This window comes from Amycolatopsis ponsaeliensis (assembly GCF_030182635.1).
In the GTDB taxonomy this organism is placed as follows: domain Bacteria; phylum Actinomycetota; class Actinomycetes; order Mycobacteriales; family Pseudonocardiaceae; genus Amycolatopsis; species Amycolatopsis ponsaeliensis.
Window position 1 is genome coordinate 1 of record NZ_JAPZLD010000032.1, and the last position, 111,899, is coordinate 111,899.

General features: G+C 71.0%; 110 protein-coding genes (1 of these 110 running past the window's edge). 52 read left to right on the forward strand and 58 right to left on the reverse strand.

All coding sequences use genetic code 11. The features are described 5' to 3' along the window. Positions 1–124: 124 nt before the first annotated feature. From QQ657_RS36685 to QQ657_RS36695, 3 genes are all read right to left on the reverse strand, one after another. Positions 125–778 (reverse strand): polysaccharide deacetylase family protein, encoded by a 654-nt coding sequence (locus QQ657_RS36685; protein ID WP_284746917.1) that lies wholly within the window; start codon positions 776–778, stop codon positions 125–127. 3 nt (positions 779–781) lie between these two features. Next, the gene (locus QQ657_RS36690) at positions 782–1,441 is read right to left on the reverse strand and encodes a glycoside hydrolase family 11 protein (RefSeq protein ID WP_284746918.1); all 660 of its coding nucleotides are present in this window, start codon (positions 1,439–1,441) and stop codon (positions 782–784) included. A gap of 101 nt (positions 1,442–1,542) precedes the next feature. Beyond that, positions 1,543–2,289 (reverse strand): hypothetical protein, encoded by a 747-nt coding sequence (locus QQ657_RS36695; RefSeq protein WP_284746919.1) that lies wholly within the window; start codon positions 2,287–2,289, stop codon positions 1,543–1,545. 299 nt (positions 2,290–2,588) lie between these two features. Between QQ657_RS36695 and QQ657_RS36700 the strand changes: the two genes are divergently transcribed. Both QQ657_RS36700 and QQ657_RS36705 read left to right on the forward strand, forming a co-directional pair. Then, positions 2,589–3,455 carry a Scr1 family TA system antitoxin-like transcriptional regulator gene (locus QQ657_RS36700; protein WP_284746920.1) on the forward strand — a complete coding sequence of 289 codons (867 nt, stop codon included), beginning with the start codon at positions 2,589–2,591 and terminating at the stop codon, positions 3,453–3,455. Between the two features lie 192 nt (positions 3,456–3,647). Then, positions 3,648–3,866: a DUF397 domain-containing protein gene (locus QQ657_RS36705; RefSeq protein WP_284746921.1), complete on the forward strand. Its 219-nt coding sequence runs from the start codon at positions 3,648–3,650 to the stop codon at positions 3,864–3,866. 31 nt (positions 3,867–3,897) lie between these two features. On the opposite strand, the gene QQ657_RS36710 is transcribed toward QQ657_RS36705, so the two are convergent. Next, complete coding sequence (locus tag QQ657_RS36710; RefSeq protein ID WP_284746922.1) at positions 3,898–4,509, reverse strand: hypothetical protein; 612 nt, start codon at positions 4,507–4,509, stop codon at positions 3,898–3,900. Positions 4,510–4,717: 208 nt separating this feature from the next. Between QQ657_RS36710 and QQ657_RS36715 the strand changes: the two genes are divergently transcribed. Together QQ657_RS36715 and QQ657_RS36720 are read left to right on the forward strand one after the other, a co-directional pair. Beyond that, positions 4,718–7,597, forward strand: a complete 2,880-nt coding sequence (locus QQ657_RS36715) for an AfsR/SARP family transcriptional regulator (protein ID WP_284746923.1) — start codon at positions 4,718–4,720, stop codon at positions 7,595–7,597. 69 nt (positions 7,598–7,666) lie between these two features. Then, positions 7,667–7,990: a hypothetical protein gene (locus QQ657_RS36720; RefSeq protein WP_284746924.1), complete on the forward strand. Its 324-nt coding sequence runs from the start codon at positions 7,667–7,669 to the stop codon at positions 7,988–7,990. Between the two features lie 72 nt (positions 7,991–8,062). On the opposite strand, the gene QQ657_RS36725 is transcribed toward QQ657_RS36720, so the two are convergent. After that, entirely contained in the window at positions 8,063–10,588 is a 2,526-nt protein-coding gene (locus QQ657_RS36725; RefSeq protein WP_284747043.1) for an ABC transporter permease, read from the reverse strand. A 2-nt stretch (positions 10,589–10,590) separates the two neighbouring features. Continuing rightward, a complete protein-coding gene (locus QQ657_RS36730) occupies positions 10,591–11,325 on the reverse strand; it encodes an ABC transporter ATP-binding protein (RefSeq protein WP_284746925.1) in 735 nt (244 codons plus the stop codon). A 124-nt stretch (positions 11,326–11,449) separates the two neighbouring features. On the opposite strand from QQ657_RS36730, the gene QQ657_RS36735 reads away from it, so the two are divergent. The 3 genes from QQ657_RS36735 to QQ657_RS36745 all read left to right on the forward strand — a co-directional run bounded on the left by QQ657_RS36735 (position 11,450) and on the right by QQ657_RS36745 (position 13,556). Next, positions 11,450–12,649 (forward strand): sensor histidine kinase, encoded by a 1,200-nt coding sequence (locus QQ657_RS36735; protein ID WP_284746926.1) that lies wholly within the window; start codon positions 11,450–11,452, stop codon positions 12,647–12,649. After that, positions 12,637–13,293, forward strand: a complete 657-nt coding sequence (locus tag QQ657_RS36740; RefSeq protein WP_284746927.1) for a response regulator — start codon at positions 12,637–12,639, stop codon at positions 13,291–13,293. Before QQ657_RS36735 ends, QQ657_RS36740 begins: the two co-directional genes overlap by 13 nt. Positions 13,294–13,364: 71 nt before the next feature. After that, positions 13,365–13,556 (forward strand): hypothetical protein, encoded by a 192-nt coding sequence (locus QQ657_RS36745; RefSeq protein WP_284746928.1) that lies wholly within the window; start codon positions 13,365–13,367, stop codon positions 13,554–13,556. Here the strand turns inward: QQ657_RS36745 and QQ657_RS36750 are convergent. Further along, on the reverse strand, positions 13,486–14,544 hold the full coding sequence (locus QQ657_RS36750; protein ID WP_434056817.1) for an MFS transporter: 1,059 nt from the start codon (positions 14,542–14,544) through the stop codon (positions 13,486–13,488). The two genes, QQ657_RS36745 and QQ657_RS36750, sit on opposite strands and share 71 nt — an antisense overlap. A 191-nt stretch (positions 14,545–14,735) precedes the next feature. Between QQ657_RS36750 and QQ657_RS36755 the strand changes: the two genes are divergently transcribed. After that, on the forward strand, positions 14,736–15,218 hold the full coding sequence (locus QQ657_RS36755; RefSeq protein ID WP_284746930.1) for a hypothetical protein: 483 nt from the start codon (positions 14,736–14,738) through the stop codon (positions 15,216–15,218). A gap of 36 nt (positions 15,219–15,254) precedes the next feature. On the opposite strand, the gene QQ657_RS36760 is transcribed toward QQ657_RS36755, so the two are convergent. The 8 genes from QQ657_RS36760 to QQ657_RS36795 all read right to left on the reverse strand — a co-directional run bounded on the left by QQ657_RS36760 (position 15,255) and on the right by QQ657_RS36795 (position 22,818). Further along, complete coding sequence (locus tag QQ657_RS36760) at positions 15,255–16,202, reverse strand: GlxA family transcriptional regulator (protein ID WP_284746931.1); 948 nt, start codon at positions 16,200–16,202, stop codon at positions 15,255–15,257. Between the two features lie 21 nt (positions 16,203–16,223). Next, positions 16,224–16,790 (reverse strand): TetR/AcrR family transcriptional regulator, encoded by a 567-nt coding sequence (locus QQ657_RS36765; protein WP_284746932.1) that lies wholly within the window; start codon positions 16,788–16,790, stop codon positions 16,224–16,226. Positions 16,791–16,849: 59 nt separating this feature from the next. After that, positions 16,850–18,163 carry an ABC transporter substrate-binding protein gene (locus QQ657_RS36770; protein ID WP_284746933.1) on the reverse strand — a complete coding sequence of 438 codons (1,314 nt, stop codon included), beginning with the start codon at positions 18,161–18,163 and terminating at the stop codon, positions 16,850–16,852. Beyond that, complete coding sequence (locus tag QQ657_RS36775; protein ID WP_284746934.1) at positions 18,150–19,220, reverse strand: branched-chain amino acid ABC transporter permease; 1,071 nt, start codon at positions 19,218–19,220, stop codon at positions 18,150–18,152. Before QQ657_RS36775 ends, QQ657_RS36770 begins: the two co-directional genes overlap by 14 nt. Continuing rightward, entirely contained in the window at positions 19,217–20,068 is an 852-nt protein-coding gene (locus QQ657_RS36780) for a branched-chain amino acid ABC transporter permease (RefSeq protein WP_284746935.1), read from the reverse strand. The genes QQ657_RS36775 and QQ657_RS36780 overlap by 4 nt, the downstream gene beginning before the upstream one ends. A 37-nt stretch (positions 20,069–20,105) precedes the next feature. Further along, entirely contained in the window at positions 20,106–20,813 is a 708-nt protein-coding gene (locus QQ657_RS36785; RefSeq protein ID WP_284746936.1) for an ABC transporter ATP-binding protein, read from the reverse strand. Then, on the reverse strand, positions 20,806–21,612 hold the full coding sequence (locus QQ657_RS36790) for an ABC transporter ATP-binding protein (protein WP_284747044.1): 807 nt from the start codon (positions 21,610–21,612) through the stop codon (positions 20,806–20,808). Before QQ657_RS36790 ends, QQ657_RS36785 begins: the two co-directional genes overlap by 8 nt. A 231-nt stretch (positions 21,613–21,843) precedes the next feature. Continuing rightward, positions 21,844–22,818, reverse strand: coding sequence for an ABC transporter substrate-binding protein (locus tag QQ657_RS36795; RefSeq protein WP_284746937.1), 975 nt, complete (start codon positions 22,816–22,818; stop codon positions 21,844–21,846). 355 nt (positions 22,819–23,173) lie between these two features. Between QQ657_RS36795 and QQ657_RS36800 the strand changes: the two genes are divergently transcribed. After that, positions 23,174–24,085: a Kelch repeat-containing protein gene (locus tag QQ657_RS36800; RefSeq protein ID WP_284746938.1), complete on the forward strand. Its 912-nt coding sequence runs from the start codon at positions 23,174–23,176 to the stop codon at positions 24,083–24,085. Positions 24,086–24,088: 3 nt separating this feature from the next. Here QQ657_RS36800 and QQ657_RS36805 read toward each other — a convergent pair whose 3' ends face one another. From QQ657_RS36805 to QQ657_RS36820, 4 genes are all read right to left on the reverse strand, one after another. Next, a complete protein-coding gene (locus QQ657_RS36805) occupies positions 24,089–24,352 on the reverse strand; it encodes an SH3 domain-containing protein (protein WP_284746939.1) in 264 nt (87 codons plus the stop codon). Positions 24,353–24,362: 10 nt separating this feature from the next. Continuing rightward, positions 24,363–24,692 (reverse strand): hypothetical protein, encoded by a 330-nt coding sequence (locus QQ657_RS36810; protein ID WP_284746940.1) that lies wholly within the window; start codon positions 24,690–24,692, stop codon positions 24,363–24,365. Positions 24,693–24,992: 300 nt separating this feature from the next. Beyond that, a complete protein-coding gene (locus tag QQ657_RS36815) occupies positions 24,993–26,237 on the reverse strand; it encodes an MFS transporter (protein ID WP_284746941.1) in 1,245 nt (414 codons plus the stop codon). Between the two features lie 19 nt (positions 26,238–26,256). Then, positions 26,257–27,204 (reverse strand): methyltransferase, encoded by a 948-nt coding sequence (locus QQ657_RS36820; protein ID WP_350310737.1) that lies wholly within the window; start codon positions 27,202–27,204, stop codon positions 26,257–26,259. Between the two features lie 171 nt (positions 27,205–27,375). Here QQ657_RS36820 and QQ657_RS36825 point away from each other — a divergent pair, with 171 nt between their 5' ends. Further along, entirely contained in the window at positions 27,376–27,549 is a 174-nt protein-coding gene (locus QQ657_RS36825) for a hypothetical protein (protein ID WP_284746943.1), read from the forward strand. Here the strand turns inward: QQ657_RS36825 and QQ657_RS36830 are convergent. Then, entirely contained in the window at positions 27,498–28,112 is a 615-nt protein-coding gene (locus QQ657_RS36830) for a thioesterase II family protein (RefSeq protein WP_284746944.1), read from the reverse strand. The two genes, QQ657_RS36825 and QQ657_RS36830, sit on opposite strands and share 52 nt — an antisense overlap. 85 nt (positions 28,113–28,197) lie before the next feature. On the opposite strand from QQ657_RS36830, the gene QQ657_RS36835 reads away from it, so the two are divergent. The 3 genes from QQ657_RS36835 (at position 28,198) to QQ657_RS36845 (ending at position 32,936) form a co-directional block, all read left to right on the forward strand. After that, positions 28,198–31,281 (forward strand): AfsR/SARP family transcriptional regulator, encoded by a 3,084-nt coding sequence (locus QQ657_RS36835; protein WP_284746945.1) that lies wholly within the window; start codon positions 28,198–28,200, stop codon positions 31,279–31,281. 71 nt (positions 31,282–31,352) lie between these two features. Continuing rightward, a complete protein-coding gene (locus QQ657_RS36840) occupies positions 31,353–32,120 on the forward strand; it encodes a GntR family transcriptional regulator (RefSeq protein ID WP_284746946.1) in 768 nt (255 codons plus the stop codon). A gap of 60 nt (positions 32,121–32,180) precedes the next feature. Beyond that, positions 32,181–32,936 carry a hypothetical protein gene (locus QQ657_RS36845; protein WP_284746947.1) on the forward strand — a complete coding sequence of 252 codons (756 nt, stop codon included), beginning with the start codon at positions 32,181–32,183 and terminating at the stop codon, positions 32,934–32,936. On the opposite strand, the gene QQ657_RS36850 is transcribed toward QQ657_RS36845, so the two are convergent. The 4 genes from QQ657_RS36850 to QQ657_RS36865 are packed head-to-tail and all read right to left on the reverse strand — an operon-like array spanning position 32,899 to position 36,701. After that, positions 32,899–34,206: a hypothetical protein gene (locus QQ657_RS36850; protein WP_284746948.1), complete on the reverse strand. Its 1,308-nt coding sequence runs from the start codon at positions 34,204–34,206 to the stop codon at positions 32,899–32,901. The genes QQ657_RS36845 and QQ657_RS36850 overlap by 38 nt on opposite strands. Then, positions 34,203–34,586, reverse strand: coding sequence for a PTS sugar transporter subunit IIA (locus QQ657_RS36855; RefSeq protein ID WP_284746949.1), 384 nt, complete (start codon positions 34,584–34,586; stop codon positions 34,203–34,205). The genes QQ657_RS36850 and QQ657_RS36855 overlap by 4 nt, the downstream gene beginning before the upstream one ends. A 12-nt stretch (positions 34,587–34,598) precedes the next feature. Then, positions 34,599–36,218, reverse strand: coding sequence for a PTS system mannose/fructose/sorbose family transporter subunit IID (locus QQ657_RS36860; RefSeq protein ID WP_284746950.1), 1,620 nt, complete (start codon positions 36,216–36,218; stop codon positions 34,599–34,601). A 6-nt stretch (positions 36,219–36,224) separates the two neighbouring features. Continuing rightward, complete coding sequence (locus QQ657_RS36865; RefSeq protein WP_284746951.1) at positions 36,225–36,701, reverse strand: PTS sugar transporter subunit IIB; 477 nt, start codon at positions 36,699–36,701, stop codon at positions 36,225–36,227. A gap of 556 nt (positions 36,702–37,257) precedes the next feature. Here QQ657_RS36865 and QQ657_RS36870 point away from each other — a divergent pair. The 3 genes from QQ657_RS36870 to QQ657_RS36880 all read left to right on the forward strand — a co-directional run bounded on the left by QQ657_RS36870 (position 37,258) and on the right by QQ657_RS36880 (position 40,838). Next, entirely contained in the window at positions 37,258–38,517 is a 1,260-nt protein-coding gene (locus QQ657_RS36870) for a ricin-type beta-trefoil lectin domain protein (RefSeq protein WP_284746952.1), read from the forward strand. A 72-nt stretch (positions 38,518–38,589) separates the two neighbouring features. Further along, positions 38,590–39,534, forward strand: coding sequence for an MBL fold metallo-hydrolase (locus QQ657_RS36875; protein WP_284746953.1), 945 nt, complete (start codon positions 38,590–38,592; stop codon positions 39,532–39,534). 110 nt (positions 39,535–39,644) lie between these two features. Next, positions 39,645–40,838 (forward strand): glycoside hydrolase family 64 protein, encoded by a 1,194-nt coding sequence (locus QQ657_RS36880; RefSeq protein ID WP_284746954.1) that lies wholly within the window; start codon positions 39,645–39,647, stop codon positions 40,836–40,838. Here QQ657_RS36880 and QQ657_RS36885 read toward each other — a convergent pair. After that, a complete protein-coding gene (locus QQ657_RS36885) occupies positions 40,835–41,014 on the reverse strand; it encodes a hypothetical protein (protein WP_284746955.1) in 180 nt (59 codons plus the stop codon). The two genes, QQ657_RS36880 and QQ657_RS36885, sit on opposite strands and share 4 nt — an antisense overlap. A gap of 259 nt (positions 41,015–41,273) precedes the next feature. Here QQ657_RS36885 and QQ657_RS36890 point away from each other — a divergent pair, with 259 nt between their 5' ends. Next, positions 41,274–42,080, forward strand: coding sequence for an esterase/lipase family protein (locus QQ657_RS36890; protein ID WP_284746956.1), 807 nt, complete (start codon positions 41,274–41,276; stop codon positions 42,078–42,080). Here the strand turns inward: QQ657_RS36890 and QQ657_RS36895 are convergent. From QQ657_RS36895 to QQ657_RS36905, 3 genes are read right to left on the reverse strand one after another with little or no spacing between them, the layout of a single operon-like run. Then, on the reverse strand, positions 42,070–42,912 hold the full coding sequence (locus tag QQ657_RS36895; RefSeq protein ID WP_284746957.1) for an ABC transporter permease: 843 nt from the start codon (positions 42,910–42,912) through the stop codon (positions 42,070–42,072). The genes QQ657_RS36890 and QQ657_RS36895 overlap by 11 nt on opposite strands. Continuing rightward, positions 42,909–43,820 (reverse strand): ABC transporter ATP-binding protein, encoded by a 912-nt coding sequence (locus QQ657_RS36900; protein WP_284746958.1) that lies wholly within the window; start codon positions 43,818–43,820, stop codon positions 42,909–42,911. Before QQ657_RS36900 ends, QQ657_RS36895 begins: the two co-directional genes overlap by 4 nt. Beyond that, positions 43,817–44,944: a hypothetical protein gene (locus QQ657_RS36905; protein WP_284746959.1), complete on the reverse strand. Its 1,128-nt coding sequence runs from the start codon at positions 44,942–44,944 to the stop codon at positions 43,817–43,819. Before QQ657_RS36905 ends, QQ657_RS36900 begins: the two co-directional genes overlap by 4 nt. 115 nt (positions 44,945–45,059) lie before the next feature. Here QQ657_RS36905 and QQ657_RS36910 point away from each other — a divergent pair, with 115 nt between their 5' ends. Continuing rightward, positions 45,060–45,716, forward strand: coding sequence for a rhomboid family intramembrane serine protease (locus QQ657_RS36910; RefSeq protein WP_284746960.1), 657 nt, complete (start codon positions 45,060–45,062; stop codon positions 45,714–45,716). Here the strand turns inward: QQ657_RS36910 and QQ657_RS36915 are convergent. Further along, positions 45,713–46,114, reverse strand: a complete 402-nt coding sequence (locus QQ657_RS36915; protein WP_284746961.1) for an alpha/beta fold hydrolase — start codon at positions 46,112–46,114, stop codon at positions 45,713–45,715. The genes QQ657_RS36910 and QQ657_RS36915 overlap by 4 nt on opposite strands. A gap of 309 nt (positions 46,115–46,423) precedes the next feature. On the opposite strand from QQ657_RS36915, the gene QQ657_RS36920 reads away from it, so the two are divergent. Further along, on the forward strand, positions 46,424–47,176 hold the full coding sequence (locus QQ657_RS36920; RefSeq protein ID WP_284746962.1) for a trypsin-like serine peptidase: 753 nt from the start codon (positions 46,424–46,426) through the stop codon (positions 47,174–47,176). Between the two features lie 81 nt (positions 47,177–47,257). Here the strand turns inward: QQ657_RS36920 and QQ657_RS36925 are convergent, their stop codons facing one another. Beyond that, the gene (locus QQ657_RS36925; protein ID WP_284746963.1) at positions 47,258–48,085 is read right to left on the reverse strand and encodes a DUF11 domain-containing protein; all 828 of its coding nucleotides are present in this window, start codon (positions 48,083–48,085) and stop codon (positions 47,258–47,260) included. 176 nt (positions 48,086–48,261) lie between these two features. After that, positions 48,262–48,891 (reverse strand): TetR/AcrR family transcriptional regulator, encoded by a 630-nt coding sequence (locus tag QQ657_RS36930; protein WP_284746964.1) that lies wholly within the window; start codon positions 48,889–48,891, stop codon positions 48,262–48,264. A gap of 86 nt (positions 48,892–48,977) precedes the next feature. Between QQ657_RS36930 and QQ657_RS36935 the strand changes: the two genes are divergently transcribed. The 5 genes from QQ657_RS36935 (at position 48,978) to QQ657_RS36955 (ending at position 55,441) form a co-directional block, all read left to right on the forward strand. After that, positions 48,978–50,678 (forward strand): TIGR03086 family metal-binding protein, encoded by a 1,701-nt coding sequence (locus QQ657_RS36935; protein ID WP_284746965.1) that lies wholly within the window; start codon positions 48,978–48,980, stop codon positions 50,676–50,678. 838 nt (positions 50,679–51,516) lie between these two features. Continuing rightward, positions 51,517–52,356, forward strand: a complete 840-nt coding sequence (locus QQ657_RS36940; protein WP_284746966.1) for a hypothetical protein — start codon at positions 51,517–51,519, stop codon at positions 52,354–52,356. A 49-nt stretch (positions 52,357–52,405) separates the two neighbouring features. Further along, positions 52,406–53,020 carry a TetR/AcrR family transcriptional regulator gene (locus QQ657_RS36945; RefSeq protein ID WP_284746967.1) on the forward strand — a complete coding sequence of 205 codons (615 nt, stop codon included), beginning with the start codon at positions 52,406–52,408 and terminating at the stop codon, positions 53,018–53,020. Next, complete coding sequence (locus QQ657_RS36950) at positions 53,017–54,186, forward strand: Glu/Leu/Phe/Val dehydrogenase dimerization domain-containing protein (RefSeq protein WP_284746968.1); 1,170 nt, start codon at positions 53,017–53,019, stop codon at positions 54,184–54,186. The genes QQ657_RS36945 and QQ657_RS36950 overlap by 4 nt, the downstream gene beginning before the upstream one ends. Before the next feature lie 226 nt (positions 54,187–54,412). Then, positions 54,413–55,441, forward strand: a complete 1,029-nt coding sequence (locus tag QQ657_RS36955; RefSeq protein WP_284746969.1) for an LLM class flavin-dependent oxidoreductase — start codon at positions 54,413–54,415, stop codon at positions 55,439–55,441. Here the strand turns inward: QQ657_RS36955 and kstD are convergent. Continuing rightward, on the reverse strand, positions 55,438–57,171 hold the full coding sequence (gene kstD, locus QQ657_RS36960; protein ID WP_284746970.1) for a 3-oxosteroid 1-dehydrogenase: 1,734 nt from the start codon (positions 57,169–57,171) through the stop codon (positions 55,438–55,440). The genes QQ657_RS36955 and kstD overlap by 4 nt on opposite strands. 206 nt (positions 57,172–57,377) lie before the next feature. On the opposite strand from kstD, the gene QQ657_RS36965 reads away from it, so the two are divergent. Both QQ657_RS36965 and QQ657_RS36970 read left to right on the forward strand, forming a co-directional pair. After that, complete coding sequence (locus QQ657_RS36965; protein ID WP_284746971.1) at positions 57,378–58,088, forward strand: SDR family NAD(P)-dependent oxidoreductase; 711 nt, start codon at positions 57,378–57,380, stop codon at positions 58,086–58,088. A gap of 10 nt (positions 58,089–58,098) precedes the next feature. Beyond that, positions 58,099–58,824: a nucleotidyltransferase domain-containing protein gene (locus tag QQ657_RS36970; protein ID WP_284746972.1), complete on the forward strand. Its 726-nt coding sequence runs from the start codon at positions 58,099–58,101 to the stop codon at positions 58,822–58,824. Here QQ657_RS36970 and QQ657_RS36975 read toward each other — a convergent pair. Beyond that, positions 58,821–60,101: a 6-phospho-beta-glucosidase gene (locus QQ657_RS36975; protein ID WP_284746973.1), complete on the reverse strand. Its 1,281-nt coding sequence runs from the start codon at positions 60,099–60,101 to the stop codon at positions 58,821–58,823. The genes QQ657_RS36970 and QQ657_RS36975 overlap by 4 nt on opposite strands. Continuing rightward, entirely contained in the window at positions 60,098–60,841 is a 744-nt protein-coding gene (locus QQ657_RS36980; RefSeq protein WP_284746974.1) for a DeoR/GlpR family DNA-binding transcription regulator, read from the reverse strand. Before QQ657_RS36980 ends, QQ657_RS36975 begins: the two co-directional genes overlap by 4 nt. Positions 60,842–60,954: 113 nt before the next feature. Here QQ657_RS36980 and QQ657_RS36985 point away from each other — a divergent pair, with 113 nt between their 5' ends. From QQ657_RS36985 to QQ657_RS37005, 5 genes are all read left to right on the forward strand, one after another. Next, positions 60,955–61,980 carry a carbohydrate kinase family protein gene (locus tag QQ657_RS36985; RefSeq protein ID WP_284746975.1) on the forward strand — a complete coding sequence of 342 codons (1,026 nt, stop codon included), beginning with the start codon at positions 60,955–60,957 and terminating at the stop codon, positions 61,978–61,980. Further along, a complete protein-coding gene (locus QQ657_RS36990) occupies positions 61,980–62,702 on the forward strand; it encodes a heavy metal-binding domain-containing protein (RefSeq protein ID WP_284746976.1) in 723 nt (240 codons plus the stop codon). Before QQ657_RS36985 ends, QQ657_RS36990 begins: the two co-directional genes overlap by 1 nt. A gap of 183 nt (positions 62,703–62,885) precedes the next feature. Beyond that, entirely contained in the window at positions 62,886–63,683 is a 798-nt protein-coding gene (locus tag QQ657_RS36995) for a heavy metal-binding domain-containing protein (RefSeq protein ID WP_284746977.1), read from the forward strand. Positions 63,684–63,692: 9 nt separating this feature from the next. Further along, positions 63,693–64,511, forward strand: a complete 819-nt coding sequence (locus QQ657_RS37000) for a heavy metal-binding domain-containing protein (protein ID WP_284746978.1) — start codon at positions 63,693–63,695, stop codon at positions 64,509–64,511. Next, a complete protein-coding gene (locus QQ657_RS37005) occupies positions 64,511–64,912 on the forward strand; it encodes a hypothetical protein (protein WP_284746979.1) in 402 nt (133 codons plus the stop codon). The genes QQ657_RS37000 and QQ657_RS37005 overlap by 1 nt, the downstream gene beginning before the upstream one ends. Before the next feature lie 93 nt (positions 64,913–65,005). On the opposite strand, the gene QQ657_RS37010 is transcribed toward QQ657_RS37005, so the two are convergent. Then, positions 65,006–67,087: a PQQ-dependent sugar dehydrogenase gene (locus QQ657_RS37010; protein WP_284746980.1), complete on the reverse strand. Its 2,082-nt coding sequence runs from the start codon at positions 67,085–67,087 to the stop codon at positions 65,006–65,008. A 255-nt stretch (positions 67,088–67,342) separates the two neighbouring features. Next, positions 67,343–68,194: an alpha/beta fold hydrolase gene (locus QQ657_RS37015; protein ID WP_284746981.1), complete on the reverse strand. Its 852-nt coding sequence runs from the start codon at positions 68,192–68,194 to the stop codon at positions 67,343–67,345. 102 nt (positions 68,195–68,296) lie between these two features. Between QQ657_RS37015 and QQ657_RS37020 the strand changes: the two genes are divergently transcribed. After that, complete coding sequence (locus QQ657_RS37020) at positions 68,297–68,863, forward strand: CGNR zinc finger domain-containing protein (RefSeq protein ID WP_284746982.1); 567 nt, start codon at positions 68,297–68,299, stop codon at positions 68,861–68,863. A 447-nt stretch (positions 68,864–69,310) separates the two neighbouring features. Here the strand turns inward: QQ657_RS37020 and QQ657_RS37025 are convergent, their stop codons facing one another. Further along, the gene (locus QQ657_RS37025) at positions 69,311–70,147 is read right to left on the reverse strand and encodes an oxidoreductase (RefSeq protein WP_284746983.1); all 837 of its coding nucleotides are present in this window, start codon (positions 70,145–70,147) and stop codon (positions 69,311–69,313) included. 110 nt (positions 70,148–70,257) lie between these two features. On the opposite strand from QQ657_RS37025, the gene QQ657_RS37030 reads away from it, so the two are divergent. After that, positions 70,258–70,818 (forward strand): TetR/AcrR family transcriptional regulator, encoded by a 561-nt coding sequence (locus QQ657_RS37030; protein WP_284746984.1) that lies wholly within the window; start codon positions 70,258–70,260, stop codon positions 70,816–70,818. A gap of 351 nt (positions 70,819–71,169) precedes the next feature. Here QQ657_RS37030 and QQ657_RS37035 read toward each other — a convergent pair whose 3' ends face one another. From QQ657_RS37035 to QQ657_RS37060, 6 genes are all read right to left on the reverse strand, one after another. Next, positions 71,170–71,925, reverse strand: a complete 756-nt coding sequence (locus tag QQ657_RS37035) for an SDR family NAD(P)-dependent oxidoreductase (protein ID WP_284746985.1) — start codon at positions 71,923–71,925, stop codon at positions 71,170–71,172. Positions 71,926–71,988: 63 nt separating this feature from the next. Beyond that, complete coding sequence (locus tag QQ657_RS37040) at positions 71,989–72,834, reverse strand: SCO6745 family protein (RefSeq protein ID WP_284746986.1); 846 nt, start codon at positions 72,832–72,834, stop codon at positions 71,989–71,991. Between the two features lie 10 nt (positions 72,835–72,844). Further along, entirely contained in the window at positions 72,845–74,050 is a 1,206-nt protein-coding gene (locus QQ657_RS37045; RefSeq protein ID WP_284746987.1) for a cytochrome P450, read from the reverse strand. A 98-nt stretch (positions 74,051–74,148) separates the two neighbouring features. Continuing rightward, on the reverse strand, positions 74,149–74,922 hold the full coding sequence (locus tag QQ657_RS37050; RefSeq protein ID WP_284746988.1) for a DUF6338 family protein: 774 nt from the start codon (positions 74,920–74,922) through the stop codon (positions 74,149–74,151). 6 nt (positions 74,923–74,928) lie between these two features. Further along, positions 74,929–75,156, reverse strand: a complete 228-nt coding sequence (locus QQ657_RS37055) for a hypothetical protein (RefSeq protein WP_284746989.1) — start codon at positions 75,154–75,156, stop codon at positions 74,929–74,931. A 65-nt stretch (positions 75,157–75,221) separates the two neighbouring features. Then, the gene (locus QQ657_RS37060; RefSeq protein WP_284746990.1) at positions 75,222–75,944 is read right to left on the reverse strand and encodes an SDR family oxidoreductase; all 723 of its coding nucleotides are present in this window, start codon (positions 75,942–75,944) and stop codon (positions 75,222–75,224) included. A 174-nt stretch (positions 75,945–76,118) separates the two neighbouring features. Between QQ657_RS37060 and QQ657_RS37065 the strand changes: the two genes are divergently transcribed. Both QQ657_RS37065 and QQ657_RS37070 read left to right on the forward strand, forming a co-directional pair. Further along, positions 76,119–77,699 carry a discoidin domain-containing protein gene (locus tag QQ657_RS37065; RefSeq protein WP_284746991.1) on the forward strand — a complete coding sequence of 527 codons (1,581 nt, stop codon included), beginning with the start codon at positions 76,119–76,121 and terminating at the stop codon, positions 77,697–77,699. 75 nt (positions 77,700–77,774) lie between these two features. After that, on the forward strand, positions 77,775–78,398 hold the full coding sequence (locus tag QQ657_RS37070; RefSeq protein WP_284746992.1) for an SAM-dependent methyltransferase: 624 nt from the start codon (positions 77,775–77,777) through the stop codon (positions 78,396–78,398). Between the two features lie 65 nt (positions 78,399–78,463). Here QQ657_RS37070 and QQ657_RS37075 read toward each other — a convergent pair whose 3' ends face one another. Beyond that, positions 78,464–79,480 carry a S1 family peptidase gene (locus QQ657_RS37075; protein ID WP_284746993.1) on the reverse strand — a complete coding sequence of 339 codons (1,017 nt, stop codon included), beginning with the start codon at positions 79,478–79,480 and terminating at the stop codon, positions 78,464–78,466. A gap of 152 nt (positions 79,481–79,632) precedes the next feature. Next, positions 79,633–79,929, reverse strand: coding sequence for a GNAT family N-acetyltransferase (locus tag QQ657_RS37080; RefSeq protein WP_284746994.1), 297 nt, complete (start codon positions 79,927–79,929; stop codon positions 79,633–79,635). A gap of 140 nt (positions 79,930–80,069) precedes the next feature. Between QQ657_RS37080 and QQ657_RS37085 the strand changes: the two genes are divergently transcribed. The 7 genes from QQ657_RS37085 to QQ657_RS37115 all read left to right on the forward strand — a co-directional run bounded on the left by QQ657_RS37085 (position 80,070) and on the right by QQ657_RS37115 (position 87,170). Then, complete coding sequence (locus QQ657_RS37085) at positions 80,070–82,235, forward strand: terpene synthase family protein (RefSeq protein ID WP_284747045.1); 2,166 nt, start codon at positions 80,070–80,072, stop codon at positions 82,233–82,235. A 248-nt stretch (positions 82,236–82,483) separates the two neighbouring features. Then, entirely contained in the window at positions 82,484–83,275 is a 792-nt protein-coding gene (locus tag QQ657_RS37090) for an MBL fold metallo-hydrolase (protein WP_284746995.1), read from the forward strand. Then, positions 83,272–83,853 (forward strand): DedA family protein, encoded by a 582-nt coding sequence (locus QQ657_RS37095; RefSeq protein WP_284746996.1) that lies wholly within the window; start codon positions 83,272–83,274, stop codon positions 83,851–83,853. The genes QQ657_RS37090 and QQ657_RS37095 overlap by 4 nt, the downstream gene beginning before the upstream one ends. Further along, a complete protein-coding gene (locus tag QQ657_RS37100; protein WP_284746997.1) occupies positions 83,850–85,964 on the forward strand; it encodes a phage holin family protein in 2,115 nt (704 codons plus the stop codon). The genes QQ657_RS37095 and QQ657_RS37100 overlap by 4 nt, the downstream gene beginning before the upstream one ends. Then, positions 85,961–86,191, forward strand: a complete 231-nt coding sequence (locus QQ657_RS37105; protein ID WP_284746998.1) for a glutaredoxin domain-containing protein — start codon at positions 85,961–85,963, stop codon at positions 86,189–86,191. The genes QQ657_RS37100 and QQ657_RS37105 overlap by 4 nt, the downstream gene beginning before the upstream one ends. After that, the gene (locus QQ657_RS37110) at positions 86,188–86,418 is read left to right on the forward strand and encodes a putative acetyltransferase (RefSeq protein ID WP_284746999.1); all 231 of its coding nucleotides are present in this window, start codon (positions 86,188–86,190) and stop codon (positions 86,416–86,418) included. The genes QQ657_RS37105 and QQ657_RS37110 overlap by 4 nt, the downstream gene beginning before the upstream one ends. Positions 86,419–86,429: 11 nt before the next feature. Then, positions 86,430–87,170 (forward strand): methyltransferase domain-containing protein, encoded by a 741-nt coding sequence (locus tag QQ657_RS37115; RefSeq protein ID WP_284747000.1) that lies wholly within the window; start codon positions 86,430–86,432, stop codon positions 87,168–87,170. A gap of 123 nt (positions 87,171–87,293) precedes the next feature. Here QQ657_RS37115 and QQ657_RS37120 read toward each other — a convergent pair whose 3' ends face one another. Together QQ657_RS37120 and QQ657_RS37125 are read right to left on the reverse strand one after the other, a co-directional pair. Then, positions 87,294–88,517 carry an HNH endonuclease signature motif containing protein gene (locus tag QQ657_RS37120; RefSeq protein WP_284747001.1) on the reverse strand — a complete coding sequence of 408 codons (1,224 nt, stop codon included), beginning with the start codon at positions 88,515–88,517 and terminating at the stop codon, positions 87,294–87,296. Positions 88,518–88,621: 104 nt separating this feature from the next. Further along, positions 88,622–89,410 (reverse strand): TetR/AcrR family transcriptional regulator C-terminal domain-containing protein, encoded by a 789-nt coding sequence (locus QQ657_RS37125; protein WP_284747002.1) that lies wholly within the window; start codon positions 89,408–89,410, stop codon positions 88,622–88,624. 76 nt (positions 89,411–89,486) lie between these two features. On the opposite strand from QQ657_RS37125, the gene QQ657_RS37130 reads away from it, so the two are divergent. Genes QQ657_RS37130 through QQ657_RS37145 form a run of 4 tightly spaced genes read left to right on the forward strand, consistent with a single transcriptional unit; the run spans position 89,487 to position 93,926 of the window. Then, on the forward strand, positions 89,487–91,760 hold the full coding sequence (locus QQ657_RS37130; protein WP_284747003.1) for an ATP-binding cassette domain-containing protein: 2,274 nt from the start codon (positions 89,487–89,489) through the stop codon (positions 91,758–91,760). Then, complete coding sequence (locus QQ657_RS37135) at positions 91,757–92,545, forward strand: siderophore-interacting protein (RefSeq protein WP_284747004.1); 789 nt, start codon at positions 91,757–91,759, stop codon at positions 92,543–92,545. Before QQ657_RS37130 ends, QQ657_RS37135 begins: the two co-directional genes overlap by 4 nt. 16 nt (positions 92,546–92,561) lie before the next feature. Next, positions 92,562–93,452, forward strand: a complete 891-nt coding sequence (locus QQ657_RS37140) for an aminoglycoside phosphotransferase family protein (RefSeq protein ID WP_284747005.1) — start codon at positions 92,562–92,564, stop codon at positions 93,450–93,452. Between the two features lie 54 nt (positions 93,453–93,506). Beyond that, a complete protein-coding gene (locus QQ657_RS37145; RefSeq protein ID WP_284747006.1) occupies positions 93,507–93,926 on the forward strand; it encodes a nuclear transport factor 2 family protein in 420 nt (139 codons plus the stop codon). Here the strand turns inward: QQ657_RS37145 and QQ657_RS37150 are convergent. The 3 genes from QQ657_RS37150 to QQ657_RS37160 form a co-directional block, all read right to left on the reverse strand. After that, complete coding sequence (locus QQ657_RS37150; RefSeq protein ID WP_284747046.1) at positions 93,916–95,079, reverse strand: cytochrome P450; 1,164 nt, start codon at positions 95,077–95,079, stop codon at positions 93,916–93,918. The two genes, QQ657_RS37145 and QQ657_RS37150, sit on opposite strands and share 11 nt — an antisense overlap. A 98-nt stretch (positions 95,080–95,177) precedes the next feature. After that, entirely contained in the window at positions 95,178–95,741 is a 564-nt protein-coding gene (locus tag QQ657_RS37155) for a TetR/AcrR family transcriptional regulator (RefSeq protein WP_350310738.1), read from the reverse strand. Positions 95,742–95,910: 169 nt separating this feature from the next. After that, on the reverse strand, positions 95,911–96,615 hold the full coding sequence (locus QQ657_RS37160; protein WP_284747008.1) for an SDR family oxidoreductase: 705 nt from the start codon (positions 96,613–96,615) through the stop codon (positions 95,911–95,913). A 98-nt stretch (positions 96,616–96,713) separates the two neighbouring features. Here QQ657_RS37160 and QQ657_RS37165 point away from each other — a divergent pair, with 98 nt between their 5' ends. Both QQ657_RS37165 and QQ657_RS37170 read left to right on the forward strand, forming a co-directional pair. Beyond that, positions 96,714–97,205, forward strand: coding sequence for a winged helix-turn-helix transcriptional regulator (locus tag QQ657_RS37165; RefSeq protein ID WP_284747009.1), 492 nt, complete (start codon positions 96,714–96,716; stop codon positions 97,203–97,205). 175 nt (positions 97,206–97,380) lie between these two features. After that, positions 97,381–97,944 carry a snapalysin family zinc-dependent metalloprotease gene (locus QQ657_RS37170; protein WP_284747010.1) on the forward strand — a complete coding sequence of 188 codons (564 nt, stop codon included), beginning with the start codon at positions 97,381–97,383 and terminating at the stop codon, positions 97,942–97,944. 194 nt (positions 97,945–98,138) lie between these two features. Here the strand turns inward: QQ657_RS37170 and QQ657_RS37175 are convergent, their stop codons facing one another. Genes QQ657_RS37175 through QQ657_RS37205 form a run of 7 tightly spaced genes read right to left on the reverse strand, consistent with a single transcriptional unit; the run spans position 98,139 to position 107,175 of the window. After that, the gene (locus QQ657_RS37175) at positions 98,139–98,810 is read right to left on the reverse strand and encodes a GntR family transcriptional regulator (protein ID WP_284747011.1); all 672 of its coding nucleotides are present in this window, start codon (positions 98,808–98,810) and stop codon (positions 98,139–98,141) included. A gap of 28 nt (positions 98,811–98,838) precedes the next feature. Further along, positions 98,839–100,191: an ABC transporter substrate-binding protein gene (locus tag QQ657_RS37180; protein WP_284747012.1), complete on the reverse strand. Its 1,353-nt coding sequence runs from the start codon at positions 100,189–100,191 to the stop codon at positions 98,839–98,841. Beyond that, positions 100,188–101,141 (reverse strand): acetylxylan esterase, encoded by a 954-nt coding sequence (locus QQ657_RS37185; RefSeq protein ID WP_284747013.1) that lies wholly within the window; start codon positions 101,139–101,141, stop codon positions 100,188–100,190. The genes QQ657_RS37180 and QQ657_RS37185 overlap by 4 nt, the downstream gene beginning before the upstream one ends. Further along, a complete protein-coding gene (locus QQ657_RS37190) occupies positions 101,141–103,426 on the reverse strand; it encodes a glycosyl hydrolase family 95 catalytic domain-containing protein (RefSeq protein WP_284747014.1) in 2,286 nt (761 codons plus the stop codon). The genes QQ657_RS37185 and QQ657_RS37190 overlap by 1 nt, the downstream gene beginning before the upstream one ends. Beyond that, on the reverse strand, positions 103,423–104,301 hold the full coding sequence (locus tag QQ657_RS37195; RefSeq protein ID WP_284747015.1) for a carbohydrate ABC transporter permease: 879 nt from the start codon (positions 104,299–104,301) through the stop codon (positions 103,423–103,425). Before QQ657_RS37195 ends, QQ657_RS37190 begins: the two co-directional genes overlap by 4 nt. An 8-nt stretch (positions 104,302–104,309) precedes the next feature. After that, on the reverse strand, positions 104,310–105,200 hold the full coding sequence (locus tag QQ657_RS37200) for a carbohydrate ABC transporter permease (protein WP_284747016.1): 891 nt from the start codon (positions 105,198–105,200) through the stop codon (positions 104,310–104,312). Beyond that, positions 105,175–107,175 carry a fibronectin type III domain-containing protein gene (locus QQ657_RS37205; protein ID WP_284747017.1) on the reverse strand — a complete coding sequence of 667 codons (2,001 nt, stop codon included), beginning with the start codon at positions 107,173–107,175 and terminating at the stop codon, positions 105,175–105,177. The genes QQ657_RS37200 and QQ657_RS37205 overlap by 26 nt, the downstream gene beginning before the upstream one ends. Positions 107,176–107,358: 183 nt before the next feature. Between QQ657_RS37205 and QQ657_RS37210 the strand changes: the two genes are divergently transcribed. Further along, entirely contained in the window at positions 107,359–108,513 is a 1,155-nt protein-coding gene (locus QQ657_RS37210) for an AAA family ATPase (RefSeq protein ID WP_284747018.1), read from the forward strand. 219 nt (positions 108,514–108,732) lie between these two features. Then, positions 108,733–109,098: a hypothetical protein gene (locus tag QQ657_RS37215; RefSeq protein WP_284747019.1), complete on the forward strand. Its 366-nt coding sequence runs from the start codon at positions 108,733–108,735 to the stop codon at positions 109,096–109,098. A gap of 3 nt (positions 109,099–109,101) precedes the next feature. On the opposite strand, the gene QQ657_RS37220 is transcribed toward QQ657_RS37215, so the two are convergent. Next, positions 109,102–110,103, reverse strand: a complete 1,002-nt coding sequence (locus tag QQ657_RS37220; protein ID WP_284747020.1) for a LacI family DNA-binding transcriptional regulator — start codon at positions 110,101–110,103, stop codon at positions 109,102–109,104. Positions 110,104–110,257: 154 nt separating this feature from the next. Here QQ657_RS37220 and QQ657_RS37225 point away from each other — a divergent pair, with 154 nt between their 5' ends. Both QQ657_RS37225 and QQ657_RS37230 read left to right on the forward strand, forming a co-directional pair. Further along, positions 110,258–111,334, forward strand: a complete 1,077-nt coding sequence (locus QQ657_RS37225; protein WP_284747021.1) for an ABC transporter substrate-binding protein — start codon at positions 110,258–110,260, stop codon at positions 111,332–111,334. Continuing rightward, positions 111,334–111,899: the start of a sugar ABC transporter ATP-binding protein gene (locus QQ657_RS37230; RefSeq protein ID WP_284747022.1), read on the forward strand. Its footprint extends 991 nt past the window's final position; the window shows 566 of its 1,557 coding nt (coding positions 1–566); its start codon is at positions 111,334–111,336; its stop codon lies beyond the right edge, outside the window. The genes QQ657_RS37225 and QQ657_RS37230 overlap by 1 nt, the downstream gene beginning before the upstream one ends.

Genomic DNA, 111,899 nt, shown 5'->3' on the forward strand with positions numbered 1-111,899 from the left:
GGGGGCCCCCCGGGGGGCGCGCCCCCCCGCCGACTCCACCCCCCGCCGGGGGCCGGGGGGGCGGGCCCCCACCCGGTGGGGGGGGGGGGGGGGGGCCCGGCCCCCCCCCCCCACCCGGAGGGCCTCAGCCCGGGGCGACCGCCCGGCCCGTCTGAGGCGAAATCATCCCCGCGCACAGCCCGCGGCTCGCCAGGGTCTGCGCGATCCGCGGGATCGCGGCCAGGGTGTTGCCCGGCCATTCGTGCATCAGGATGATCTGGCCGTTGCCGAGCCGGGCGTTGGCCGCGACGATCGCGTCGACGCTCGCGTTGTTCCAGTCCTGCGAATCGACGTCCCAGATGATCTGCCGGAGACCGTATTTCGCTTCGACGGCCTGCAGTGTCCCGTTCGTTTCGCCGTACGGCGGGCGGAAGAGCTTCGGTGTACCCCCGCCGGCCGCCGCGATCGCCTGCTGCGTCCGGGAAACCTCGGAGTCCATCTGGGACTGGCTCTGCTGAGTGAGGTGGGGGTGGGTGTAGCTGTGGTTGCCGACCCACATGCCCGCGCTCACCTGCGCCCGCACCTGGGCCGGGTACGCGGCGGCGTACTGGCCCTCGTTGAACATGGTCGCCCGCAACCCGTTCTGCCGCAAGGCGTTCAGCAGCGCGGGGGTGTGCGCGTTCGACGGCCCGTCATCGAAGGTGAGGCCGACGTACCCGCCACAGGCGGCAGCGTGCGCCGGTGCGACGGAGGTCATGGTCGTCACGGCCAAGGCGGCCGCCAGGATCCAGGGGCGCATCGGTCAGCCCACCGTCAGGTTGGAGTTGCCGCTGCTCTGGTAGCCCTCGGTGGCGAGGATCATGTAGTAGTTGAAGCTGCCGAGCCGCATGCCGTAGCGCGCCCAGGCGTCGAAGTGGTTCCCGGTGGTGATGGTGCCCCCGGTCTTCTTCTGCTGCCGCACGGACCAGTACTGGTTGAAGGTCTTGGTCCCCTCGACCGACGGCGCGTTGTACCGCGTGGTCTGGTAGATGTCGTAGGTGCCGCCATCGCTGGTGACGGTGCCCTTGTAGGTCCCGGTCGGCCGGTAGGTGCCCCAGTTGTCGACGATGTAGTACTCGACGAGCGGGTTCGAGGTCCAGCCGTAGAGGGCGAGATAGCCGTTGCCGGAGGGGTTGAAGCTGCCGGAGTAGTTCACGGTCCGCCGGCTCCCGTTGCTCCACCCCTTGCCCCCGACGAAGTTCCCGACGTTGCTCCAGTTCATCCGGTAGTTCCCGCCGGAGCCGAGCGTCATCTGGACCGAGCCACCGCCATCGGTCCAGAAGGAGTAGTAGTAGCCACCGTTGTTCCCGGTCTGGCTGGTGCTGATGACGGTATCGGCCCGGGCAACCCCGGGCAGGAGCGTGGCGATGAGCGCAAGGGCGGCCCCACCGGCGAACACCCTGAAGCGATTCTTGGCGAGCATGCTTCCTCCTCGTCGAGGCTGGGATGGCGAAAGCATGCGTTCGGAGTGTTCGGTGGGGCAATAACTTTCGGAAAGTTTCGAGAGTACGGCAGGGTTTCCCGTCAACCCGCCCGGCGACGCCGGCGAAGATCGCGCCGCCGCGCGAGCAGCCGGATCCACGCTCGCCCACCGGAGGTTTCGACGGCCCGGTAGGTGTCGGCACCGCTCCGTTCACTGTGCCTGACAACTTCATCGAAGATCCAGTCCGACGCGATCACGGCGAGCACAGCGGTGGTTTTCGCCAGGGCACGTTTCAGCTCGAGCGTGTCGAGCAACTGCTGAGCATGAAGAATCGCCGAACCGGTGACGCCGTGATCGTCATAGGAGACTTCTCCGGCATGCAGAGCCAACCTGAGCCGAATGCATTCCGGCGGCGGGTGCATTCTGTTGTGAGCCGCGATTTCGTCGGCGAGCGCTCCGAGGAGCAGATCGACGAAGAGAGCTTTCGAAATCTGCGCGGGAGCCAGCACGAGCACACCGTCACCCAGATCCGCCCGCCAACAGACGGCCCAGGGAATTCGAGCCGCGATGAAAGCGTGCTCGACGGCCCGATACATGCCCCGCCGGACCCGAACCTTGTTGGGGTTCGTTCTACTCCGGAGCCCGAACCCCTCGACGTCGACGACCACGATCGTGCAGTGGGCGGTGTGCAGCCCGAGACTGCCCCGCCAGTCGACCCCGGCGGGCTCCATCTCCCGCGCCTGAGCGACGCCGATCGCGCCGGGGACATGTCCGGGTCGAGACCAGACCGGCCCGGAGGTCCGGCCTGCCGGCCGGACCTCCGGGGGGGTTGTCCCCGGCTCGAACACGTGGCCTCCTTCGGCCAGCGCGACGCTCGATCAACGGGCGCCGACCAGGGCATTTAGGTCTAGCTCGACTGAACGCCCAGGCACACGAAGACGCCAACTGGCGTATATGACAGACTACGGAACCAGATGTACTACCGCTAGTGCATCGGTCCATGGTTGGGTTACCGTAACCGTCGACCATGCCCACTCGTGTCCGCAGCTCAGTCTGCACGTGCAGAAGGTCGTGAAGCCCATGGAGGTCTTCGTCTGTACCGCGCCACGTCGGCCGTACGACCACTTCGGACACTGACGAGCACGACATGACCATCCCTTCCTCGCCGGTCGTCGCCTCCTGGGAACTTGCCCTACGCCTCAAACGACGGCGTGAACAGCTGGGGATCGAAGTCCGGACGATCACCGACACAGTCGGCTTTTCCCGGAATTACTGGTCTGCCGTCGAGAACGAGCGAAAAATACTCTCCCCGGAAGCGCTCGCACGCATCATCGAGCTGTTCGAATTCGACGAAGAAGAAAAGCAGGAGCTGCTCGCACTGCGCGCGGCCGCCAAGGAGCGCGGCTGGTGGTCACGCTATTCAGCACTCTTCGACAGCGATATCCAACGACTGTACGGATTAGAGCAAGGCGCCCTCAGCATGCGAGACTATGAAAGTCTCCTTATTCCGGGGCTGATGCAGACCGCCGATTACATCAGGGCGATCATGATGCCCGATGTGACGGTACGCCAGGTCGAAGTCGACCAGCGGGTCCAAGCCCGGCTTCGTCGTCAAGAACGGCTCATGAACCCCGACGACCCCTTCACCTTGACCGCTGTGATCAGCGAGGCCGCACTGCGACAGCAGATCGGGGGCAAGCGAGTGCTTCGCGACCAGCTCACACACCTGGGCAACCTGATCGAGGAGCATCCGGAAGCCCTCGACGTCCGGATCATTCCGTTCACCGCCACCGCGTGCGGCCTTTTCGGCGCAGCTACGGTCCACCTCATCGATTTCGACAACCCGCAACTACCAACCCTGGCTTGGCAGGAAACCGTGACAGCCTGGGGCATAATCGACGATTCAACTCAGGTTCGAAACATTACCACAGCCTATGACGACGCATATCGCCGCGCCTTGAACAGGGAGCAATCCCTGCAAATTATTCGGAATCATGCGAGGGAACTCGACTGACGAACGCAACGCCGTTCTTCTTCGTCGCCCAGCCGAAGTGCGCGAAGCAACAGCAGCTACTCGAACACCGAATGCTCCTCGCGTACCGCCACGGCCGAGGCCACAGCATCACTCCGGCCAACAAAGACGTTATTTGCCGCTCCGAACATCGAGCACCTCCTTAACCATTCGGAATCACGCAAAGGAACCCGGTTGACGAACGCAACGCCATCCCCCTCCCCGTCCGGCAGCAGTGCGTGGTTCAAGAGCAGTCATTCAAACGCCAGCGGCAGTTGCCTCGAAGTCCGCATCACGACCGATGCCACTCTCGTTCGTGACAGCAAAGACCCCCGGCCGACTTCACCGGTGATCCAGTTCGAGCAGAGCGCATGGTCGTCTTTCCTGCGCGTCGTGGCTACCGAAGCTCCCTGAAAGCCGGGTTGAGGGCGCTGCTCCGGCGCCCTCAACCCAGCGCGAGGCCGTCTGCCCGACCCGTGCTCGCTTCCGGCCCGAACAACCGGACCCACGCCTGCCCCGATGTCTCCTTCTCCTGTACGAACACCGGCCGATACTGCTCGGGCCGACTCACCGGACTGTGCCGGATGATTTCGTCGTAGAACCAAGCCGAAGCGATCATCGCGAGATCTCCACCCGCATCGGCCAGCGCATCCCCCAGCACCCCGGAGTGCAGCAGTCGGAAGGCGTGCACCATGGCAGCTCCTGTCCGGCCGTGAGCGTCATAACTCACTTCTCCGGCGTGCAATGCCGCCCGAAGGAAGATCCTCTCCGGTAGCCGGTGCATGCGGTTGTGCCCGGCCAAGAGAGCCGTGAGCGCCGCCGGGACCAGCTCGCTGAACACCGCCTTCGGATACTCGGCGGGCACCAGCACGAGCACCCCATCGCCGAGGTCGGCGTGGTAGCAGTCGCCCCACGAAACGCCGCTGGCCACCAACGCCTGCTGGACCACCTGGTAGAGACCCGCCCGAAGGGTCAGCCGGTGCATGTTGGTCCGGTCGACCGCGGCGAACCCGTCGACTTCGACGATGAAGATGGTGTGGTGGACCGGATCCGCCACCGGCTCCACGACCGAGGGCGGCGACGTCCCCCGAAGCCACTGCCACACATCCGTCCACGACATGACGAGATCGTGAACTCGCCCGGTGGACACTTCGCTTGCCGCTTGCTGGACAAATTCTTGACAGCCACTCGACCCGCGCTGAAACGCGCCGGTCGGCGGGTTACGGTGCTGGCAGGTAGTCCTGCCGGGGTGGACGGGAAACCCGATGGAATTCCGGATCCTGGGGCCCGTGGAGCTGCTGCTCGGCGACCGGAAGGTCGCGCTCGGGCGGGCCAAGGAACGGTCCCTGCTGGGTGTGCTGATGCTCCACCACGGCAAGGTCGTCACCGTCCGGACCGTCACCGAAGCACTCTGGGACGACAACCCGCCCGGCCACGCCAGGAACGACCTCCAGACCTACGTCAGCCGCCTCCGGGCCCGCCTGCGCGGCTTCGGGGTCTCCGCGCGGATCGTCACCCAGCGCGCCGGCTACCAGTTCCTGCCCGAAAACGACTACCTCGACTACGCGCGCTTCAAGACCTTGATCCGTGACGGCGAACAAGCCCGGCAAACCGGACGGCTCGACGAGGCCGCGAACGCGCTGCGGAAAGCGATGGACCTCTGGCGGGGCCCCGTGGTCGAAGACCTCGGCAGCGTCTGGATGGAACAGAAGCGGGAAGACCTCGACCGCTACGACCGGGTCGCCGCCTACCAGGCGTTGTGCGCCGTCGAGCTCGATCGCCGCAACTACCGCGAAGTTCTGCGGATCCTCGACGAAGCCATGGTCGACCACGAGCTCGACACCCGGTACATCGCGCAACGGCTCACCGCGCTGAACGGGCTCGGGCACTACGAAGTCTTCGACACCTACTGGAAACACGTCTACGACCGGTTCGCGCGGTCGTTCGGGACCGGGCCCGGCCAGGAACTGCAGGACGTGCACCAGCAGCTGCTGCAGTACCGGGACTCGCCCACGCCGGCCGACCGCCACCGCACCCAGGCCGCCCTCCGCGCGCTGCCGCCCGCCCAGCTTCCGTCGACGGTCAGCCAGTTCGTCGACCGCGACGAAGATCTGGCCCGGCTGAACGCCCTTTTCCTGCGCTCCCGGGTCAGCGGCCCGCCCGCGACGCTCATCGTCGCCGTCACCGGGGCGGCCGGCGCCGGCAAGACGGAGCTGGGACTGCACTGGGCGCACGCCGTCCGCGAGCGGTTCCCCCACGGCCAGCTGCACGCGGATCTCGCCGGGTACGCCACCGGCCCGCCCCGCGAGCCCGCCGACGTGCTCGCCGAATTCCTCGACGCGCTGGGGGTCGCCACCGACGCCGTACCCGCGAGCCTGAGCGCCCGGACCAGGATGCTGCGGACCCTGCTCGACGACCGCCGGGTGCTGCTCTTCCTCGACAACGCAAGGGATTCCAGGCAGATCGTGCCGCTGCTGCCGGGCAGTGCGCACTCCGTGGTCGTCGTGACCAGCCGGCATCGGCTGAGCGACCTCGTGACCCACCACGGCGCCTACCGGCTGGAGGTCGCCCCCTTCACCGAAGCCGAGATCGAGCCCCTGCTCGAGAGCCTGCTCCGCGACTCCCCGGCCGCCCCGCCCGATCCGGCGACGGTACTCATGCTGACCGGCGGCACTCCGCAGGCCGTCCGCACCCTCGCCGAACTCTTGCCCGGCGGCCTGCCGACCCCGGCTGAGCTCCTGCTGGCCGGCGAACTGGCGTCGGGCACGATCCTGACGTCATTGTTGTGGTCCTATCGCGCCCTGGGCCCGCCGGCGACCCGGCTCTTCCGCTTGCTCGCGCTCACCATCGGCCCCGGCATCTCCCTGGAAGCGATCCGCACCCTCGGCCAGACCGACGACGAGACCACGCGCGGTGCGGTCACCGCGCTCGGCTCCCTGTACCTTCTCGGCCGGGAAGAGGGCCGCTACCGGATGGACGTCCTCACTCGCGCGGCCGGCGAACGGCTCGCGCTCGCCCACGACTCCCCCGCCGATCGCCGTCAGGCCGAGGCGCGGCTCCTCGACTGGTACATCGCCCGCGTCACGGACGTCGCCGAGGTCCTGTCGCCCGCCCTGCGGCGCACGGCCGAGCTGCCCCAGGCCGGGCACCTGCCGGATTATGCTGCGGCGCAAGACTTTCTGGCCGACGAGGAGGCCAGTCTGTGTGCCGCGATCCGCCGTGCGGCGGACTCCAGCCCGGCCCGTGCGGTGACGTTGCTCCGGCTGGTGCGGCCCCACCTGGCCATCGGCGACACGGCAGCCGAATGGCGCGAAGCCGTCGAGGCGGTTTTGCTCGCCACCCGTGCCGAACACGACCTCGACGCCGAGGGGCAGGCCTGGGCGGGACTGGCACGGATCCACCACGCGCTCGGTGATCCGGAGAAGACCGAGGAGTCCCTCGAGCTGGCGAGCGCGATCTTCCACAACACCGGCAACAGCCGCGACCAGTCCGAAGTCTTCCTCCTGCTCGCCCGTCATGCGCAGGACACCGGGGACCCGAGCCGAGCCGAGTCGTGCTTGCGCCAGGCCCTCGAAATCCAGCACAGCCTGAACGAACCCGCCCAGTGCGCCGCGGCCCACGGCGCGCTCGGCACGCACCTGCGCCGTCAGGACGAGCTGGCGGAAGCCGAAACACATCTGTCCCACGCGAAAATGCTGTACGCCGAGCTGGGCGACCACCGGCGCCACGCCGCGATGGCGCTGGAGCTCGGCCTGCTGAGCCGCCGCTCCGGCCGGACCACGGAGGCCATCCGGCAGTTCACCGAAGCGGTCGCGCTGCACGAGAAGTACCCAGCCGACCACGAGCGGACGCTCGCGGCCCTGGTCGAGCTGAGCGAAGCCGCATGCGACGCCGAAGAACACCACGACGTCCTGCTGTCCGCCCGGAAGGCGCTCGGGATTTCGCGGTCCGCCGACCACGTCCGGGTCGTCCGCGCGCTGGTGGCCCTGGTCCGGTCCCTGGCCGCGACCGGCCGGCAGGCCGAGGCGTGGAACGAGTCCCGCCAGACCATCGCGCTCGTCGCCGACATCGACGACCCGGTCCGCGACCACGTCCGCGAGCAGTTCACCCGGCTCGGGCTGTGGCCGCCCTCGGCTCGGGATTAGGGAAATTCCTGCTGATTCACCGTTAGCTTGACCCCAGTACTGTTTCCAAAAAGCAGGGGGTCAAATTCCATGAAACGCATCACCGCGGCCATAGCGCTCGGGTTCGCCGTGGCGGCGCTGCCGGTCGTCGCCGGGACGACGTCCGCCTCGGCGATCACCTGTGGCACCCAGTGGACGCAAGGTTCCTCCGGCCCGAACGCCCGCGACTACCAGTGGGGCAACTGCGGCGCCGCCGCCACGAAGATCAAGGCCTACTCCCTCACCTACGGCGGCGTCTTCAAGACCCTCATCGGCGAAAAGTGCGTCGCCGCCGGTGGGGTGGTCCCGTTGGGCGGGACCACCGACTGGCGCGTTCTCTCCTACACCGGCGAAGACACCGGCGCGGGCTGCTGACGCCACCGCGGCAAACGTCTTGAATGACTCATTCAGGACCTCCGAGGACCTGAATGAGTCATTCAAGACGCCCTACTCCCGCAGGCCGATCGCGTCGATGGGGCGGGCCCGCAGCGCCACCCACGTCGACAGCCCCATCGCCGCCAGCCCCAGCACTGCCGCGCCGCCGATGATTCCGAAGTAGACGGACAGCGGGCCCGACGGCAGCAAGCTCCCCCGCAGTCCCACGTTCAGCAAACCCAGTGGCACCAACGCAACCACCGTCCCCACGACCACCGCGACCCCGACCGTCACCAGAGCCTCGAGCCGCATCATGCGAGTCACCTGGCGACGTGTTGTGCCGACCAACCGCAGCAACGCGAACTCCCGCGACCGCTGCGCCGTCGTCAACACCAATGTGTTGGCCACCGAAATCGCCAGGTACCCGACGATCACGCCGACCGCGACCAGGTTCAGGTAGAACTGCGCCTGCCGTTCGCCGCCCTCGGGTGCCGGCGCCGACGAAGCCACCGTCAGCCCCGGGTACGGCAGCGCGCGCAGCGCCGTGGACACCGCCGTGGGATCCGCGTCCGGAGAACGCCGGACCAGCACCGAGTCGTCCAGCCGGCCGCCGTTGTGCTCGCGGGCCAGCGCCACCGGCAGCACGAAGTCGCCGAACGCCAGGTCGTGCGTGTACGTCGCCACCAGCCGCAGCTTCGCCGGGACGCCGTCGCCGAAGTAGAACGTGACCTCGTCGCCGATCTTCTTGTCCAGCCAATCGGCCTCCGAGCGGCTCAACGCGACCGTATCCCCGGCCAGGTCCGCGAGCCGCCCGCTGTCGACGCCCAGCTCCAGAGCACCACGCACCTGCTCGCCCGCCAGACCCTGCGCGGGCTTCCGCTGGACGTCCACGCTGTCACCCACCGTCGACACCGTGAGCACCGACGTCCGCACCACCGGCGTCGCCGCCGCGACCCCCGGCACCCGGGCGACCGCCGCGGCGACCTCGGGCGAGACACCCGCCGGGCCGCTCAGCACGTAGTCGGCCGTCGTCGAGCGGGCCGTCTCCTCCGCCGCGGCCGCCGTCGACGACGTCTGGCTGTAGAACGTCGCCAAGGCGAACGCGATCGACAGCATCAGCGGGGTCACCGCCGCCGCCAGCCGCCGGGTGTTGGCCTGGGCGTTCGCGCCGGCCAGGTACCCGCTGATCCGCCAGACCCGCCCCAGCACCGGCGCGAGCACCCGCACCGCCAGCCCGGTCACCTGCGGCCCGACCACGGCCAGCCCGATGACGACGACCAGCGTCGCCATCGTCGAGACCGCGGTCCCGATGTCGCCGCGCAGGAACAGCGGCACCAGCGCACCCCCGAAGCCCACGAGCACCAGGCCCCAGCCGGTGATCAGGCGGCCGCGGCCCAGCTCACGACGTTCGACCGCCGCCTCGCCGAGCGCTTCGACCGGCCGGATCATCGACGGCCGCCGCGACGCCGCCCACGCCGCCACCCGGGCCGCGCCCAGGCCCAGCAGCAGTGCCGCGACCGACGGCAGCGGGCTGATCGCCAGCCCGAAGTCGGCCGGGATCACGCCGATCGCGGCGAACGCGTCCCGCAGCCCCGACGCCACCGCCAGCCCCAGCGCGCCGCCCAGCACGCCGGCGACGAGCGCGACCAGCGTCGTTTCGGTGCCGATGAGCTTGCGGATCTGCTTCGGCGTCGCGGCGACCGCACGCAGCAGCGCGAACTCCCGGCGCCGCTGGTTGATCGTCAGGGCAAGCGTGCTCGCCACCACGAACACGGCCACGAGCAGGGCGAACCCGCCGAACGAGCCGGCGATGGCCAGCAGCAGCATCCGCGTCTGGCTGACGTCGAGGAACTCGACCGTGCTGCGCTCGACGCCGGTGGTGACCTCGGCGCCGTCCGCGATCGCGCCGATCCGCCCGGCGAGCGTCTCCGGCGTCACGCCGGGCTCGGCCAGCACGCCGATCGCGTGCGCCTGGCCGGGACGTCCGGCCAGTTCCGCCGCCTGGCCGGGGGTGAAGAACAGCGCCGACTGCCGCGAGAGGCCGTCGACGATGCCGCTCACCCGGAACGTCCGCGGCACCGACCGGGTCGCGATCCGCACCTGCCCGTCGACGCTGACACCCGCCCGCTGCGCGAGATCCGCGTCCAGGACGACCTCGTCGGCGGCCCCGGGCGCCCGGCCCGCGCGCAGCGTGAACGGCGCCAGCACGGCCGCGTCCCAGTTGTGGCCCAGGGACTGCGCGCCCCCGAGGACCTCCCCGGAAGCCGTCACGACCTGCGCCGGGAAGCTCTGCTCGGCCACCGCCGCGCGGACGCCGGGCACCGAGGCGATCCGGCCGGCCAGTGCCTCCGGGACCGACGGCTGCTCGCCGACCTGCTCGAACGTCAGCGCGTCGGCCCCCGGCGGGTGCACGCTCTGGGCACCGCCGACGACGACGGCCGCGGCGGCGTAGCGCTGGGTGGGGACGCCGGCGCGCAGGCCGGACTCCATGAGGACCCCGCAGCCCGCCACCAGGGCGGTGCCGCACAGGATCGCGATGAACGCGCCGGCGAACCCGCCGAGCCGCGTCCGGATCGTCTGCCAAGCCAAGGACAGCACGGTCACCACTCCCCGAGGTGCGTCATCCGCTCCGCAACCCGCTCGGGGGTGGGGTTCGGGAGGTGCCCGGCCAGCCGGCCGTCGGCGAGGAACAGGACGCCGTGCGCGGCCGAGGCGGCGACCGGGTCGTGGGTCACCATCAGCACCGTCTGGCCCATGCCGTCGACGACGGCGCGGAGCAGGTCCAGCACCTGCCGCGCGGTGCGGGTGTCGAGGGCGCCGGTCGGCTCGTCGGCCAGCACGACGTCGGGCCGGGCGATGAGCGCCCGGGCGATCGCGACGCGCTGCTGCTGCCCGCCGGACAGCTCCGCCGGGCGGTGCTCCAGCCGCTTCGCCATCCCGACGCCTTCGACGATTTCGCGCAGCCACTGCGGGTCCGGTTTGGTGCCCGCGAGCCGCAGCGGCAGCGTGATGTTCTGCAGCACGTTCAGCGACGGCATCAGGTTGTAGGCCTGGAACACGAACCCGACGCGGGTGCGCCGCAGCCGGGTCAGCTCGTTCTCCTTCAGCCGCCCGATCTCGGTGCCGCCGAGCAGCACCTTCCCCGACGTCGGCCGGTCCAGCCCGGCCGCGCAGTGCAGGAAGGTGCTCTTGCCCGAGCCCGACGGGCCCATCACGGCGGTGAACGTCCCCCGCGCCACGTTCGCCGTCACGCCGTCCAGCGCGGTGACGGCGCCGTCGCCGGAGCCGTACACCTTCCGCACCCCGGCCAGTTCCAGCGCATTCGCTGTCGTCATCGGTGATCCCCTTTGTTCTGTCCCCAGAAAACTAGGTCGGCGGGGCCGCCGGCTCGATCCTGTGGAGAGGTGGATCCGGGGTAGCGCCAGCACCACCACCGAGGTGGGGTGGGACACTGTCGCCGTGACGACCCGCCTGCGCGAGTGCTGGTCGGCGGCTCGTTACCTCGTGGTCGGCGCCGGCACGTCGCTGTTGTCGATCTTCGCCCTCGTGGGCCTCTTCGCCGTGCTCCTGCTGTGCCCGTTCGGCATCGGCATCCCGTCGCTGGCGCCGGCGATCAAGCTGGCGCGGTGGCCGGTCGGGGTCGACCGGCGCCGGGCCGCGCGCAAGCTCGGCGAGGCCATCCCCGAGCCGTACCGGGACGGCTCGCCGCTGAAGGACCCGGCGACCCGCCGCGACCTCGCGTGGCTCGCGATCCACGCCGCGACCGGGCTGCTGCTCGGCAGCCTGGCCGTCGGCCTCCCGCTCGGCGCGGTCCAGCAGGTCGTCACGGTGCTCATCTGGCCGGCGGTGCCCGGCGGGATCGAGGGCTCCCTCGGCATCGTGGTGAACTCGTGGCCGAACGCGGGGCTCGACCTGCTGGTCGCCGTCGCCATGGCCGCCGCGACGCTCTTGCTGCCGCGCGCCGCGCGCTGGCAGGCCCGCACCGCGCGGAAGCTGCTGCGGCCGGCGCCCGGCGTCGTCCTGGCCGACCGGGTCGCCGAACTGACCGCGACGCGGGCGGCCGCGCTGGAGGCGCACGGCGCCGAGCTGCGCCGCATCGAGCGTGACCTGCACGACGGCACCCAGGCGCGGATCGCCGCGGTCGTGCTGCAGCTGGGCATCGCCGGCCAGCTCTACGACCGCGACCCGGCCACCGTGCGCGACCTGCTGGTCAAGGCCCAGGACACCGCGACCGACGCGCTCGCCGAGCTGCGGACGGTCGTGCGCAGCATCTACCCGCCGCTGCTGAGCGAGCGCGGTCTCGCGGGCGCGGTGCGGGCGCTCGCCGAGCGCACGCCGGTGCCTGCCGCGGTCACCGTCGAGTACGAAACCGGCCGCCCGGCCGCCGTCGAGGCCGCCGCGTACTTCGTCGTCGCCGAGGCGCTGGCCAACATCACCAAGCACGCCGACGCGTCCACTGTGGACATCAAGCTCGGCGGCACGGCTTCCCTGCTGACCCTGGAGATCCGCGACGACGGCCGCGGCGGCGCCGACGAGAGGCGCGGCAGCGGGCTCCCCGGGATCCGGCGCCGCGCCGAAGCCTTCGACGGAACCCTCACCCTGACCAGCCCACCCGGTGGGCCGACCGTGCTGCGAGTGGAGCTGCCATGCGGGTCGTGATCGCCGAGGACGACGCGCTGCTGCGCGAAGGCCTCGCGCTGCTGCTGAAGACGGCGGGCATCGAAGTCGCCGCCACGTTCGACAACGCCGAGGACTTCCTCACCTTCGTCGAAGGCACCCGGCCGGACGCCGTCGTGATGGACGTCCGGATGCCGCCGACCCACCGTGACGAGGGCCTGCGTGCCGCCGTCCGCGCCCGCGAGATCCACCCGGGCCTGCCGGTGCTGGTGCTGTCGGCCCACGTGGAAACGAGCTACGCGGTCGAGCTGCTCGCCGACGGCGTCGGCGCGGTCGGTTACCTGCTCAAGGAGCGCGTCGGCAAGGTCGAGCGGTTCCTCGACGCGCTCGAGCGGGTCGCCAAGGGCGGGACGGCGATGGACCCGGAAGTCATCGGCCAGCTCATGGCACGCCGGCGCGCGGCGGACCCCCTGGACGCGTTGACCGCCCGCGAGCGCGAAGTGCTGTCGCTGATGGCCGAGGGCTACAACAACAGCACGATCGCCGAACTGCTCGTCGTCAGCGACGGCGCGGTGCTCAAGCACATCCGCAACATCTTCGCGAAGCTCGGCCTGCCGTCGGACGAAGGCGGCGGGCACCGCCGCGTGCTCGCGGTGCTCGCCTACCTCGGCCGGGACGCGGGGTAGCGCAGGCACCACCCCGGATCCGGGTGCGGACGGCATCGTTTCGGTTCTGGCCCGGCTCTAGCGTTTGGGCCATGACAAACACCAACGTCCCCGCCCGCACCGCGACCCCCTTCGTCCTCTGGCCGGTCCTGCTCGTCAGCGCCGCCGTCAACGCGATCGGCTCCTTCACCGGCCTGGCCGACCCGTTCCGGATCACCGCCGGCGCGATCGCGACGGTCGCCTTGGTCCTGCTGGTCGTCCACTACGTCCGGCGACGTCGATAGCCAGTGCCACGGCGACCAGGGCCGCGGCCACCCAGAACGGGTTCGCCGCTCCCGCGAGCACCGGGCCCGCCGTCGCGCCGACGTTGAGCGCGGCGGTCGCGTAGGAGCCCGCCATCGTCGGGGCGCCGGTGGCCAGGCGCAGGATCCGGGTGATCACCGTGCCGCCGACCGCGAAGGACAACGCACCCTGCGTGAACGCTTCGGCGACGAGCGCCGCGGGCACGTGGGCGGTGAAGGCCAGCACGACCCAGCCGGCGAGCAGCAGCGAGCCCCCGACCGTGACGACCCGCCCGGGCCACCGGTCGGCGAGGCGTCCCGCGGCCGTGACGCCGGCGAAGCACCCGGCCCCGAAGGCGGCGAGCACGACCGGCGCGGCGCTGCCGGCGACCGGCGCCAGGTAGGTGAAGACGCCGAAGGTGGCCGCGTTGACGAGCGCGCCGAGCAGAAGCACGCCGGCCAGGGGGCGGAGTGCCCGAAGTTCGCTCCGGAGGTCGGCGGTGCCGCCCGCCGGGGTGTCGGGAACGCGCGACACCGCCACGAAGGCGGGCAGGCAGAGCACGGCGACGGTCCAGAAGGCCGCACGCCAGCCGAAGGCGGCGTCGAGCAGCGCCCCACCGGGGATGCCGGCGACGCACGCCAAGGTCGTCCCGCCGAGCAGGACGGCGATGGCGCGACCCCGCCGGTCGACGGTCAGGGCGACGGCGAGGAACCCCGCGTTGGCGACGGCGGCGACCACCCGCGTCGCGAGCAGGACGGCGAAGGACGTCGTCAGGCCGCCGACGACGTGCGCGACGACGAAGAGGGCCAGGAAGATCCGCAAGGCGAGGCGCCGTCGCCAGGTCCGCGAGAGAGCGGCCATGAGCGGCGCGCCGGCGACCATGCCGGCGGCGAAGGCGGAGGTCAGGTAGCCGGCTTGCGCGAGCGAGACGTCGAGCGCGGCGGCGATGCCGGGCACGAGCCCGGCGAGCATGAATTCGGACGTGCCCATGGCGAACACGCCCAGGGCGAGGCAGTACAGGAACACAGCGAAGACTCCAGGGAGCACGAAGACGGTGGACGCTTCGTGGTCACCCGGGACCCGGGCGTGCGGGAGTTACCGGGCCACCGGCATGACCGGCGGCCCCACCCTGGACGCTTCGGGGCTCGACATGGTCCCGACCTTACCGGTTACGGTGAGCCGTGGCGGAACTCGAGGAGACGGTCGCGCGGCTGGACCTGCGCCTGGAACCGATCGCGAAGCGTCCCATCGACCTCTCGGACCCGGCGTGGCAGGAGAAGCTGCGCGCCGCGGAGCCCCTGGACGAAGCCGGGATCCGCGCCGAGGCCGAGGAAGCGTTGCGAGCACTGCTCGACCGTTACGAGCACGGCGACGACGAGACGCGCACCGCCGTGCGCGCGATGTTCGACCGGTACTCGTCGTTCTGCTGGGCCGCCCACCTCCCGGGAGCGGACTTCCGCACCCGGCTCCTGCACCTGTCGGCCCGCGACCACGGCCGCGATACCCGCGACGAAATCCTGGCGCTGAACGACCTTTGCACCGAGGCGCGCGCGGCGGGCGTGGACATCGGGCCGCTGCTGCGTGAAGTCGCGGATCTGTCGAGCACGGTGGACAAGTACGGCATGGGCTCGATGCGGGACATCCTGCTGCGCTGCGCGGGATAGCTCAGGCCCGGATCGCCGCGCGAACGTCGCGTGCTTTCACACCGCCCCGGCGCCCCGGAAGCTGGCCCGGTAGGCCTGCGGGCTCGTCCCCACCACCCGCTTGAACCGCTCCCGGAACGCCCCCGGCGACCCGAACCCCACCTGCGCCGCGATCCGATCCACCGGATCACCTGTCGCCTCCAGCAGGTGCTGGGCGCGCCGGACCCGGGCGCGCAGCAGCCACTGCAGCGGTGTCGTCCCCGTCTGCTCGCGGAAGCGCCGGTTCAACGTCCTCGTGCTCATCCCCACCCGCGCCGCGACTCCGGACAGCGTCAGCTCCGCCGCGCAGTTCTCCTCCATCCACGCCAGCACCGGCTCCAGCTCGGACCCGCGGGGCGTCGGCGGTGCGTCGTGGGCGATGAACTGGGCCTGGCCGCCCTCGCGCTCCAGGGGCATCACCGACAGCCGGGCCGCTTCGGCCGCCACCGCCGAACCGTGGTCGCGGCGGATCAGGTGCAGGCACAGGTCCAGGCCCGCCGCCGCGCCCGCCGAGCTGAGGAGCTGCCCGTTGTCCACGTAGAGCACGTCCGGATCGACGTCGACCGCCGGGTACAGCCGGGCCAGCTCGGGAGCGGCCGCCCAGTGGGTCGTCGCGCGCAGGCCGTCCAGCAGGCCCGTCTCGGCCAGCACGAACGCCCCCGAGCAGATCGACGCGATCCGCGCTCCCCGCGCCGCCGCCGACCGAAGCGCCAAGACGACCTCGACCGGAAGAGCCGGGTTCGACGCCCGGCCCGGCACGATGATCGTGTCCGCGTCGGCCAGACCACCCAGGTCCCACGGCGGCCGCAGCGTGAACATCCCCGCGTCGAGCTCGGGCTCGGGTCCGCAGATGCGGACCTCGTAGGCCGGTGAGCCGTGCAGGAGCGTCCGCGAGAAGACCTCGATGGGCGTCGCCAGGTCGAACGGGACGACCTGGTCCAGCGCGAGGACCGCCACGATGTGCATGCCCCCACGATAGATCGTCCACTAAGGACGGAGGCTGCGCAGCATCAGGTTCGCGAAGTGCTCACCCACCTGCTCCCCCGACAGCGGGCCGTCCGCGTGGTACCACATGTGGAGCCGGTGGATCGCGCCGTAGTGGTAGTTGATCACCAGGTCGGCGGGGACGTCGACGCGGAAGATCCCCGCGCGCTGACCTTCTTCGACCAGGGCGCGCACGCGCTCGTGATAGCGGCGGCGCTCGGCTCGCACCTGGATCTGCTTGCTCTTTTCCAACTGCGGGAACGACTGGAAGAACACCGTCGCCGCGTCGAGGTCCGCGATACTGGTCGTCACGACGTCGGCGATGATGGCGTGCAGCCGTTCCGGCAGCGGCAGGTCCGACTCCGCGATCGTCCGCATCCGCTGGGCCTGCATCCGCAGCATCGCGGTGTAGATCTCCAGGAGCAAGTCGTCCTTGGACTCGAAGTAGTGATACAGCCCCCCTTTGGTCACGCCGGCCGTTTCGACGATCTCGCGGACCGTCGTGGCCTCGAACCCCTTCTCGGCGAAAAGGCGCACCGCTGCCTGCACGACCTTGTCTCTGACCTCCATGCCACCACCCTATGTGAGCGGGCGAGCCGGTCCGCACGGCGCTACGGACCGGCCCCACCTCACTTACCCAGCAGGTTGACCTGCTCCGGGGTGGCGCGTTCACCGGAGTACGGCGTGATGGCCCCGGTGCCCCGGTCGGTGACCGACGGTGGCTGGATCACCGTCGTCGTGGTGTCCGGGTTGATCTTGAACACGAACCCGCCGGTGTACCCGGAGTGCGAGTCCTTCGAGAACCCGAACGGCGTGAGGCCCGGGCCCTTCAACTGCCCGGAGCTCATCGCTTCGACGATCTTCTGGCGCGTCGGGTCCGGCCCGGCGGCCTTCAGCGCCTGGCCGAACGTGTACCCCAGCACCATCCCGTAGAACAGCGTGTTGGTGAGCGGCTCCTTCGGGATGTACTTGTCGTGGATGCCCTTGAAGTAGGCGACCCACGGGTCGGACGTCTGCGAGACGTCGGGCAGGTAGCCGGTGCCGATCAGCCCGGACAGCAGCTGCGCGCTCGAGACGGTCGCGCCGCCGCGCTTGGCGAAGTCCTGCAGCAGCCCGGACAGGGTCGCCGGGTCGGCGCCGATACTGCTGACGACGAACTGCGGCTTGTAACCGATCTTCGCCGCGGCCAGGATCGACAGCGCGGTGAACGCCGGGATGCACTCGCAGACGACGACCTCGGCGCCCGCGGCCTTGAGCGCGGACAGCTGCGGCGTGACATCGGTGTTGGCGCTGTCGTAGCCCTGCCGCGCGACCGTCTGGTCCTTCACGAACTGGTCGAGCCCCGCCTGGGTGTCCCGGCCGATGTCGTCGTTCTGCGTGAAGTACCCGATCTTCTTGCCGGCGAAGTTGTCCTTGATGTACTTGCCCTGGATCTTGCCCTCACGCGTGTAGTCCAGCTGGTAGCCGAAGGTCATCGGCGCCTTCTGCGGGTTGTCCCACGCCAGCGCGCCCGAGGACACCAGCAGGTCCGGGACGCCCTCGGTGTTCAGGTAGTCGACGACCTTCGAGTGCGTCGGCGTGCCGAGCCCGCCGACGATCGCGAACACCTTGTCCTGCAGGACGAGCTTCTTGACGACCTCGACGGTCTTCGTCGGGTTGTAACCGTCGTCCTCGACCTTGTAGTCGATCTTGCGGCCGTTGATCCCGCCACCGTCGTTGATCGCCTGGAACACCGCGCGGGCGCCGACGGAGATCTTGCTGTACCCGGGCGCGGCCGGGCCGGTCAGCGGCTGGTGCGTGCCGATGGTGACGGTGTCCTTCGTGACGCCGACGGCCGAGTCGGCGGCCTGCTGACCACCGCCGTTGCTCTCCCCCGCACCGCCGCACGCGGTCAGTGCCAAGGCGAGGGCGAGGAAACCCGCACCGTACCTAGTGGTTCTCATGGTTCTCCTTTTTCTCGGCGGATCGACGGAGAAGTGCGCGGAGCCGTTGGAACCCGCCCTGGATGCCGCGCGGGAAGGCGAGCACGACGACGATGAGGATCACGCCGTACACCGCGAGCGGGAGGTTGTTGGCCACGTCGGTGTTCAGGTGCAGGACGTCGGCGAGGTCCTCGGACCAGGCCTGGAAGTAGACGAGCGCGACCGCGCCCCACAGCGCGCCCCACAGGGAACCCAGCCCGCCCAGCACCACGGCCGCCAGCAGGCTCAGCGACAGCGCGGGCGTGAACGAGCCGGGTGCGGCGGTGCCGAGCAGGAACGCCTGCAGGCCACCGGCCAGGCCGCCGCACACCGCGCTGATCAGGAACGCGAGGATCTTCGTGCGCCCGACGGCGATCCCGCTCAGCGACGCGGCGACCTCGTCGTCGCGGACCGCGCGGAAGTTCCGGCCGAGCTTGCCGCGCACGACGTTGACCACCAGCACCAGCGCGATGAGCACGCTGAGCCAGACGATCCAGGTCTGCCAGCGCAGCTCGGGGACGGCGACCCCGGACGGTCTGCTGTGGACGGTGAAGCTGAGTCCGTTGCTGCCGCCCAGGAAGTCCTGGAACCGGCGGGTCAGCGCGGGCAGCCCGACGGCCAGCGCGAGCGTCGCCCCGGCGAGGTACGGCCCGCGCAGCCGGGCCGCGGCGGCCCCGGCCAGCAGCCCGGCAAGACCGCCCGCGGCCGAGGCGAGCAGCAGGTCGGCCCACAGCGGGAACGACGGGACGCGCCGCACCAGCAGCGCCACCGTGTACGCGCCGATGAACATGAACGCGCCGTGGCCCAGCGAAACCTGCCCGGTGAGGCCGGTGAGCAGAGTCAGCCCGGCGACCGCGATGAGGTAGTAGCCGACCGTCGCGATCCGCAGGTTGGTGAACTCGTCGGTAACCAGGGTCAGCACCACGACGAGGGCGAACGCGGCCAGCGCGAACAGGACGTGGCGGAGCAGCGGCGGCAGCGTCCGCTTCTGCTTCGCCGTCGCCACGCGGGTTTCCGGAGGAGTCGTGCGCACCGTCATACCCGCCTCACCTTCGCGCGGCCGAACAACCCGCTGGGACGCACGATCAGCACGACGATGAGGATCGCGAGCGCGGCGATCGTCACCATCTCCGGTCCGAGGTAGCCGGACACGTAGGACAGTCCGACGCCGAGGACGAACCCGCCGGCGATCGTGCCCAGGGGGTTGTCCAGGCCGCCGAGCACCGCCGCGGTGAGGGCGTAGACGAAGACGCCGTCCAGCACGTTCGGGAAGAGGAACGGCGGGGTGGCGAGCAGCCCGGCCAGCGAGCCGACCGCCGCCGCCAGGCCCCAGCCGACGGTGAGCATCAGCCCGACCCGCACGCCGAGCGTGCGCGCCACCTCCGGGGCGAACGCGGCCGCCCGCATCCGCAGGCCCAGCGGCGTGTACTTGAACACCACGAGCACGAGCGCGGCGATCACGAGCACCACCAGCACCACGAACAGGTCGTTGGCGGAGAAGCGGCCGACGAAGTCGAAGGCGTACGGGAACGCCAGCGGCTCGTTGGACCAGATCATGCCCGCGATCGCCTGCAGCACCAGCAAAAGCCCGAGCGTGACGATGATCGAGCTCAGTTCGGAGCGGTGCCGCAGCGGCCGGATCAGCAGCCGTTCGGTGGCGACGCCCAGCAGCGTCCCGGCCACGATCGCGACGGCGAAGCCGAGCCAGTAGCTGCCCGTCGCCTTCGTCACCGAGTACGCCAGGTACGTCGAGATCAGGGCGAGGGCGGGCTGCGCGAAGTTCACCACCCGGGTGGCCCGGTAGATGATGACCAGCGCGAGCCCGAGGGCCGCGTAGACCGCGCCGGCGGAGATCCCGCCGAGAGTCAGGTCGAGGAATTCCTGCATACCGGACCGTTCACCTCCATGTGACCGGTTGGATGGATCAGAAGCCGAGGTAGGCGTGGCGGAGACCGTCGTCGGCCAGCAGCTCCGCGGCGGTGTCGACCGCCACCACGCTGCCGAGCGCGAGGACGTAACCGTTGTCGGCGATGGACAGCGCGCTGTGCGCGTTCTGCTCGACGAGCACCACGGTGAGCCCGGTCGAGGTCCGCAGGTCCCGCAGGATGCCCATGATCCGCGCGGTGATCAGCGGCGCGAGGCCCAGCGACGGCTCGTCGAGCAGCAGCAGGTCGGGCCGGCTCATCAGGGCGCGGCCGATGGCCAGCATCTGCCGCTCGCCACCGGACAGCGTCGAGGCGGGTTTCGCCGAACGTTCTTCCAGCGGCGGGAAGAGCTCGTACATCTCCTTGCGCGCGGCCTCGCGGTCGGCGCGGTCGCGCCGCCACAGCGCGCCGAGCCGGAGGTTCTCGTCGACGGTCAGCTCGGTGATCACCCCGCCGCCTTCGGGCACGTGCGCGACCCCGCCGCGGGCGATGCGGTCGGGCGCCAGGCCGGTGAGTTCCTTGCCGTCCCAGTGGATCCGGCCGCCGCGGGCCGGCTGCAGGCCGCTGATCGTGCGCAGCAACGTCGTCTTGCCGGCGCCGTTCGCGCCGAGCACCGCGGTGATCCCGCCGCGCTCGACCTCCAGGCCGACGCCGTCGAGCGCGCGGACGGCGCCGTAGGCCACGGAAAGCTCGTCGATCTCAAGCACCGGGCGCCTCCTCGGCGGGGTCGCCGAGGTAGGCCTCGGTCACGCGGGGGTCGGCCTGGATCTCGGCCGGGGTACCCGCCGCGATCACCTCGCCGAAGTTGAGCACCACGACGCGGTCGCAGACCTGCATGACGAGGTCCATGTGGTGCTCGACGAGCACGACCGCCATGTGCCGCCGCAGCGAGAGGATCAACGTCGAGAGCTCGACGAGCTCGGCGGCCGAGAGCCCGCTCGCGGGTTCGTCGAGCAGCAGCAGGTCCGGTTCGGCCACCAGCGCCCGCGCTAGGGCGACGCGTTTTCGCACGCCGTAGGGCAGCACGCCGGGCAGCCGGTCGGCGAGGTCGGCGATCCCCAGCTCACCGAGTGTCGCCCGGGCGCGCGCGGCCAGGCCGGCCTCGTCGCGCGCCGACCGCCCGGCACCGACGAGGGCGGGAAGCACCCCGGTCTTCGCGTGCCGGCCCGCGCCGGCCATCACGTTCTCGAGCACGGTCAGCCCGGCGAAGAGGCCGAGGCCCTGCAGGGTGCGGACGATCCCGAGCCCGGCGAGCTGTTCGGGACGCTGCCGCACGAGCGGTTCGCCGCGCCACAGCACGCGGCCGGACTGCGGCCGGACGAAGCCGCAGATGACGTTGAAGAGCGTGGTCTTCCCGGCGCCGTTCGGCCCGATGACCCCGACGACGGTGCCGGCGTCGACGCTCAGCCGGACGTCGCGCAGCGCGGTGAGCCCGCCGAACCGCACGGTGAGGCCGTCCACCACGAGCAGGTCCTCGCCGGGCAGAGCCTCACCAAGAAGTGTCATCATCGACTCTCCCGTCTCCCCTGTCCCACTATGTGGACCAGGCCGTACCGCGCGGTCGGTATGAAGAGGGTGGGGCGCGGCGCCGGTCGTGTCAAGGTGCGAACCACCGGAAACGGGATCTTCGTGACCGGTCCGTGAATTTCGCGATGGCCGCCCACCGGGAGAAGCCCTTACGACGCAAGAAGGGCGGGCGCGCTCTTCAGCGCACCCGCCCTTCGCTCCCGGCTCCGGTCAGCCGGTACTCGCCTGCGGCGTGATCATCGACGAGGCGTCGAGCTTCGTCTGGACGACACCCAGCTGCTGCAACAGATCCGGCACCCGCTGGATGCGGCGGGCGTCCAAGGTGGACCCGAACGCGGGCATCACCATCAGGCTGGCGATGTCGTGGTCCACTTTGGCGTTGCGGACGACGAGCGGCTCGATCCGCGCCCGGTCGACCGCGGCGCGCGTGGCGTTGAGCATCGCGCGCTGGAACGCGAGCATCGTCTTCGGGTGGGCCTGGACCCACTTCCCCGTCGCGCCGAAGCCGGTGAGCGGGAAGCCCTGCGTGCTGCCGCTGGCGGCGTCGATGACCGGGTACGCACCGGCGATCTTGGCCGACTGCGTGAGGAACGGTTCCGGCTGGTAGGCGGCGTCGATGCGGCCCTGCGCCAGCGCGGTCCCCATCTCCGGCAACGGCATCGGCACCCACTGCACCTTGTCGGTGCCGATCCCGTGGTCGCGCATCACCGACCGGGTCAGCACGTCCGAGGCGGCGTTCTTCGAGCTGATGGCGATCCGCTTGCCGTCCAGGTCGTCCACCGTCTTGACCGGCGAGTTCGGCACGGTGACCAGCTCGTTGCTGCGCGGGCTCGCCGAGGTGGCGTCCGCGATCAGCTTCACGTCCGTGCCGTTGTTCTTCGCCAGGAAGAACAGGGTGTAGGTGGACAGCGCGAGGTCGTCCTGGCCGTTCGTCATCCGGGTCAGCGCCTCCTGGCCGCTGGCGCCGGTGTCGGCCTGGACGTCGAGACCTTCGGCCTTGAAGTAGCCGCCTTCCTGTGCCAGCCAGAAAGTGGCGAGGTCGACGGCGGAGAAGATCGCGACCCGGATCGCCGGCTTTTCGACGGTGCCGCCGGCGGCGGACCCCCCACGCTGGTTGCACGCGCTCACCAGCGCGAGGACGAGTGCGAACACGGCGAGCCGGCGCATCGAGGCGTGTTTGAGCATGCCACTCCTCGCAAGAGAATGTTCAGACCACGGAAATCCGGCTCGTATCGGCCGCGATCTGCGGGACTGTAGATGACGTTTTCCGGGTCCGCAAACATCGATCCGAGAAATCCTGAACAGCGTTCAAACGGGTAATCCACCCACCGGACGGTGATCACCAGGGGAAACAAACCCACGAGAAGTCGGCACACAGCGTGATCAACATCCGCCATTCAGCCGAGCGCACTACAGCGGATGACCCATCGGGAAAGGAATCGCGCGCGAGCCGCGGGCAGCGAAAAACCAATTCCGGCCGAAGCAGTAACAAACAGATCGTCTTCGGAGACTCTGGCGGGCGGAATGGGAGGGGTTGCCGATGAACGTGTCGTGGAGGTACCGGCCGCCGATGCTGTCACCGCGGTTCGCCCACGAGGTGGCGACCGTCGGGGACGACGTCTTCGTACTCGGCGGGACGGACGGGAACGTGGGCTTCGGCTCGGTGGAGACGCGCAAGGTCACGGGCAGCGGCGCCTGGCGCTACGTCAGCCCGATGCCGACACCGCGCGGCAACCACGCGGCCGGCGTCGTCGGCGGGCTGATCTACACCGCCGCCGGGATCACGCCGGACGAGCGCACCACCGACGTCGTCGAGGTGTACGACCCGGCGGCCGACGAATGGCGGCCGAGCCCGCCCATGCCCGTGCCGCTCGGCGCGGCGTCGGCGGCCGGACTGGGCGGAAAGCTTTACGTGGCAGGTGGTTTCGTCGGGGACAACGACCCGAAGGAGCACGCCACGGACGCGGTGCTCGTCTTCGACCCGGCCACGCAGCACTGGGCGCCGGTGGCCCCGATGCTCACCCCGCGGGCCCGGTTCCGGCTCATCGCGACCGATACGCACCTCTACACGCTGGGCGGTTTGCCCAGCTGGCAACAGAACGCGCTCGATTCGGTGGAGCGGTACAGCCCGGACACCGACCGCTGGGAGGCGGTCACGCCGATGCACAAGCGGCGCATCGCGCCCGGTGCGGTGCGGGTGGGCGACCGGATCGTGGTGGTCGGCGGCGGCCCCGGGCCGGTCGACGACCTGACCGCCCGGGACCGCACGTCCGAGGTCCTCGACGTCCGCACGGGGGAATGGGTGCTGCTGGGCACGCTGCTCCCCCACGGGCGGTCGTCGCTGGTCTGCGCGGCCACTCCGACACGCCGGGTCCTCGCCATCGGCGGGAGTGCCAACCTCTACGGCAGCGTGGTCACCGTGCCGGACGTGCTTTCGCTCAAACTCCCTTGAAGGTCAGCAGAACCAGCCGGCCTGGATCCAGCCGCGCTGGTTGACGTGACCCATGGCGTAGCCCTCGGCCCAGTCACCGCTGGGCGAGTACCGCGAAAGCTCGAAGTGGTCGCCCCGGTAGAGGGTGCCGATGATGACGCCGGCGGGCTGCGTCCGGACGTAGAGGTCCTGGGCGCAGATTTCGTGCACGGTGCCGGCCGAAGCGGCGGGCGCCACGGCGAGCACCGCGGCGGCGGCGAGGGTGGTGGTCAGGATGGCGCGTTTCATCGGTTCCCTTTCAGTTCAGGGTGAAGCAGTCGCGGAGCACGAAGCCCCATTTGCTCGTGCCGTGCCAGAAGACGTCGGCCGAGTTGTGGTCGGAGGTGATGTAGCGGACGCCGATGTAGTTGCCCTCCACGAGGGTCGCGATCGGGTCGGAGTGGCCCTGGCCGGGGGTGTAGTTGCCGAAGAGGGTCGCGGTGGCGCAGGTGATGTGCGCGGCGCGGGTCGGCACCCAGGGGTCGTCGATGGTGCCGCTTCCACTTTGGACGGTCGCCTCGGCGGGCGCGACGGTGAGCCCCGCTGCCGCGACGGCCAGCAGGGCTGCCACGCAGATTCGCTTGATCATTTCGGTCCTTTCCGGACGGACGAAGTCGTCAGGAAAGAACTACCTCCCGGCGCGACCGGGCGGAAGCCCACGCGATGACCGGCCGTGCACACTTCGGGTCCACCCGTGCAGCGGCGCCGGTCAGCGCGGTGACCACGAACGTCGGCCGGCCCGGTTGCAGACGTCTTGAATGAGTCATTCAGGACCTCCGGCGCCCTGAATGAGTCATTCAAGACTGCTGAGGCGGCGCTCCACTACCAGCCGGTGCCCCCTGCGCTGCCCGCTCGCGGCCGCACCCGGTCCGGCACCGCAGGCCGCCCGCTACCCCGCGGCAGCCTTCGCGGGCGTCGCGAAGCGGCGCAAGCCCGGCGTCCCCAAGCCCACCAACGCCACCGCCACCACGCACAGCACCCCGCCACTCACCAACGCCGCCGCACCCGAGGTCGCCCCCGCGACCAGCCCACCGCGCAGATTCCCGAGATCCGGACCCGCCTGCCCGACGATCTGCTCCGCCGCCGCAACGCGACCGAGCAGCGCGTCCGGCGTGTTCAGCTGCACCAGCGCCCCACGCGACACCACCGAAACCGTGTCCGCGGCACCAGCCAAGACCAGGCACCCGAGCCCCACCCACGGGTCCGGAGCCAGCCCGAACACCACCAGCGCCCCGCCCCACGCCGCCGATCCCGCGAGCATCACCACCCCCGGCCGGGGCAGCCGCGTGAACGTCCCCGAAAACACCGAGGCCACCACCCCGCCCACCGCGATCGCCGACAGGAACAGCCCCAGCGTCCGCGGGTCGCCGGCGAACCTCTCCGCGTTCACCAGCGGGAACAGGCTGATCGGCATCGACAGCACCGTCGCCGCCAGGTCGGTCAGCAGCGCTCCGCGGACCACCGGGGTGCGCACCAGGAACGCCAGCCCGTCCAGCACCCCGCGCAGCCCCGGCCGCGACGGCTCACCCGTGGGCCGCATCGGCGGGAGGCCGATGACGCCGTAGAACGCCATCGCGAACGTCAGCGCGTCGACCAGGTAGCAGCCGCCCACCCCGAACCGGCCCAGCAGCAGCCCGCCCAGCGCCGGGCCGAGCAGCATCGCGCCCTGGAACGCGATCCGGTTCAGCGCCAGCCCGGCCGGGAGCTGCTCCGGTGCCAGCAACCGCGGGACGAACGTGCGCGCCGCCGGCCCGCCGCCCGCGACGAAGCAGGACTGCACCGCCACCAGCCCCAGCACGAGCAGCACCGGCACGTCACCGAGAAACCCCTGCACCGCGAGCAGAACCGAGCAGACCGCCTGCCCCGCGGTGGTGACCAGCGCGAACTTCCGCCGGTCGACGCGGTCCACGAGCGACCCGGCGAACAGCCCGAACACGACCACCGGCAGCGCCTGGGCGAGCCCCACGGCACCGGTCCAGACCGTGCTCCGGGTCTGCTCCCAGACCTGGAACATCACGGCGACGAGCGTCATCTGCGCCCCGAAGCCCGAGAACACCCGGCCCAGCCAGAGCCGCCTGAAGGCCGGCGACACGCGAAGCGGGGTCAGGTCGACGAGGGCGTGGTTCAGGGGCACCGCGAAATTGTAACAGCGCTTATACGATTCTGAACTCCAGCAGGGAACGCCCTTCGCTCACGTCGGTGACGCCGTCGAGCACCAGCCCGTGAGCGGCGGCAAGGGCACGGAATTCGGCGACCCGGCGCTCCCGGCCGCCGAAGATGACGAGCATGGCCAGGTCCATCTCGGTGCTGCCCCGCCGCCCGCCGACCGCCTCGACGACCAGCACCCGACCGGCCGGACGCGCCGCCTCGACGCAGCGGGCGAGGATGCGCCCGGCCTGCTCGTCGTCCCAGTCGTGCAGGATGTCGCACAGCAGATAGGCGTCCGCGCCCGCGGGGAGCGGGTCGAAGAAGCTGCCCGCGACCGCCGAGGCCCGGTCCTCGAGCCCGTGCCCGGCAAACGTCGAACCGGCCGCCGAGACGTCGAGGTCGACCAGCCGGCCCCGCGTCCCGGGGTGGGCCGCCAGGATCGCGGCCAGCAGGGTGCCCGGACCCCCGCCGACGTCGACGACCGTGGCGAATCGGCCCCAGTCGAAGCCGGCCGCCAGCTGCGGGACCTCGGCGCGCAGCCGGTGCGCCATCTGCCGGTCGAACGACTCCCGCAGGGGCGGGTGCTCGCCGAGATCGGCCCAGAAGTCCCGCCCGTACCGGCGGCCATACCCTGCTTCACCGGTGGTGACGCTGTGCAGGAGCTCGACGAACGCCAGCTCGGCGCGCCCGCCCGCGGTGTCCAGGTTCAGCAGGACACTCGCCAACGTGTCGCCGCAGAGGTTTTCGCCGTACGCCGTGGTCCGGTAGCCGGTGGCCGTCCGCTCGAAGAACCCCAGCGTCGTCAGGTGCCCCAGCAGCAGGCCGAGCGGAACCGGCGCGACGCCGAGACCTTCGGCCAGTTCGTCCGGTTCGGCACCGGGTCCGCGGAGCCGGTCGGGCAGGCCCAGGGTCACCGCCACCCGCAACGCCATCGGGGTCGCCAGGCTCGCCATGCGCAAAATCGTGTTCGTGTCGTCACTCCCCATGACGATCGATAGTGTCAGCCCGCGGAATCCCTCCACAAGGGACGGTCGGTGACCGGATGACCACTGGCGGCGAAGGGAAGCGATATGGAAGCCGGCTCGGGCAGCATCGGCCGCAATCCGAACCTGAGGAGTCGAACCATGAAAGCCCGTGTGTTCCAGGCCGTCATCGGCACGGCCTTCCTGGCCGTCCTCGTCCTCGCGCCCGCCGCCCAGGCGGCCGAGAACCCGCCCCAGCCCGGCCCGTCCATCGGCGTCGGTCCCTACATCGGTGACTCGCCCAAGCCCGGCACGGCCAGCGCCGAGACCAAGTAGCCCGCGCGCAGGACGGCGTCGCGCAGCAGCGCGCCGCTGTCCCGCTCCCGGGCCGGGGCGAGCACGAACCCCGCGTTCGTGTGCTCGCCCCACCCCGTCATCACGTGCGGTTCGCCGATCCCGCGGATCGGGCACGGCAGCGGCGGCGCCACGGGCACGTGCGCGTCGCTGGCCAGCAGGCTGACGTCCGCGCGGGCCGCCTGCTCCGGCACGGCCCGCGCGGCCCGGTCCGGCGGCGCCTGGTGCGCCACGACGAGTGCCCGCGGGACCCCCAGTCCCGCGGCCACCCGCCGCTGCGCCAGCCGGTAGGCGACCAGCGCGCCCAGCCCCGCGCCGAAGAGCACGTGCGGGCGGGCCAGCACCCCGGCCAGTTCCGCCGCGAGGGACTCCACGAGCAGCCACATGTCCCGGTACGGGTGCTCGTCGCGGCGCTCGCCCCGCCCGGGCAGCTCGACGACCCGCACCGAGATCCGCGGATCGCGCCAAGCCCGGTACCGGCCGGCTGCCTCCCCCGCGTCCGGGAAGCAGACGAACAGCAAGCGCTCGGCTTCGTCGGTGTCCACCCGCGGCCCCCTTTCCTCCTCGGCCGGGGATAGGCTCGTTCATGGCACTTCCGTTCCGCTTCGGTCGGCCTTCTGGGGGCTCCACGTGCGCTACCGCCTGCTCGGACCGGTCACGGTCCTCGGCGACGCGGGCGCCGTCCGGCCCGGTGGCCAGAAACAGACGTCCGTGCTGGCCGCCCTGCTGCTGAACCCCGGCCGCGTGGTCAGCGAAGACCGGCTCATCGACCTGACCTGGGGCGAGAACGCGCCGCCGAGCGTGCGCGGGCGGCTGCAGGTGCACATCTCGGAACTGCGGAAACTGCTCGGCCGCGACGTCATCGTGCGGCGCGCGCCCGGCTACGTGATCGAGGTCGCTCCCGGTGACCGGGACCTCGACGTGTTCGACGAGGAGGTCGCCCGGGCACGGGCCGCGTCCGGGGCCGACGCCGTCCGGCACCTGCGGGCGGCGCTGGCGCTGTGGGACGGCGCCCCGCTCGGCGGGGTCAGCGAGACTCTCGCCGAGCACGAAGGCCCGGCGCTGACCGAACGCCGGCTCGTCGTGCTGGAAGAGCTGTACGAGCAGGAGATGGCTTCGGGGCGGCACACCGAGGTGGTCGGGGAGCTGCGCCGGCTCGTCGACGAGCACCCGTTCCGGGAACGGCCGCGGGCCGCGCTGATGCTCGCGCTGCACCGCTGCGGCCGCACGCCGGAGGCCCTCGAGGCGTACCGGCGGGCGCACGAGCTGCTGGTGGACGAGCTCGGCATCGAACCCGGCCAGGCCCTGCAGGAGCTGCGGATGCGGATCCTGCGCGGTGAGGGCGAGCCGGCGCCGGCCGCGGCCCCGGTCGCGCCGCGCCCCGCCGAGCTGCCGCTGGACGTCCGCGGGTTCACCGGCCGGGCCCCCGAGCTGACCGCGCTCGACGAGCCCGGCGACGTCTGGGTGATCACCGGCACCGCCGGCGTCGGCAAGACCGCGCTGGCCGTGCACTGGGCCCACACCGCGCGAGCGCGCTTCCCCGACGGCCAGCTGTACGTGAACCTGCGCGGCTTCGACGCCGACGACGAGCCGCTCACCCCCGCCGCCGCGCTCGCCCAGCTGCTGCGCACCCTCGGCGTCGACCTGCGGGACGTGCCGCCGGGCACCGACGACCAGAGCAAGCTCTACCGGTCGCTGCTGGCCGACCGGCAGGCGCTGGTGGTGCTGGACAACGCCCGCGACGCCGCCCAGGTGCTGCCGCTGCTGCCGTCGTCGGGCCGGGTGCTGGTGACCAGCCGCCACCGGCTCGACGAGCTCGTCGCACGCACCGGCGCGCGGTCGCTCGGCCTGGCGCAGCTGCGGGAAGCCGACTCGCGCGCGCTGCTGACCGCCCTGCTCGGCGAGCGGGCCACCGCCGAGCCGGAGGCGGCGGACGAGCTGGCCCGGCTCTGCGGCCACCACCCGCTCGCCCTGCGGATCGCGGCGGCGAACACCGGGGTCGCGAGCCTCGGCGAGCTCGTCGAAGAGCTGCGCGGCGACCCCTTGGCCCAGCTCGGCTTCGACGGGGCCGAAGAGAGTGCCGTCGCGAAGGCGTTTTCGGTGTCCTACCAGGCGTTGCCGCCCGGGCTGCGGCACGCGTTCCGGCTGCTGGCGCTGGTGCCAGGGGCCGACTTCACGGCGGTCGCCGCGGCGGCCCTGCTGGACGTGCCGCTCGACGAGGCGACCCGGCGGCTGCGCGGACTGGCCGCGGCGAACCTCGTCGAAGCACCCGCGCCGCGCCGCTACCGGTTCCACGACCTCGCCCGGCGCTACGCCGAGCGGTGCGTCCGCGCCGACGAAGACGAAATCGCGCGCGAAAAGGCGTGGGAGCGGCTGTTCACCGGGTACTGCGCGGCCGCGGACGCCGCCGTCGCGCTGTTCGGCGCGCGGATCGTGACGCTCCCCCGCGAAGACGCCCCGGCGGCGCCGAGCCCGGTCGCGTTCGCCGACGCCGCCGAAGCCGTGGCCTGGCTGGACGTCGAGGTGCCGAACCTGGCGGCGGCGCTGCGGCTGGCGGCGACGCGGGGGCCCTACCCCGCCGCTTGGTACCTCGCCGACGCGCTGCGGCGGTTCTTCCACGACCACGGCCGCCGCGCGGAGTGGCTGGAGCTCGCGCCGATCGTGCTGCACGCGGCGCACGAGCGCGGCGCCCAGCCGGCCGAGGCGCTGGTGCACCTGTCGATCGGCGGCGCGTACTTCCGCGAAGGCCAGCACGAGGCGGGCATCCGCCACTCGGAGAAGGCGGTGCTGGCCAGCCGGGCGTGCGGCTGGCGCGAGTGCGAGGCGACGGCGGTCGCGAACCTGGGGTCGATGCTGGAGTGGACCGGCCGGCTGTCGGAAGCCGTCGAACACAGCCGGCGCGCGATCCAGCTGTTCCGCGAGCTGGCCAACCGGTCGGGCGAGGCGCTCGCGCTGAACTCGCTGAGCTGCCACTACCGGCAGCTGGGCCGGCTGGAGCAGGCGGAGGACTGCCTGTGCGAGGCGGTCGCGCTGTGCCGCCGCGAACAGCTGCGGTTCTGGGAGGCCGCGAACCTCGCCGACCTCGGCTGGGTGCTGCTGGAGACGGGCCGCTTCGAGGAAGCGGCGGAAGCGGTGGAGGGATCGCTGAGCGCGTTCCGCGACCTCGGTTCGAGCTTCGGCGAGGCGACGGCGCTCACCGCGTCGAGCGCGTTGCAGGGCGCGCGCGGCGACCACGACGCGGCGGCGCGGACGGCGGAAGAGGCCTTGGACCGCGTCCGCCGCGACGGCGACCGCCAAGTGGAGGCGGCGGCGTTGATCGCACTGGGCCGGGCGTCGGAAGCCGCCGGCGACCTGGCCTCGGCCGAGCGCGTGCTGAGCGAAGCCCGGGAGCTGGCGGCGGAGTCGGGCCTGCGGGGCCAGCTGGCCGAGGCGTCGGCGACGCTGGCGTGGGTCTTGGCGGCGGCCGGGCGGGTTTCGGAAGCGGGCGAGCACGCGCGAGCGGCCTTGGACGCGGCGCGCGCGGGCGGGTACCGGCTTTTGGAGGCCCAGGCACTGCTCGGTTTGGCGGCGGTGGAAGGTGCGGCCGGCCGTTCGATGCTGGCCGTCGGGACGGCGCGCGAGGCCCGGGGGCTGTACCGGTCGGTGGGGCACGTGACGGGGGAAGCGCTCGCCGAGCGCTTTCTCGCCGACTTCGCCCGCCGCGCAACAGGCTGAGTTCCTTATCCCGGCCTGCCCCGGCCGCGCGTGGTGTTACCTCCGGCCCGCCGGCGCGACATACTGAAGCCATGCCCCGTCCGAAACACGTCCTCGCGAGCGATCTCCGGCTCCCGGACGCGCTGCAGCCGGGGCGGCCCAAGGGCGAACAGCTCCGCGAGATCCTCGAAAGCGTCGCGAACGAGGCCGGCGCCGGGCGGCTGATGCCGTCCGAACGGTTCCTCGCCGAACACTTCAGCGTCGCCCGCGGCACCGTGCGCCAGGAGATCAACCGCCTGGTCTCCGACGGCGTCCTCTACCGCCAGCACGGCACCGCGACGTTCACCGCCGAACGCCAGGCCGCGCACATCGACATGCTCACCTCGTTCACCGAGGACATGAAGGCCCGCGGCGTGGTGCCCAAGACGAAGGTGCTCCACGCCGAGGTCGAGCGCGCGATGCCCCGCCTGGCCGGCCGGCTCAACGTCCCCCCGGGTGCGCGCGTGTTCCGGCTGGAGCGCCTGCGTTACGTCGCCGACGAGCCGTTCGCGGTCGAGCGCACGAACCTGTCGGTCGACCGGTTCCCCGACATCGAGCTGTTCGACTGGGAGACGCAGTCCCTGCACCGCACGCTCGAGGAGCGCTGGGGCGTGCACGCGGAGTGGAACGACACGGCGATCTCCGCGGTCCTCCCGGACACCGGGGACGCGGCCTTACTCGACATCGAGCCGACCCAGCCGTGCTTGATCATCGAGGGCACGCTCCACGACCAGAGCGGCGGCGTCATCGAAGCGGGCCGCTCGCTCTACCGCGCGGACCGCTACACCGTCTTCACGCAGGCGCGGCGCAGCCCGTCCTGACCGGGCAACCTCCGGCGTCCCTGCCGCGTGCTACCGGCACGGACGCAGGGGAGGACCGCGATGGCAGGCCGGACCAAGCTCTTCGCACTCGCCGCCGCGCTCCTGGGGTCGACGGCCGCGCTCGCGGCGTGGTCCGCCCGCCGGGACCCGAAGCCCGGACCGAAGCCAGGGCCCAAGTCCAAGCCCAAGCCGCGCCAGGTGCCGGAAGACGACCCGGGGTGGCGCGTGGAGAAGGTGTACCGCCGGCTGGTGTTCGCCGGCGTCCTCGCGGCTTCGGCGGCGATCGCGGTCTTGGCCGCGTACCAGGAGAACCGGCTCGGCGAGATCGTCGTTCTCGCGACCGGCTTCGGCGTGCTCGGCGCAGCCCTGTGGGCGGTTGCCTGGTGGCGTGGCGCCTGGATGCCGGACGGGGACTTCGGCCAGCTCACGTTCACCATGCTGGGCTTGCTCGTCCTGGCCCTCTCCGGACCGGGCCTGGTGACCGACCTGGTCCTGACCCACCGCGGCGCACCGGCCCTGATCGAGGTGGCGCCGGTGCGCCCCTTCCACGACACCACGCTCGTCCTGCCGGGTGGGTCGACGCCGCTGCGCGGTGATCTGCGCAGCACGGCCGAAACCGTCGAGGGGGAACGGTTCACCGTGCTGTACGACCGCGGCCGGTTCGTCCGCCCGATGCTGCCCGAAGACGTGAACCCCTCGCTCGGCACGGTCTTCTTTCTGGCGGGCGCCGGGATCCTGGCCGTCACCGTGCTCGGCTTCGGGTTCCCCCTCGAGTGGCCTAGGTGGGGCCCGCCTGATGAGCCCGGAGCAGCTTGAGGCAGTGCGCCACCAGCTCGTCCGCGGCATCGGGCCCGAACAGCGTCACGTACGACTCGTAAACCCCGCCGCGGTGCCCGTCCGCGTCCGGGAGGTACCCCAGGTATCCGTCCGTGTAGCCGATCACGCGCGTGTGCCGGAACGGGCTCCCCCGCCGGATCCTCAACCCCAGTGAAGCGAACAGCTCGAACGGCGTGTGCAGCCACGCGATCTCCCCCAGCGTCACCACGCTGACCGGGACCTCCGCGCAGCCCGTCGGCCGGTCGGTGGCCGCCATCGACGCGAGCATCGCGCACCCCTCGTAGCGCGTCTGCGCGATCCGGACCGCCGGGTGGTCCTCGCCGTGGTGGGCCAGCTCGCGCTGCCACTCGCGCTCGGCCGACTGCCGCAGCTCCAGGCTGTCTTCAAGCGACGGCACCTCGCGATAAGGCAGGTGCAACGCCGATCTCGACAACCGGACCGGGCCGGTTTCCGCCGTCGCCGAGGCTGCCGCCAGCGTCCGCGCGATCGACGTCGCGAGGTGGCCGCCGAGGGTGCGGACCTCGTCGTGGTCGCGGCCGCGCCGGACGAACCGGGAGCTCGCGTCGCCCGCCGCGCCCTGCAGGAACGCCGACACCGGCTGGCCGATCAGGCTCGCCAGCTCGCGCCGCGTCGCACCCGGCCAGTCCGCCGACCACGTCAGGTTGTCGGGCCCCAGCACGGTCGGGTGGCTGGCGTAGTCGAACAGCAGCGCGGCCGGCGAACCGTCGTCGCGGCGCAGCTCCAGCACGCCGAACGACGTGTCGTGCGGCCCGTCCGGCCGGTAGCGGTTGCCGCCGACGGCCTCCGTCGACCCCGCGTGCCAGCGGGCCCGGACGCGGCCGCGGCACGCGCGCAGCCGCAGCGCCGCGCCGGTGACCGTCTCGGCCATGCGGCCGACCAGCCCGGCGTCGCGCCGCCCCGGCAGCCCGGGGTGCAACGGGCCGGTCCAGCCCTCGGGCCCGGAATGCGTGTGCGACGCGCAGACGAGCACCCGCTCCGGGTCGATGCCCACCGCGGTCCCGACGGCGTCGGCCAGGGTGCGGGTGAGGCCGGCGTCGACCGCGAGCGCGTCGAGCGCCACCCACAGCACGCCGGGGTCGTCCTCGGTGGAGAGCCAGATCAGCGACGCCTCGAGGTCGTCGTGCGTGCCGGTCGCGACGCCGTCCCGGGCCAGGTAGCCGCCGAGCGGGTGCCCGGGCCCCGGCGTGATCCGGACGTCTTGCGCGGCGAGCAGGAGCGCGGCGGTCACCAGGTGGATTCCAGGACGTCGACGACGCCGTCCCGGCCGGCGGCGCGAGCCACCCCGGCGAGCTCGGTGACGTCGTCGGTCGTGTGCAGCAGGACCTCCAGCAGCATCGGCAGGTTGAGGCCGGACACCAGCTGGAGGCGCGGGTGCGCGAGCGCGCGGACGGCGTTGAACGGCGAGCCGCCGTGCAGGTCGGCGAGCACGAGCGCCTCGGTGGCGTCGCCGAGCAGCCCGAGCACGCGGACGCCGAACTCCTCCGGGCTGTCGTGCGGGCTCAGCTCGCAGACCTTCAGGCGCGACTGCGGCCCGAGGATCATTTCGGCGGCTTCCCCCACGCCGGAGGGCAGCCGCCCGTGCCCGGCGAGGACGATCGGGACGGACATGGCGGTGTCTCCTTAACTCTTCGCCGGGGCCGACGGCGCGAACCAGCCGAGCCACCCCAGGACGACCCCGGCGACGACGACGATGGCGATGATCCAGACGGGCCGCAGGCGGGCCTTGGCCGTCAGCAGGTACACCCCGGCGGTGACGAGCACCGGCAGCAGGAACGGGACCAGCTCGTCGAGCCGGTCCTGGATCGCGACGGCCTGCGTCACCGGCTGCCCCTGGACCGTGGTGGTCTGGCGGTAGGTCAGCGTGGTGACGACCTTGACGATCGACGGGATGAACCCGCCGAGCACGACGAACCCGAGCACGGTCGCCCCCTGGGCGACCCGGGCGAGCGCGCCGGCGGCGAGGCGGCCGGCCAGCCGTTTCCCTTCGCGGTAGGCGAACCCGAACTGCCAGCGCCGCACCAGCGCGTACGGCACGAGCACCATCACCGCGGCGAAGGCGGGGCCGAGCCAGCTGCCCTGCAGCGCCCACGACGCGCCCATGGTGAAGATGATGCTGTTGTACAGCGCGAAGACGACGGTGTCGCCGATGCCGGCCATCGGCCCCATCAGCGCGACCTTCGTGCTCGCGGCCGACTTCGGCGTGCCGGCTTCTTCCAGCGCGACGCTCGAGCCGAGGATCAGCGGGCCGCCGACGAGCACCGAGGTGTTGAAGAACTGGAGGTGCCGCTGCAGGCCGGCGACGTAGTCGGCCTTCTCCGGGTAGAGCCGGCGCAGCACCGGTTCCATCGAGTACGCGAACCCGAGCGCCTGCATCCGCTCGTAGTTCCAGGAGATCTGGCTGGACCAGAAGTACCGGCGGAACACGCGGCGCAGGTCCTGCTTCGTCAGCCGGACGTCCACAGTAGACTCTTCGGCGGGGCTTTCCGGGACCACGACCGCCGGCTCGTCGCGCTTGAGCGTCACGAACAGCATCGCGACCGCGACGCCGATCAGCGCGATGCCCAGCAGCGGCACGTGGAGGTAGGCGAACGCGACGAACCCGATCAGCAGCAGGTACCAGTACCGGGTCAGCTCCATCATGCCGAGCAGCAGCGCGAACCCGACGGCCGGCAGCAGCGACCCGGCGAGCGTCATGCCCTGCACGAACCCGGCGGGGATGCTCGCCGTGATGTCCTTGACCAGGCCGCCGGACGCGGCGAGCGCGGCGAGGAACGTCGGGATCGCGCGCACCGCCACCCAGGGCACCAGGCTGATCCAGTGGATCAGGGCGAGGCCGCGCGCGTTGCCGTCGGCGGCGTAACCGTCGGCCCGGTGGACCAGCGCGGTGGTGATGATCTTGCCGACGGGATCGAGCGCGGCGAGCAGGATCGCGGCCGGCAGCCCGACGCCGAGCCCGATCGCGACCTGCGCGGACGTGTCGCCGGCGGCACCCGCGGCCAGCGCGGTGCCGACGATCGCGCCGGTCTGGTAGTCCGGGATGGTCGCGCCGCCGTAGGTGTAGACACCGAGGGCGGCCAGCTCCAGCGTCGCGCCGATCAGCAGGCCGAGCAGCGGGTGCCCGACGATCAGCCCGGCGACCGAGCCGGCGATCAGCGGGCGCTGGGCGTAGATGAGGAACGGGCCGAGCCCGTCGTAGGTGCAGTAGATCGCCCACAGAGTCAGGGCCAGCGCGACGAGCATGCGGGGCTAGAGCCCTTTCCGGTCGAGCAACGGGACGAATTCGGCGGGCTTGTCGTGCGGCATCAGCTGCGTGACCAGCGGGACGCCCGACGCGGCGAGCTTGCGGTAGGCGTCGGCCTCGTCCGCGGTGACCGCGATCGAGCGCGTGACCATGGTGTAGGCGGTGCCGGGCCGCGGCGCGACGTTGCCGACGTTGACCGTCTCGGGTCGCAGCCCGCCGTCGACGAGGCGAAAGGCGTCTTCGGGATGCTTCGCGAGGATCATGACGTCCGCGCCGGCGGTCGTTTCGAGCGCTTCGGCGACGGTGAGAATGTCGGTGGGCAGCCCGCGGGCGGCCTGCGGAAGCAGCATGCGCTGCAGGTCATCGGCGGCGACGTCGTCGTTGCAGACGACCAGCCGGCGCACGCCGAGCCGCCGCGTCCAGGCGACGGTGACCTGCCCGTGGATCAGCCGGTTGTCGATCCGGACGTGTGCCCCCGCCATGTGTCTCCTCCCGGCCGGCAGCACCCATCCTGGTTCGTACCAGTAGTTGTGTCAACGCTGTCCGTGACCGGCGGTTTTCAACGACGGCTTCGCGCGGCCGACGGAAGGACCCCTCAGACCTTCCGTCGGCCCGCGAGCGCGAAGCCCCCCTCGGATATTTCCCGGACCCTCCCATAAAGGTATATACCAGTATGGACGTACGAGATCGACTGTCAAGACCCGTACCGCCCAGCGGTCCGGGAAGATCATTTTCAATCGGATGACCGAAATATCCGGATGAGCGCGGCGACGCGGCGACCCCCAGGTCAGGCCGCGCGCATCGGTCACCGGCGTCTTGAATGAGTCATTCAAGACCTCCCAAGACCTGAATGACTCATTCAAGACGTTTGCCACCGCCAGCGGGCACCGCCGAGCGTCACGAACACCGGCCGTGGGTGATTCACCCCAAGCTGTCCGTTCTTGTCAGTGACAGCCCGCTCACCCGCTGTCTATCATCCTCAGTGGTCTAGACCGCACTTCTCGTCCCCTGTCGCACCGGGAAAGGCGGAACTCCCCCATGACCACGAGATCCTGGCGCCTCGCCGCGCTCAGCACCGCCCTCGTCTTCGCCACCGCCCTGCTGCCCTCGGCCGCCGCCGCGGGTGACGGCACCGAACACCTGCCCGATCACCTGCGGAAACAGACCGCGGCCGTGGCACCGATGTCCACCGTCTGCGACGGCGACGGCACCAGCGGCAAGCGCGTCCAGGCTCTCTACGTCCGCGGCAACACCCAGGCCGACCGGTACGCCCAGTTCGCCGGCCAGTTCCAGACCTTCGCGAGCCAGATCGACGACGGTTTCGTCGAGGCCGCGAGCCGGCTCGGCGGCGGCGTGCGCCACGTCCGGTACGTCACCGACTCCAGCTGCCGGGCCACCGTGAACAACGTGACCATCGCCCAGGGCGACATGGCGACCGTCGACACGATCACCAACGCCATCAAGGCCCAGGGCTACAACCGCGCCGACCGCAAGTACATCGTCTGGTACGACAAGGACGGCTGCGGCCTCGCGTTCGGCAACGGCGGCAACGACAGCCCCGGCTCGGCCAACCCCTACAACGCCGGCCCGCACTACGCCACGGTCGGCACCGGCTGCTGGTCCTGGCAGGCCACCGGGCACGAACTCCTCCACACCCTCGGCGCCGTCCAGGGCAGCGCGCCGCACTCCAGCGCCTTCGGTCACTGCTGGGACGACGAGGACATCATGTGCTACGACGACGGCGGGCTCCCGAACCCGCCGGGCACCCTCGTGAAGGTCTGCCCGGGCGCGCCGGAGAACCAGTTCGACTGCCTCGGCGACGACTACTTCAACACCAACCCGGCGCCCGGCAGCTACCTGGCGACCCACTGGAACGTCGCGACCAGCGCATACCTCATCGCGAGCGGCACGCCCTACCCCGCCGGCACCATCACCGGGATCGGCGGCAAGTGCGCCGACGTCAGCGCGTCGAACACCGGCAACGGCACGGCCGTGCAGCTCTGGACGTGCAACTCGACCGCCGCCCAGCGCTGGACCAGGCAGAACGGCACCCTCCGCGCCTTCGGCAAGTGCCTCGACGTCTCGAACAGCGGCACCGCGGACGGTACGCTCGTCCAGCTGTGGGACTGCAACGCCACCGGCGCGCAGACGTGGCAGGCGCGGGCCGACGGCACACTGCTGAACCCGCAGTCGGGCAAGTGCCTCGACGCGACCGGGAACTCCTCGGCCGACGGCACCCGCCTGCAGATCTGGACCTGCGCGGCGACCGCGAACCAGCGCTGGGTGCTCGCCGGCTGACCCTCGGCGGCCGAAGGCGCAACCTGGCCGCGCTCCCGTCGTTAACCGCTTCGTCAGTCCAGGGGAGGAACCATGCCGGCCGTCACATCGAACATCGTCCCGCTCCGGCACGCACGCCCGGGCGTGGTCGCGTACGTGAAGAGCCCGGCGGAGTGGTTCGTCTCGAACAGCGGCTGGATCCAGGGCAGCGAAGGCGTCGTGCTGGTCGACACGTGCGGCACCGAGCAGGCGACGCTGGAGCTCATGCGCGACGTCCGCAAGTACGCGGGCGAGCAGGAGCTGACCGTCGTCGTCACGCACGCGCACGGCGAGCACCACAACGGCGTCGGGGTCGCGCTGCGCGAAGGTGGGACGGCGCTGGCCGCGCCCGGCGCCGTCGACCTGGTCAAGGCCGGGCCGCAGACCTACGGCAACGTCTTCACCTACACCCAGTGGGGCGTGCTCGAGCCCCCGGAGCCGGACGTGGTCCGGCCGGTCACCGGCTGGCGCCGCCTCGACCTCGGCGACGCGGTCGCCGACGTCGTGGCGGTTCCCGGCGTCGCCCACACCGCGGGCGACCTGGTGGTGCACGAGCCCCGCTCGGGCACGCTGTTCACCGGCGACCTCGTGTCCGTCGGCGACACGCCGCTGACGGTGCACGGCTCGATCCCGGGCTGGCTCGACGCGCTCGCGTGGCTGCAGGACACGTTCCGCCCGCGGACCGTCGTCCCGGGGCACGGCCCGGTGGCGACCCCGGGGCACAGCGCGCTGCACGCGATGCGCGTCTACCTGGAGTGGCTGCTCGAGGTGACGGAGCGTCAGACGGACTTCACGAGGCTGGCCGACCAGGCGTCGCTGCGCTGGCCGTCGTGGCGCAACCCCGAGCGCCACATCGGCAACCTGATGCGCGCCTACGCCGACCAGCACGGCCGGAAGCTGGACGTCGACCTGGCGATCGACGCGGTCCTCGCGGCGGCGGGCGGCCGGATCGACCTCGACTGCCTGCTGGGCGGAGAGCCGGTCCGCCGCATCTCCTGAGCGCTGCTCCGGACGGTGGCTAATACTTATCAGCCTTTGACAGCGGTTCCCCACACCGCCTGCAATGGTCTGGACAACTTGCGATCACCGGCCTCGACGAGGAGACGCCCGTGCGCACCAGACCCTTCTTCCGGCGACTGACCACCCTGGCCGCGGCGGCCGCCGTCGCCGCCGGGCTCGCCACCGCCGTCGCCCCGGCCGCCGACGCCGTCCCGGCCACGATCCCGTTGAAGATCACCAACAACTCCGGCCGCGCCGACCCGATCTACCTCTACGACCTCGGCACGTACCTGGCGACCGGGCAGCAGGGCTGGGCCGACGCCGGCGGCACGTTCCACGCCTGGCCGGCCGGCGGGAACCCGCCGACCCCGGCGCCGGACGCGTCGATCCCCGGGCCCGCCAACGGCCAGTCGATCACCATCCGGATCCCGAAGTTCTCCGGCCGGATCTACTTCTCCTACGGGCAGAAGCTGGTCTTCAAGCTCACGACCGGCGGCCTGGTGCAGCCCGCGATCCAGAACCCGTCCGACCCGAACGTGAACATCCTCTTCAACTGGTCGGAGTACACGCTCAACGACGGCGGGCTCTGGATCAACAGCACGCAGGTCGACATGTTCTCCGCGCCGTACGCGGTCGGCGTGCAGCCGGTCGGCGGTACGACGAAGAGCACCGGCCACCTGAAAGCGGGCGGCTACAACGGTTTCTACACCGCGTTGCGCGGCCAGCCGGGCGGCTGGGCCAACCTGATCCGCACGCGCTCCGACGGCACGGTCCTGCGCGCCCTCGCACCGGGCCACGGCATCGAGATGGGCGTGCTGCCCGCGAACGTGCTGCAGGACTACATCAACCGCGTCTGGACGAAGTACAGCTCGTCGGCGCTGACCGTGACACCGGTCGCCGACCAGCCGAGCGTCAAGTACTTCGGCCGCGTCTCGGGCAACGTCATGAACTTCACGAACACCTCCGGCGGGTTCGTGACGGCGTTCCAGAAACCCGACTCCGACAGCGTTTTCGGCTGTTACAAGAACCTCGACGCACCGAACGACGTCCGCGGCCAGATCTCGCGCACGCTCTGCGCGGGCTTCAACCGCTCGACGTTGCTGACGAACGCGAACCAGCCGGACACGAGCTCGGCCGGGTTCTACCTGGACGCCGTCACGAACCACTACGCGCGCAAGATCCACGCGCAGATGGCCGACGGCAAGGCCTACGCGTTCGCCTTCGACGACGTGGGCCACTTCGAATCCCTGGTCAACGACGGCAACCCGGCGACGGCCTACCTGACGCTCGACCCGTTCAACTAGAGCCGCAGGACGGCCGGCACCACCGGCGTATCCCCGAGCCACGTGCAGGCGGGTACGCCGGTGCTCTCCGGCACCGGCACCGCCTTGCCCACCTTGACGAGGACCGTCGGCTGCCCGCAGGCGACGAGGTCCAGGACCAGCAACGGTACGACGAGCAGTATTTTCCGGATCCGCATGTCAGCTCACCCCGGTTTTGTCTCCACACTCCCACTCCGGACACGGCGGCCACGGCGGGCCGGTTCAGCGCCGAACGGGTGACGTCCCGGCCGGAACTCACGTGATCAGAGCCGCGACTCGCGTGACCGGAGCCGGAACTCGCGAGTTCCGGGCTCAATCACGCGAGTTCCGGCTTCCGTCACGCGAGTTCCGGCTTCCGTCACGCGGGATCCGGCTTCCCTCACGCCCTCATCGCTCCCGCCGGGTCATGATGGAGCCGTGCGGATCACGGCCTGGTGGCGCGGCATCAGCCCGCGGCGGCGGCTGCTCATGGGCGGCGTCGCCGTCGTCGTGGTGGCCGTGCTCGTCGCGGCCGTCCTCGCCACCACCGGCACCAGCGCCGCGCCGCGGGCCGGGACGCCCGATCAGGCCAAGCCCGGGCCCGTCCTGCTCGTCCCCGGCTACGGCGGCGGCCAAGGCGCCCTGAACGAGCTCGCCGCCCGCATCCGGCAGGCCACCGGCCGCGGCACCGAAGTCCTCACCCTGGCCGGCGACGGCACCGGTGACCTGCTCGAACAGGCCGGCGTCCTGGCCGAAGCCGTCGAGAACGCGTACGCGCGCGGAGCGCCTTCGGTGGACGTCATCGGCTACTCCGCCGGCGGCGTCGTGGCCCGGCTGTGGGTCAGCCGCGACGGCGGTGACCACCAGGCCCGCCGGGTGATCACCCTCGGCGCGCCCATGCACGGCACCGGCCTCGCCGCGGCCGGCGGCGCGCTCGTCCCGGGCGGCTGTCCCACCGCGTGCGTGCAGCTGGCTCCCGGCAGCACGCTGCTGCGGGAGCTGGCGAAGGAACCCATCCCGGCGACCCTGCCGTGGCTCTCGGTGTGGACCGAACGCGACGAGACGGTCACCCCGCCCGAGTCCGCCCGGCTCGACGGCGCCGTCAACGTCGCCCTCCAGCAGGTCTGCCCCGGCAACCAGGCCGGCCACGGCGACCTCCCCACCGACCCCGCCGTGACCGAGCTCGTCCTCCAGGCCCTCGGCACCAGCCCGCTCGAAGCGCCGACGGAGTGCCTCAGCTCGTGACGTCCTTGGTCGCGAAGTTCGCCCACGCGGCCCCGAAGAACACGACGATGTAGCCCGCCTGCAGCAGCAGCCCGTGGTCGATGTTGCGCCACAGCACGGGATCCCGGAAGAAGTCGATCCACGACAGCCAGTAGTGCGTCGGCAAATAGGGCTTCACGGACGCGGCCGCGTCCAGCGTCTCCAGCACCGAGCTCGTGATCAGCACGGCCAGCCCGCCCAGCGCGGCCCCCAGCGCCGAGTCGCTCACCGTCGACAGGAACACCGTGATCGCGGCGAACCCGAGCATCGACACGACGATGTAGGACACCGCGCCCAGCAACCGCAGGCCCAGCCCGGACGAGCTGAGCGACTGCCCCGACAACGACGTCACCCCGGTCGGCTGCCCGCCCGGCCCGGCGACCCCGGGCGTCCCGCCGGTGCCGAACAGGATCACCCCGAGCACCAGCGACGTCAGCACGACGATCACGATCGCCGCGGTCACGTACACGGCGAGCGCGACCATCTTGGCGCCGAGCAGCCGCGTCCGGCCGACCGGGCGCACCAGCAGGTACCGCAGGGTGCCGGTGGACGCCTCGCCCGCGATCGAGTCGCCCGCGGTGACGGCGACCGCGATCGGCAGGAACAACGGCAGGACGAGCGCGAGCGCGGCCGCCGGGAACAGCGCGCCGTCACTCACCACCGCCGACAGGAACGCCCCACCCTGCCCCGGCGGCGGCGCGAAGTCGGCCGTCGCCAGGAAGACGCCGACGATCGCGGGCAGCAGGCAGAGCAGCAGCACGCTGACCCACACCCGCGGCCGCAGCGCGAGCTTCCGCAGCTCGACGAGGATCATCCGGCGGCCCCGAACCGGTCCGACCCCGGACCCGTCACGTCGAGGACGACCTGTTCGAGGGTCCGCTGCTCCGCGTGGATCGACGTCACGCGCACTCCCGCCTCGACGAGCAGCGCGTTCAGCGCCGCCGGGTCGCCGTGCCGGATGACGAGACGGTCGCCGTCACGGGACTCGAGCTGACCGTCGAGGACGGCGACCGCCTCGGCCGGGTCCGGCGTGCCGACCAGGATCCGGCCGGTCGCCGCCCGCAGCGTCTCGAGGTCGTCCTCCAGCACGAGCCGCCCGCGGTCGACGACGCCGACGCGCGTGCAGAGCTGTTCGACCTCGGCCAGCAGGTGACTGGACAGGAACACCGTGGTGCCGCCCGCGTTCAGCTCGACGAGCAGCTCCCGGATCTCCTTGATGCCCTGCGGGTCGAGGCCGTTGGTCGGCTCGTCGAGGATCAGCAGCCGGGGTTTGCGCAGCAGCGCGCCGGCGAGCCCGAGGCGTTGCCGCATGCCGAGCGAGTACGCCTTGACCGGCCGCTGGTCCACCGCGCCGAGCCCGACCTGCTCGAGCACGTCGTCGATCCGCTGCCGCCGCGTGCGCCGCCCGCCGCCGCGCCCGGCCGCGTCGAGCAGGGCGAGGTTGCGCCGCCCGGACAGGTGCGGGTACGCGGCCGGCCCCTCGACGAGCGCGCCGACCTCCGGCAGCACCTCCGCGACGCGCTTCGGGACGGGCTTGCCGAGCACCTCGATCTCCCCGCTGGTCGCGTAGACCAGGCCGAGCAGCATCCGGACCAGGGTGGTCTTGCCCGAGCCGTTCGGGCCGAGGAAGCCGTAGCGGTCGCCTTCGCGGACGGCCAGGTCGACGGCGTCGACCGCCAGGGTGCGGCCGTACCGTTTGGTCAGCGCGCGCGTGACGATCATCGGCCGCTCCGGCGCAGCGTGGACAGCTCTTCCGCGACGGTCTTCAGCACGTCCGGCGTCACCGTGCCGGCGAGCAGGTAGGAGCGGCGGAAGGCCGACGCGCGGACGATCGCCAGCGACAACGGCGTGATCGACAGCTGCACCACGGTGCCCGCGGGCAGCCTGGTCTGCACCGCGCCGGCCTTCGCGGCGGCGTCGCTCGCGGCGTTCCCGACGGCGCGCGGCACGGCGATGACCGCGAAGGCCGCCAGCCCGGTGCCGTAGAGCGCGGCGCCCTCGACACCGCCGAACTTCGACGACGCCACCGGGCGCCCGGCGAGCGTCGCCGGCAGCGGCACCTGGCCCAGCGCGCCGAGCGCGTTCGAGACGTCCGGGGCGCTGGCCACGGTGAACCCCGAGCCGGGTACCGGCTGCGGCGCTTCGACGACCGGCGTCGTCTGCTCGAGCTGCTGGAACTCGGTGACCAGGATCGGCGCCTGCTGCCCGCGCGCGGTGACCTCGACGCGCACGGCCACGCCGGTCGCCGGGTCCGCCCAGACGTCGACGCGCCCGATCGTCGTGGCCGGATCGGCGGGGACGAGCCGCAGCCCGGACGCGGCGACGCCGGCGACGTTGCGTCCTGGCAGCGCGCTGACCGGGTCGCCCTTCGCCGCCTGGAGGATCCGCCGCGCGAGCTCGGGCGGCAGCAGGTCTCCGGCCCGCGGGAGCCGGACGCCGGCCTCGCCGACCAGCTCGGTCAGCGTGTTGTCGCCGTAGTCCCAGGTGTATTCGCCGTCGGGCAGCCGGTAGACGTCGTGCTCGCCGGCCGTGCCGAGGATGTCGACGCGGTAGCGGTCGGGCCCGGCGTACCACGCGCGCATCGGCGTGCGCATGGAGAAGAGCGCGGTGACCGGGGCGAGGTTCGGCAGCTCCGGCAGGGCGAGCGACCCGGCGCTTTCGGCGTACCCCTGGTACGGCCGCCCGGCGGACCCGAGCACGAGCTCGCGCAGCCGGCCGGGGTCGACCTGCCCACCGGCCGGGGCGAGCGCGGCGACGACGGACGGCACGGACACGAGCACCGCGGCCACGGCGGCGACGACCGCCCACCGGCGCCGCTTCGCGTGCCGCACCACCGAGGGCGTCATCCGGCATCACCTCTTCGTCCTTTGTACGCCATGGCCAGGTCACGGCTCGGTCCGGAACGCCGCGTCCGCGCCCCTCGTCCGGTTATCCTCGGCGCAGACCGAGCAGGGGGAGAACATGAGCACGACCAGCGAGGGCCCGGCCCGCAGCGACGCCGAGATGATGATCGCCGAGGCCAAGAAGGCCCTGTGGGTGATGGTGGGCCTGCTGGCCGTCCTGTGGGTGATCCAGCTCGTCAACGCCCCCACCGGCTACGACCTGAGCACCGAGTTCGGCATCGAGCCGCGCGACCCGGCGTCGCTGCCGGAGATCTTCAGCGCGCCGTTCATGCACTCCAGCTGGGCCCACATCGAAGGCAACTCCGGGCCGCTGTTCGTGTTCGGCTTCCTCGCCGCCTACCGCGGGGTGAAGAAGTGGCTCGGCGTGAGCGTGCTGATCATCGTCGCCAGCGGTCTCGGCGTCTGGTTCATCTCGCCGTCGAACTCGGTCACGGTCGGCGCCAGCGGCCTGGTCTTCGGCTACTTCGGCTACATCATCGTGCGCGGGCTGTTCGACCGGCACCTGATCGACATCGTGATCGGGATGGTGATGGCCCTGTGCTTCGCCTACCAGTTCGCGTCCCTGCTGCCGACCCAGGAGGGTGTCAGCTGGCAGGGCCACATGTTCGGCTTCGCCGGCGGCATCATCGGCGGCTGGCTGTTCCGCGACCGCCGCCCCAAGCCGGTCACGGCCCCCGACCCGGCGACCACGCTGCTGCCGAAGAACCTCACCTAGCTGTACTGGTCACGGAGGTTGGGGTACGGGGCGACGTCGGCGCCGGGGATGCGTTCGGCCACGGCGCCGGCGGCCAGGCGCAGGTACTCCTGGCTCTCCGTGCCGGCGAACAACCGGACCGGGATCGCGATCTCGCCCAGACGCTCGTCGAACGCGACCCGCTCGACGACCTCCAGCTCCCGCGGGATCGTGGGCGCGGCCGCCACCCGGGCCGGCCGGACTGGCGTCCGCCGCATCGCCTCGACGTCCGCCGGGCTCAGCCGCAAGGCCTCCCGCGGGAAGATCTCGAGGATCTCCTCGGGCCCGACGACGTTGTCACCCGGCTTCGGCCGGGGCGGCTCGTAGGCCACGAGCCGCGTGACCGCGTCCGTCTTCCGGACGGCTTCCAGGGCGCACAAGGCGCCGTACGAGTGCGCGACGAGGTAGACATCGCCCCAGCGGCCTCCGTCACCGCGGCGATGTCCTCGCCTTCACGCCGGATGTCGTACTCGGGCGCCTCCTCCCAGCTCAGGCCCCGGCCACGGCGGTCGACGAGGCGGTGGCGCCGGGCGAGCTGCTCACGGGCCGCCGTCCAGCGCGTGTGGTCCGCGGCGACCGGACCGAACTCGACATGCCTCCGACATCAACAACGTCCAAGCCGCTGTGAAGTCGCTGTGCATCCGCTTCGTTGCGCTGCCATCCCGGCGCCGGTGTGGTGATCTGGAACGGTGGCGATCACCTTCCTGAGGCCCGCGCTGGCGGCCGCGGCGGCCGTTCTGGTGCTCGGCGCCGGTCTCGTCGCCGGCACCGACACGACCGCCGATGACGCCTACGCCGCGGGTGCGCCGGTCACCACCACGCCTTCGACCACTCCGGCAACTGCGACTCAGGAGAAAATGGTTTCCCCGGTCGGCGCATTGTTCGCGAACGGACACCATTTCTGCACCGCGAGCGTCGTGCATTCCGGCGCCGGCGACCTGGTGCTGACGGCCGCGCACTGTGTCCAAACCGGAATGTCCTTCGCCCCGGGTTATCACGACGGTGTCGCCCCGCTGGGAATGTGGACGGTCACCGGAGTCACCGTCGCGGACGGCTGGACGTCTTCGGCCGACCCCGATCTGGATTTCGCGTTCCTGACCGTTCAGCAGGCGGGGAACACGGCCTCGCTGGAAAGCCTCACCGGCGCGAATGTTCTCGGCACCGACCGCGGATTCGACCACACGATCACCCTGACGGGCTACCCCGACTCCACCGATTCCCCCGTGGTGTGCACCGGCACCACGACACGGTCCGACACCTACCAGCAGCGCGTCGCGTGCGCCGGTTTCCCGGACGGCACCAGCGGCGGCCCGTGGGTGACCGGCGGCGCGGTCATCGGGGTCATCGGCGGCTACGAGCTCGGCGGCGACACCCCGGATGTCTCCTACAGCGCGTACTTCGACGACGACATCGCGAAGCTGTACGCCTCGGTCGACGGCTGAACCACCGGAAACGACCGGAAACGCGAACCGGGCCCGTGTCCCTGGCGGAGGACACGAGCCCGGTTCACCTATCGCGAACCCTCAGCAGGTCACGATGAGCCCGGTGAGTGCCGAGCACGTCTTCGACGCGCTGTCGTTGGCACCGTTGGGATCCGCGGGCGAGCTGGCCGTGCGCACCGCCGTCGTGGTGTACGAACCGAGCGCCAGCAGGCCGCCGTTGACCGAGAACTTCGCCGTCGCCGAAGCACCGGACGCCAGTGAGGCGACGTCACAGTTCAGCGTCCGGGTGCTCCCCACGCGGGTGCAGCCGGTGGCGCTGCCGAACGACAGGCCCGACGCATACGTTGCCACGACCCGGATTCCGGTCGCGGTGGACGGGCCGGAGTTCGTCACGGTCAGCGTGTAGTCGATGCGCGCGTTCAGGCCACCGTGGCCGGCCGCGGCGAGCGCGACCTTGACGTCGGCGGCCGTCGACGGGTTGCCGACCGTGATGACCGGGCCGTCGAACGTCTCGAACGAGTAGTTGTCGCCCACGAACTGGTGCTGCAGCGTGAACTCGCCCGGCGCCGCGGTGTCCTTGACGCGCAAGGTCCACACCGTGGTCTTCGTGCCGCCCGCCTCGAGGTCGCCGAACGCGGCGCGGTAGCTGCTCCCGGCCTGGAAGCAGCCGACCTCCGTCGTGTTGGTGCAGGACACCACGTCGACGATGTCGGTGATCGGGGTCGGCGTGCCGTAAATGGCCGCCTTGGCGAAGCTGATCGTGAAATCGCGGTCGTTGTGCACGGTTTCCGAGATGGTGAACGTCTGTCCCGGGAGCACCGTGGTGGTGCTGACTTCGACAGAACTGGAGGGCACGTCCGCCTGCGCGGCGGGTGCCATCGCGATGAATGCCGTGGCCAGTGCGGCCACCGAGGACAGGATCGTGGTTCTTCGCCAGCTACGTTGCATAGTCTTGATCTCGCCGTTTCGGTCCGGGGAATGCCGCTCTGACAGATGCTGCGTGGTCTTGGTGGACAGCCGACGCTGTTCAGTCGTCGCAAAACCGGCATTCGTTACCGCCATCCGGACGCGCCGCGGCACGGCCGTCAGGACGGACGCCAGCGGCCGTTCATCTCACCCGGACGCGGCGGCGGGCCCGGCAGTTCGCGGTCTTTTCCCGCTTCCAGCCCCTCGACGAGCATCGCCAGGTAGCGGCGGCGCAGCTGGGTGGTGCGCTCCGCGTCGTCCACGCGGATCGCCGCACAGCACTCGAGGATCATGCCGATGTCCTCGGTGACGGCGTCTTCGCGGAGCCGTCCGGTCCCGCGCGCCCGCGCGAAGAGCCCCGCGGACAGCTCGTTCGCCCGCCGCGCGTCGGCGCCCATCTCCTCGGTCGGGGTGAACGTGCCCGCGAGGTGGACGGTCAGCGAGTGGACGTCGGCGTCGACCACCCGGCGGAGGAAGCCGGTGAGCGCCGTCCAGCCGTCCGGCTCCTCGTCGGCGGCCTCAGCCTCGGCGATGTAGGTGCGGAGGCCGTCGTGGCAGAGCCGGCAGAGCAGGAACTCCTTGCTCGGGTAGCGCCGGTAGAGGGCGCTGATCCCGACGCCCGCGCGCTCGGCGACGTGCGAGATCGGCGCCTTCGGGTCCACCAGGAAGACCTGGCGGGCGGCGTCGAGGATGACGAAGTCGTTGCGGGCGGCCTGGGCGCGGCGGCCCGGCAAGGCGGTCTCGGGCATGGACCGAGATTACCACTGGAACGGATCATTCCGCTCTGGTACAGTTCGGAACGAAGCATTCCGTTCCACTCCCCGAGGAGCCAGACATGACGGTCCCCGCCCTTCGCCCGTTCCGCGCCGAGATCCCCCAGTCCGCCCTGGACGACCTGCAGGCGCGCCTGCGCCGGGCGCTCTGGCCGGACGACCTGCCCGCCGAGTACGGCGTCACGAACGAGCGGGTCCGCGCGCTGGCCGAGTACTGGCTGGAGAAGTTCGACTGGCGGGCGTTCGAGGCGCGGCTCAACGCGTATCCGCAGTTCGTGACGGAGATCGACGGCGAAACGATCCACTTCCTGCACGTCCGGTCGTCCCGCGCGGACGCGACGCCGCTGGTGCTGACGCACGGCTGGCCGGGCTCGATCGCCGAGTACCTGGACGTCATCGGCCCGCTGACCGAGCCGGAGTCGGCCGACGCGCCGGCGTTCCACCTGGTGATCCCGTCGCTGCCGGGCTTCGGCTTCTCGGGCCCGACGCGGTCGGCGGGCTGGGGCACGCACCGCACGGCGGCGGCGTGGGCGGAGCTGATGAGCCGGCTGGGCTACGAGTCGTACGGCGCGGCGGGCAACGACGCGGGGTCGATGATCTCGCCGGAGATCGGCCGGCTCGCGCCGGGGAAGGTCGTCGGCGTGCACGTCACGCAGCTGTTCTCGTTCCCGTCCGGCGACCCGGCGGAGATGGCGGACCTGAGCGAGGCCGACCAGGCCGCGCTCGCGCACCTGCAGTGGTTCTACGAGAACATGTTCTCCTTCAACACCCTGCACAGCCAGCAGCCGCACACCCTGGCGTTCGCGCTGGCCGACTCCCCGCTGGCGCTGCTGGCGTGGAACGCGCAGCTGTTCGGCGAGCACCTGGACGCGGACTTCGTCCTCGCGAACGTGGCGCTGTACTGGCTGACGGGCACGGGCGGCTCGTCGATCCGCTTCTACTACGAGGACGCGCACACGCAGTCGCAGGAGTCGGCTCCGACCACGGTCCCGACAGGCCTGGCGATGTTCGCGGGCGACTTCCAGTCGATCCGCCGTTTCGCCGAGCGAGACCACGCGAACATCATCAGCTGGAACGCGTACGACGCGAAGTCCGGCAGCGGCGGCGGCCCCCGCGACGCGGCCGGCCACTACTCGGCGCACGAGGCCCCGGAGATCCTGGTGGCGGACATCCGCACGTTCTTCGCCGGCCTCACTTCGCCGTGGCCCCTGCTGGCCTCCGCTCACCAGGCACTGCGCACGGCAGCGGCAGGCATCACGGACGGCTCGCTCCCGACGCCGTGCGCGGAGTGGACGGTGACCCAGGTCCTCCAGCACGCGGGAGGCGACCAGCAGGGCTACGCGGCTTTCATCACGGGCGAGCCGGGCCCGGACTTCAACCCGTTCGCGCCGTCGGGCGAGCTCGAGGACGTAGCGGAGTTCCTGGAGCCCAAGCTGGCCGCAGCGGCAGCGGCGTTCGCAACGGTGTCCCCGGACGCGGCGGCGGTACCGACCCCCTTGCCCCAGGGCGCCCTCCCGGCAGCGGTGGCGATGGGAGCGGCAGCATTGGACGCAGCGGTGCACGCATGGGACATCGCAATCGCAACGGGCCAGCAATCCCCGCTGACGCAGGAGATTGCAGCGGCGCTGCTGCCGGTGGCGAAGGAGCTGGCGGAGCCCCTGCGAGGGTTCGCGTACGCACCGGCCCTGGAGGGCCAGGCGGACGACGACGCGGCATCAGGGCTGCTGCGCTACTTGGGCCGCAACCCGAACTGGACGGCTTGAGGGACTGCTTCCGTTGCTGGGCCGAGGAACCGCCAGCGCGGTCCCCCGGCCCAGCCGTTTCCCCACGGCCATCGCTCCCCTGTCGGCCGCGCCTGCCCGTTCGGCCCGCCACCTTTGTCGCTCCACTGCCTCGTCGCCCGTCACCCGACCCGTCCGTCCCCTTGCAGCCCCCGCCACCTCGCCGGGCGCGCCAGCCCACTACCTGGTCGGCAAGTCCGCTCGTTACCCAGCACGTCGTCAACTCACCAGTCCGTCGCCTCACCACCCCTTCACCCCGGCGCACGCGACCACCTCGGCCGGTCCGCCCGTCGACTCGCACCCGCCATCTCGTCCGCGAGTCCATTCGCCACACCATCAGTGAGTCCGCGCATCGGCCGGCCACCGTCGTCGCCCGCCACCTCGTCGGCCATCCCGCCCGCCGACTCGCCACCCCGTCGACAAGTGCGCCACCCTCGCCCGTCGGGTCGATCTCGCCTGCGCCCCTTGGCGGCGTCCCGCCATCGCGATCTCCGCAGCGGCGACCAGTCCGGCGCCACCGCAGCTGTTCCTCCCCAGCGTCAACTCCGATTCCCTGCCGGCTCTGCTCCACACACCACCCCGCGCCCGCACTTCGCCTCCACCCATCGAGCCACCCGACCAAGCGCCGCCGCGCCAGATTCGCGTCACCCACAGCGAAATCCCGCAACCACCGGCACTCCGGCACTCCGGCCGCAGATCCGTTCGAGTCCACGGCAACCGCGGCTCGCGACCTCCCCAGCCGTCGCTCCCCGAAACCGCCGACCCCGAAGCCCGCGAAAATCCGTTGCCCCCCAACGGATCCCGAACCTACCCTGGCCGCATGACGAACCGACCGTTCCGGTGGGACCTGGTGCGTCCCGACCAGGTCGGGACGCTCCTCGACGACACCGAAAAGCCGCGCCTCTGGTTCCTCGGCGACCTCACCACGTGCACCGCCAAGGTCCTCGCCCGTTGCGGTGACGGCGAGCTCCACTTCGTCGGCCGGTCGCTGGACAGCATGCACGACCTCCTCTCCGGCGCCCTCGAACACACGTCGTGGCGGGATCGCGTGTGCCGGCTTCCGCTCTCGCTCAAGCCGCGGCACGGTTTCGGCCGCCGGGATGTGCGGCTGCTGCGGGAAAACCTCGCCGCCGCCGGGATCACTCCTCCCGCCCTGGCTCGCGGGACCCGGCCGACCGTCTTCGTCGACCTCGTCTACGAAGGCGACACCTTCACCGAGCTGTACGTCCAGCTGCGCGACTGGATCGACGAAGACCGCGAAGCATGGCACGTCATCCGGCGCAAGCTGCGGTTCCTCGGCGTCACCCTGCGCCAGCCGATCCGTCCGGACGCCTGGCGCTGGCAAGAAGACGTCGCCTGGACGCGGGAACTGCCCGCCGCGGCGGTTCGGAACGTCTCGCTCGCGCGGGACGTCTGGTTCTACTTCGGCAACGACCAGCCGAAGCTGACCCCGTCGTTCCCGCGGCAGCGCTGGACCGACGAGACCGTCCGGACCCCCGACCACGGCAAGGCGACGCGCCGCGCGCTGGCCGAAGCCTTCGCGCTCGTCGACGCCGGCCGGTCCACCGCAGTGCGTGACAGGCTCGTCCGGACGATCTCCGCCGAGCCCGCGATCGCCGGCCCCTGGCTGCGGGCGCTCGTCACCGAACTGCGCTGCTGACCGACGTTCGGATCCTGCCCCGGCGGCACCCCCTCGGTACGGTGACCGCATGACGCGCAAGGCGGTGGCAGTCCGGCGGGAGGAGATCGTGCTCGCCGCGCTCGAACGGGTCCGGGCCCGCGGCATCGCCGGCGTGCGGGCCGCCGATGTCGCGAAGGCCCTCGACGTCAGCACCGCCTTGATCTTCTACCACTTCGGCACCCTCGAAGCCCTTATCATCGAGGCGTTCCGCCAGGCCGCCGAGCGCAACCTCGCCGTCCTGCGCGACGAGCTGGCCCGTCCCGGCCCGGCCGGCGAACGGCTTCGCGCCGTCCTCGTCCTCTACGGGCCGACCGAGCCCACCGCCGGCTGGCACCTGTGGATCGAGGCCGGCGCCGCGGCGATGCGGGACGCCGAGTTGCGGGAGGTCGTCCAGCGGCTCGACCTGCGGTGGCGCGACGCCGTCGTCTCGCTCATCACCGAGGGCGTCGCCGCCGGCGAGTTCCGGTGCCCCGACCCGCAGGGGGCGGCGTGGCGGCTGACCGCCCTGCTCGACGGGCTCGCCGTGCAGTTCGTCGCGCGCGAGGGCACCGTCACCGCCGACGACTGTGCCCGGTGGGTCGCCCAGGCACTGACCCACGAGCTCGGCGTGCCCGAACCGGCACTGACCGCGGAGGATCGATGACCGGGCCGGCGTTGCTCGAAGTGGCGTGGACCGACCCGGTCACCGGGTGCCGGGGCTACCTGGTGATCGACCGGCTGGTTCGCGGCGTGGCCAGCGGCGGCCTGCGGATGCGCCGCGGCTGCACGCTGTTCGAGGTCCGCGGCCTGGCGAGGGGCATGACGCTCAAGGAGGGCCTCAACTACGACCCCGACGGCCGGTACGTCCCCCTCGGCGGCGCCAAGGGCGGCATCGACTTCGACCCGTACGACGAGCGCGCCCGCGACGTCGTCGCCCGCTACCTGCACGCCATGCGCCCGCTGATCGAGCGCTACTGGACCATGGGCGAGGACCTCGGCCTGCGCCAGGACGTCATCGACGGCGTCATCGCGGAGATCGGCCTGCTCAGCTCGGTCCAGGCGATCTACCCGCTGCTCGAAGACCGCGACGCGGCGACCGAGCGGCTGGCCGACGCCTTCCGCATCGAGGTCGGCGGCCTCGGGCTCGACGAGCTGGTCGGCGGCCTCGGCGTCGCCCAGGCCACGCTCACCGGGCTCGAAATGCTCGGGCTCGGCGGTCCGAACCGCGTCGTCGTCCAGGGGTTCGGCTCGATGGGCGGCGCGACGGCGCGGTTCCTCGCCGAAGCCGGCCTCCAGGTGGTCGGCGTCTCGGACGTGCGCGGGATCGTCGTGAACCCGGACGGTCTCGACGTCGAGAACCTGCTGCGCCACCGCGACCGCTTCGGCGGCATCGACCGCGACAACCTCAGGGCGGGCGACGAGCTCCTCCCACCCGAGGCGTGGCTCGAGGTTCCAGCCGAGGTGCTCGTGCCGGCCGCGATCTCGTACTGCGTCGACGGCGATAACCAGGCCAAGATCGGCGCGAAGCTCATCGTCGAGGCCGCGAACATGCCGGTGACGGCCGACGCCGAGGAGCTGCTCGCGGCCAGGGGGATCCGCGTGCTGCCGGACTTCGTGGCCAACTCGGCGACCAACTCCTGGTGGTGGTGGACGCTCTTCGGCGATGTCGGCGCGGACGCGGAGGAGGCCTTCGACAAGGTGCGGACGCGGATGCGCGACCTCGTGACGGGCATGTTCGAGCGGGCCACCCTCGACGGGCTCAGTCTCCGCGCCGCCGCTCTGCAGCTGTCGGAGAAGAACCTCGAGGCCATCCAGTCCCGCTTCGGCTGAGTCGCCCGACGGCAAGAACGATCGGTCACCCTGCCCGCCCCAGAAAGAACGATCGTTCGCCCTCTCTCACGGCACGAACGGACCGTTCGCGCCCGTCTGCCGCAAGAACGATCGGTCACCCTCCCCAGCAGCGCGAACGGCCCTCTCGCACCCACCCGCAGCAAGAACGATCGGTCACCCCCGCCCAGCCGGGAACGAATCCGCCCCTCAGATAGTTGAACGCTCCATGAAACTCGGCATCTACAGCTTCGGCGACCGCGCCCCGGACCCGCGCACCGGCGACCAGCCGTCCGTCGCGCAGACGCTGGCCAACACCCTCGAACGCATCAAACTCGCCGACGAACTCGGCCTCGGCTTCTACGGCCTCGGCGAACACCACCTGGACCAGTACGCGATCTCGAACCCGGGCACGGTCCTGGCCGCAGCAGCGAGCGTCACCACCCAAATCACCCTCAGCTCCGCAGTGACCGTCCTCAGCACCGAAGACCCGGTCCGCGTCTACCAGCAGTTCACCACCCTCGACCAGCTCAGCCACGGCCGAGCCGAACTGCTCGCCGGCCGCGGGTCGTTCACCGAGTCCTTCCCGCTCTTCGGCAACGACCTCGGCGACTACGACGAACTCTTCGAGGAGAAGCTCGCCCTCCTCCTCCGCATCGACCGCGAAGACCCCCTCACCTGGTCCGGCAAGTTCCGCCCACCGCTGGAAAACGCCCGGATCCTGCCCCGCCCGTACGGCGACCGCCTGCGCATCTCGATCGGCACCGGCGGCAACCCCGAGTCGTCGATTCGCGCCGGGCTGCTGGGGCTGCCCGTCGTCTACGCCGTGATCGGCGGCCGGCCCGAGCGGTTCGCGCCGCTCGTCGATCTCTACCGTCAGGCGGGCGAGGCCGGCGAGCACCGGAAAGAAGACCTCCACGTCACCATGAGCGCCATCGGCTTCGTCGCCGAGAACTCGCAGGACGCCAAGGAGACCTTCTACCCGTACTGGCTCGAAACGATGAAGTACGGCGCGAAAGCCCGCGGCTGGGCGGTCCCGACCCGCGCCGAGTACGACCGGTACACCCACGACGCGCAGGCCCTGTTCGTCGGCAGCCCGCAGGAGATCGCCGAACGGCTGATCACCGTCGGGAAGCTCACCGGCGCGGACCGCTACGCGCTGCAGATGGACTGGTCCGGCGTGCCGCACAAGAACGTCATGCGCGCCATCGAACTGCTCGGTACCGAAGTCCTTCCGTTGGTGCAGAAGGAGTTCTAGACGTCGTTCCCGGCGATGTACCCGAACGTCATCGCCGGGCCGATCGTCGAGCCGGCGCCCGCGTAGCTGTGCCCCATCACCGCCGCGCTCGCGTTGCCGGCGGCGTACAGACCCGGGATCACCGTGCCGTCCGCGCGGAGCACGCGCGCCCGGGCGTCCGTGCGCATGCCACCCTTCGTGCCGAGGTCGCCGGGCACGATCTTGAACGCGTAGAACGGCGGGGCCCACAGCGGCGCGAGGCAGGAGTTGGGCAGCACCAGCGGATCGGTGTAGTAGTGGTCGTACGCGCTCGCGCCGCGCCGGAAGTCACCGTCCACTCCGGACCACGCGAAGCCGTTGAAGCGATCCACAGTGGACTTCAACGCAGCGGACGGCACACCGATCGCCGAGCCGAGCGCCTGGATGCTCGACGCCTTGAAGACCGCGCCCGCGGTGTACCAGGCGTCCGGCAGCGGCAGCAATGGCAAGGTGTCGCGGAACAGGTACTTGTTGCGGTAGTTCTGGTCGACGACGAGCCACGCGGGAATGTCCGGCGCCGTCGGGTTCTTGTCGTACATCGTGTGCACGACGTCGCTGTAGGGTGCGGCTTCGTTGACGAACCGCTTGCCGGCCTGGTTGACGATCAGCCCGCCGGGCAGGGTCCGCTCCGCCAGGCAGAAGTACGGGTCGCCGGGGATCGGGATGGCCGGACCCCACCACGCGTCGTCCATCAGGTCGAGCGCCGCGCCGGCGCGCTGCCCGGCACGGTGGCCGTCGCCGGTGTTCTCCTTGGCCCCGACGGTCCAGGCGGTGCCGATCGGTTGCCGCTGGTACTGCGCGCGCATCGCGGCGTTGTGCTCGAACCCGCCCGAGCCGACGATCACGCCACGCCGGGCCCGCACCAGTCCGCCCGGCACGAGAACCCCGGTCACCGCGCCGCTTTCGACGTTCAGGTCGAGCAACGGCGTGTTCAGCAGCACCGGGACGTTCGCCCTGAGCAGGCCCACCCGCAGACTCGCGGCAAGCGACTGCCCCATCGTCAACGGCTTCTGCCCGGCCAGCGCGGCGGCCGTGCCGCGGGCGAGACAGGCGGCGGCGACCGCCGCGCCCTTCGCGTTGACCGCGGCCAGGTTCAGCCACTTGTAGTCGGCACTGAACACGACGAGCCCCGGCGGCGTCGCGAGGTACGCCGGGTTCAGGTTCGCCAGTTCGGCGCCGAGCAGGTTCCCGTCGAACTGGTCCGGTTCGATCGAGCGGCCGTTCGGCAGCCCGCCCGGCAGCTCCGGGTAGTAGTCGCTGTAGCCCTCCATCCACCGGAACCGCAGCGGGCTGTTCGCCATGACGAACGCGATCATTTCGGGGCCGTTGCGCAGGAACGCGTCCTGCCGCGCGGCCGGGACGTCCGGCCCGACGACGGCGGCGAGGTACTGCGCGGCCTTCGCCGGCGTGTCCGGCACACCGGCGGCGAGCAGCACCGGGTTGTTCGGGATCCAGATCCCGGCGCCGGACCGCGCCGCCGACCCGCCGAACGTCGGCGCCTTCTCCAGCACGACGACGCTGAGCCCGCGCTTCGCCGCCGTCAGCGCCGCGGTCATCCCGGCCGCGCCGGAGCCGACCACGACGACGTCGTACTCCCCCACGAGTGGCGCGGCGCCCGCGGCCGGTGCCGCCGCGAGCCCGGACGTCACGGCGAGGCCCACGCCCGCCGCGGTGCCGCGCAGGATCTGGCGGCGGGTCAGGTCGGCATCCATGGCGCACTCCTCGCTCGCGGAACGGCGAAGGTCATGGTGTCGGTCCACTCGGGAAACTGGAACATGTTCTACCCGCTTGGAGCAGCCATGTAGACCAGTGGCCGCAACCCATGACGACATTCGCCGCACCGGCTCGACGAAGTTGACGAATCCCTCATCTTATGGATAACTTGAGGGCAGTCTCACTTTCCCTCGAGGAGGATCCCTTGCCGAAAGTCATCGCCGTCCTGGGCGTCGGCCCCGGTCTCGGCCTGTCGATAGCCCGCCGCTTCGGCCGCGAAGGCTTCATGACGGCGCTGGTCTCGCGCACCGAGACCCGGCACGCGAGCTACCGGGAGTCCCTGGCCGGGACCCCCACGCACACCTACGCGGCGGACGTCACCGACCCCGCCCGGCTGGAAGCCGTTCTAGCGCGCATCACGGAAGAAGCCGGCGAGATCGACACGGTGTACTTCGGCCCGGCCGACATCGCCGGGCCCGGTCCCGTCCCGCTCACCTCAGCCGGCGCGGACACCGTGCGCGCGGCGTTCGACGCGATCGTTTCCCCGGCGGCCCGGCTCGTCGAGGCGGTGCTGCCGGGCATGCTGGAGCGCGGCTCGGGGTCGCTGCTCTTCGCCGGCGGCCTGAGCGGCAAGTACCCGATGCCGATGCTCGGCAGCCTGGCGCCGGCGTCGGCCGCGTTGCGCATGTACGTCCTCACGCTGAACGCGGCCCTGCGCGAAACCGGCGTCTACGCGGGCACGCTGACGATCGGCGGCCTCATCGAGCGCGGCGACATCCACCGCGAGTTCACCAAGCAGGACCACGGTTTCGAGGTGGGCACCCTCGACCCGGACGTCATCGCCGGCAAGGCGTGGTCGCTCTACGTCGAGCGCGACGACGCGGAAGCGGAGTTCACCGCGATGGCCACGGTCTAACCTGGAGATCATGTTCACCTCGGGGGATCGGAACCTGCTCCGCGACGCCCTGGTCGAGGCGGCCCGGTCGGACGAGCGCGTCACCGGCGCCGCGCTCACCGGCTCGGCCGCGCTCGACTCCGAAGACGCGTGGTCGGACATCGACCTCGCGTTCGCCGTCGCCGGCGAGCCCGAGCCGGTGCTCGCGGACTTCACCGCGCGGATGTACCGCGAGCACGGCGCGGTGCACCACATGGACGTCGTGTTCGAGCGGACCGTGTTCCGCGTTTTCCTGCTGGCGAACACGTTGCAGGTCGACCTGGCGTTCTGGCCGGAGGCGGACTTCGGCGCGACCACGCCGAAGTTCCGGCTGCTGTTCGGCACGCCGCAGGATCGCCCGCAGTCGCCGCCACCGGACCCGCGGCGGCTGATCGACCTGGCCTGGCTGCACGCTTTGCACGCGCGCTCGAGCATCGAACGCGGCCGCGGCTGGCAGGCCGAGTACATGATCGGCCGGGTCCGGGAGTTCACGCTGAGCCTGGCCTGCCTGCGCCACGGCGTGCCCGCCGTCGAGGGCCGCGGCCTGGACCGGCTGCCCGCCGATGTCACCAAGCCGTTCGAAGCGACGCTCGTCCGCGGGCTCGACGACCTCGGCGGGCCGTTCCGGGCCGTCACGGAACTCTTCATCGGCGAAATCGACCTGGTCGACGCCGGCCTGGGTCGTCGATTGGCTCCGCTCCTGCGCGAGATTTCCTAAGCCAGGTAAGCGAGTTCCGGGTGCGCGGCGGCGTAGGCGTCGAGCAGCCGCCGCGCCACGGAGACCGAGTCGACCAGCGGGTGCAGCGCGAACGCCCGCAACGCGGCCTCGCGAGAACCCGTCGTCGCGGCTTCGATCGTCGCGCGTTCGACGGCCTTGACCGCCGTCACCAGGCCCAGCTCGTGCTCGGCGAGCGGCTCGGCGGCGAGCGGCCGGGCACCGTTCGCGTCGATGACGGACGGCACTTCGACGACCGCGTCGGCCGGCACACCCGGGAGCGCGGATCCGTTGCGGACGTTGAGGATCAGCGTCGTGCGTTCGCCGTACGCGATGGCCCGCATCAACGCCAAGGCGACCTTCTCGTAGCCGCCGCCTTCGAGGTCGTCACGCTCGCCCTCGCGCGTCTCGGCCATGTACGTCGCTTCACGCTCCAGGCGCGTGCGTTCCCACGACGCCAGCGAAGGTTCCGCGTAGAAACTGCGTTGCTGCTCCAGCAGCTGAGCACCGCGCGACTGTGGACTCATGGCTTCGCGCGCGAAGTAGTAATAGTGCAGGTACTCGTTGGGCAGCGCGCCGAGGGCACGCAGCCAGTCCGCGCCGAAGAGCTTGCCCTCCTCGAAGGACTCCAGCGCATCGGTGTCGGCGAGCAGCCGCGGCAGGACGTCCTCGCCGCCGACGCGGACCGCGCGGAGCCAGCCGAGGTGGTTGAGGCCGGCGTAGTCGAACCACGCCGTCGCCGGGTCGATCCCGAGAGCCCGCGCGACGCGGCGGCACAGCCCCACCGGCGAGTCGCAGATGCCGAGCACGCGGCCGCCGAGGTGCGCGGCCATCGCCTCGGTGACCATCCCGGCGGGGTTGGTGAAGTTGATGACCCACGCTTTCGGCGCCAGCTCGGCGATCCTGCGCGCGAGGTCGACGGCGACCGGGACCGTCCGCAGCCCGTAGGCGATCCCGCCGGCGCCGACGGTTTCCTGGCCCAGCACGCCTTCCGCGTGCGCGATCTGCTCGTCCAGGCGACGGCCGCGCAGCCCGCCGACGCGGATGGCGGAGAACACGAAGTCCACATCGGACAGTGCGTCGGCGAGATCGGTGGTGGTCCGAACCCGTGGCGCTGCCTTCGCGCCGGCGGCCTGCTCGGCGAGAACGCGTTCTATCGCGCTGAGCCGCCCGGCCTCGACGTCGTGCAGGACCAGCTCGGTGACGCCGCCGCCGGTCAGCAACGCGCCGTGCACGAGCGGCACGCGGAACCCGCCGCCGCCGAGGATCGCCAGTCTCATCGCAGCACCTCGACCCCGGCCTCGCGCAGCGCCGAACACGTCGGCTCGTCGGCGCCGGGACTCGTGACGACGACGTCGAGCGCGTCCGGCCCGCAGACCCGGGCCAGCCCGGTACCGGGGAACTTGCCGGCGTCGGCGAGCAGCACCACGCGGTCGCCCGCGGCGACCATCGCGCGCTTGACCGGCACCTCGACGACCGTCGAGTCCATCACGTGGCCGTCGCCGCGGATGCCGCTCGTGCCGAGGAAGACGGTGTCGGCGTGCACCTGGCGCAGCGCGTCCTCGGTCAGGAATCCCACCATCGAGTGATAGCTGCGCCGGACCACGCCGCCAAGCAGCACGAGCTGGACGTCGTCGGCGTCCTTCAGCTCGTCGTAGACGGCGAGGCTGCTGGTGATCACGGTCAGCGCGCGGTCGCGCAGGTGCCGCGCCAGCCGGTGCGCGGTGGTGCCGATGTCGAGGAGCACGGTGTCGCCGTCGGCGACCAGGCCGGCCGCGCGCCGGGCGACGGCGTCCTTGTCGTCGGCCCGCTCGGCGGCCACGCGCGCGAACGGCTCGTCGCCGGCCGCCATCGCCCCGCCGTAGACGCGGGTCAACCGGCCCTCGCGATCGAGCTGCACGAGGTCGCGGCGCACGGTCGCCTGGCTGACGCCGAGGCGTTCGGCCAGCACGCCGACCGGCGCCGGGCCCTCCGCGCGGAGAGCCCGGAGGATCAGCTCGTGGCGACGCTGGGGCAGCATGCCGGGACGATAGCAGTCAAACTCGCTCACCTGGCGATCGACTTTGCGCGTCTCTTGCGCATTCCGCGCACCTGAAGCACGCTCGTGCGCATCCTCGATCCCCGGAGGCGCCCGTGCCGGCCGAGTCCGCACCCGACATCGATGTCTTCCTGTCCGGCCTGCTGTTCTTCGACCTGGTCTTCACCGGGCTCGAAGGACCACCCGAGCCGGGCACGGAGGTGTGGACGGGCGGCATGGGCTCGGGGCCGGGCGGCATCGCGAACTTCGCGGTGGCGCTGAGCCGCCTCGGCCTGCGGACGTCGCTGGCGGCGGCGTTCGGCACCGACGTCTACGGGCGGTACTGCTGGGACGTGCTTTCGCAGGAGCGCATCGACCTGTCGCGGTCGCGGCGGTTCCCGGAGTGGCACTCCCCCGTGACCGTCTCCCTCGCCTACGCCGGCGACCGGGCGATGGTCACCCACGGCCACCCGCCGCCCGTCCCGGTCGCCGAGCTGGCCGGCTCGCCGCCGCCGAGCCGCGCGACCGTCGCGCACATCGGGCTCGACACGGCCGACTGGGTCCACACCGCGCACCAGGCCGGCAGTCTCGTGTTCGCCGACGTCGGCTGGGACCCGTCGGAGGCGTGGTCGGCGGCGCTGCTCGACCAGCTGGCGTGCTGCCACGCGTTCCTGCCCAACGACGTCGAAGCGATGCGCTACACCCGCACGGACACCCCGGAAGCGGCGTTGGCGGCGCTCGCCGACCTCGTGCCGGTCGCGGTGATCACCCGCGGCGCGGCGGGCGTGCTGGCCGTCGACGGCACCACGGGCGAGACGGCGGACATCCCCGCGCTGCCGGTGAACGTGCTCGACGCGACCGGCGCGGGCGACGTCTTCGGCGCGGGGTTCGTCGCGGCGACCCTGACCGGCTGGCCGCTGGCGGACCGGCTGCGGTTCGCCGGTCTCACGGCCGGCCTGTCGGTCCAGCACTTCGGCGGCGCGCTGGCCGCCCCTGGCTGGCACGAGATCGCGGAGTGGCACGCGCGGAACCGGCGTCCGGACTACGCGTTCCTCGACGACGTCCTGCCCGCGGAGACCATCGCCGAGACGTCCCGCCGAGGCCCGGTGACGCTCGGCTTCGGCGACGACAGCTGGCGCTAGTGCACCCGCGCGCCGGCCGGTACACGGCGTCGGGACTGCGGACGTCGCTGCTGTCGGTGCCGGGCGCGGTCGGCGCCGAAGCGGTCGGGCTGCGGCCGATCGGCGAGGTGATGGGCTGCGTCGTGGCGCGGTACGAGGACGTGACATCGGGCCTGCGCCGCGGCTACGCGACGGCCCTGGACCGGCTGCGAGAGGAGGCTGGTGCGCTCGGCGCGGACGGTGTCCTGGCGATCGGCTGCACGGTGACCCGGGTGAGCGCGGCGGTCCACGAGTTCGTGGTCCTGGGCACGGCGGTGCGCGCGCTCCGCGGGGTTCGCCCGCCGCGGCCGTTCACGACGGGGCTGTCCGGTCCGGACGTGGCGAAGCTGATGCTGGCGGGCTGGGTCCCGGTGACCCTGGCGATCGGCATCGACGGCGCGACAGTGTTCGACATCGCGATGACGGCCCGCCCGGGCTCGGAGGCGGCGGTGCCGACCGACCTGGTGACCCGCGTCCGGGCGGCGGCTCGGGCGGAGTTCCTGGCGTCGGTGCGCGAATCGGGCGCGGACGGCGGGTTGGTGTCCTCGACGACGCTGCAGGCGTGGGCCCTCGGCCACACGGGAGCGACGGCGGTGGCGAGCGTGTTCGGCACGGCGGTGGCCCGGTTCGGCGCCGGGCCCGCGCCGACGGTGTCGCTTCCGGTGCTGCCGCTGGACGGAGATCCGCCCGGCGCGGGCCGGTAGGCGGATTGCGGTCCCGGGCTCGTCGGCCGGCGCCGCGGCGCTCGTCCCGCCACCGTGCCTCCCGGATCTCGAGGCACGACCGGACCTTCCGGACATACCCCGTTGATCACCCCGCGCGCGCCGCCCGGCCGCGCGGATCCGTGCCACGATGGAAGCGAAAGCCCCGTCGAAGGAGGTCAGCCAGTGCCCGAATGGGACGGTCGTGGCCTGCCGCCCGTCGCGCGGGCTCGCGTCGAGCGCTATGCCTCGTCCGGGCTGAAGACGTCGCTGCTCACCGTGCCCGGCGCCGTCGGGGCCGAAGCGGCCGGTTTCACCGCCGTCGGCGAGGTCATGGGCTGCGTCGTGCAGCAGGTCGGCTGGACCGGGCCGGCCGCGTGGGCCGGCGACCAGGTCAAGCTGCTCTCGGGCATGCTGCGCCAGGGTTACGCGACCGCGCTCGACCGGCTCGGGCAGGAAGCCACCGCCCTCGGCGCCGACGGCGTCCTCGGCATCACGGTCACCATCACCGCGCTCGACGACGTGATGCAGGAGTTCACCGCGCTCGGCACGGCCGTCCGCGCCGAGGGCGACCAGCGCCCGCGGCGCCTGTTCACCACCGACCTGCCCGGCCAGGACGTCGGCAAGCTGATGCAGGCCGGCTGGGTGCCGGTGCGGATGGCGGTCGGCGTCGCCGGGCGCGCCGAGTTCGACTACAACATGCAGTACCAGGTCAACCCGCTGGCCGGGAACACCGAAGTCGACGCGCCGACGAAGGTCGTCACCGAGGTCCGCGGCGCGGCGCGGGCGGAGTTCGCCCGCGCGATCCGCGACTGCGGCGCCGACGGCGGCATCGTCTCGGGCATGACGCTGCGGACGTGGCCGGTGCAGGAGGTCGCGGTGGCCGGCATCGCCACCGTGACCGGCACCGCGATCGCCCGCTTCCACGAAGGCCGCGCCGCCCCGACCAGCGCGCTCAAGATCCTGCCGTTGAACCGTTCCTGAGGAGGCCTCGTGACCACCGCGGATCCCGCCGCGCAGCACATCCCCGAGGATGCGATGCGCCGGCTCGCTGAGATGCGGCCGGGCCAGAAGACCAGCCTGTTCACGTCCGACCTGAGCGTCAACGAGTTCCTCCTCGTGCGCGAAGCCGGGTTCCGGCCGCTCGGGCTCGTGCTCGGCTCGAGCATCTACCACGTCGGGTTCCAGATGGGACGGTGGAGCAAGAACCAGGAGATGGACCGGCTTTCGCAGGCGATGTACCACGCCCGCGAGCTCGCGATGTCCCGGATGGAGGCGGAGGCGGACGTCCTCGGCGCCGACGGGATCGTCGCGGTCCGCCTGGAGATCGAGTTCAAGGAGTTCGGCAGCGACCTGGCCGAGTTCATCGCCGTCGGCACCGCGGTGAAGGCCGACGAACCCGGCGAATGGCGCAACAACACCGGGAAGCCGTTCACCTCGGACCTGTCCGGGCAGGACTTCTGGACGCTGGTGCAGGCCGGCTACGCGCCGCTGGGCATGGTGATGGGCACGTGCGTCTACCACATCGCGCACCAGCGGTTCCGGCAGATGATGGGCAACATCGGCCAGAACGTCGAGATCCCGCAGTACACCGAGGCGCTGTACGACGCCCGCGAGCTCGCGATGTCCCGGATGCAGACGGAAGCCGAGCAGCTGGAGGCGGAGGGCATCGTCGGCGTGCAGCTGCTGTCGCTGCCGCACCGCTGGGGCGGGCACACGACGGAGTTCTTCGCGATCGGGACGGCCGTGAAGCCGTTGCGGGAGGACCACCACATCGCCAAGCCGCAGCTCGTGCTGCCCCTGACCGACTGATGAGCGGCGAGCTGGACTTCCACCTGCTGGTGGCGGCCCTGCGCACGGACCGCGCGGACGTCGAGTCCTACCACCGGGTCCTGTCCGACACGCTGGGCAGCGCATTGCCGCCGGGCATGGTCGAGATCGACCGGCGGCGCACGTTCGCCGACCGCGTCGCGGGCCGCGACGGCCAGGCGGTCGAGGTGCGGGTCCGGACGCCGGACCGGGTTCTGGTGCTGAGCACGGGAAAACACGGCGGGGTCGCGGCGGAGATCCACCAGGTGGTCCGGGGCGTGGTGATCAGCCGGAAGGAAGCCGCGGTCGACGAGTGGCTTGCGGCGCTGGCGCAGGAGTTGACCACGTTGGCGTCGAAGGACGCGAAAGCACGGGATGCGTTGTCGCGGCTGCTGGGTGGTTGAGAAGTCCTTGGTGGGCAAGGGAAGTGCATCGGGGGCCGGAGGAAGCGCCCCCGATGCACAGACTAGTCGGCAGGTACGACATTCTCGGGCGGGCTAGCCGACCGTCACCCGCAGGATCTTGTTGTGGCTGTTGTGCGGCGTGCTGTCCTTGTCGCCGTCCACGCTGGTCGCCAGCCACATCTGGCCGTCCGGGGCCGGCTCCACCGTGCGGAGCCTGCCGTACGTCCCGTTGAAGAACGTCTGGAAGTTCGTCAGCGAGCTGCCGCTGATCACCGCGCGGTACAGCCGCGTGCCGCGCTGGCAGGCCACGTACAGCGCGTCGTGGATGATCGTGATGCCGCTGCACGACCCCTGCGCCACCGGGTACGTCTTCTTCGGCGCGATGAACCCGGCGGTGCCGCACGAACCCGACGTCCCCTCGCACGACGGCCAGCCGTAGTTGCCGCCCTTCACGATCAGGTTCGTCTCGTCCATGACGCTGTTGCCGAACTCCTGCTCCCACAGCCGGCCCTGCGAGTCGAACGCCAGCCCCTGGACGTTGCGGTGCCCGTAGCTCCACACCGCGTTGTGGAACGGGTTGTCCGCCGGGATCGAGCCGTCCGGGTTGATGCGCAGCACCTTTCCGTTGGGGCTGCTGGTGTTAGACGCGTTGTCGCCGTTCTGCGCGTCACCCGTGCCGGCGAACAGGTACCGGCCGTCCGGGCTGAACCGCAGCCGGCCGCCGTTGTGGAACTTGTTGCGCGCGATGCCGGTCAGCAGGAGCTGTTCGGTGCTCGTGGTCAGCGAGTCGGCGGCCGGGTCGTACTTGATCCGGACGATCCGGTTGTCGTTCGGCGACGTGTGCATGATGTAGAGCCAGTGGTCGGCGGCGAACGAAGCCGGGTTGATCTCCAGCCCGGTCAGGCCGCCTTCGCCGTCGGTGCTCTGGACGTTCGGCACGGTGCCGATCGTCTTCTTCGCCCCGGTCTTGGGGTTCAGGTGGACGATCGAGTGCGCGTCGCGCTGGTTGTAGAGGATCGTGCCGTCCGGCAGGGTGACCAGGCCCCACACGACGTCGTCGTCGGTCCCGACCTGCGTGGCACCGCAGACGCCCTGCGACGGTGTGCAGGTCGACCCGCCGGTGGTGGTGACGTCCAGGACCGGAGTGCTCGGCTCGCTCAGGTTGCCGTTCCCGTCGACCGCGCGCACCTGCAGGTGGTAGGCGGTGTTCGGGGTCAGGCCGCCGAGGGTGGTGCTCGCCGTGTCGGAGGTGCCGATCTGCGTGCCGCCGTCGAAGATCCGGTAGCCGGTGACGCCGTTTTCGTCGGTCGAAGCGGTCCACGCCAGGCCGATCGACGTGCTGTTGACCGCGGTGGTGTGCACGTTCGCCGGTGCCGACGGCGGCGTGTGGTCGTCGGACGGCGGCGTCTTCACGGACAGGGTGCCGCTGGCCTGCGAGACGTTCCCGGCCGCGTCACGTGCGTTGACGTAGAAGCCGTACGTGCCGTTCGGGCCGAGGTTGCCGCAGGTCGCGGTGAGGGCGCCGGTCGTGCTGGCGCAGAGCTGACCGTCGCGGTAGACGTCATAGCCCACGACGCCTTCGTTGTCGGTGGCCGCGGTCCACGAGATGGTCGCGCTGGTGGGCGTGACGCTGTCCAGCGTCGGCGTACCGGGCGGCGACGGCGGCACGACGTCCCCGGTCGAGCCGTAGACGCCGAACTCCTGCAGCGAGTAGCCCTTCGACGCGTCGGTGCGGCAGCGTTTCGTGCCGTACATCCGCACGTAGCGGCCAGTGCCGTCGAGGGAGGTCAGGTCTTCGACGCCGCCCTTTCCCGTGGTGGTCGCGTAGATCCGCGTCCACGTGACGTGGTCGGCGGAGGTGTCGATCTCGTAGGCCGTGGCGCACGAGGCGTCCCACTGCAGCCGCACGCGGCTGACGTGCGCCGCCGTGCCGAGGTCGACGTAGATCCACTGTGGATCGACGCCGGCCGCGCTGGCCCAGCGGGTCGCCGAGTCACCGTCGACGGCGGCCGGCGCCGGGCAGCACCCGCCCGCCGACGACGCCGTCACCGGTTTCCCCTGGGAGAGCAGGGTATCGGCGGCTTGCACCGGCCCGGCCTGCACCGGCCCCGCCGCGGTCAGTGTCGCGGCGACGATCGCGGCCGCGACCATCCCCGCCCGGATCCGTCTGGTCATCCCGTCCTCCTGCGCAGTCGGCGCGGAGGCGCGAACCCGCCTCCGCGGTGGCCCCGGTCTGCTCGCGCGCGTCCGGGCCCGTCGGCGAACGACCCGTCGGCACAGGCAGAGGCGGATGCCTGACGACGACGGTGGGGTTCTCGGGGACCGGACCGACCTGGGGCCAGGGCGATCTCGGGGAGACCCTACGAGGGGATCGTCCGGGCGGTCAACGCCCTTGTCCCGCTCAGCGGAGACCGTTGCGGGGCAATGGTTTCAGCCGACCACCCGGCCCAGGAACCCGCGGACGTAACCGGCGATGGCGTCCAAGTGCGTTTCGAGCGCGAAATGCCCCGAGTCGAGCAGGTGGATCTCGGCGTCGGGCAGGTCGCGGGCGTAGGCGCGGGCGCCGTCGGCGATGAAGATCGCGTCGTTGCCGCCCCAGACGGCCAGCAGCGGGACCTGGCTGGTCCGGAAGTACTCGTGGAACTTCGGGTACAGGCCGATGTTGTGGTGGTAGTCGGCGAGCAGCGCCATCTGGATTTCGGCGCCGCCGGGCCGGTCGAGCAGGGCCTGGTCGTGGATCCAGACGTCCGGGCTGACCAGCGCCGGGTCGGGCACGCCGTCGAGGTACTGCGCCTTGGTGGCTTCGAGGCTGACCATGCCGCGCAGGTCGTCTTCGGTCAGCGTGCCGGCGGCGAGCCGCTGGGGCAGCCCGGCGCCCAGGCCGTCGACGTAGGCGTTGCCGTTCTGCGTGACGATCGCGGTGACCCGCTCCGGGTTCCCGGCCGCGATGCGCAGGCCGACCGGGGCGCCGAAGTCCTGGATGTAGAGCGCGAAGCGGTCCTGGCCGATCTCGTCGAGCAGGCCGAGGGTGAGTTCGGCGAGGGCGTCGAAGGTGTAGGTGAACTCGCCGGCCGAAGGTGCGTCGGAGGCGCCCGCACCCAGGTAGTCGGGCGCGACGACGTGGTAGCGGTCGGCCAGCGCCGGGATGAGGTGGCGGTACATGTGCGAGCTCGTCGGAAACCCGTGGAGCAGCACGATCGTGGGTGCGTCGGCGGGCCCGGCCTCCCGGTAGAACAGCCGGCGCCCGGCAACGGTGGCAGAGCGGTGATACACGGCGACCATGGGTTTCTCCTCACGTCTCATGGATACTTTCTTATTTATCCATGAGATGACGTAGACTGTCAACGGGCCGGGACAATGAGGGGCGAACTTCGGGAGGCGAACGTGGTCACTGCGGCACCCGGCGAGGAGCGCTCCTCCGCGCTCGCGCTGGTCAACACCCGCCGGCTCGGCACCGGCGGCGAGGTCGACGACCTGGCCGATCCCCACGCGGCCGCCCAGTGGCTGCAGCTGCCCGCCACCGCCCTTGGCGCGGACGCCCTTAGTCGCGTCACGGACCTCCGCGCGGCGGTCCGCGAACTGCTGGCCGCGCTGGCGGAGGACCGTTCACCGGCCGCGGCCGCGGTGGAGACGGTGAACGCGGCCGCTCGCTCCGACGCCGCCGCGCCGCAGCTCACGTGGCCGGGCGGACCACGCCGGGAGTGGCACAGCACCAGCCCGGGCAGCGTGGAGGAGGCCCTGGCAGCCCTGGCCCGCGACGCGATCGACGTGGTCGCCGGCGACCTCGGCCCGCTGGTGCGCCCATGCGAGGCTCATGGTTGCGTGCGGTTCTTCTTCCGCGAGCACGCTCGCCGCCGCTGGTGCTCGACCACCTGCGGCGACCGGGTTCGTGCGGCCCGGCACCAGCGGTTGGTGGTCGAGCAACGGGAGTCGCCTCAGCGGGGAGCTTGAGGTTGGCTCACGCGGGTTTCGCCGGGCTTGGCCGCATTCGCGAGCCGGTTTGTCGGCGCGGGAGCCCTTGGCCCGGGCTCGCTGCGCGACACCGCCTGCGCTCTGGCGCCGCCGGTAACCGCGCCACAGTCGCCGATGGTTGCCCGCGCCCGGCCGCCCCGCGCCTGCCCTGCGCACTCGGCAACTGCCCTGAGCGCCACGGCTACCGGCAACCTCATCGCGACTGCCCCGCACCTGCGTGACCTCTACCCACGCGCCGAGTGCCCTGAGCGCCGCCGCTGCCGACACCTCGCCGCAGCTGCCACTACGCCGCCCACGCCCGGTCGCACTGCCCGCACTCTTGCTGGGAGAGCCACCACGATAGGTCTGCCCACGCCGCAGCCGGTCAGCCAGCTGCCCGTCGCACCACCGCCCCTTCCGCCACCACGCACCGGCACCTCCGTTGCCTCACTCTGCGGCGAACACCGCCGATCGGCTCACTTCGGCCCACTCCTCCACTTCCGCCCCGCGTGCGCGATCCGAGCGCTGTACCGCTTCGACCGCGTCCGCGCCGAGCAGGAGGCGTAGGGGTGGCGTGTCCAGCCGGACCACGTCGGCGAGGATGCGGGCTCCTCGGGCTGGGTCGCCTGCCTGTTTGCCGTCCGTTGCGTCGCGGAGGCGGTGCATTTCGCCCACCGAGGCGTCGTACTCCGGGCGGACCTGGGCGCGCTCCATCGAGGCGCCCTGCCAGTCCGTGCGGAACGCTCCCGGCTCGACGATCGTGACCTTCACGCCGAACGGCTTCACCTCCGCGTTCAGCACCTCGGAGAACCCCTCCACCGCGAACTTCGCCGCCTGGTACGCACCCAGCCCCGGCGATCCGCCGACCCGGCCGCCGACCGACGAGAACTGCAGGAAGTGCCCCGAACCCTGCTCGCGGAACACCGGCAGAGCCGCGCGCGTGACGTTGACGACGCCGAAGAAGTTGGCCTCGACCTGGGCCCGGAAGTCGTCCTCCGTCATGTCCTCGATCGGGGCGCTGTTCGCGTAACCGGCGTTGTTGGCCACGACGTCGAGCCTGCCGAACTCGCGGACCGCGAAGGCCACTGCCTCTCGCGCGGCCGCGGGGTCCGTCACGTCCAGCGCGAACACCCGGACGTTGTCACCGTGCTCGGCCACCAGATCCTTCAGCCGCTCCGGCCGGCGCGCGGTGGCGACCACCCTGTCACCGTCTTCGAGCGCGACCCGGGCCAGCTCCCGCCCGAACCCGCGGGAACTGCCGGTGATCAGCCAAGTCCTGCTCATGATGCTTCCTCTTCGGTCGTCCGATCCGGTTACCAACCGGTTGGTTACTTCCAGGAAACACTCGTCGGGCGAGTTTGTCAACTAACCGGTTAGTTGTTAGAGTCGCCGGTATGAGAGATGCGGCGGACACGAAGCGGCGACTGCTCGCCGCCGCCACGGAGGAGTTCGCGGAACGGGGCATCGCCGGTGCCCGCGTGGACCGGATCGCGGACGCCGCCGGCTGCAACAAGGCGATGCTCTACAAGTACTTCACCAACAAGGACAGCCTGTTTGACACGGTCTTCGGCGAGTCGGTCGGCAAGTTCGTCCTTGAGGTCCCGGTCGACACCGACGACCTGCCGGGCTACGCCGGAAAGCTCTTCGACCGGTACGAAGAGCAGCCGGAGACGCTGCGGCTGGCGGTCTGGCACCGACTGGAGCGGCCCGACGGCAAGTGGGTCACCGAGATCGTGCTGGCCAACGAAGTCCGGCTGAACGACCTGCAGCGAGCGCAGAACGAAGGGAGGCTGCCGAAGCACTACACACCCATGGAGCTGCTGGTGCTGATCCAGTCGATCTCGACGGCGTGGGCGACGACCAATTCGGAGCTCGGCGTGCACACCACCCTCTCCCGCGAGCAACGGCGAGGGCTCGTGGTGGACGCGGTGCGGCGGCTGATCGCGGACGACTGACGAGCGGTACGCGGACACGGCGGCAATCACCGGGCGCGGGTCGACGGCCGCTGGCCCGAGCGGGCGAGCCTGGGCCCGGCAAGCTGAGTGCAGCCGACCCGAGCGCGGCGAATTGGGCGCAGCGGCAAAACACTGGGTGCGGACCGACGGCTGCGGCCTCGCGCGGTGAGAGCGAGGCGCGGCAAGCGAGCCGGACACCGCGACTTGGGCGGAGCCGGCCCGGAGACAGCAGCGAGCCGCGGAGGACAGACGTCGTTGCGTGGCCGGCCAGAAGGCCAGCTCGCCGAAGCCGACGGTGAAGCGGGCGAGCCGAGACGCCACCAGCGCTCCCGGCCCACCACCGAAGCTCCGCTAATCCACCAGGGCGCCGCAGCTGATGTTGACCGTTGAGGCCGTCATCGTGCGGGCTCGGTCCGATGCCACGAAGGCCGCCACCGCTCCCACGTCCGCCAAAGTTGCCGCTCGGCCGAGCATCGTCTTGCCTGCGATGTTCTCCTCGATCTCCTCGCGGGCTTCGAACTCCGCCGGGAGGGTCTCCGGGATTCCGCCCGTCCGGAGCGTCACCGTCCGGACTCCGCGCGGGCCCAGCTCCGCGGCCAGCTGGCGGCGCATCGCCTCGAGCGCGTGGAACGCCACCTGCAGCCCGCCCACCGCGAACTCGCGCATCGGCTCGCCCGCGCCGCCGAAGAACAGAATCGCGCCCGAGCCCTGCTTCACCATGTGGCGGGCCGCCGCCCGAGCCGTCAGGAACTGGGTTCGGACCGCCGTCAGGACCGGGCGCTCGTAGTCGGCCAAAGTCATGTCGATCAGCGGGGTGCCCTGGACGTCGCCGTGGGCGATCAGGTTGAACGAGATGTCCAGGCCGCCCTGGGCCGCCACCGCGTCGGCGTGGTCGTCGACCGCACGCGCGTCCAGCGCGTCCACCTCCGCCACCTCGGCCGATCCGCCCGCCGCGCGGATGCGCGACGCGACCTCCTCCAGCCGGGACCGGGTGCGGCCCGCGAGGAACACCCGGGCCCCTTCCTCCGCGAAAGCGCAGGCCACAGCCGTGCCGATGCGGCCTCCGCCGCCGTAGACGATCGCGTTCTTGCCGGCGAGCAACGTCATGGATCCCTCCGATGTCCGGGTACCTTTCACCGGTGCGTCGAACGGCACCGCCCGGAATCGACATCAGGGCCGGGGCACGCCCATCGGGTTCGGGACCGGGATCACGCCCGCGTCGATCACCGCCCGGCTCAGCGGCACAGCCAGCTCGAGCAGCCGCGCCAGGCCGGCCGGGCCGAGCGCCTCCACCGGGGCCGCCGCCAGGCGGTCCGTGTCCTCCTCGATCCGGCGCCGGATCTCCGTACCGGCGGGAGTCAGCAGGCCGGACGAATCCAGCAGGCCGCGGGCCTCCAAGCGAGAGACCGCACCAGTCCAGTCCGCGTCGGACCAGCCCCGGTGCGGCTGGACGTCGCCGCGGGCGATCACGCCGTCGCCGATGTGGGTCAACGTCGTCTCCAGGCCCGTCAACCCCGCGTGGACCGCCGCCAGGACGTGGCCGTCGCCGCGGTGCTCGCGCAGCACCGTCGCCGCCAGCCACAGGCGGGCGAGCACTCCCGATGGGCGCGGCACCGCGGACCACGCCGCCGCCAACGGGCGCCCGTCGAACTGACACGCGGAAGCGGCCCGCTCCAGCAGCGACGCCAGTTCGTCGTGACCCGAAGGCCCCAGAACCCGGGAAAGCGCGGCTTCGACGGCGGAAAGCCGGGAATCCAGCACGTCAGAGGGCGCGGCGAACGACCACGCGTCCGGCAACGCCCGCGCGACCATCGCCGGGGCGAAGCCGAACAGCATCGACGTCACCGCCGACGGGCCGACCGGGCCCAGCGGCGCGAGGCGGCCCGCGAAATACCCCATCCAGTACCCGCGCAGGCCCACCTCTTTCGCCGCCGCGGCCGTCTCCGGCGCGAAGTAGACGACCGCGTGCAGGGGCTCCACGGCCGCCCACAACCGCCGGGCCGGTGATGCGTTCATGCCGCCATTCTCACCCCCAGGCGACCGGCAGCTCCCGCACCCCGTACACCAGCGTGTTGTGCTTGTACGCCAACGACTCCCGCGGCACCGCCAGCCGCAGGTCCGGTACCCGGCGGAACAGCCGCGTCAACGCCTCCTGCAGCTCGACGCGGGCCAGCTGCTGGCCGATGCACTGGTGCGCCCCGAAACCGAACGCGACGTGCGTGCGCGGCGACTCCCGGTGGAAGTCGAGCTTGTCGCCGCCGGGGAACAGCTCTTCGTCGCGGTTGGCCGAGTTCAGCGCCGCCACCAGCCACTCCCCCGCCTTCACCGACCGGGAACCGACCTGCGCGTCCGCGGTCGCGTAGCGCAGCACGCCGAACTGGACGACCGACAGGTACCGCAGCAGCTCCTCGACCGCCCGCTCCGGCGCGGAAAGCACGACGTCGCGCTGCGCCGGGTGCTCCAGCAAAACCAGCGTGCTGAGCGCGATCATGTTCGCTGTCGTCTCGTGGCCGGCCACCAGGAGGCTCAGCCCGAGCACGACCAGCTCCTCCATCGTCAGCGAGTCACCGGAGGCGGCACCGCGGGAAATCAGCCTGCTGAACAGGTCGTCCCGCGGATTCCGCTGCTTGTCGGTGAACAGTTCCGCCAGGAAGCCGGACAGCTCGTCGTACGCCTGCTTGCCTTCCTCGGGCGTGGCGTCGGTGCTGACCAGGAACCCGCTCTGCCGCTGGAACCGCGAACGGTCGGCGTACGGGACGCCCAGCAGCTCGCAGATCACCAGCGACGGGATCGGCAACGCGAAGTCCCGCACCAGATCGGCCTCGCCCGGACGCGCGAGCATCGTGTCCAGGTGGCTCTCCACCAGCTCCTGGACGTAGCCGCGCATCGCCTCCACGCGCCGCACGGTGAACTCCGCGATCACCATCTTCCGGATGCGGGAGTGGTCGGCGCCGTCGAGCTGGATGATCGAACCCGGGCTGACGTCGATGTCGAGGTCGGCGTTCGGGTGGACGTGCACCGAGGACGCGCCGCGCGAGCTCATCGTGCGGTCGGCGAGCACCGCGCGGACGTCGCTGTACCGCGTCACCAGCCAGGCCTCCATGCCGGCCGGGCAGCGCACCTGCGACGTCGGCGCGGTTTCCCGCAGCGCGGCGTAGTTTTCGGGCGGGTCGTACGGGCATCCGGCCGGTCGTGCCGTGGGGAGGGCCGGGGTTTCGGATGTCGCCGTCACGGCGGATCACACCTCTCTGCCGGTGGTCGGGTCACTTTCCACCATGGAGAGAACCGGTGCCGTCGTGGGACGTTCGACCCACTTCCGACCCGGATGGCCTAGTTTTCCACCGGGGAGGGCTCGGAGGGATCTGCCGTGTTCTCAGCGGGCTGTTCCCCGGGCCGGAGCCGGTGTCCGGGATCGCGGATCAGCTCGCCGGTCTTCCGGTGGATGTAGCAGACGCGCAGATAGGTGATTTTCGAGCCGGGCAGGACAACGCGGTGCCAGGTGTCGCCGATGACCTTCTTCTCGAATTCCGCGCCCCCGCCCAGCGGCTTTCCCTGGTAGGTCAAGGACTCGCCCTCGAGCACGAGCTCCCGTTCGGCCATCGGTCCCGACGGGGTGTAGGACCGCAGATATCCGAAGAACGACGACCCGTCGTCGAGAATCACGTGCAACCAAGGCCGGGTCCCGCTCGGGCGATCGAGCCGCAGCGCTTCCATCCAGGCCGACCACTGCCGCACGGAGGCGCGCTCGTGGCCGTACCGGCCGAGAACGAGGTCGAAGGCGACCGCGAGCCCGCAGGCCAGAGCCAGTTCGACGGCGACAGTGATGACGATGAGGGTGAGGTGCTGCCGCGCGTACGCGTCCCCCGCCGAAAGCCAGGCTTCGGCGTCGAGGAAGAGCTTCCCTCCACTGACTGCCTGCAACGCGGTCAGGACGAGCACCGACGCCATCGTGAAGATCAGGCTGCCCAAGGCCACTCGCGCGGCTTCCCGGAAAGCCGTCTCGGCACGACGTGCCCGATGGCGTTCACGGCGCAGTTCGAAGACGATGCCGGGCGCGACCAAGGTCAGGAAGGCGGCCAGCGCGCCCATCGTCTGGGGAATCATCGCAGCTCAGCTGGTCGGCCCGCTCCGCCGCGGTGGTGGGCCGTCCTCCGAGTCGATCTCGGGACGCATCTCCTGGTAGGTGGGACCCGAACAGTCTTTATGAACGGGGTGGTCGATGTGCGCCTTGCCATCGTCGTCGGTCCACGGAACCACCGGACTCGCGGAATCGACGTCCTCCTCGATCGCTTTCATGGGATCGAGTTCGTCGACTCCGGAACCGGAAGTGTTCATCATTCATCCCCTCGCGATGGCCGTTTCACGATACCGCGCAGGGGAGGACGTGGCCACGGTGAACAAGTCTAGCGGGCCCCGTAAGCGCCGCCGTTCACGTGCACGACCTGTCCCGTGACGTGCCCGGCTCCCGGCGATGCCAGGAACTGCACGGTTTCCGCGACTTCTTCCGGCGCGCCGGCCCGCTTGTTGAGTGCCACCGAGATCCGGGAGCTGAGCCATTCTTCGGTGAGCGTGCCGTGGAAGAACTCCGTGTCGAGGATGACGCCCGGGGCGACGACGTTGGCCGAGCCGGTGGCGCCGAGCTGCCGCGCGAGGTCGGTGTTCCACGCTTCGATCGCCGCTTTCGCCGCGCCGTAGGAGCCGGAGCCCTGCTTCGCCGCGACAGAGCCGAGAGTCACAACCCGCACGTTGTCCGCGAAACGCGGCTTCAAAGCAGTCGTCACGAGAACGGCGGAGACGACGTTCGCGTCGAAGTTCGCCCGCCACGCGTCCGCCACTCCGGCGAGGTCCGTGGGCGCTTCCCGGACGCGATCGGTGTTGCCGCCCGCGTTGTTGACCAGGACGTCGACCCGCGAAGGCAGCTCGGCCAGCGCCGCCTGCACCGCCGCCGGGTCGCTCGCGTCGAACGACACCGCCCGCGCGCCGATCCGTTCCGCGGCCGCCTCGAGCACGTCCTTGCGGCGGCCGGTGACGGTGACCCGCTCGCCCGCCGCCGCGAACCGGGCGGCGATCGCCAGCCCGATGCCCGTGCCGCCTCCGGTGACCACGACTTCCCGCTGTTCGCTCATGGCGTCATCTTCGCCGACGGAAGCACCGCCGCGAGAGGCTTTTCCCGCCGATCGGGACACGAAACCCGATTTGTTAGGAAACTTTACGAACAGGTCTTGACGGCGAGCCGCCGTCCGGCGAACCTGAACGCACGCCGCACGTCATCGTCCGCCCCACCCCCTTCCGGAGGCAGCATGACCCGGCGCGCGCTCGTGCTCGTCGTGACCCTGTTCCTCGCTCTGACCTCGGCGCTCATCGGCGCGAGCACGGCGAGCGCGGCCACCACGCAACCGACCTTCCTCACCTTCTACGGCTGGTGGGACAACACCCCGCCCGGCGGCGACATCTCCTACCCGCAGATCCACGACACCGCGGGCGGCAAAGGCAGCTACGCCGACCCGATCACCTTCGCCACCAGCAGCGACGAACTCAAGCCCGGCACCAAGGTCTGGGTGCCGCGAGTGAAGAAGTACTTCATCATGGAGGACGGCTGCGACGAGTGTTCCGACGACTGGAACAGCCAAGGCCCGAACGGCGGCCCGGGCCTGCGCCACATCGACCTCTGGCTCGGCGGCAAGGGCGGCAGCGCCTTCGACGCGATCGACTGCGAAGACGCCCTCACGCACTACAACGCCGACAACACGCCGGTCATGGAACCGGTGGTCGTCGACCCGCCCTCGGACGAGCCCTACGACGCGACGCCGATCTTCAACACCGGCACCGGCGAATGCTGGGGCGGTGCGCAACCGAACACGACGGTCGGCCAGTACCGCAACAACTCCACCGGCACCTGCCTCGAAGCGCCGAGCAGCGGCACCACGCTGAAAGTCGCCGCCTGCACCGGAAGTGACGCCCAGCGCTTCACCTTCCACGGCGCGTTCCTCGTGATCAACGACAAGTGCGCGGGCATCTCGGGCAGCTCGATCGTGCTGCAGACCTGCACCGGCGGCCCGGCCCAGCAGTGGTCGATCAACCCCGACGGCACCATTTCCGACATCCAGACGAGCAAGAAGTGCTTCCGCGCTTCAGGCACGACACTCACCGCGGGCAGCTGCTCCGGCACCCAGGCCCGCTGGACGTTCACCGCGGCCGGCACCCCTTCGAGCCTCAGCGTGACGCCGTCGGCGGTGTCGGTCGCGCCGGGTGGCACGGCGACGGCCACCGTCACCTCCACGGACGCCGTCACGCTGTCCGCGAGCGGCGCTCCCGCGGGCGTCACCGTGTCCTTCTCCCCGGCGTCGGTGCCGGCCGGCGGAACCTCGGCCGTCACGGTCGCCGCCGCCGCGACCGCGAACCCGGGTTCGGCGACGATCACCCTCACCGGCGGGACGAAGACCGCTTCGCTGGGCGTCACGGTCACCGGCAGCGGCGGCACCGAAACGCTGCTCTCCCAAGGAAAGACCGCGACGGCTTCGTCGACGGAGTCGTCGTCCTACCCGGCGGGCGCGGCCTTCGACGGCAACCTGACCAGCACGCGCTGGGCGTCGAAGGAAGGCTCCGCGAGCGAATGGCTGCGCGTCGACCTCGGCGCCACCAAGCAGGTGTCGCACGTCAAGCTGAGCTGGGAAGCCGCGTACGGGAAGGCGTACAGCATCCAGACCTCGGCCGACGGCACGACCTGGACGACGATCTACAGCACCACGACCGGCAACGGCGCCACCGACGACCTCACCGGCCTGGCCGGCAGCGGCCGCTACGTGCGGATGAACGGCGTCACGCGCGGGACGTCGTACGGCTACTCGCTGTACGAGATGCAGGTGTACGGCACGGCCTGAGTTGCCGGATCGGCAACACGATTTGCCTTTTCGGTGACGTCCTCCGCATGCTGGGGACGTCACCGAGGAGGAGCCATGTCCCATACGCACGACCAGCCGATGACCGTCGAGAACATGCTCAAGCAGGAGTTCTGGGAGACGCTCTACCAGCGCGACGACCACCAGATCTGGAGCGGGAACGTCAACCGCAACCTCAGCTCCGAGGTCACCGGGCTGAAACCCGGGCGCGCGCTCGACCTCGGCTGCGGCGAGGGCGGTGACGCGATCTGGCTCGCGCAGCAGGGCTGGACGGTCGACGGTGCCGACATCTCGACCCTCGCCCTCGCCCGCGCGGAAGCCGCCGGAAAGGAGCGGGGCGTGGACGTCCGGTGGCTGCACCGCGACATCCTCGACTGGCGGCCCGAAGAGACCTACGACCTCATCTCGGCGCAGTACATGCACCTGCCGCCGGACCTGCGGCGCAAGGTCTTCACGGCGGCCGCGGCGGCCGTCCGGCCCGGCGGGTCGCTGCTGGTCGTCGGGCACTCGCCGAAGGCCATGCGCGAGTTCGAGGGCCAGAAGCCGCCGGAGGAGCTGTTCTTCGAGCCGGAGGAGATCACGAACTTCCTCGGCGACGCCTGGGAGTGGATCGTCGAGACCTGCGAGACGCGCGGAGAGGGTCACCACACCGACGCCGTCTACCGCGCGAAGCGGCTGTAACTGGAAACGGGGGCCTCCTCACGCGCCCTCGACGCGTGTGAAGAGGCCCCCGCGGGACTTGATTATCAGGCGAGCTCGAGGCCGTAGGCCTGCAGCTCCAGGGTGAGCGGGTAGAAGTAGCTGGTCACCGTGTCGCCGCCGGACAGCGTGCCCAGGCCCTTCGAACCGTCGTAGGCCGGGCCACCGGAGTCACCGTGGTCGGTGTGCGCGGTGGTGCCGAACTCGTGGTTCAGGACGCCGACGTCGAAGTTGACCGACTCGTCGACCGAGGTGACCTCGCCGCTGCCGCCACCGGTGGTCGAGCCCTGCTTCTCCATCTGCTCGCCGACCGTCGGCTCCGCGGCGCTGGTGATCGCCTGGCCGGTGTTGATCGCACCGGGGCCGGTGCCGTTCGGGCGGGTCAGCAGACCGGAGTCGGCGTCGGGGCAGTCGCTCTCGACGACCTGCGCGCCGGAGACGTCGCCGCCGGCCCAGGTGCCACCGAGGTTGGTGCAGTGGCCCGCGGTGAGCAGGAAGGGCTCCCCGCCGCGCGTCACGTTGAAGCCGAGCGAGCAGCGGCCCTGGTCGTTCTGGATCGCGTCACCGTCGGCGATGTGCAGCTCGAGCTTGCCGGTGCGGTGCTCGACCCGGACGCTGTCGCCGTACTTCGCGGCGGCCGCGGTGACCTTGCCGGCGGTCTCCTTGCTGGCCGCGTCATACACCTTCACCACGACCTGGTTGGTCTTGGTGTCGATGCCCCACGCGGTCTGCGGGACGTTCTTCACGGCGTCGAGCTGGTTCTTGACACCGGTGAGGGCGGCGAAGGTGTGCTTGACCTTCTTCGCGGTGAGGCCGGCGGCCTGCACCTTCTGCACGGACGCGTCGTCGGTGACGTTGACGACGGCCTTGCCGTTTTCCAGGTAGATGCCGCCGGACGTCGCACCCAGGGTGCTCGCCACCTGCGTGGCGTTGCTGACGGCGTTGGCCTGCATCTCGGAGAAGGCCAGCGGGGACGCAGTGGCGGCCGAAGCGCACACGCCGCTCGTGAGGGCGGCGGCCGACAAGACGGCGAAGGTCTTGAGGGCGGTTTTCCGGGGAGTCATCAACTTCCTCCAGGTTGCCGGTTCGAAGCCTGCGTCGGTCACTTTCGTTGCCGAGCAACCAACGCACCACCGACTAAGGTTGGTTAATAACCAGCAGATCCGGACATACCTCTCAAGTCAGACCCGTGACGCCACCTCGCTCGGCGTAACACTCACCCCTTCGGCCAGCGAACGTGATCCTCGTAGCCCGGGTTCTTCCGCAGATATCCGGCGATGAAGGGGCAGACCGGCACGATCGTCCGGCCGTGCGCGACGACGTCGTCGAGCGCACCGGCCGCCAGGACCTTGCCCAGCCCCTGCCCCGCGAACGCGTCGTCGATCTCGGTGTGGGTGAACACCGTCAGGTCGCCGCGAAGGTCGTAGTACGCGGACCCCGCCAGCTTGTCCCCCACCCAGACCTCGTAGCGGTCTTCGCCGGGGTTGTCGGCCACTCGGGTTTCGTCGGTCATCAGCTCTCCCTCGATTGGGCCGGCCGGGGGACGCGTCCGGCCCGTTCGTGTGCATCCGGGCTGCTTCTCTTGGCGGCCCCGGCTTCGTTTGGTTGCCTCACGGGGTGCCTCAGCAGCCGTTCGTCCTCCCCGAGTTCTACATGCCCTACCCGGCGCGGGTGAACCCGCACCTCGAGCGGGCCCGCACGCACAGCAAGGCGTGGGCGTACGGGATGGACATGGTCGACGTCCCCCAGCACGGCACCGTGATCTGGGACGAGCACGACCTCGACTCCCACGACTACGCACTGCTCTGCGCCTACACCCACCCCGACGCCGGCGCAGACGAGCTCGACCTCATCACCGACTGGTACGTCTGGGTTTTCTACTTCGACGACCACTTCCTCGAGCTGTACAAGCGCACCGGCGACATCGACAGCGCGCGCACCTACCTCGACCGGCTCGACCTGTTCATGCCCGCCGAAGGCGAGATCACCGCGGCTCCGGAGAACCCCGTCGAGCGCGGCCTGACCGACCTGTGGAACCGGACGATCCCGCACCGCTCGGCCGGCTGGCGGCAGCGGTTCATCGAGAGCACGAAGGCATTGCTCGAAGAGTCGCTGTGGGAACTGGCCAACATCAACGAAGGCCGCCTGTCCAACCCCATCGAGTACGTCGAGATGCGGCGGAAGGTCGGCGGCGCGCCGTGGTCGGCGAACCTCGTCGAGCACTCGGTGCACGCCGAGGTGCCGGACGGGATCGCCGCGTCGCGGCCGATGGAGGTCCTGCGCGACTGCTTCGCCGACGGCGTCCACCTGCGCAACGACCTGTTCTCCTACCAGCGGGAGGTGCAGGACGAGGGTGAGCTGTCCAACGGCGTGCTCGTGTTCGAGAAGTTCCTCGGGCTCACCACGCAGGAGGCGGCCGACGCCGTCAACGACCTCATCACGTCCCGGCTGCACCAGTTCGAGCACACCGCGCTCACCGAGGTGCCGGCGCTGTTCGACGAGCACGCCGTCGACCCGGCCGCCCGCGCGGCGACGTTCGCCTACGTCAAGGGCCTGCAGGACTGGCAGTCCGGCGGGCACGAGTGGCACCTGCGGTCCAGCCGGTACATGAACGAAGGAGCGCTGGACAGCCGCGGCGGCCCGGAACTGGGCGGTGCGACCGGCCTCGGGACGTCCGCGGCGCGCATCTTCGGCTCGGTGCTCGCGACGGCGCCGCAGCGGCTGCGGTCCTACTCGACCACGCCGTTCCGGACGGTTTCCCCGCCGCGGCCGTCGATCGCGCTGCCGTTCCCGCTGCGGTTGAGCCCGCACCTGGACGCGTGCCGCCGCCGGAACGTCGACTGGGCGAAGCGGACGGGCCTGCTCGACGGCGTGGTGTGGGACGAGCGGCGGCTGCGCGCGGCCGACCTGGCGCTGTGCGCGGCGGGCATCGACCCGGACGCGACGGCGGACGGCCTCGACGTCACCAGCGACTGGCTGACCTGGGGCACCTACGCCGACGACTACTACCCGATGATGTTCGGCGCGACGCGCGACCTCGCGGGAGCGAAGGCGTGCAACCTGCGCCTGTCGGCGATCATGGCGGGTTCGGCCACGCCGTCGACGCAGCTGGAAGTGGCGCTCGCCGACGTCTGGGCGCGGACGACGGCGGACATGCCGCCGGAGAACCGGCTCACGGTGCGGCGCGCGGTCGACAAGATGACGTCGAGCTGGCACTGGGAGCTGGTGAACCAGGCCCAGAACCGCATCCCGGACCCGATCGACTACGTCGAGATGCGGCGCCGGACGTTCGGCTCGGACCTGACGATGAGCCTGTCGCGGTTCGGGCACGGCCGCGCGGTGCCGCCCTCGCTGTACCGGACGCGGCCGATCCAGGCGATCGAGCACTCGGCGACCGACTACGCGTGCTTCGTCAACGACCTCTACTCGTACCGCAAGGAGATCCAGTACGAGGGCGAGCTGCACAACGCGGTGCTCGTGGTGCGCAACTTCCTCGACTGCCCCGAGGAGCGCGCGTTCGAGGTGGTGACCGACCTGATGGCGGCCCGCCTGGCGGAGTTCACCCACGCGGCGACCGTCGAGCTGCCCGCGCTGTTCCGCGACTACGCCGTGGCCCCGGACGTGCAGGAGATGCTGCTGGGGTACGTCGAGGAGTTCCGGAACTGGATGGCGGGGATCGTGAACTGGCACGAGAACGTCGGGCGGTACACGGAGGCGGAGCTGAAGTACCACCCGATGGCGGCGAGTGCGTTCGGCGGGCCGACGGGGATCGGGACCTCGTCGCTGCGGATCTCGTCCCTGCTGCCCGCCGGTCGCTGAGGTGCCGGGATCCCCGACACCGAAGCAGTGCGAGATCGCCCGGTTGCTCCGCGCGGCCGGTATGCCGGACGCGGCGGAGCAGGCTCTCCGCACGGATTTCCGCGCGCGGTGGCGCCGAGGTCACCGGCGCCTCCGCGTCCGGCTCGCGGCTTTCCGGGCCCGGCGGGCCCGAGCGGCCGGTCGCTGAAGGGCGTTGTTCGCGCCACTCCGAGGGGCGATCGTTTCGCGCGAGGGCGATACTCGACAGCGTGAGCGGCTTCAACCTGCGTTTCCTCGGCCATTCGACCGTCCGGCTCGAACTCGGTGGCCGGGTCGTGCTGACCGATCCCGTGCTCACCGCGCGTGTCGGGGGCTTGACCCGCGTCGTGCCGGTACCCGCGCGGGAGGCCTACGAAGACGTCGACCTCGTCCTCCTCTCGCACCTGCACGGCGACCACCTGCACCTGCCCTCGCTCAAGCTGCTGGGCAAGCGCACCCGGATCGTCGTCCCGCGTGGGGCCGGGGCCTGGCTCGCCAAGAAGGGCTTCGAGCAGGTCGAAGAGATCGCGCCTGGCGAAACCCTGAACGAGGGTGCGCTGGAAGTGACCGCCACGAAAGCCGTCCACTCCGGACACCGCTGGGGCCCGCGGCTCACCCACGGCCCGCAGAGCCCCGCGATCGGGCACCTGATCCGCACTGGAGACACGAAGATCTACAACGCCGGCGACACCGACCTCTTCGACGGCATGGCGGACTTCGGCCCGGTCGACGTCGCCCTGCTGCCCGTCTGGGGCTGGGGGCCGAACCTCGGGCCGGGTCACCTCGACCCGGCCCGCGCCGCGAAAGCCGCCGAAATCACGCAGGCCCGCGCCGCCGTGCCCGTCCACTGGGGCACCCTCGCCGTCCCCGGCCTGAAACGCACCGCCCGGATGCGGCGGCTGCTCGCCGATCCGCCGCGGGTGTTCGCCGCCGAAGTGAAAGCCACCGGCGGAGCCACCGAAGTCCTGTTCACCGAGCCCGGCGCCGACGTCGTCCTCCCGACCGCGACGGACCGCGCGTGAACTGGACCGACCCGGCCGCCATCGGGTACCCGGCCCTGTTCGGCGGCGTGCTGCTCGGCTCGGTCATCCCGATCGTGCCCACCGGCGCGGTGGTCGGCGCCGCGGCCGCCGTCGCGACCACCACCGACCACCTGTCCCTGCCGCTGGTCATCGTCATCGCCACGCTGGGTGCCTATATCGGCGACGTCGTGACGTTCGGGATCCCGCGCCTCGGCAGCGAAGCCGCGTTCCGCTGGATCAGCCGCCGCCAGCCCGCCGAACGCCTGGAGAAGGCCCGTGACCAGTTCGCGCGCCGCGGCTGGCAGCTCGTCGTGATCGGCAGGCTCGTCCCGGCCGGCCGAATCCCGGTGCTCCTGGCCGCCGCCGCGCTGAGCTACCCGTGGCGGCGCCTGCTGCCCGCGGCGCTCGTCGCCTGCGTGCTCTGGGCGAGCGCGTACAGCTTGCTCGGCATCGTCAGCGGAGGCATCTTCGACTCGCCGATCATCGCGACGGTCCTGGCGACGGTGCTGGTCCTGCTGGTCACCGTGCTGGCGAACCTGGTCGCCCGGTGGCGGCGCAAAATCAAGGAGCGAGTGTGACGACATCCGCGCCGAAGGGCCGTCTCCTGCGCGGCGGCCGGGCCGTCGCCCGCATCCTGCTGGTGTGGGCCGCGGTGACCGGAGCGCTGCGCCTGCTCGACGTCCTCCTGCCCGGCTTCCGGATGACGCACTGGTGGCAGCCGACGGTCTGCGCACTGCTGCTCGGCCTGCTCGCCGGCGTCGGGTGGCCGCTGGTCATGCGGATCGCCTACCCGCTGGCGTTCTTCACCTTCGGCCTCTTCGGGTTCCTGCTCCTCGGCGCGGGGACGCTCGCGGTGTTCCGCACCGTGCCCGGCGTCGAGCTGGTCGGGTTCCGGACGGCGGTGATCGTCACCGTCGCCATGGCCGGGGTCGGCGCGCTCATCTCGGCCGGGCTGGCCATCGACGAGGACGAGATCTTCTTCCGCCGCGCCAACCGCCGCCGCCGTCGCCACGCCGCCGCGCCCGGCGACGCCGGCCAGCCCCCCGGTGTGGTCTTCCTGCAGATCGACGGCCTCGGGTTCGACACCGTCCGCCGCGCGATCCGCGACGGCGACATGCCGACGTTCGCCGCGTGGCTCTCCGAAGGCAGCCACACGCTGACGCCGTGGCACACCGACTGGAGCTCGCAGACCGGCGCGAGCGTGTGCGGCATCCTGCACGGCTCCAACCACGACATCCTCGGCTTCCGCTGGTACGAAAAGGACCGCGACCACGTGATGGCGTGCGCGCACCCGACCGACGCGGCCGAGATCGAGCGGCGGCACTCCGACGGGCACGGCCTCCTCTCGGGCGACGGCGCGAGCCGCGGCAACCTCTTCTCCGGCGACGCCGACCACGTCAGCCTCACCATGAGCTCGATCCCGGTGCTGGTGCCGAAGACCCTGCGCCACCGCCGCCGCGACCGGCTCGGCGCGGGCTACTACGCGTACTTCGCGAACCCGATCAACGCGCTGCGGACGTTCGTCGTCGCGCTCGCCGACGTCTTCCGCGAGATCAACGCCTCGGTGCGCCAGCGCCGCGCCGGCGTCGTACCGCGGGTCCCGCGCGGCGGCTGGTACCCCCTCGCCCGGCCGGGCACGACGGTGATCGCGCGCGACGTCGTCGTGTCGGCGATCCTCGGCGACATGCTGGCCGGGCGGCCGGTGGTGTACGCGGACTTCCTCGGCTACGACGAGGTCGCGCACCACTCCGGCATCGAGCGGTTCGACACGCTGTCGGTGCTGCGCTCGATCGACCAGCAGATCGCGCGGCTGCACCGGGCGAGCCGGCTGGCGCCGCGCCGCTACCACGTCGTCGCGCTGTCGGACCACGGCCAGACCCAGGGGCAGGCGTTCTCCGAGCGGTTCGGCGAGACGATCGAGGCCTACGTCGGGCGGCTGTGCGGCGGTTCGCCGTCGGCGGCTTCGGGGAAGCGGCGGCAGGCCGAGAGCTGGCAGATCAACGCGGCGCTGGCGGAGGCGACGAAGAGCGGCGGCCTGATCGCGCGCCGGCTGCGCGCCCGGGTGGAGGACGCGGAGTGCGCCGACGACCGGCCGCGCACGACGTCCGGCTCGCCGGGCGCGGTGACCCGCGTGGCGCCGGGTGTGGTGGCCGTCGTGTCCGGGCATGTGGCGATGGTGTCGTTCACCGAGCACGAGGGCCGCGTCGAGCTGGAGACGATCGAGCGCGAGTTCCCCGACCTGCTGCCGTCGCTGGTCGATCACCCCGGGGTCGGGTTCCTGCTGGTGCGCAGCCGCGAGTTCGGCCCGGTGGTCCTGGGCCGCGACGGCCTGCACCGGCTGGCGACGGGCGTCGTCATCGGCGAGGACCCGCTGCTGCCGTACGGCCCGCACGCGGCGGACCTGATCCGCCGGGTGGACACGTTCCCGCACTGCGCGGACGTGATGATCAACAGCCGCTACGACCCGGACTCCGACCAGGCGTCGCCGTTCGAGACGCACGTGGGCTCGCACGGCGGGCTCGGCGGGCCGCAGCAGCGGGGGTTCGTGGTGCACCCGCGGGAGCTGCCGCCGCTCGGCGAGGTCGTCGGGGCGGAGGCACTGCACCGGGTGTTCCGGGGGTGGCTGACGGAGCTGGGGCATCCCACGCCCGCTCCGGTGGAGACCGCGGTTTCGGAGGTTGTTTCATGAGTCTGACGGTGTACGGCGCTTCCTGGTGCCCGGATGTCAAGCGCAGCCGGGCTTTGCTCGACCGCGAGGGCGTCGAATATTCCTATGTGGACGTCGAGGCGGACGCGGAGGCCGAGCGCCGGGTCCGCGAGCTGCAGGACGGCGCGCGCAAGATTCCGACGATCGTGTGGGACGACGGCTCGTTCCTGGTCGAGCCGTCCGACGACGAGCTGAGCGGACGGCTGTGAAGCTGTTGCGGGAACTGCCGCTGGGGACGCGGGTCGTCGTCCGGTACCGGATCGAGGGCGGGTTCACCGACGCGCTCGGGAACCTCGTCGCCCGCGACGAAACCACGTGCACGGTGGACACCCGGCGCGGTCCGGTGGTCGTCGGCTTCGCCGCGGTCACCCTGGCCAAGCCGGTGCCCCCGCCGCCGGTGCGGAAATCGGGTGGCGAGCCGCCGGCCGCTTTGTGACCATCGGGGGCATGTTCGACGAACTGGTCGCCGAAGCCGCCGCGGTGTCCGTCGACGGCTGGGACTTCTCCTGGCTCGACGGCCGCGCCACCGAGGCCCGTCCCTCGTGGGGATACCAGCGTTTGCTGGGCGAACGCCTCTCTGGGGTCGAGGCGGGACTCGACCTGGAGACGGGCGGCGGCGAGGTCGTCGACGGCTGCCCGTCCCTGCCGCCTTTGATGGCGGCGACCGAGTCGTGGCCACCGAACGTCGCGCGCGCTTCGGCACGGTTGCGTTCGCGCGGGGTGGTCGTCGTGGCCACCGAGGGAATCCCCTTCGGCGACGACGTGTTCGACCTCGTCTCCAGCCGCCACCCGGTGACGACGGACTGGGCCGGGATCGCCCGGGTGCTGCGTCCGGGCGGCGCGTACTTCTCCCAGCAGGTCGGGCCGGCGAGCGTGTTCGAGCTGGTCGAGTTCTTCCTCGGCCCGCAGCCTGAGTCAGCGCGGAACAGCCGCCACCCGGACCACGCCGTCGCCGCGGCCACGGCCGCCGGGCTCGAGGTCGTCGACCTGCGCGCGGAGTCGTTGCGCACCGAGTTCTCCGACATCGGCGCGGTGGTCTACTTCCTGCGCAAGGTGATCTGGATGGTTCCGGGGTTCACGGTCGAGCAGTACCGGCCGCGGCTGGAGGAGTTGCACGAGAAGATCGAGCGGGACGGCCCGTTCGTCGCCCACACGACGCGGTTCCTCATCGAGGCCCGGAAGCCTTGAGGAACGGGGACGTTCTACCGAAGTATCCCCACCCCGAGTGAGGGCAGACCACATGACGGGATATCCGAGGCACGCCGTTCTGTGCTTCGGATATCCCGTCGGGTTCGCTTGTCCCGGACCACATCACGCGGCTTGTCGTCGTGGTGGGTCGTGGGCGGTGTTGCGCGCCGGTATTCGCCGCCGATCCAGCCACTCGGGCGGGATCCAGTAGACGACCCCGTGGCGCAGCTCGATGTCCCAGCCGCCATGGTGGATCAGCTGATGACACCGCTCGCAAACCAGCGCTAGGTCGTCGAGGTTGGTTTCGCCACCCTGAGCGGCCCAAAAGATCACATGGTGCGGTGTGGTCCACTTGGGGCCCCGCGGGCAGCCCGGCCTCGTGCAGCCCTTGTCCCGGATCGCCAGCGCCCGCCGCTGCGCCGACGTCGCGGTCCGCGCCGAACGTCCCAGATCCAGCACTTGACCGTCGCCACCGAGCACCGCCGGGTAGACCTTCGCGTCGCACAGCAGCCTCCGCAGTTGCGACACGGTCAATGTCTCACCGCCGTCGAGGCTGACCAGCCCGGCGTCGCGCAGCAGGTCCGCGTACGGGATCGTCACCGTGGCGACCGCGCGTTCCCCGGCCCGGACCGGCAGATTCTCCGCCCGCGCCGCGAGGTCGAAGATCGCCGCGACCGCATCCCCCTGCCGCTCCGCCATCGTGCGCGGGTCGGGGTTGCCGTGCTCATCCGCAGGATCCGGTCTGGCCAGTGGCACGAACAAACCCTCGGCCAACTGCCCGGCCTCGGAGTCGAACTCGCCGGAGAACTTCATCCGCCCGTCCCGAGTCCAGCTGTAGCGGAACTCTCGCCGCGGCCGCGCCAGCTCCTCCTCACGGTCCCGGGGTTCCGTGCCGTCGAGGTCCCAGTAGCCGAGGAGGCGCTGCCCGGCCTTGCGTACGGTCGAGGGGATCGCCTGCCGCGCCGGCTCCAGCAACGTTTGCTCGTGCGCCGCCACCTGCTCCGGGCTCACGGTGGGTGGGGTCTGCCGCAGCACCTTCACGATCTCCACTGCGTGCGCCGGGCCGATCTCTCCCGCGGCGAGCGCGGCTCGCACCCCAGGCAGATCGGTGGTGGCGATCGCCACCCGTGCCCGGGCGTCCTCCCACGAGATCCGCTGCGACCCGACCAGGAACGCCGCGGTGTCCCGCGCCCCCGTGGCAGGTCCCAGCCCGCGCTGATCGGCCTCGGCCACCAGTTCCAAGTGCTGCATGTACGCGACCCGCATGGTCTTCTCGGACGCGCAGATCGCCGCGGCCAGCTCCCCATCGGAAAGCTGCCACGCCGCGCTCTGCCCGGTCTCGGCCATACCTTCAAGATAGCCGAACACCCGTTCGAATGGCATCCTTCGATCGGGTAGTCCACATTAGACAGTGTTGTCACAGGTCGGGTTGCACGCCGCATCGAGGCGCATCAGGCGTGGCGAACGATCGCCGCTTCGACGCCGTCCAGCAGCAACTCCAGGCCCGCCTCGAACGACAGCCGCGCCTCGCGCTCCAGGTAAGGCTCGTCGGACGGCGCCTCATACGCACCCTCGTCACCGAGCCGGGACACCGTCGGGAAGCGCGCCGTCAAGTCCGGTACCAGCTCCCCCAGCAACGCCGACCGCGCGTACCACCAGTCCTCTTCGGACAGTCCCGTCTCGCGGGCCGCCTGGCGGGACTCCGCCGCCGCCTGGACCGAGCCGCGGACGATGTTGAACAACGCCGCGACCACCCACCGAACTCGCGACAGCGGCAACCCCGTCGCAGCCAGAACGGACAGCAACGTCTCCTGGACGTGGAACTCCCCCGGCCCGAGCACCGGCCGCGCCGGCGAGACCTGCAGCAGCCACGGATGCCGCAAGTGCAGGTCCCACAACGCATCGGCCAAAGAGAAAGCCGCCGCGCGCCATCCGGAAGTCACCGGATACGACGATGGCAGCTCGCCCAGCGTCCGGTCGTACATCAGGTCGACCAGCTCGGTCTTGCCCGGCACGTACGTGTACAGCGCCATCGCCGTGCGGCCGAGCCGCTCACCCACCGAACGCATCGACAGCGACGCCATGCCCTCGGCGTCCGCGATGTCGATCGCCGCCGCGACGATCGCCTCGACGGACAGGCCCGGTTTGGGCCCCGGACCCGTGCGCGGTGCGACCACGCGCGGTCCCCACAGCAGCTCCATGGACCGCCGGGCGTCGCCCTGACCCGCGAAGACGACCACCTTGCCGACTCCTTACACCCTAAAGTAATGTACGATGGACAATCACTTTACAGCCTAAACTATCAAGAAGGACGGTATGACCTCACCCAGGCGGGCCGCCGACACCCACGACGTGATCGAGGTCCGGGGGGCCCGGGAGAACAACCTGACCGGCGTCGACCTGGACATCCCGAAGCGCCGGCTCACGGTGTTCACGGGCGTGTCCGGCTCCGGCAAGTCGTCCCTGGTCTTCGGCACCATCGCGGCCGAGTCCCAGCGGCTGATCAACGAGACCTACAGCGCCTTCCTCCAGTCGTTCATGCCGAGCCTGTCGCGCCCGGACGTCGACCTGCTGGAGAACCTCAGCGCCGCCATCGTCGTCGACCAGGAGCGGATGGGCGCCAACTCGCGCTCCACGGTCGGCACCGCGACCGACGCCTACGCGATGCTGCGGATCGCCTTCTCGCGGCTCGGCGAACCGCACGTCGGCACGTCCGGCGCGTTCAGCTTCAACCTGCCCGAGGGCATGTGCCCGGCCTGCGAGGGCCTCGGCCGGGTGTCCGACCTGGACGTCCACGCCCTGCTCGACTTCGACCGTTCGCTCAACGACGGCGCGGTCCAGGTCCCCGGCTGGGCGCCGGACAGCTGGTACGTCCAGATCTACGCCGCGGCCGGCTTCTTCGACCCCGACGCGAAGATCCGCGACTTCACCCCCGAACAGCTCGACGACCTGCTGCACAAGGGGCCGTGCAAGGTCAAGGTGGGCAAGCAGAACCTCACCTACGAGGGTCTCGCGGTGAAGGTCAAGCGGCTCTACCTGCAGAAGGACACCGAGTCGCTGCAGCCGCACATCCGCGGGTTCGTCGAGAAGGCCGCGACCTTCAAGACCTGCGACGCGTGCGGCGGCGCCCGGCTGAACCAGGCCGCGCTCTCGGCGAAGATCGACGGCAAGAACATCGCCGACTGCGCCGCCCTGCAGATCAGCGACCTCGCCGAGTTCGTCCGGAACCTCGACGCGCCGTCGATCCGGCCGCTGCTGGGCAACCTGCGCGACACGCTCGACTCGCTCGTCGAGATCGGCCTCGGCTACCTCTCGCTCGACCGCGAGTCCGCGACGCTCTCCGGCGGCGAGGCGCAGCGCGTGAAGATGGTGCGGCACCTGGGATCCAGCCTCACCGACGTCACGTACGTCTTCGACGAGCCGACCGTCGGGCTGCACCCGCATGACATCGAGCGGATGAACAACCTGCTGCTCTGCCTGCGGGACAAGGGGAACACGATCCTGGTCGTCGAGCACAAGCCGGAGACCATCCGGATCGCCGACCACGTCGTCGACCTCGGCCCCGGCGCGGGCACCGACGGCGGCCGGCTCTGCTACACCGGCAGCGTCGACGGCCTGCGCGCGTCCGGCACGCTCACCGGCCGCCACCTCGACCACCGGGTCACGCTCCGCGCGAAGCCCCGCGAACCGGCCGGGCACGTCTCCATCACCGGCGCCAAGCTGCACAACTTGCGTGACGTCAGCGTCGACGTCCCGCTCGGCGTCCTGACCGTGGTCACCGGCGTCGCGGGCTCCGGCAAGAGCTCGCTGATCCACGGCTCCCTGGCCCACCACGACGACGTCGTCGTGGTCGACCAGTCGGCGATCCGCGGGTCCCGGCGGTCCAACCCGGCGACCTACACCGGCCTGCTCGACGCCATCCGCACCGCGTTCGCCAAGGCCAACGGCGTCAAGGCGAGCCTTTTCAGCGCCAACTCCGAAGGCGCCTGCCCGCACTGCAAGGGCCTCGGCGTCATCTACACCGACCTCGCGATGATGGCCGGCGTCGCGTCGGTCTGCGAAGAGTGCGAGGGCAAGCGGTTCACGCCCAAGGTGCTGACGTTCGAACTGCGGGGCAAGAACATCAGCGAGGTCCTGGCGATGTCCGTCGCCGAGGCACGCGAGTTCTTCCCCTCCGGCACCGCGCGGCGGGTGCTCGACCGGCTCGGCGACGTCGGCCTCGGCTACCTCACGCTCGGGCAGCCGCTCACCACGCTCTCCGGCGGTGAGCGCCAGCGGCTCAAGCTGGCGATCCGGATGGCCGAGAAGGGCTCGACCTACATCCTCGACGAGCCGACGACCGGGCTGCACCTCGCCGACGTCGACCAGCTCCTGGCCCTGCTCGACCGGATCGTCGACGCGGGCAACACGGTCATCGTCATCGAGCACCACCAGGCCGTGATGGCCCACGCCGACTGGCTGATCGACCTCGGCCCCGGCGCCGGGCACGACGGCGGCCGCGTGGTGTTCGAAGGGACCCCGGCCGCGCTCGTGGCGGACGCCTCCACGCTCACCGCCCGCCACCTGCGCGAATATCTGGGGAAGCCGTGAACCCGACCGGACTGCTCGAAGTGACGGCGGTGCGCCGGCCGACCCCGCGCACCGTGCGCGTCACGTTCACCGGCGACGGCCTGGCCGAGCTGGAGTCGTGGCCCGACCAGCAGCTCAAGCTCCTGTTCCCGCCACCGGGCCACCCGGTGCGGCTGCCCGCGGGCGACGACGACGTCATGCGCTGGTACCAGGCGTTCCTGGCGATCCCCGAAGACGAGCGGCCGGTGATGCGCAGCTACACGGTGCGCTCGCGGGATCGCGGCACGATCGACGTCGAGTTCGTGCTGCACGCTTCCGCGGCCGGCCCGGCGACGACGTGGGCGCGCACCGCGGCGGTCGGCGAGGTCCTCGGCCGGTACGGACCGGACGCGGCCTACCGCCGTCCCGTGCCGAAGGCGGACACGGTGCTGCTGGCCGGCGACGAGACGGCGCTGCCCGCCATCGCCACCCTGCTGTCCGAAGTGGATAGTCCGATCGTGTTCGTCGAGGTGGCGGACGCGACCGAAGAGCAACCGCTGCCCGTCCGGTGGCTGCACCGGAACGGCGCACCGCACGGGACCAAGCTGCTCGAAGCCGTGCGCCGCGAGTCTCTCGGTCCCGGATCGGCCGCTTGGCTCGCGGGCGAGGCGGGAATGGTCCGGTCGCTGCGGCGCCACCTCGTGAACGAGCAAGGGCTCGACAAGGGCGCGATCGAGTTCACCGGCTACTGGCGGCGCGCACTCACCCAGGACGACGCGCCGACCCCCGAGGATCTCGCCGACGCGCGCGAAAAGCTGGGCGGCTGATGGCAGACTCGCTCGGGTGCGCACGGAAGAAGCTCTGGCGGCCGCGGGCATCGACCCGGCTTCGGTGGTGGCGAGCGAGGAGATCGGCGGCGGCACCTACAACACGGCGATCCGGCTGACGCTCGCCGGCGGGCGGCGGCTGGTGCTCAAGATCGCGCCGCCCGCGCCGGGTCTGTCCTATGAGCACGACCTCCTGACCACCGAGGCGGCGTACTACCGCCGGGTCTCGGGCCCGCTGCCGTCCGTCGTCGGCGCCGGGCCGGGGTTCCTGCTGATGACGGAACTCCCGGGCGTGCCCTGGTCCCAGGTGCCCGACGCCGGCCCGCGGCTGCGGACCGAACTCGGCGGGATCGTCGCCGGGCTGCACAAGACGACCGGCGACGGGTTCGGCTACCCGCAGGACCCGCCGCACCCGACGTGGCCGGCGGCGTTCACGGCGATGGCCGACGCGATCCTCGCGGACGCCGTCGCGCACGGGGTGCAGCTGCCGCGGCCGGCCGCCGAGATCGCCCACCTGGTGCGCCGCCACGAGCCGCTCCTCGAACTGGTCACGACACCGGTGCTGGTGCACTTCGACCTGTGGAACGGCAACATCCTCCTCGACGGCAACCGGGTGTCCGGCATCATCGACGCCGAGCGCGCGTTCTGGGGCGATCCGGTGGCGGAGTTCGTGTCGCTCACGCTGTTCCGCGACCCGGACCGCGAACTGCTGGACGGCTACCGCGCGGCGGGCGGCCCGGCGGAGTTCGGCATGCCGGCGTGGGCGCGGCTCGCGCTGTACCGCGTCTACCTCGACCTGATCATGCTCGTCGAGATGACCCCGCGGAAGGACGGCGACGCGGACCGGGCCCGGTTCCTCCGGGCCCGGCTGACCGAGGACCTCGACGCCCTGCGCCGGGCGGTGTGATCACGTCGCGAACCTGCCAGCCCGCAACCCCTTGCCCCGCCTAGGGTTCGCGGCATGAGCCGTGACATCGTCCAGCACGCCTGGCAGGAGTTCGCCACCCACGACGCCGGCCGGATCGCCGCCGTCTTCACCGAAGACGCCGAATGGCTGGCCCCGGCCGGGAACGCCACCGCCGTCGCCCTCGGCGGGCCGTCGCACCTGGTCGGGCGGGACACGATCGTGCGGTTCCTCGCCGAGGACTTCCCGCGCTTCTTCGTCAGCGACGTCTCCGTCACCTTCCACGGCTTCCACGCCGACGGCGACCGCGTCGTCGTGGAGGAGACCATGACCGCGACGCTCGCCAACGGCAACCACTACGCCAACGACTACTGCTTCGTCTTCGAACTGAAGGACGGGCTCATCCACCGCGTCCGCGAGTACATGGACACCGCGCGCGGCCACCGGATGGTCTTCGGGGAGCGCGTCACCACGTGACCGGCAGGCAGTGCACCCCGTACACCAGCATGTCGTCCTTGAAGGCCAGCTCCTCCACCGGCACCGCGAGCCGCAGTCCCGGAATGCGCCGGTACAGCGTCCCGTAGACCACCTGCAGCTCGACCCGCGCCAGCGTCTGCCCGAGGCACTGGTGCACGCCGTAGCCGAACGCGACGTGGTGGCGGGCCTCGCGCGTCACGTCCAGGCGGTCCGGCTCCTCGAACACCGCGCCGTCGCGGTTGGCCACGTCGCCGGCCGCGATGACGCCTTCGCCCGCGTGGATGACCTCGCCGCCGATTTCGATATCCTCGGTCGCCACCCGGCGGCGTCCGGTGTGCGTGATGTTCAAGTAGCGCAACAACTCTTCGACCGCGCGCCGCAGGAGGTCGGCGTCACCCGTGCGCACGAGCTCGAGCTGCGAAGGGTTCTCCAGCAGCGCGACCGTGCCGAGGGCGATCATGTTCGCCGTCGTCTCGTGGCCCGCCACCAGCAGCAGCTGGCCCATCGACGCGACGTCTTCGGCACTCAGGCGACCGGTCGCGTACTGGGAGACGGCCAGCTTGCTCAGGACGTCGTCTCCCGGGTCCGACGCCTTCTTTTCCACCAGCCCCCCGAGGTAGGCCAGCAGTTCTTCGGTGGCGGTCACGGCTTCTTCGGGAGTGGCCGTCCTCGACACCATCACCTTCGTGATGTCCTGGAACAGCTCCCGGTCCTCGTACGGCACGCCGAGCAGCTCGCAGATCACGAGCGACGGCACCGGCAGCGCGAACGCCGTCACCAGGTCGACCGGTTTCGGGCCGGCCAGCAGCCCGTCGACGAGGTCGTCCACGATGCGCTGGATCGCCGGGCGCAGCGCCTCCATCTTCTTGACGAGGAAGTCGCCGGTCAGCAGGCGCCGCTGCGCCGCGTGCTCGGCGCCGTCCATGGTGATGAACGACTTCGCGCGCTTGCGCCGGGCCGCCGAAGCCGCGCTCTGGTGCGGGTAGCCGGGCCGGTCGGAGTCGGCGCTGATCCGCGAGTCGCGCAGGACCGCGCGGACGTCGTCGTAGCGGGTGACCAGCCACGGCGTGCTGCCGTTCCACAGCCGCACGCGCGAGACCGGCGGCAGGTCGCCGAGCTCGGCGGGCGGGTCGAAGGGACACCGCCGGGTCATCGGAAACGCGGGCACACCGTCCACCGGATACCTCCCGAAGCTGCCGGAAATTACATAGCTATGCTAAGCATCTTCCCGGAACTTCGCCACAGGGCCGATCAGGCGAACACCAGTGACACGAGCTCGTCGACGAACGGCTCCACGAGATCGGCGCCGGTCCGGTTGAGCACGCTGTGGAACAGCGCGACCCGCCCGTGCGCGCCGACGAACACCACCGCCGCCGCCCGGCCCGGCGTGACGCGCAGCGCGTGACCGGCCTCGACGCAGCGCTCGAAGCCGGCCGCCAGGCGGTCGATCACGTCCAGCAGCGGACCTTCCGCCCGGCCGCCGGGCCCGGAGCGGGACGCGCCGTTCGCGAGCATCAGCCGGTAATGGCCGGGGTTCTCCATGGCGAACGTGCAGTACGCGTGAATCTGCGCCCGGACCCGGCCGACGACGTCGGTTTCCCCGAGCGTCTCTTCCGCCGCGCGCATCGATTCCGCCAATCGGACGTATTCGTGCTCGAGCAGTCCGCGCACCAATTCCGCACGATCGGAAAAATGCTGGTAGATGCTGGCCGGGGCGATGCCGACCGCACGCGCGACTCCGCGGATCGTCAGCCCGTCCTCGCCGCCGAGCTCGGCCAGCAACCGGGCGGCCGCCGCCAGGATCTCCCCGCGCAGCCGTTCGCCTTCACCCCAGCGGTTCCTCGTCCGGCCGATTCCGGCTTCGACATTCTCCGCCACCCGCCCATTCATACGCCCGGCGCCGGAGTGCCCGTATTCCGGGGTCCCCGAGAACCCCGGAACGGCGAAAATCATCCGAAAATTACAATGTGCAGAATCGGTTTCGTCAACCGGCCAGTGCCGGGTACAGCCCGGCGAGGTCGCCCGACAGCCCGGCCCGCACGTTCTTGCTGACGTCGTCGGCGAGAACCTCGAAGCGGCCCTGCTCGACGCCGTCGAGGGCGAGCCCGGCCACGACCGCCGGGTCGATCTTCGGGCCGTCGACGTGCTTGGCCATGTCGGTGTCCATGTAGCCGACGTGCAGCGCGGTCACCTGAGTCTTCTGCGACGCGAGCTCCAGGCGCAGCGCGTTGGTCAGCGACCAGGCCGCCGACTTGGCCGCGGAGTAGGCCGCGACCTGGGGCGCGGTGAACCAGGACAGCACCGACAGCACGTTCAGCACCGCGCCGCCGCCGTTGCGCTCGAGGATCGGCGCGAACTCGCGCGTCACACCGAGGGTGCCGAAGTAGTGCGTGTCCATCTCCAGCTTGATGTCCGCCAGCGAGCCGCCGAGCAACGACGACCCGGTGGACGAACCGGCGTTGTTGACCAGCAGCGTGACGTCGCCCGCGATCTTCGCGGCTTCCCGGATCGACTCGGGGTCGGTCACGTCGAGCTTCAGCGGCACCACTCCCGGAAGGTCGATCGACTCCGGATTGCGCGCGGCGGCGTAGACCTTGGCCGCGCCGCGCTCGAGCAGCGCGGCGGCGAACCGCCGGCCGAGCCCCCGGTTGGCTCCGGTGACCAGTGCCACCGCACCCGTGATCTCCATGACGAGCTCCTCTCGCACCTGACTTGCTCGTTGCAAGCTAGCTACGGCCGACTGTACGGCGTAGACTTGCTCGGAGCAAGTCAGGTAGGAGGGATCACATGAGCCGCCGCATCACCTGGGAGGGCACCGCGTGCCCGATCGCGCGCGCCGCCGACGTCCTGGCCGAGCCGTGGACCCTGCTGATCCTGCGCAACGCCACCGCGGGCACCACCCGGTTCGAGGACTTCCGCGCCCAGCTCGGCATCGCCGACAACGTGCTGACGACCCGGCTGGCGAAGCTCGTCGACCGGGGCCTGCTGACGAAGCTCCCCTACCGCGACGGCGGCCGGACGCGCCACGAGTACCGCCTGACGAAGGCCGGCTCGGACGCGTTGCCGGTCCTGCACGCGCTCGGCGCGTGGGGTGACGCGTACACGTCGTCCGAGGACGCGGCCGGTCCGATGCAGCTCGTGCACGTCGGCTGCGGCGACCTCACCCGCCCGGGCACGACCTGCGACAGCTGTGGGAAACCGCTGGCCAGGGACGATCTGGCGTGGCGCGGATCGCGTCTGCGCGAAGGCACGATCCCGCTGGCGGACCCGGTCGGCTGAGCCGGACGGCGCATCCTTGTATGCGTGGCTGCGCATGTCAACCGGACGAAATGGTTGGTAAATCACCGTTCGCAGCGCAGTACGAAAGTCGGGTCACAAGAGCCGGGCGATTCCGTAAGTTCGACACCCAGCGCGCGCAAACCCGGCAAATTCCCCACGGCAAGGAGTCGTCCCGATGTCCAGGAAGTACCTGCTGCCCGGCGCCGCCGTCGCGCTGGCGATGATCGCGACCCCGCTCACCGCGGCCCCGGCCTTCGCGGCCCCGGCGCAGGCCGAAGCGGCCACGATCGTCTACTACGACACCTCGGACGCCCCCACCTTCCGCGACCAGATCAACGCGGGTGCGGCCAACTGGAACGCGGCCGTGTCGAACGTCAAGCTCCAGGAAAGCTCCTCGGGCGCGTCGCTGCACTACACGGAGGGCAACGACCCGCAGGGCTCGTACGCGCAGACGGACGGCCACGGCAGCGGCACGATCTTCATCGACTACACGCAGGCCGAGCAGTACAACCAGACCCGCATCACGGCCCACGAGACGGGCCACGCGCTGGGCCTGCCGGACCACTACGAGGGCCCGTGCTCGGAACTGATGTCGGGCGGTGGCCCCGGCCCGTCGTGCACCAACGCGAACCCGAACTCGGAAGAGGCTTCGCAGGTGGAATCCCTGTGGGCCAACGGCTTCCGCGCGGCGGCCGCCCAGCAGCACCGGATCTACGAAGTGACCATGCCGGTCAAGTGACCCGCATGTGACGTCGTCGGGGGAGGCCGCACCGGGAGTTCCCGGTGCGGCCTTCGCACGTGCGGGAAGGGTCGACACGCGTGATTGAGCAGTCGACTCGCGTGATTGAGGGGTCGACACGACTCCGCGGCCGTGTCGACCCTCCGATCACGCGAGTCGACCCTTGAATCACGCGTGTCGACCTCTGGATCACGTCAGAGGCGGGACAGGAGACGGTCCCGCGCCACTTCGAGGTGGTCGGTCATCGCCTTCCGGGCCCTCGCGGCGTTCCCCGCCACCAGCGCGTCCACGATCACCCGGTGCTCGGCGATCGTCTGCTCGCCGAACGGCTGGTTGTAGTTCAGCCGGAAGAAGTGCAGGTGGCAGTGGGTCCGCGCGAACGCCTGCTCGACCGCCACGTTCCCGGCCAGGTGCAGGATCAGCTCGTGCAGCCGCGCGTCGTGCGCCGTCAACGCCTTGTAGTCGCTGTACGCGTCGTCCACCGGGGCCGCCGGGCACGTCGCCAGCTCCGCTTCCAGCGCGGCCACGTTCGCGTCCGACATCGCGGAAGCCGCCCGGGCCGCCGACGGGGGCTCCAGCAGCAGCCGCAGCGCGTACATGTCGTCGACTTCCTTGCGGTTCAGCAGTTCCGTCACGCGGTAGCCGCGCAACGGGAGCCTGCTGACCAGTTCCTCGGACTCCAGCCGGGCCAGCGCTTCGCGCACCGGCGTTCCCGACACGCCCAGCTCGCGGGCGATCTCGTCGATGTTGACCCGGGCGCCCGGCTCGATGCCGTCGTTCATGATCAGCGCCCGGATCTGCTCGTAGACGCCGTCGGCCAGCACCTGCCTGCCCGGCAGGGCTTCGAGGCGGCGACCCTCCACCATGACTCCCCTCACGTCTCGTGACTACAGGCTACTGCTTGCCCAGCACGGCCCGGCTCTTCGACGCCATCTCCGCGAACACGTCGCCGTCGCGCTGGTGGGCGAAGTACGCCTCGAACAGCGGCCGCTCCGCGTCCTGCAGGGCCGCGCCGTTGCCGTAGACGACCGCCGGCACCAGCGTGCCGTCCTTCAGCATCGACGTGAACACCGACAAGTCGACGCCCTGGCCCTTCATCGCCGTCGCCGCCGCATCCATCGACGCCGGGATCGACGGGAAGAACGTGCCGCTGGCCCCGGCCGCCGACTGGCACTCCGGCGATCCCATGTACGAGACCCACTTCCAGGTCAGGTCGGGGTTCTTCGTGCCGGCCCAGACGTTGTTCCCGTTCGAGTTGGACAGCACCGCGCGCTTGCCGGACGGCCCGAGCACGGTCGGCGCGATCCCGACCTTCAAGGGCAGCTTGGCGAACGTCCCCGCCGTCCACGAGCCCGCCGTCTCCATCGCGACCTTGCCCGAGCCGAGCAGGTCGGTGTCGCTGATCGTCGCCTGGCCGCCGGTGGTGAACGTGCCGATCTTCGGCGCGAACCCGCGGTCGGCCAGCGACCGCACCCAGCTCAGGGTCTTGGCGAACACCGGGTCGTCGTAGGTGAACGTCGTCGGCCACGACTGCTTGTCGGCCATCCGCCAGCCGGTCGTCATGGCGAACGAGCTCCACGTCGACTCGCCGATGAAGTCGCGCGACGCGAGCTGCCCGGTGCCGTAGGTGGCGATGTGGTCCTTGTCGAACCCGGGCTGGTCGCCGCGGACGCCGTTCTTGTCCACGGACAGGTGAGCCGCGACCTTCTCGAACGTCCCGCCGTCGTCGGGGTTCCACGTCAGCTTCGCCAGGTCGGCCGGGGTGTAGCCGGCCTTCGTGATGGCGTCCGTGTTGTAGAACAGGCCGGTCGCGGACCAGTCGAGCGGGAGGCCGTACTGCTTGCCGTCGGTGAACTTCCACGCGTCGACGCCGACGGAGAACCGCTTGAGGTCGAACTTGTCGCGCGCGATCAGGTCGTCCAGCGGCAGCAGCTGGTGCTGGGACGCGTACGCCTGGAAGTACTGGACGCTGTTCTGGAACGCGTCCGGCGCGGTGCCGCCGACGAACCCGGCGGTCAGCTTGGTGAAGTAGTCGTCCACGTTGTACTGCGTGATCTTCACCGTCGTGCCGGGATTGGCCTTCTCGAACGCCGACGCGCACGTCTGGTACGCCGCGGCCTGCTTGTCGTCCCAGGTCCACCAGTTCACGGTGTTCCCACTGCCGCTCGCCGACCCGCCGCCGCAGGCGGCCACCAGCGCTCCGAGCGTCGCCGCCAACCCGGCGGCCGCCACTACGCGAAACTTCATGTCAACTCCATTGTGGACTGGAATCCTTCGAGCACTGCCTGAACGTCGTCGGGGCCACCGGCTTCGTGGCCGTTGTACTCCCAGACGGCGAGCTCTTTCTGTCCCTTGTAGACGTGGTAGGCGCCGAACACCGTGGACGGCGGCACGATGCCGTCCATCAGCCCGGCGCTGAACCAGGCCGGTGCCGTCGCGCGCGAGGCGAACCCGACACCGTCGAAATAGGACAGCACGTCGAACACCCGCGAGACCGCGTCACGGTGGTCGGCCAGATAACGGGATAGTTCGACGTAAGGCCGTTCGCCACCGACCAGGCTGGCGCGCCGGAAGTCGCAGAGGAACGGCGCTTGCGCGTGCAGGGCCGCCACGTCCGGGACGAGCCCCGCCGTGGCGAGCGCGATGCCGCCGCCCTGGCTGTTGCCGAGCACCGCCACCCGCGCCGGATCGACCTCCGGAAGCGCGCGCACGGCGTCGACCGCGCGGGCAGCGTCGGTGAAGATCCGCCGGTAGACGTAGGTTTCGCGGCTCTCGATGCCGCGCGTCAGGTGGCCCGGGTACGTCGGTCCGCTGCCCACCGGATCGGGCGTCACCCCGCCCTGCCCGCGCACGTCGACCTGCAGGTGCGCGTACCCGGCGGACGCCCAGGTCAGCTCCTGCAACGCGCTGCCCCGGCTGCCGCCGTAGCCGTGGAACTGGACGATCGCCGGCAACGGCGTTTCGACGCCGCGCGGAAGCCGCAGCCACGCCCGGATCGGGTGCCCGCCGAAGCCGGCGAACGTCACGTCGAACACGTCGAGGGTCCGCAGGGGCGTGTCCACCGGCGTGCACCGGACCCCGATGTCGTGCGCCCAGGCTTCGGCGAGGGTCGACGTCCAGAATTCGTCGAAGTCCGGCGGTGCTTCGTAGGCGCTGCGGTACTCCCACAGCGCGTCGAGGGCGAGGTCGGTGAGCATCACAGTCCTTTCAGGACGGTCGATTCGCCGGTCCGCAGCCGCAGCTCGGTCTCGCGGCCGCGGTAGCGCACGCGCACCGGCTCGGCCGGGTCGCCCGACAGCCGCCGCAGGACGGCGTACCGCAGTTCGCCGTCGCGCCACTCGACGTCGGCCGCGAGCCCGCCGCGGCACCGCAGTCCCCGCGCCTCACCTTCCGGCCAGCCCGCGGGCAGCGCCGGCAGCAGCGTCACGACGTCGTTCTGGCTCTGCAGCACCAGTTCCGCGAGCCCGGCCGGGAAGCCGTAGTTGCCGTCGATCTGGAACGGCGGGTGCGTGCTGAACAGGTTGGGCAGCAGCCCACCCCACTCGGAGCCGTCGACCGGCGCGTCGCGGTGGCGGTCGCCGGTGAACGGCTGGACCGCCTCGCTCAGCAGTTTTCGCGCGGTCTCGCCGTCGCCGAGGCGGGCGCGCAGCGCGATCTTCCACGCCCACGACCAGCCCATCGCGCCCGGCCCGCGCCGCTCGAGCACCCGGCGGGCCGCTTCGGCGAGGTCCGGCGTCGCGACGGCGTCGATCAGCCCGAGCGGGTAGAGCGCGACCATCTGCGACATGTGCCGGTGGGTCGGATCGTCTTCGGGGAGATCCGACGCCCACTCCCCCAGCCGGCCGTCGGAAAGGACCGGCAGCGGGCGCAGCCGCGGCAGCGCGGTCTCGATCTCGGCGCGCAGCGGGTCGTAGACGCCCAGCGCGTCCGCCGCGGCGAGGCTGCGCTCGAACACCGCGCGGATCAGCGCGACGTCCATGGTCACCGAGTGGGTCAGCGACTCCTTCGTCCCGGCTTCGGAGAGGAACAGGTTCTCCGGAGACGTCGACGGGCACGTCTCGAGGAAGCCGTCCCGTTCCACCAGCCAGTCGAGGCAGAACTCGGCGCACCCGCGCAGCAACGGCCACGCCGTCTTTTCGAGGAAGGCGCGGTCGCGCGTGAAGTCGTAGTGCTCCCAGGCGTGCTGGACCAGCCACGCGCCGCCCATCTGCCACAGCGCCCACGACGGGTTGCCGTGCCCCATCCCGACCGGCAGCGCCCAGCCCCACGGGTCGGTGTTGTGGTGGGTGACCCAGCCGCGGGCGCCGTACAGCTCGCGCGCGACGTCGGCCCCGGTGACCGCGAGCTTGCCGAGCAGGTCGAACAGCGGGAGGTGGCACTCGCCGAGCCCGGTCGTCTCGGCGGCCCAGTAGTTCATCTGCGTGTTGATGTTGACCGTGTAGTTGGACGACCAGGCCGGGCGGAGGTCGTCGTTCCAGATGCCCTGCAGGTTCGCGGGCGGCGCGCCGGGCCGGGACGCGCTCGCCAGGAGGTACCGGCCGTACTGGAACAACACCGTCGCGGTCAGCTGTTCGTCCCGGCCGGACAACAGTTCCGCGACGTCGTGGGTGCCGCCCCGGCGCTCACCGATCCTTAGCGAGGACGCGCCGAGCAGCGGCCGCAGGTCGGCCTCGTGGGCGCGACGCAACTCCGCCATCCCGGTTGCGGCGGCCTGCTCGGCCAGAACCGCGGCCCGCCGCCGGTGCTCGTCGCGGGTGTGCTGGCGGTCGCCGATCCAGGCGTCGTACGCGCTGGTGGAACTGGCCAGGACGATCAAGACGCCGGTTGCCGTCCGGGCGACCCGGACGGCAACCGCGGCGAACGGGTCGTACCCCTCGACGGTCCCGTACCGCAGTGGCTCTTCCACCAGCGGTTCGTGCCTGGGTGCGCCGTCGACCGGGATCTCGATGCCGAGGTCGAAGCCGTCCCGCGAGACCTCCCGCAGCGGTGTCGACACATCGACATCGACATCGGTCGCGCCGGACAGCGCCACGCACAACACCTGGGCGGGACGGCTCACCCACGTCGTCCGCTCGACGTCCTGGCCGTCGATGGTCAGCTTTTCGGTGGTGACGCCGCTGTCGAGATTGAGCGTCCGGCCGCGTGAGGTGCCTTCGGGCAGTGTCAGCCAAAGGTCGACGTAGGGCAGGAACTCCTGGCTGTACGGCCCTTCGAACGTCATCAGGAGTTCTTCGGCGCGCCTGAAGTCCTTCGCGAACACGGCCTCGCGCACCTCGGCGAGCCGGTCCGGTCCGGCGTCGATGTCCTTCAACGCGGACGCGGGACCATGCGGCGTGCCGGACCAGATCGTGGCGTCGTTGACTTGGACCCGCGTGCGGCCGGCGCCGCCGAAGACCATCGCGCCGAGCCGGCCGTTGCCGACCGGCATGGCTTCGGTCCAGTCCGTCGCCGGGTGCGGCCAGGAGAGCAGGAGATCCGTCATTTCAACCCCGTGAAGCCGATGGAATTGACGAGCCGGCGGCCGAACACCACGAACAGCAGCAGCATCGGCAGCGCGGCGACGAGCGTGGCGGCCATCAGGCCCGCCCAGTCCAGCGCCGCCTGCGGCGAGGACTGCTTGAACACCGCGAGCGCCAGGGTCAGCGGGCGGACGGTGTCGTCGTTGGTGACCAGCAGCGGCCACAGGTAGTCGTTCCAGGTGTTGATGAACGTCAGCAGGGCGAGCGTCGCGACCGGGGCGGCGCTCATCGGCAGCACGATCCGGAAGCAGACGCGCAGCGGACCGGCACCGTCGATGATCGCGGCCTCCTCGATCTCGGTGCTGAGCCCCTGCATGAACTGGCGCAGGAAGAAGATGTTGAACGCCGAGAAGAACGCCGTCGGCAGGATCATCCCGCCGAAACTGTTGAGCAGGCCGAGGTCCTTGATCAGCACGAAGTTCGGCAGCAGCGTCAGGACCTGCGGCACCATCAGCGCGGTCAGCAGCACGGCGAACACGGTGTTGCGGCCCTTCCACCGCAGCCGCGAGAACGCGAACGCGGCCAGCGCGGAGAAGAACACCGTGCACACGGTGAGCAGCACCGCGTAGACGATCGAGTTCCGCAGGGCCGACAGCAGGTCGATCGACGCGGCCGACCCGCCCTGCGCGGCGGCTTCGGCGGGCGAGGCCAGGCCGAGCGCGCGTTTGAAGGCGCCCAGTGTGAAGCCCACCGGGCCCGGCGACGACGGGTCCGTCGCGAGCGCGTAGTTGTCCGACAGCGCGGTCCGCACGATCCAGTAGAACGGGAAGATCGTGACGACCAGGACGAGCACGAGGTACGCCCAGGCGACGACCCGGCCCGGGGAGATCCGGCGCACGATCCCTCCTAGTTGGTGTCGGACTCGCCCGCGCGAGCCATCCGGAGCTGGGCGAAGGTGACGGCGGCCAGCAGCACGAACAGGGCCAGCGACATGGTCGCGGCGTAGCCGAAGTCGAACTGGCCGAACGCCTTGTCGTAGATGTACATCTGCAGCACCTTCGACGCGTTCGCCGGACCGCCCTTGGTGGTCACCTGCACGATGTCGAAGATCTGGAACGAGCTGATCACGGTGAGCACCACGACCATCACCAGGATCGGCCGCAGCAGCGGCACGGTGAGGCGGCGGAACATCTGCAGCTCGCTCGCGCCGTCGATCCGGCCTGCCTCGTACACAGTGGACGGAATGGTCTGCAGCCCGGCGAAGATCAGCACCGCGTTGTAGCCCATGGACTTCCAGATGTTGAGCCCCGCGAGCGTCGGCACCGCCCAGCTCCCCGACCCGAAGAACAGCACCGGCTCGCCGGTGAGCTTCGTGATGAGGATGTTGACGATGCCGAGCTGCGGGTCGAGCATCCACGACCACACGAGCGCGGTGACCACGCCGGAGATGAGGAACGGCAGGATCATCAGCCCGCGGACGGTGGCCGACACCGCCAGCCGGTGCAGGATCACCGCCGTCACCAGCGAAACCAGCACGCCCAGGACCACCGACAGCGAGACGAAGTAGATCGTCACGAGCAGCGAGTGCCAGAACTCGCCGTCGGTGGCCAGTTCGCGGAAGTTCCCCAAGCCGATCCAGCGCGGCTCGGTGAGGACGTGGAACTCGGTGAAGCTCAGGTAGAGCCCGCGCAGGGTCGGGTAGGCGAAGAACACCGCGAACCCGGCGAGCGCGGGGCTGATGAGCAGCCACGCGATCGGCGCGTCCCGGCCTCTAGACGGTGATCTTGTCGACGTCATAGACATAACCGGCCTGGTTGCCGATCTGGATGGTGTTGGCTCCGGCCTGCAGGTACACCGGGACGGTCACGGTCTGCGGCGTGTTCCAGTCGTTGTCGTTGCTGCCGGCGACGGGCAGCGGGAACGAGGTTCCATTCACCGTGACGATGCCGGTGCGGCTGGAGTCGCCGTCCACATAGGACAACTGCATGAGGTAGGTGCCGGCCTTGGCGGTGGTGACCGTCGGCAGCACGACGTAGCCGCTGCCGCCCAGGTAGCCGACCTTCTTGCCGTTGCTGCACGCGCAGTCGTAGACGGTCGCGCCGCCCTGCGGACTGCCGTTTTCGGCCTCGTACGCCTGGGGCCCGCCGGCGGCCGGTGTGGTCACGCTGATCTTCTTGCTCGGCTCGGACGGACGGCCGTAGCGCTGGTTCGCGACGACCGTGAAGTCGTACGACGTCGACGGCTTGAGACCCGTGACCGTGGCTTTTGCGCTCGTGGTGCTGGTCAGCTTCTTGCCGTTGGCGAAGACGTCGTAGCTCTGCGCGCCCTTCGAGGCGTCCCAAGCGAGCGAGACGCTGGTGCCGGTGGCCGCGGTGCCGCGCACGACCGCCGGGGCCTGCAGCGCGGTGCGATCGCGAGGCGTCACCTTGAACAGGCGCGAGCCGTGCACCGGCAGGTCGCCGGCCGCGGTGTCGACGTCCTTGTGCGCCCACAGGTCCCGGATCTGCACTGGGCCGGAGATGCCGAGCTGCGCGAGGTCCGCGGTGACGCGCGCCGGCGTCGCGGCGAGGTTGAACAGCGCCACCGTGTAGCTGCCGTCGGCGTTGCGGTTGTACCAGACCTGCTGGTCGGTCGTCTGGCTCACCGGTTTGGCCGGGACGCCGGCCTGGTTGAGCGCGATGACCTCGTCGTTGGTGAGGAGCTTGACGCCGTAGTCGTCGAGCTGGGTCAGGTCGTCGCCGATGTAGAGCGGCGCGGCTTCGATCGCCCACAGCGTCATGTAGCTCTGGCGCTCGGCTTGGGTGAGGCCGTCCATCTTGCCGCTGCCGACGTCGAGCGAGTCGAGGTTGTTCCAGTGGCCGGGGCCGGCGTCGGGGATCCACTGCACGACGTCGTTCCAGCGCTGCTTGACCGAGTTGTTCCAGGTCACGAGCGTGTCGCAGTAGCACTCGACGTCGGTGTCAACGCGCCAGCCGTTGGTGTTGGCCTTCCAGACGTCGGCCTGGCGGTGGCTCAGCGCCCACGAGATGACGAACTCCATCGGGCGTCCGGTCTTGGCGATGGCCTTGTTCCAGGCCTCGACGTCGGTGGTGTTGGTGTAGTTCTCGCCGCCCTTGAAGGAGCCGGGGCCGACGCCGTCGAGCTTGAGGAAGTCGACGCCCCAGCCGGCCAGCAGCTGCGCCACCGAGTCCACGTAGGACTGGGCGCACGGGTTCGCGAAGTCGATCTTGTAGGCGGAGTCCCAGCCGTTGGTCTTGCGCAGGTCGGGGTAGACGAGGTCCTTGGTGTGGCAGTTCGTGGTGCCCGCGATCGGCGAGTTGCCGTCGTTGTACGCCTTGAGGTCCAGGCCCACGGCCAGGTAGGAGCCCAGCTTGAGGCCCTTCTTGTGGACGTGGTCGGCGACGTACTTCATGCCGTCCGGGAAGGTCGTGGGGTTGACGACCGGGCGCGCGTACTGGTCGAAGGCGTTGGACCAGCCGGCGTCGATGTTGACGTAGGTGTAGCCGTGCTGCTTGAACTTCGCGGCGAGGACGTCGGCCTGCTGGAGGACGTGCTGCTCGGTGAGCCAGCTCGCGGAGCCGGTCGGGTTGACGCCCGGGTAGTTCGTCGACTCGAGGCTCCAGCTGCTCCAGCCCAGGTAGGGCTTCTGAGCTATCTGGGCTGCCGGCTTCGGTGCTTCCGGCTGGGCTTCCGCCGCGGGGGCCGTGAACAGGCCCGCGATCACCGTCAGTCCGGCGAGGACACCCAGGGCCCGTCTGCCGCGTGCTGCCATGACCACTCCTTCGAGGTCGGTTTCGTCAAACATCAGAGGATCACGGCCCAGTTTCGGCAGCCATGGATCCTATAGGATCGACGATGGCAGATTCTTGCTGCTTGAGCTCGCCGATGTCAACGGGTGCGCCGGACAGAGATCGGACGAATCAGAACTGTCGGGGGTGGCGGTTAGGTTCGAGGGATGTTGACCACGCTGGCCGTCGAGAACTACCGCTCGCTGCGCGACCTGGTGCTGCCGCTGTCCGGGCTGACCGTCGTCACCGGGCCGAACGGCAGCGGCAAGTCGAGCCTGTACCGCGCGTTGCGGCTGCTGGCGGACGCGTCCCGCAACGGCGCGGTGGCGGCGCTGGCACGCGAAGGCGGGCTGCCGTCGACGCTGTGGGCGGGGCCGGAAAACGGCGTGCGCCCGGGTGCGCGCGCCCAGGGCACGGTGCGGACGAAGCCGGTCGGCCTCCGGCTGGGGTTCGCGGGCGACGAGTTCGGCTACGCGCTCGACCTGGGGCTGCCGGTGCCGGACCGGGAGACGATGTTCAACCTGGACCCGGAGTTCAAGCGCGAGGCGGTGTGGTCAGGGGCGGTGCTGCGGCCGGCTTCCCTGCTGGCCGACCGCGCGGGGCCGTCGGTGCGCACGCGGGTCGCGTCCGGAGGGTGGGGCTCGGACGTCCATAAGATCCGGCTGTCCGACAGCATGCTGAGCGAGTTCGCGGACCCACGGGCGTGCCCGGAGCTGCTGGTGGTGCGCGAGCGGATCCGGTCGTGGCGGTTCTACGACCACTTCCGCACGGACGCGGCGGCACCGGCCCGCCGGTCACTGGTGGGAACCCGCACGTTCGTGCTGTCCCACGACGGCGCGGACCTGGCGGCGGCGCTGCAGACGATCATCGAGATCGGCCGGGCCGCGGAGCTGGCTTCCCTAGTGGACGCGGCTTTCCCGGGCTCCCGGCTTTCGGTGGTCTCCCAGGACGGCCTGCTGTCGGTCCGCTTCCACCAGCACGGGTTGCTGCGGCCGTTGTCGGCGGCGGAGCTGTCGGACGGGACGCTGCGGTTCCTGCTGTGGGTGGCGGCGTTGCTGACCCCGCGACCCCCGGAGCTGCTGGTGCTGAACGAGCCGGAGACTTCGCTGCACCCGGACTTGCTCCCGGCGCTGGCCGTGCTGATCGCGACGGCGGCTAAGGAGACCCAGCTGGTGGTGGTTTCCCACGCTTCACCGTTGATCCGGGCTCTCACCGAAGTCGCCGACGTCGGGACTCTAGAACTGGAAAAGGAAGGCGGGGAGACAAAGCTGGTAGGCCAAGGTCGCCTGGACAGGCCTTCCTGGCACTGGCCCAAGCGCTGACCGGCGTACCCAGAGGGTCGGCTCACGTACCGGAACAGTCGGCTGGCGTACCTGGAGAGTCGGCTCACCAACCGACCCTCTGGGCACGCGAACCGACCCTCTGGGTACGCGAGTTGGCGTTCTGGGTACGCGAGTTGGCTCGGGTCCAACGGCCCTGGTGACCTTGCCCGCCCGGGCGGATGGTGGGTGGATCGTCCGCCGCGCCCGAAAGTTCCGCACATGCGTCACTTCGCCACTGCCGCCGGGATCCTGGCCGCTGCCGTGCTGGTCGGCGGCTGCACGGCCTCACCCAAAGCGCAGACTCCGCAGCCGGTGCCGACCACCGTCACCGCCGAGCCCGTGACCGTCACGGCCACCGCCACCACGACCGAAACCGTGCCCACGACGGTGACCAGCGTGGTCACCAAGGCGAAGGCCGCACCGAAGACCACCCGGCCCAACGCCGAGGACTGCCAGACCGGCGGCTGCCTGAACGCCGCCCGCGGACTCACCCAAGAGCAAGTGATCCGCGAGCGGGACGCCTGGCTCGCCACCCACCCCGGCTGGTGCGCGGCCGGCGAAACCGGCGCCGTCGCGCCCTGCTGAACCTCAGCGGCCCTTCGTACTCTCCCGGATCTCCAGCGCGAACGGCGTCTGGATGTCCTGCGCCGGCGACGTCTTGTCCCCCGTGATCCTCCGGTGCACCAAGTCGATCGCCGCCTCGGCCAATGCCGTCTTGTCCGGAGCGATCGTCGTCAACGCCGGGAGCGAAAACGCGCTCTCCTCGTTGTTGTCGAACCCCACGATCGCCACGTCCTCCGGCACTCGCAGCCCCAGCTCCGCTACCGCCCGAAGAGCGCCGATCGCCAGCAGGTCGTTGAAGCAGAACACCGCGTCCGGCGGCGACGGAAGAGCCAGCAACGACCGCATCGCCGCCGCCCCCACCGATCGGTGCCACTTCTCCGCCGGCGCCACCAACGCGTCCGAATAGGACAGACCCGCCAACGACAAAGCCGCCCGATACCCCGCCAACCGCTGGGAGGACGTCCCACGAGCCGGATTGCGCCCGATCGCCGCGATCCGCGTACGACCCAACGACGCCAAATGGGACACCGCCGTCTGCGCCGCCAGGACGTTGTCGATCGCCACGTGATCGATCGGCACGTCCACCGCGTGCTCGCCCAGCATCACCAGCGGGATCTCCCCCGGCGACGGGAAGTCCGCCGCCTCCAGCGCTTCCGGGTGGACCAATGCCCCGTCCACCAGGTGCGGCCCCAGCGACGACAGCGTCTCGCGCTCGCGTGAGCGCGTCCCCTGCGTCTGCTCGATCAGGACGCTCCAGCCGCGCTTCTGCGCCGCCGTGATGACCAGGCCCGCCAGCTCGCCGAAGTACGGGATCGACAGCTCCGGCACCATCAGCGCCAGGAACCCGGTGCGGCCACGACGCAGGTTGCGCGCCCCGACGTTCGGCCGGTAGCCGGTCGCGGCCAGGGCCTCCTCGACCCGCCGGCGGTTCTCCGGCTTGACGAAGGCGTAGCCGTTCACCACGTTCGACACCGTCTTCACCGACACTCCGGCGAGCGTGGCGACGTCCTTGAGCGTCACGGTCACGGGCGGCTCCTTCTCAGATGGTGAGCACGCAGCATAGCGACATTTTGCCGGTTTACAACGTTGTTCCAACGATGTAAAAAGTACCTCAAGGCTCCCGCGGTGACTCCGATCACCCCGGTGAGCGGGCCCCACCGTCGCTGCCCGAGGAGTCACCGTGCCGCTGTCCACCCGTCCCCGCCTGGTCATGGTCACCGTGGCCGCCGCCGCGCTCACCCTCACCTCCTGCACCAGCCGGGAAGAGACCCCGGCCGCCCCGTCGAGCGGCGGCGGACCGGCCGCGTCCGCGCAGTCCGTCGCGCCGTCCGCCGACGGCTGCACGCTCGAGAAGACCGGTTACGCCAAGGTCGACCTCAAGACCGCGGTGGTCGGTTTCTCACAGTCCGAAAAGGAAGCCAACCCCTTCCGGATCGCCGAGACGCAGTCCATTCGCGACGAAGCCGCCAAGCTCGGCATCGCGAGCGACAAGCTGCTCGTCACCAACGCCCAGAGCGACCTGAACAAGCAGATCAGCGACATCAAGTCGATGCTCGACCGCGGCGCCCAGCTGCTCGTCGTCGCGCCGCTGAACTCCGACGGCCTCCAGCCCGCCCTCGACGCGGCGAAGGCCAAGAAGGTCCCGGTCGTCACCATCGACCGCAAGGTGACGTCGCAGCCGTGCACCGACTACCTGACCTTCATCGGCTCGAACTTCGTCGAACAGGGCAAGCGCGCGGCGCAGGAGATGGCCCGCGTCACCGGCGGCACCGGCAAGGTCGCGATCCTGCTCGGCGCGTCCGGCAACAACGTGACCACCGACCGCACGTCGGGCTTCAAGGACGAGCTGGCCAAGACCGCCGGCCTGTCCGTGGTCGCCGAGCAGACCGGCGAGTTCGACCGCTCCAAGGGCCAGGCCGTGATGGAGCAGCTCATCCAGAGCCACCCGGACATCACCGCCGTCTACGCCGAAAACGACGAAATGGGCGTCGGCGCCGTCAACGCGCTGAAGACCGCCGGCAAGACGCCGGGCAAGGACGTCAAGGTCGTCTCGATCGACGGCACCCGCAACGCCGTGCAGCTCATCGCCGACGGCAGCTACAACGCCGTGATCGAGTCCAACCCGCGCTTCGGCCCGCTGGCCTTCCAGACGCTGCAGAAGTTCGAGAGCGGCGAGGCCATCCCGGCCAGCATCGTGATCACCGACGACCAGTACGACGAGACCAACGCCGCGCAGAAGGTCGGGAACGCGTACTGATGACGGCAGCCACCGAAGAGGACGTCGCCATGACGACCGCACCGGTGCTCGAGGTGGCCGGGGTGACCAAGCGGTTCCCCGGCACCCTCGCGCTCGACGACGTGAGCTTCGCGCTGCGGCCCGGCGAGGTGCACGCGCTCGTCGGGGAGAACGGCGCGGGCAAGTCCACGCTGATCAAGGTGCTCACCGGCGTCTACCAGCCCGACGAGGGCGAGGTGCGCCACCTCGGCGAGCCGGTGACGTTCAAGCGGCCGATCGACGCGCAGCGGGCCGGGATCTCCACGATCTACCAGGAGGTCAACCTCGTCCCGCTGATGAGCATCGCCGGCAACGTCTTCCTCGGCCGCGAGCCGCGCACCAAGACCGGTCTCGTCGACTGGTCCCGGATGTACGCCGACGCCCGCGAGCTGCTCAAGGGCTACGGCATCGACGACGACGTCAAGCGCCCGCTGCACTCCCTGGGCGTCGGCGCGCAGCAGATGGTCGCCCTCGCCCGCGCGGTCTCGACCGACGCCAAGGTCGTCATCATGGACGAACCGACGTCGTCGCTCGAGCCGCGCGAGGT

Excerpts from the sequence above, each read along its gene's own strand:
- QQ657_RS36685 (WP_284746917.1), bottom strand. The coding sequence starts at position 778 with ATGCGCCCCTGGATCCTGGCGGCCGCCTTGGCCGTGACGACCATGACC.
- QQ657_RS36690 (WP_284746918.1), bottom strand. The coding sequence starts at position 1,441 with ATGCTCGCCAAGAATCGCTTCAGGGTGTTCGCCGGTGGGGCCGCCCTT.
- QQ657_RS36700 (WP_284746920.1), top strand. The coding sequence starts at position 2,589 with ATGACCATCCCTTCCTCGCCGGTCGTCGCCTCCTGGGAACTTGCCCTA.
- QQ657_RS36715 (WP_284746923.1), top strand. The coding sequence starts at position 4,718 with ATGGAATTCCGGATCCTGGGGCCCGTGGAGCTGCTGCTCGGCGACCGG.
- QQ657_RS36720 (WP_284746924.1), top strand. The coding sequence starts at position 7,667 with ATGAAACGCATCACCGCGGCCATAGCGCTCGGGTTCGCCGTGGCGGCG.
- QQ657_RS36730 (WP_284746925.1), bottom strand. The coding sequence starts at position 11,325 with ATGACGACAGCGAATGCGCTGGAACTGGCCGGGGTGCGGAAGGTGTAC.
- QQ657_RS36740 (WP_284746927.1), top strand. The coding sequence starts at position 12,637 with ATGCGGGTCGTGATCGCCGAGGACGACGCGCTGCTGCGCGAAGGCCTC.
- QQ657_RS36745 (WP_284746928.1), top strand. The coding sequence starts at position 13,365 with ATGACAAACACCAACGTCCCCGCCCGCACCGCGACCCCCTTCGTCCTC.
- QQ657_RS36750 (WP_434056817.1), bottom strand. The coding sequence starts at position 14,544 with ATGGGCACGTCCGAATTCATGCTCGCCGGGCTCGTGCCCGGCATCGCC.
- QQ657_RS36760 (WP_284746931.1), bottom strand. The coding sequence starts at position 16,202 with ATGCACATCGTGGCGGTCCTCGCGCTGGACCAGGTCGTCCCGTTCGAC.
- QQ657_RS36765 (WP_284746932.1), bottom strand. The coding sequence starts at position 16,790 with ATGGAGGTCAGAGACAAGGTCGTGCAGGCAGCGGTGCGCCTTTTCGCC.
- QQ657_RS36770 (WP_284746933.1), bottom strand. The coding sequence starts at position 18,163 with ATGAGAACCACTAGGTACGGTGCGGGTTTCCTCGCCCTCGCCTTGGCA.
- QQ657_RS36775 (WP_284746934.1), bottom strand. The coding sequence starts at position 19,220 with ATGACGGTGCGCACGACTCCTCCGGAAACCCGCGTGGCGACGGCGAAG.
- QQ657_RS36780 (WP_284746935.1), bottom strand. The coding sequence starts at position 20,068 with ATGCAGGAATTCCTCGACCTGACTCTCGGCGGGATCTCCGCCGGCGCG.
- QQ657_RS36790 (WP_284747044.1), bottom strand. The coding sequence starts at position 21,612 with ATGACACTTCTTGGTGAGGCTCTGCCCGGCGAGGACCTGCTCGTGGTG.
- QQ657_RS36795 (WP_284746937.1), bottom strand. The coding sequence starts at position 22,818 with ATGCTCAAACACGCCTCGATGCGCCGGCTCGCCGTGTTCGCACTCGTC.
- QQ657_RS36800 (WP_284746938.1), top strand. The coding sequence starts at position 23,174 with ATGAACGTGTCGTGGAGGTACCGGCCGCCGATGCTGTCACCGCGGTTC.
- QQ657_RS36805 (WP_284746939.1), bottom strand. The coding sequence starts at position 24,352 with ATGAAACGCGCCATCCTGACCACCACCCTCGCCGCCGCCGCGGTGCTC.
- QQ657_RS36810 (WP_284746940.1), bottom strand. The coding sequence starts at position 24,692 with ATGATCAAGCGAATCTGCGTGGCAGCCCTGCTGGCCGTCGCGGCAGCG.
- QQ657_RS36820 (WP_350310737.1), bottom strand. The coding sequence starts at position 27,204 with ATGGCGAGCCTGGCGACCCCGATGGCGTTGCGGGTGGCGGTGACCCTG.
- QQ657_RS36825 (WP_284746943.1), top strand. The coding sequence starts at position 27,376 with ATGAAAGCCCGTGTGTTCCAGGCCGTCATCGGCACGGCCTTCCTGGCC.
- QQ657_RS36840 (WP_284746946.1), top strand. The coding sequence starts at position 31,353 with ATGCCCCGTCCGAAACACGTCCTCGCGAGCGATCTCCGGCTCCCGGAC.
- QQ657_RS36845 (WP_284746947.1), top strand. The coding sequence starts at position 32,181 with ATGGCAGGCCGGACCAAGCTCTTCGCACTCGCCGCCGCGCTCCTGGGG.
- QQ657_RS36855 (WP_284746949.1), bottom strand. The coding sequence starts at position 34,586 with ATGTCCGTCCCGATCGTCCTCGCCGGGCACGGGCGGCTGCCCTCCGGC.
- QQ657_RS36860 (WP_284746950.1), bottom strand. The coding sequence starts at position 36,218 with ATGCTCGTCGCGCTGGCCCTGACTCTGTGGGCGATCTACTGCACCTAC.
- QQ657_RS36865 (WP_284746951.1), bottom strand. The coding sequence starts at position 36,701 with ATGGCGGGGGCACACGTCCGGATCGACAACCGGCTGATCCACGGGCAG.
- QQ657_RS36870 (WP_284746952.1), top strand. The coding sequence starts at position 37,258 with ATGACCACGAGATCCTGGCGCCTCGCCGCGCTCAGCACCGCCCTCGTC.
- QQ657_RS36875 (WP_284746953.1), top strand. The coding sequence starts at position 38,590 with ATGCCGGCCGTCACATCGAACATCGTCCCGCTCCGGCACGCACGCCCG.
- QQ657_RS36885 (WP_284746955.1), bottom strand. The coding sequence starts at position 41,014 with ATGCGGATCCGGAAAATACTGCTCGTCGTACCGTTGCTGGTCCTGGAC.
- QQ657_RS36895 (WP_284746957.1), bottom strand. The coding sequence starts at position 42,912 with ATGATCCTCGTCGAGCTGCGGAAGCTCGCGCTGCGGCCGCGGGTGTGG.
- QQ657_RS36900 (WP_284746958.1), bottom strand. The coding sequence starts at position 43,820 with ATGATCGTCACGCGCGCGCTGACCAAACGGTACGGCCGCACCCTGGCG.
- QQ657_RS36905 (WP_284746959.1), bottom strand. The coding sequence starts at position 44,944 with ATGACGCCCTCGGTGGTGCGGCACGCGAAGCGGCGCCGGTGGGCGGTC.
- QQ657_RS36910 (WP_284746960.1), top strand. The coding sequence starts at position 45,060 with ATGAGCACGACCAGCGAGGGCCCGGCCCGCAGCGACGCCGAGATGATG.
- QQ657_RS36930 (WP_284746964.1), bottom strand. The coding sequence starts at position 48,891 with ATGCCCGAGACCGCCTTGCCGGGCCGCCGCGCCCAGGCCGCCCGCAAC.
- QQ657_RS36935 (WP_284746965.1), top strand. The coding sequence starts at position 48,978 with ATGACGGTCCCCGCCCTTCGCCCGTTCCGCGCCGAGATCCCCCAGTCC.
- QQ657_RS36940 (WP_284746966.1), top strand. The coding sequence starts at position 51,517 with ATGACGAACCGACCGTTCCGGTGGGACCTGGTGCGTCCCGACCAGGTC.
- QQ657_RS36945 (WP_284746967.1), top strand. The coding sequence starts at position 52,406 with ATGACGCGCAAGGCGGTGGCAGTCCGGCGGGAGGAGATCGTGCTCGCC.
- QQ657_RS36950 (WP_284746968.1), top strand. The coding sequence starts at position 53,017 with ATGACCGGGCCGGCGTTGCTCGAAGTGGCGTGGACCGACCCGGTCACC.
- QQ657_RS36955 (WP_284746969.1), top strand. The coding sequence starts at position 54,413 with ATGAAACTCGGCATCTACAGCTTCGGCGACCGCGCCCCGGACCCGCGC.
- kstD (WP_284746970.1), bottom strand. The coding sequence starts at position 57,171 with ATGGATGCCGACCTGACCCGCCGCCAGATCCTGCGCGGCACCGCGGCG.
- QQ657_RS36970 (WP_284746972.1), top strand. The coding sequence starts at position 58,099 with ATGTTCACCTCGGGGGATCGGAACCTGCTCCGCGACGCCCTGGTCGAG.
- QQ657_RS36975 (WP_284746973.1), bottom strand. The coding sequence starts at position 60,101 with ATGAGACTGGCGATCCTCGGCGGCGGCGGGTTCCGCGTGCCGCTCGTG.
- QQ657_RS36980 (WP_284746974.1), bottom strand. The coding sequence starts at position 60,841 with ATGCTGCCCCAGCGTCGCCACGAGCTGATCCTCCGGGCTCTCCGCGCG.
- QQ657_RS37005 (WP_284746979.1), top strand. The coding sequence starts at position 64,511 with ATGAGCGGCGAGCTGGACTTCCACCTGCTGGTGGCGGCCCTGCGCACG.
- QQ657_RS37010 (WP_284746980.1), bottom strand. The coding sequence starts at position 67,087 with ATGACCAGACGGATCCGGGCGGGGATGGTCGCGGCCGCGATCGTCGCC.
- QQ657_RS37015 (WP_284746981.1), bottom strand. The coding sequence starts at position 68,194 with ATGGTCGCCGTGTATCACCGCTCTGCCACCGTTGCCGGGCGCCGGCTG.
- QQ657_RS37025 (WP_284746983.1), bottom strand. The coding sequence starts at position 70,147 with ATGAGCAGGACTTGGCTGATCACCGGCAGTTCCCGCGGGTTCGGGCGG.
- QQ657_RS37030 (WP_284746984.1), top strand. The coding sequence starts at position 70,258 with ATGAGAGATGCGGCGGACACGAAGCGGCGACTGCTCGCCGCCGCCACG.
- QQ657_RS37035 (WP_284746985.1), bottom strand. The coding sequence starts at position 71,925 with ATGACGTTGCTCGCCGGCAAGAACGCGATCGTCTACGGCGGCGGAGGC.
- QQ657_RS37040 (WP_284746986.1), bottom strand. The coding sequence starts at position 72,834 with ATGAACGCATCACCGGCCCGGCGGTTGTGGGCGGCCGTGGAGCCCCTG.
- QQ657_RS37050 (WP_284746988.1), bottom strand. The coding sequence starts at position 74,922 with ATGATTCCCCAGACGATGGGCGCGCTGGCCGCCTTCCTGACCTTGGTC.
- QQ657_RS37055 (WP_284746989.1), bottom strand. The coding sequence starts at position 75,156 with ATGATGAACACTTCCGGTTCCGGAGTCGACGAACTCGATCCCATGAAA.
- QQ657_RS37060 (WP_284746990.1), bottom strand. The coding sequence starts at position 75,944 with ATGAGCGAACAGCGGGAAGTCGTGGTCACCGGAGGCGGCACGGGCATC.
- QQ657_RS37065 (WP_284746991.1), top strand. The coding sequence starts at position 76,119 with ATGACCCGGCGCGCGCTCGTGCTCGTCGTGACCCTGTTCCTCGCTCTG.
- QQ657_RS37070 (WP_284746992.1), top strand. The coding sequence starts at position 77,775 with ATGTCCCATACGCACGACCAGCCGATGACCGTCGAGAACATGCTCAAG.
- QQ657_RS37075 (WP_284746993.1), bottom strand. The coding sequence starts at position 79,480 with ATGACTCCCCGGAAAACCGCCCTCAAGACCTTCGCCGTCTTGTCGGCC.
- QQ657_RS37080 (WP_284746994.1), bottom strand. The coding sequence starts at position 79,929 with ATGACCGACGAAACCCGAGTGGCCGACAACCCCGGCGAAGACCGCTAC.
- QQ657_RS37085 (WP_284747045.1), top strand. The coding sequence starts at position 80,070 with ATGCCCTACCCGGCGCGGGTGAACCCGCACCTCGAGCGGGCCCGCACG.
- QQ657_RS37105 (WP_284746998.1), top strand. The coding sequence starts at position 85,961 with ATGAGTCTGACGGTGTACGGCGCTTCCTGGTGCCCGGATGTCAAGCGC.
- QQ657_RS37115 (WP_284747000.1), top strand. The coding sequence starts at position 86,430 with ATGTTCGACGAACTGGTCGCCGAAGCCGCCGCGGTGTCCGTCGACGGC.
- QQ657_RS37120 (WP_284747001.1), bottom strand. The coding sequence starts at position 88,517 with ATGGCCGAGACCGGGCAGAGCGCGGCGTGGCAGCTTTCCGATGGGGAG.
- QQ657_RS37130 (WP_284747003.1), top strand. The coding sequence starts at position 89,487 with ATGACCTCACCCAGGCGGGCCGCCGACACCCACGACGTGATCGAGGTC.
- QQ657_RS37145 (WP_284747006.1), top strand. The coding sequence starts at position 93,507 with ATGAGCCGTGACATCGTCCAGCACGCCTGGCAGGAGTTCGCCACCCAC.
- QQ657_RS37150 (WP_284747046.1), bottom strand. The coding sequence starts at position 95,079 with ATGACCCGGCGGTGTCCCTTCGACCCGCCCGCCGAGCTCGGCGACCTG.
- QQ657_RS37160 (WP_284747008.1), bottom strand. The coding sequence starts at position 96,615 with ATGGAGATCACGGGTGCGGTGGCACTGGTCACCGGAGCCAACCGGGGG.
- QQ657_RS37165 (WP_284747009.1), top strand. The coding sequence starts at position 96,714 with ATGAGCCGCCGCATCACCTGGGAGGGCACCGCGTGCCCGATCGCGCGC.
- QQ657_RS37170 (WP_284747010.1), top strand. The coding sequence starts at position 97,381 with ATGTCCAGGAAGTACCTGCTGCCCGGCGCCGCCGTCGCGCTGGCGATG.
- QQ657_RS37175 (WP_284747011.1), bottom strand. The coding sequence starts at position 98,810 with ATGGTGGAGGGTCGCCGCCTCGAAGCCCTGCCGGGCAGGCAGGTGCTG.
- QQ657_RS37180 (WP_284747012.1), bottom strand. The coding sequence starts at position 100,191 with ATGAAGTTTCGCGTAGTGGCGGCCGCCGGGTTGGCGGCGACGCTCGGA.
- QQ657_RS37185 (WP_284747013.1), bottom strand. The coding sequence starts at position 101,141 with ATGCTCACCGACCTCGCCCTCGACGCGCTGTGGGAGTACCGCAGCGCC.
- QQ657_RS37190 (WP_284747014.1), bottom strand. The coding sequence starts at position 103,426 with ATGACGGATCTCCTGCTCTCCTGGCCGCACCCGGCGACGGACTGGACC.
- QQ657_RS37200 (WP_284747016.1), bottom strand. The coding sequence starts at position 105,200 with ATGACGTCGACAAGATCACCGTCTAGAGGCCGGGACGCGCCGATCGCG.
- QQ657_RS37205 (WP_284747017.1), bottom strand. The coding sequence starts at position 107,175 with ATGGCAGCACGCGGCAGACGGGCCCTGGGTGTCCTCGCCGGACTGACG.
- QQ657_RS37210 (WP_284747018.1), top strand. The coding sequence starts at position 107,359 with ATGTTGACCACGCTGGCCGTCGAGAACTACCGCTCGCTGCGCGACCTG.
- QQ657_RS37215 (WP_284747019.1), top strand. The coding sequence starts at position 108,733 with ATGCGTCACTTCGCCACTGCCGCCGGGATCCTGGCCGCTGCCGTGCTG.